Raw genomic sequence first — 115,343 nt, 5'->3', positions numbered from 1 at the left:
ATCCAGTGGGAAACACAGGGATGTTGGAGGTGGCCGGCACCGTGCCGACGAAACCCGTGGTCCGAACGGCCGCCCCGCGCAAGCCCCTCGTAGCCGACGACGCGATGTGGCCGCGCGTCACGCGGGAGGTGGCCGACGACCTCGCCGCCGACGCGATCGCCCGCGACCGGGCGGGCAAGCCGCCGTACGACGAGGTGGCACGGCTGCGCGAGGCCGGCCTGCCCGCGCTCCTGACGCCACCCGCACCCCTCGGCCCCGGACGGACCGGCATCGATACCGCCCACGACAGCGGCAGCGGCACTGGCGGCAGTGGCGGGAGCGGCGCGGACTGGCGTACCGCCGCCGCCGTGATCCGCGAGATCGCGGCGGCCGACGGCTCCATCGGCGAACTCATCGCCCGGCACTACGTGCTCTCGTGGAGCAGCCGCTTCTTCGCCGCGCCGGACGGCCCGGCCGGGCACGAGCCCTCCGCCGTCCCCGGCGGTCTGCTCCTCGGCGGCGGCACCGACCTCGCCGACCCGGACAGCGGCCCCGGCCTCACCCTCTCCCCGGCCGGCTCGGGCTATCTCCTCAACGGCCGGAGGTCGTTCGCCGCCGGAGTCACCGTCGCCGACCGGCTCGTCGTCGGCGCGACCTCCACCCACACCGGCGAGCTGCTGATCGCACTCGTGAACCCGGCACACTCCGGCGTACTCGCCGGCGCCGACAACGACCGCCTCGGCCAGCGGCTCACCGGCGCGGGCAGCGTCGACTTCGACAACGTGCCGGTGGGCCCGGACGACATCCTCGGCGCCGTGCCACGCGACGAACACGCCGTCTCCGCGTTCACCGCGCTCGCGCCGCTCGCCCTGCGCCTCGTCCTCAGCCATGTCGCCCTGGGCATCGCCGAGGGCGCCCTCGCCGAGGCCCGCGACGTCAGCCGGGCCGTGCTGCCGGCGCCGCGCGCCGAGGCGCCGGACGCCACCAGCTACGCCGTACGGCCCAGCGGGGACCCGTATCTGCTGCTCGCGTACGGGGAGTTGGCGACCGCCGCGCATACGGCCGCCGCCGTCGTGGAACGCGCGACGGACGCCCTGGAACAGGGGCTCCTCACCGGGAGCGACCTCGGCATGGACGAGCGCGCCGAGATCGCCGTCCTGGTCGCCGCGGCCGAGGCCGTCACCAGCAGATCCGCGGTCGACATCACCACGCGCATCCTCGAACTCACCCAAGCGGCAACGTCGTTGGACAGCAGCGCGGCGCTCGACCGATTCTGGCGCAACGCCCGCGCGCTGACCGCGCAGAGCTCACCCACGCACCGCCTGCGCGACATCGGCGACCACTACCTCAACGGAACCCATCCGCCGTTCACCGCCCGCTCGTAGACCCTGTGCGCCAAGTCCCCGTTCACAGCACGAGACCCGTGGCCGCGCCCGTCGCGGATCCCTCCAGCGTCGACACCAACCGGCCGAGCGAGCGGGTGAGTTCGTCCTCCTCGACCGTCATCGGCAGTCGTGACCAGTCGTCGCGGATCTCCTGATCCAGCCGCGACCACAACGCGCGCCCGCCGTCGGTCAGATACGCCAGGATCCGGCGGCGGTCCAGCGGGTCGACACGGCGATGGACGAGATTCTGGTCGACCAACTGGTCGACCAGTTTGGTGAGCGTCGGCGGCGGCAGGAACACGCAGTCCGCCACCGCGCTCATCCGGTGGCCCTGTCCGTCCGAGAGCAGCGACAGCACACGCCAGGCGTCGACCGAGCAGCCGGCGGTGTCCAGCACGGTGCGCAGCCGGCGCAGTACCAGCCGCTCGGCACCGGTCAACAGGCGTACCAGGTCATGGGGTTGACGCGCAGAGGGCATGGGCCGGTCGCTCCTCGGTCCGGTGACCCGCCCATCGTACAAAGTGTGGACGCCGGCGCGGCGTTCCACAGAGCGGACAGCACGGAGATCCCCGGCCGCACCGGGCAATCATGGGGCGATGCGCCGGTCCATCTGGCACGCCGCCGACACCTCGATCGGCGTCGCGCTCGTCCACCCCATGCGAGGACCCGCCGGGATCTTCGGGCCCGCCTGCGGGCTCTGCGCGCAACTCGCCGCCGACGAGGTCAACCGCAACGGCGGCATCCTCGGCCGGGAGCTGCGCCTCGTCCCGGTGGACGGCGGCGCCCCGCCCCGCCAGGTGGCGGACGAGGTGGAGACGCTGGTGGCGAGCGGCGCGGTCCACGGCGTGACCGGCTGGCACATCTCCTCCGTACGACAGGTCCTCGCGCCGCGCATCGCCCACCGGGTGCCGTACGTGTACACGGCGCTGTACGAGGGCGGCGAACGGACCGACGGCGTCTACCTGACCAGCGAGACCCCCGCCGCACAACTGCGCCCCGCCATGCGGTTGTTGGGGGACGAGCGGCGGATCAGACGCTGGTACGTGGTCGGGAACGACTACGTATGGCCGCGCCGCACCGCGCTGGCCGCGCGCGGCTACGCCCGCGAGAGCGGGGGAGCGGTGTGTGGCGAGACGTATCTCCCCCTGGGCACCGAGGAGTTCGGACCCGTGCTGCGCGCGATCGAGCGGTCGGACGCGGACGGCGTACTGATGCTGCTCGTCGGCAGCGACGCCGTCCGCTTCAACCGCGCCTTCGCCTCGGCGGGACTTCCGGTGCGCGCGCCACGGCTGAGCACCCTCATGGACGAGAACATGCTGCTGGCCAGCGGCGCCGACGCCACCACCGATCTGTACAGCACCGCGGGCTTCTTCGCCTCCCTCGCCAACCAGGACACCCTCGACTTCCACGGCCTGTACGCCCGCCGGTTCGGTATCGAGGCGCCCCTGCCCGGCTCTCTCGGCGAGTCCTGCTACGAGGGAGTGCTGCTGCTCGCGGCGCTGGTGGAGCGGGCCCGCACCCTCGATGTGACGGCGATCGGCGCGGGCGCCGACGAGGTGTCGTACGAGGGGCCGCGCGGGTTCCTGCGGCTGCGCCGACGCCATGTCAGCCAGCGCATCTACCTCGCGCGGGCGGACGGGCTGGACTTCGACGTGCTGACCGAACTGCGACCGCAGTGAACGGACTGACTGTTAGGCCGGCCGGGCGGGCGGGTGGGCAACTGACGGTGACCGCCGTCGAGTTACTTCCTGCGGGAAGTATTAATTGCCGTGAAACAACGGGGAAACGGAGCGCCCCGAGGCTCGTTGCCGTCACCGCAACCCGCACTTCACGGCCCCCGTCCGGGGGCGAGGAGGCTTCGATGCCCGCTTCCCGAGCGATCCGAACAGCCCTGAGCTGTACGGCACTTGTCACCACCACCGCACTGGTCCTGACCGGCTGCGGCGCCAAGACGGGTGACGCGTCGGCGGAGGGCAAGGGCGTCCAGGCCGACGTCTCGGACAAGACCGTCAAGGTCGGTCTGCTCAACTCGCTCTCCGGCACGATGGCCATCAGCGAGGTCACCGTACGCGACGCGATCAACCTCGCCATCGGGGAGATCAACGCGGACGGCGGGGTGCTGGGCCGACAGGTCAAGGCGATCAGCGAGGACGGGGCGTCCGACTGGCCGACGTTCGCCGAGAAGTCCGAGAAGCTGATCAGGGAGGACCGGGTCGCCGCGGTCTTCGGCTGCTGGACATCCGCGAGCCGCAAGGCCGTCAAACCGGTGTTCGAGAAGAACGACGCGCTGCTGTTCTACCCCGTCCAGTACGAGGGCCTGGAGCAGTCGCCCAACATCTTCTACACCGGCGCCACCACCAACCAGCAGATCGTGCCCGCCCTCGACTATCTGAAGAAGCAGGGCAAAAAGTCGATCTATCTGGTAGGCAGCGACTATGTCTTCCCGCGCACCGCCAACAAGATCATCAAGGCGTACGCGAAGGCCAACGGCATGACGGTGGCGGGCGAGGACTACGCGCCGCTCGGCTCCACCGAGTTCAGCAGTATCGCGGGCAAGGTGAAGTCCGCCAAGGCCGACGCCGTGTTCAACACCCTCAACGGCGACAGCAACGTGGCGTTCTTCAAGGAGTACAAGTCCTCCGGCCTCACCGCGGCCACCATGCCCGTCGTCTCGGTCTCGATCGCCGAGGAAGAGGTCAAGTCGATCGGCGCCTCGTATCTGAAGGACCAGCTCACCTCCTGGAACTACTACCAGACCACCGAATCCCCGGCGAACACCGCCTTCGTCAAGGCGTACAAGGCCAAGTACGGCCAGGACAAGCCGACGTCGGACCCCATGGAGGCCGCCTACACCTCGGTCCATCTGTGGAAGGCCATGGTCGAGAAGGCCGGCTCCTTCGACGTCGACAAGGTGCGTGCGGCCTCCGACGGCATCACCTTCGACGCACCCGAGGGCACGGTCACCGTCGACGGTGCGACGCAGCACATCTCCAAAACCGCGCGCATCGGCAAGATCGGCGCCGACGGGCTGATCACCGAGGTGTGGAAGTCCGAAGGACCGGTGAAGCCCGACCCGTTCCTCAAGGGCTACGACTGGGCCGCGGACCTCTCATGACAGTGATACTCAGCCAACTGTTCATCGGCATCAGCATCGGCGCCGTACTCCTGCTCATCGCGCTCGGACTCTCCCTCACCTTCGGCCAGATGAACGTCATCAACATGGCGCACGGCGAATTCATCATGGCCGGTGCCTACACCGCCTACGTCGTCCAACAGACCGTCAGCAGCGCCGGGGCGTCCCTGCTCGTCGCGCTCCCTGCGGCCTTCCTCGTCGCCGGCGCGCTGGGCGTCCTGCTGGAGATGCTGCTCATCCGGCGACTCTACGAGCGCCCCATGGACACGCTCCTCGTCACCTGGGGTGTCTCGCTGATCCTCCAGCAGCTCGCCCGCGACATCTTCGGCGCGCCCAACGTGCAGACCCGCGCGCCCGACTGGCTCACCGGCCACATCACCCTGTACGAGTCCGGCGGTGACACCCTCACCCTCGCCAACAGCCGGCTGTTCATCCTCACCCTCGCGATCGCCGCGGTGGTCGGCATGACGCTGCTGCTGCGGCTGACCCCGCTCGGCCGCCGTATCCGTGCCGTCGTGCAGAACCGCGATCTGGCGAAGGTGTCCGGCCTCGCGACCGCGCGGGTGGACCGTACGACGTTCTTCATCGGGTCCGGTCTCGCCGGTGTCGCCGGTGTCGCGCTGACACTCGTCGGCCCCATCGGTCCGACCATGGGCACCAACATCATCATCGACGCCTTCCTCGTCGTGGTCGTCGGCGGCATCGGGCAGCTCAAGGGGAGCGTCATCGTCGCGTTCGCGCTCGGGATGCTCCAGTCCGTCATGGAGTACTCGACCACCGTGAGCATCGCGAAGGTCGTGGTCCTCGTCGCCATCGTCGCGTTCCTCCAGTGGCGCCCCCAAGGACTGTTCACCCTGCGCACCCGGAGCCTGGCATGACCGATGACCGGACCGACACGACCGACACGACCACCACGACCGACCGTACGGACCGCACCAACGCCATCGACCGGACCGAGCGCACCGAGCGCACCGACCGGGCCGCAGGCGCGAAGGACCCGAAGCGGCTGCGCTCCGCCGCGATCCTGGCCGTCGGAGCACTCGCGCTGTTCGGCCTCGCCCCCGCCGTCCTCAGTGACTTCCGGCTCTCCCTCCTCGCGAAGTACCTCTGCTTCGCGATCGTCGCCGTCGGCATCTGTCTGGCGTGGGGGCGCGGCGGACTCCTCACCCTCGGCCAGGGAGTCTTCTTCGGCCTCGGCGGCTACGCCATGGCCATGCACCTCAAGCTCGCCGACGCCGGGCCCGGCGAACTCCCGGACTTCATGCAGTTGTACGGCCAGGTAGACCAACTGCCCTGGTGGTGGCGGCCGTTCGAGAACCCGGTCGTCGCGCTGGCCCTGACCGTCCTGCTGCCGATGGCCGTCGCCACGCTGCTGGGCGTGCTCATCTTCCGGCGCCGGGTGCGCGGCGCGTACTTCGCCATCCTCAGCCAGGCGCTCGCCGTCGCCATGGTCATCCTGCTCGTGGGCCAGCAAGGCACCACGGGCGGTACCAACGGCCTCACCGACATCCAGGGATTCTTCGGCTACGACCTGGACGACCCGGTCAACCAGCGGATGGTCTACTTCGTCATCGCCGCCGTGCTGCTGATCCTGATGCTCCTGGTCCGTCAGCTCATCCACAGCCGGTACGGCGAACTCCTCGTCGCCGTAAGGGACTCCGAGGAACGCGTACGGTTCCTCGGCTACGACCCGGCCAACGTGAAGCTGTTCGCGTACGTCGTGGCCGCGGGCGCCGCCGGTCTCGCCGGCGCCCTCTTCGTCCCCGCGGTCGGCATCATCTCGCCCGCCCTGATCGGCATCGTCCCCTCGATCGAGTTCGTCATCGGCGCGGCGCTCGGCGGGCGCGCGTCGCTGGTCGGCGCCGTGCTCGGCGCGATCGCCGTGGCATGGGCGAAGACCGCGCTGTCGGAGGAGTTCCCGGCGGCCTGGACCTACGCGCAGGGCCTGCTGTTCGTGCTGGTGGTCGGCTTCCTGCCGGGCGGGCTCGCGTCTCTCGCCGGGGTGCTGAAACGCCGCTCGGCCGTACCCGCCACACCGGAGGTGACCTCATGACGGGGACGACGGCACCGGACGTCCTGCTCAGCATCCGCGACCTGCGCGTGTCGTTCGACGGATTCACCGCCGTCGACGGCGTCGACCTCGATGTCGCGAGGGGCGACATCCGCTTCCTCATCGGCCCGAACGGCGCCGGCAAGACCACCCTTGTCGACGCCGTCACCGGCCTCTCCCCGGCGAGCGGATCGGTCGAGTTCGACGGCCGGCAACTACTGGGACGCAGCGTCCATCGCATCGCGCGCGCGGGCATCGGCCGGACCTTCCAGACCGCCACCGTCTTCGAGCGGCTGACCGTGGAACAGAACCTGGACATCGCCGCGGGCGCCGGCCGCTCCGCGCTGACACTGCTGCGCAGACGCCGGAGCACTCCGGAGGGCGTCCTGCACGCCCTCGAGGAGATCGGCCTCACCGCGCAGCGCGACAAGCTCGCCGGAGTGCTCGCACACGGTCAGAAGCAGTGGCTGGAAATCGGCATGCTGCTGGTGCAGGACGCCCGACTGCTGTTGCTGGACGAGCCCGTGGCGGGCATGAGCCACGACGAACGGGAGGCCACCGGGCAGCTTCTTCAGAAGGTGAGCCGCGAGCGGACCGTGGTCGTCATCGAGCACGACATGGACTTCATGCGCTCCTTCGCCCGCACCGTCAGCGTTCTCCACGCCGGACGGGTGCTGAGCGAGGGCACCGTCGCCCAGGTCCAGGCCGACCCGAAGGTCCAGGAGGTCTACCTGGGGCACGCGCCCGTCACCGACGCCGACGCCGCTGCCGACGCAGCCCCCGTTCCCGCCCCCGTATCCGCGCAGGCGCCCGCCGCGCAGGAGGCATGATGCTGGAGATCGAGAACGTCCGGGCCGGCTACGACCGCAGCTCGGTCCTGCACGGCGTGTCCCTCACCGTTCCGACCGACGGGGTGGTCGCCGTGCTGGGGCACAACGGCGCGGGCAAGACCACCTTGCTGCGTACCGCGATCGGCCTCGTCAGACCCCAGCGGGGCAGTGTGCGGCTCGACGGCGAGGACGTCACACGCCTCGCGCCGCACGAGCGGGTCGCGCGGGGCATGGCGTACGTCCCGCAGGGCCAGCAGTGCTTCCAGCAGTTGACCGCCGGGGAGAATCTTCAGCTCGTCGCCGACGGCCGGCGCGGCGGCAAGGCGTCCATGGCCGCGGCACTGGATCTCTTCCCCGCGCTCCGCGGGCTCCTCGGCCGCCGGGCCGGGCTGCTGTCGGGCGGCCAGCGGCAGCAACTCGCCATCGCCCGCGCCCTGATCACCGAACCGCGCCTGCTGCTGCTGGACGAGCCCACCGAGGGCATCCAGCCGTCGGTGGTGGCCGAGATCGAGGAGACGGTGCTACGGCTGAGCGCGGCGGGCGGACTCTCCGTACTCCTCGTCGAACAGCACGTCGGCTTCGCGCTGCGCGCAGCCGAGCACTACTACGTGCTGGAGTCCGGCCGGGTCACCTCCACCGGCGCGGGAGGCGAGGCCGCGCAGCGCGACGTACGGGGCGCGCTGAGCGTGTGAGCCCGCGTGCTCCGCGCCCACCGATGGGGTAATCCGGCCGGTGGGAGGCCGTATGGGGTCGGATGGCGGGCGTCATCGATAGACGCCCCCCTTCTCCGGTGTCCGGCGTGGCGTCCCTGCGCTCCGCGGTGGGAGCCGGGACACGTGCGGGGCCGAGTGGGGCCTCATACGCAGGAGCCCTGTTGAAGCTCAGACATGCCGCCTCCGCACTGGTCGGGTCCGTGGTGATCGCCGTCGCGGCGGCGGCGCCCTCATCCTCGTTCCCGTCCCTCATCTCCCCGTCGTCATCCTCTCCGGCATCCTCATCCGCTTCGTCGTCGTTCCCGTCCGTTACGCCGGGCTCCGCCCGCACCACGGCGGCCGCCCCGAACACCGGCCTGGCGAGGTTCGCCGCCGCGTTCGCCCGCTCGCAGGCCGCCCCCGAGATGTCACCGCCCGGCGCCAACGACTGGTCCTGCCGGCCCAGCGCCGCGCACTCGCGTCCCGTCGTGCTGATCCACGGCACCTGGGCGAACGCGTACGCCAACTGGGCAGGTCTGGCGCCCGTCCTGAAGCGGGCGGGCCACTGCGTCTACGCCCTCAACTTCGGCGCACCCGACGGCGACGTGTTCAAGGCCAGGGGCCCTGTCCCCGAGTCCGCCAAGGAGGTGGCCGCCTTCGTGGACAAGGTCCTGGGCGCCACCGGTGCCGAGCAGGTCGATCTGGTCGGGCACTCCCAGGGCGGCGGGCTCCTGCCGCGCTGGTATCTGAAGTTCGAAGGGGGCGCGGCGAAGACGCACCGACTGGTGGGCATCGCCCCGAGCAACCACGGCACCACCGCGTCGGGCATGGCGTCCCTCGCCAAATCGCTGCGCGTGCTGGACACCACGGCGCGGATGGCCGGGCAGGCCGCCAAGGACCAGACGGTCGGCTCCGACGTCAACGTCCAACTGGACACGGGTGGTGACACCGTGCCCGGCGTCCGCTACACGACGGTCGTCACACGCACCGACGAGGTGGTCACCCCCTACCGCCAGCAGTACCTCGCGGCGGGCCCCGACGCCCCGGTGGACAATCTGACGCTCCAGGACGCGTGCCCGGTGGACATGAGCGCGCATCTGGGCATCGCGTACAGCACGGTCATGTACGGGCTGGTCCTCAACGCCCTCGACCCCGCGAGCGCCCGTCCCGCGCACTGCCTTAGCTGAGCGCGGCCACCGGTCGGGGGCCGCACATATGAATCGCTCGTATGTTCGAGTGTGTGGTTATGCTGGACACATGGCAGCACACGCGCAGGGTTCCCTCTTCGACCAGACCGACGAGATCGGGCTCGGTCCGCTCACGGGCGTGCGGCGGACCGTGCTCGGGGACGGGGCGTGGATCGATCTGCTCCCCGGCTGGCTCGGCGGGGCCGACGCGCTGTACGAGGAACTGGCCTCCGGCGTGCCGTGGCGGGCCGAGCGCCGGCGCATGTACGAGCGGGAGGTGGCCGTACCGAGACTGCTCGCCTTCTACGGAGAACGCGACGGCACGCCGGACGCACTCCCGCACCCGGTCCTTGACGAGGCGCGCGACGCGCTGAGCGCCCACTACGCCGACGAGTTGGGCGAGCCTTTCGCGACCGCCGGACTCTGCTACTACCGGGACGGTCACGACGGGGTCGCCTGGCACGGCGACCGGACGGGCCGGGGTTCGCACGAGGACACCATGGTCGCGATCCTGTCGGTCGGCGCCCCGCGCGATCTGGTCCTGAGACCGCGGCGACGGCACGGCTCCGTCGTCCGCAGACCGCTCGGGCACGGCGACCTCATCGTGATGGGCGGCTCCTGCCAGCGCACTTGGGAACACGCCATTCCCAAGACGGCGCGAGCGGTGGGCGCGCGCATCAGCGTCCAGTTCCGGCCGCGCGGCGTGAGCTGACCGGCTCGGGGTCAACCCGCAAACCCCCCACTCGCCCTTGACGTGGCTACTCCACCGATGTGCAATATATCGCATGCCGGTACCCCAGAGCCGAGGGCTCGTCTCCAGACCGCTCCTGCGGGAGAACGCCTACCAGGCCATCAGGGACGCGATCGTCGACGGCACGCTCACGCCGGGGGAGCGGCTCAACGACAGCGATCTCGTGGAGTGGCTGGGCATCAGCCGCACTCCCATCCGCGAGGCGCTGGGGCGTCTGGAGCAGACCGGTCTCGTACGGACCAGGCCCGGCCGCTACACGATCGTCAGCCCGCTGGACCTCCGGGCGGCCCGGGGCGCGCAGTCCGTCACCGCGGCCATGCACGAACTGGCCGTACGGGAAGCCCTGCCCAACCTGTCCACGGCCGAACTCGACGCCATGCGCGCGGCCAACGCCCGCTTCGCCGACGCCCTGGCCGGGAACGACGTGGACGCGGCGCTCGCCGCCGACGACGCGTTCCACGGCGTCGCCGTCACCGCCTGCGCGAACCAGGCGCTGCGCGCCGTACTGGAACAGTTCACGCCGGTGCTGCGCCGTGTCGAGCGGCTGCGCTTCTCCTCCTTGAGCGGCCGGGGCTCGGTCGCCCAGCACGACCGGATCATCGAGCTGTGCGCCGCCGGTGACGTGGACGCCGCCGCGGCGGCCACTCGCGCCAACTGGCAGACGCTGGCCCCGCTTCTCGACACCCTGGCCGCCGACGAGAGCGACGACTGACCCGCGACGCCGGCCCTCCCGGCCACGGCCCTCCCGGCCACGACCCTCCCGCGCCGCGACTCGACACGCGCCGGCCCCCGGCCAATCCCAAGGAGCCTCAGATGTCACTCGACAACTTCCCGCGCCATCCCCTCCTCTTCGGCCCCAGCCCCGTCCACCCGCTCGACCGCCTCTCCGGCCATCTCGGCGGCGCCCGTATCTGGGCCAAGCGCGAGGACTGCAACAGCGGGCTCGCGTACGGCGGGAACAAGACCCGCAAGCTGGAGTATCTGGTGCCCGACGCGCTCGCGCGGGGAGCCGACACCCTGGTCACCATCGGCGGCATCCAGTCCAACCACACGCGGCAGGTCGCGGCCGTCGCCGCCCTGCTCGGGCTGAAGGCGGTCCTGGTCCAGGAGAGTTGGGTCGACTGGCCCGACGCCGTCAACGACAAGGTCGGCAACATCCTGCTGTCCCGTGTCATGGGTGCAGAAGTGCGCCTGGTCCAGTCGGGGTTCGGCATCGGCGCGAAGGACAGTTGGCACCAGGCCCTGGCGGATGTCGAGGCCGGGGGCGGTACCCCGTACGCGATCCCGGCGGGCGCCTCGGACCACCCGCTCGGCGGACTCGGCTTCGCCGGCTGGGCCGGTGAAGTGGCGCGTCAGGAGCGCGAGTTGGGCGTCTTCTTCGACACGATCGTGGTGTGCAGCGTCACCGGCAGCACCCAGGCCGGCATGATCGCGGGCTTCGCCGGCCAGGACCGGCCCCGCAGGATCCTGGGCATCGACGCCTCCGCCAGGATCGGCGAAACCCGTGCGCAGGTCGCGAAGATCGCCCGCGCGACCGCCGAACTCATCGATCTGGGAAGGGAGTTGAGGGACGACGAGATCACCGTCCTGGCGGGCTGGGCCGGGGATCTGTACGGGATCCCGGTGGAGTCCACGCTCGACGCGATCCGGCTCACCGGCCGTCTGGAAGGCATGATCATCGACCCGGTGTACGAGGGGAAGTCGATGGCCGCGCTGATCGATCTCGTACGCGACGGGGACATCCCCGCCAACTCGAACGTGCTGTACGCCCATCTCGGCGGCCAGCCCGCTCTCAACGCGTACAGCGGTGTCTTCCACTGATGCGGCGGGAGCGCGAGCCAAGGGATGTACAAAGGACGGTCAAGACCTTGTATGTATGAAAGTTCTTTAATAGTAAGAGAGTTACCGTCCGTGCGTGAAAATGACCCCACATGCTCAGATGCCGGTGGCGACCAGTCGCCGCGCACTGCTCCGCGCCTCCGTCGCCACCGCGGCGGTCGCCACCGCGGCCGGAAGCGGACTCATCGCCGGCGCCACGCCGGTGGGTGCCGCCAGCCGGACATCCACGACACGTAGCAGGCCCAGCACCCCCGACGCCGCGCTGGCGGAACTCTCCGCGGGCAACCGCCGTTGGCGCACTTTCCATCAGCAGCACCCGAACGAGTCGCAGTCGGTGCGGCAGGCGCTGGTGTCCGGCCAGGACCCCTTCGCCCTGATACTCGGCTGCATCGACTCCCGCGTACCACCGGAGCTGGTCTTCGACCAGGGACTCGGCGACCTCATGACCGTCCGCTCGGCCGGTGAGGTCCTGGACGAGGCGGTGCTCGGCAGCATCGCCTACGGCGTCCTGGAGCTCGGCATCCCGCTGGTCCTGGTCCTCGGGCACCAGTCGTGCGGCGCTGTCGCCGCCGCCGTGCACGCGGAGGAGACGGGGGAGTCCCTGCCCGCCCATATCCAGTACATAGCCGACCAGATCGAGCCCGCGATCGACCACTCGCAGGAGGGCGACGCGCGGGTCGACGCCACCGTCAGCGCGCAGGTCAAGCTGGTCCAATCGCGGCTGGCGGGGGACGCCGATCTCGCCGCCAAGGTGGCCGCGGGTGAGCTGAAGATCGTCGGCGCACGCTACGAACTGAACACCCAGTTGGTCCACCGGATTAGCTGACACCGCTCAGGGCCTACGGGTCCTTCGCGGGGCGCCAACGGATCGCGGACGAGTGTTTCTCGTCCGCGATCCTTCGCGTTCACGGGCCCCGGAGCGTGTTTCCCGGGCGGTCTCCGGTCCTCTATGCACTGCACGTATACCGCGTGTGTATAGTGAGGTGCATGTTCTGGGACCCCTCCTGGCCTGGCATGTTCCGCCCTGCCCGGCTCCATCCGGCCGATCCCGCGCCCGCTCGCGGTGACGGGCGCCGGATGTAAGCACTCGCCCTTCTGAGGGCCCCTTTCTTCGCGCGGCGAACCCCGCGCGCCCCATCTCACCTTCCGCACCACCCCGCTCGCGTGCGCACCACCGCGAGGCCCCGGGGCGGGCCCCGTCGTGCCCGTACGCCCGTACGCCCGCAGGCCCGTGACCGGCGGCCACCGAGCGGGTTGGCGTCGAGCGCCGAAGCGCGCCGCGAGCACACAGAGAGAGCACCGTCATGCCCAGCACCACCACGCCCGGCTCCGCCATGCCCGAAAACAGCCCCGCCGCACCTGTCGCACCCGTCGCACGCGTGCGCCGTACGGCCGCCGCCGCACTCGCCGTCGTCGCGACCCTCGCCCTGACCCTCACCGGCTGCGGCACCCAGACCGTCTCGCCCGCCTCGGTCAGAGGGGACGCGGGAGGTGACGGCGAAGGGCGTTACGGCTCCGTCGACTGCGCCAAGGCCAAGTGCATAGCGCTCACCTTCGACGCCGGACCGGGCAAGGACACGCCCCGGCTGCTGGACATCCTCAAGGAGGAGAAGGTGCCGGCCACCTTCTTCCTGCTGGGAAAGAACCACGTACTGGCCCATCCCGACACCGTCCGCCGCATCGCCGACGAGGGGCACGAGGTCGCCAACCACACCTGGAGCCACCGCATCCTGACCGATCTCGACCGGGCCGGGATACGCAAGGAACTCTCCCGCACGCAGAACGCCATCGCGAAGATAACCGGACGCAAGCCCACGCTGATGCGCCCGCCCCAGGGGCGTACCAACGGCGACGTCACGGACATCTCCCGGGAACTCGGCCTCTCACAAGTCCTGTGGAGTGCCACCGCCAAGGACTACTCCACGACCGATTCCGACCTCATCGAGCGCCGCATCGTCGACGACGCGTCCGCCGACGGGATCATCCTGCTCCACGACATCTACGACGGGACGGTCCCCGCCGTGCCCGGCATCATCGAGCAGTTGAAGAAGCGCGGCTACACCTTCGTCACCGTTCCGCAGTTGTTCGCGCCGGCGGTCCCGAAGCCCGGCGAGGTGTACCGCCCGTGAGCGGGACGTGAATGACGGAGTTAAACGCAATGTTCAACACGAACTGTTGACTTCGGCAGGTGTGCGGGCCAAGCTGACGTGTATGTCATCGACTCCCGATCAGCACGGCCCTGACCCCTTCACCGCCCCTCACCCGGACCAGGCCCGTGCGCACCGCGTGCACGCGTCCCTGTTCCGTATCGCCGAGCGGCACGCGGCCACGGATGCGCAGCGCCGCCGGCAGGCGCATCCGTCCGTCATCGCGCCGCACGAAGCCGTCAGGCTCGTGTCGTTCCTGCTCAGCGGGGCCGCGAAGCCGGAAGCGGGTGAGCCGGAGGTGGATCAGGCCGACATCACCGCCGCCCTGAGCCTGGTGCCGCGCGCCCGTGGCGACATGGACGAACTGGAGGCGGGACTCCTCCAGATGGCTCGGGGCCGTGGCATGACCTGGCAGGAGGTCGCCTTCGGCCTCGGTCTCGGCACCCCGCAGGCCGCCCGCCAGCGCTACGAACGGCTGGTCGGGCGTACGGGAACCGATCAGGACGCCGACCAGAACTCCGACCAGCCCTTGGAGTAGACGGGGCGAAGGGGTCGGACGGGGGGGTGGTCAGTCGGCACGTCGTGAGCGGCGCGTCGGGGAACCGGCAGGCAGAGTAGAGCCATGGTGACCATCTCTACGGGTGACGGACAGCCGCCCCGCACTGTTCTCGGTACATGGCCGACCCCGCTCGAACCGATGCCACGGCTGGCCCGCGCTCTCGGCCTCGGCGAAGACGACCTGTGGGTCAAACGCGACGACCTCGTCGGTCTCGGCGGCGGTGGCAACAAGGTGCGCAAGCTGGAATGGACATGCGGGGCGGCGCTCGCCGAGGGAGCCACCGTCCTGGTCACGACCGGGGCGCCGCAGAGCAACCACGCCCGACTCACCGCGGCGGCGGGCGCCCGGCTGGGGCTGGACGTCGTTCTCGTACTGGCCGGCGAGCCCGGCTCGTCCGAGTCGGGCAATCTCGCACTCGACGGACTGTTCGGCGCGCGCGTGGTGTGGGCCGGCGGTGTCGCCGATGACGAACTCGCCTCCACCGCCCGGCATGTGGCGGGCACGCTGCGGGACCGGGGTGCGGTGCCCGCGCTGATCCCCTTCGGCGGATCCAGCGTGCTCGGCGCCCGTGGCTATGTCGAATGCGGACGTGAACTCCTCACCCAGGCACCGGAGTTGGCTCAGGTGGTGGTCGCGCTCGGCTCCGGGGGCAGCATGGCGGGACTGGTCGCGGCACTGGGTCCCGAGCGGGTGCTGGGCGTCCACGTCGGAGCCGTCGCCGATCCCGGCCGCGTCGTGGCGGACCTGGTCTCCGGTGTCTCCGGCACGCACTGCGCGCCGGAGGACCTGCGGATCCGCCTCGACCAGGTCGGATCCGGCTACGCCGTACTCACCGAACCGGTCATGACCGCCCTCACACTGGCGGCCCGCACCGAGGGCATGGTGCTCGACCCCATCTACACCGGCCGCGCGCTGGCCGGGCTGACGGCCGCGGTCAAGGCCGGTGACATCACACCGGGACGGCGCACGGTGTTCCTGCACTCGGGCGGCCTGCCCGGCCTCTTCGGCCACCGGCCGACCCTCGAACGGGCGGCGGCCGAACTGGCGGTGGACGGCGACCCGTTGAGCACCTGACAGCAGGCCGGCCCGGCGGGCCTCCCGGCGTTACGACTCCGGCTCGGTGAGCGCGGCCTGCTGCCGGGCCGTGCGCACGGCCGCCGAGAGATGGCCGATGTCGTAGGCCCCGTAGTGACGCCGCCCGTTGATGAAGAAGGTCGGCGTCCCCGACACTCCGCTCAGATCGGCGGAGTCCACGTCGTCGGCGATCCATGCGGCGCCCTTGTGGCGTCGCATGTGCCGCTCGAAGCGCTCCGTGTCGAGACCGAGGTCGGTGGCGAAACGGAGCGTGTCCGTGAACCGCAGCGTGCCTTCGTGCGCGAGCAGGCGATCGTGCATCTCCCAGAACGCGCCCTGGTCGTAGGCGGCTTCCGACGCCTCGGCGCCGAGCATCGCTCCGGGGTGTACGTCGGTGAGCGGCATGTGCCGCCATACGTAGCGGACGTCCCCGAAGTCGGCCAGCAGCTCCCGGATGACCGGCTCGGCCTTTCCGCAGTAGGGGCAGTCGAAGTCGCCGTACTCCACGACCGTCACCGGCGCCTCCAACGGGCCGCGGATCTTGTCGCGTTCGGGATCGACGGGGACCGCGAGATCGACGATCGACTCGTCGGTGCCGAGCAGGACCCGGATACGACGCCGCTTCGGCAGCAGTCCGATCACCGCGCTGATGGCCCAGGTCAGCGCGGAAGCGCAGATCAGCGACGCGAGTGTGCCGATCTTCGCCTCCTCCAGACGATCACCGTCGAAGGCCAGGGTGGCGATCAGCAGCGACACCGTGAACCCGGCGCCCGCGATCGTCCCGCCGGCGGCGACGGCGCCCCAGCCGACCGCGGGACGCAGCCGACCATGGCTGAAACGCGAGGTCAGCCATGAGGCGGAGAGCACCGCGACCGGCTTGCCGATGACGAAGGCGCCCACGATGCCCAGCGTGACGGGGGAGGTGAAGGCTTGCGACAGCTCGTTCGGGGCGACGCTGATCCCGGCGTTGGCCAGCGCGAACACCGGCACGATCACATAGCTGGACCACGGGTGGTACATACGCAGCAGCCGGTCGTTGGGCGAGATCGCCGACGCCAGCCCGAGCCGCGCGGAACGTTCCAGCTCCGGCGTCGGCTGTTCCCTGAACCGGCGGAACTGACCGGTGGCGCGCTCCAGATCACCGCGCGCGGCGGGGTACGCGGCGGTGAGCAGCCCCATCACCAGCCCGATGACGACGGGATCGACCCCGGACTCCAGCAGCGCGCCCCACGCGGCGATCGCCAGCAGCGCGTACCAGACACCACGGCGTACGCCCTCGTAGCGCAGCACCATGATCACGCCGAGGATGCCGAGGGCCACCAGCAGCGCCACCGGCGCGACGCGCTCGCTGTAGGCGAAGGCGATGACCGCGAGGGCCACGAAGTCGTCGACGACGCTCACGGCCAGGATGAACGTACGCAGCCCGGTGGGCAGCCGCCTGCCCAGCAGAGCGAGCATGCCCAGGGCGAAGGCGGTGTCCGTGGACATCGCGGCGCCCCAGCCGTAGGCCGTACCGTGCCCGGCGTTGATCAGGAGATAGATCGCGACCGGCACGAGCATGCCGCTGACCCCGACGAGCACGGGCAGCGCGATACGCCGTCCGTCGCGCAGCTCGCCCAGGTCCCGCTCGCGGCGCGCCTCAAGACCGAGGACGAAGAAGAACACCGCCATCAGCCCGCTGTTGACCCACTCCCGCAGCTCGAGTGACAGGCTGTGCGAGCCGAACGACAGCCCGATGTGGGTGCGCCAGAAGCGCTCGTACGACGAGAGATCGGCGTTCGCCCAGACGAGCGCGGCGATCACGGCAACCAGCAGGACGGCGGCGCTGCCCGTCTCGGTACGCAGGAATTCCCGCCATGGCGTGTGCGACGGCCGATCGAGCCGCGTCTGCCCGGTGTAGCCGGCGTCTGGGGAGGATTCCGTCATCCCTGGATTCTCCACTCACCGGGCGAGCGGGCGCGGCAGCGGGCTGTGTGTCGGCCCCGCGCTCTTGGCGTACCCCCCCGGACCGGACCGGACCGGACCGGACCGGATCGGTTCCGGCTCTGTTGGCCGCATCGTCCCCGACCGCCGCGCGGGCTCACGCCGCGTCGTGGAAGACGAGACCGAGGGTGTGCCGGCGACCGGTGCGTACCGTGCTCACCCCGTGCCGCATCGGCGCGTTCGACCAGCCCCGCGCGGAACGCACCGGCCGGTCGCGGGTGGTGAAGACCAGCCCGTGCCCTTGCGGAACGGTGGCCGACGAGCCCCGCGACTGGGCGCGCGGACGCTGCTCCGTCATGATGAACTCCCCGCCGCCGAAGTCCGTTCCGGGTACGTCCAGACCGATGACCACCTGGAGCGGGAACACCATCTCGCCGAACACGTCCCGGTGCAGGGCGTTCCAGTCGCCGGGGCCGTAACGCAGCAGGATCTGCGCGGACTTCGACTGCCCCGCCTCATGACACATCGTCAGCCACTCGTCCAGCGTGTCGGGCCAGGGTGCGGGCCTGCCCAGCTTCCCGGCCCAGTCGCGTGCGACGGGCAGCAGCCGCGGATAGAGCGCGGCGCGCAACTCCCGTACCACCTGGGGAAGTTCATGAGTGAAGTAGCGGTACTGCCCGGACCCGAAGCGATGGCGGGCCATGTCGACGGTCGTACGGAACCGCTCCGCGTCGTCGTACAGCGCGGTGACCGCGCGGCACTCGGCGGGGGAGAGGAGCGGCTGCCCGGTGAGGGCGTTGCCGTACGCGTCGAGGTCACCGGTGATCGAGCCCCAGTCCTGCGCGGCGACGCGCTCGCCGATCGGGCCTGCCCGGTTGATGGTCTTCATTGTCTCCGCGCCTTTCCGTCTCTTCCGGTCACTCCTGTCGCACCGTCCACAGTGCCGCCCGGAGACCTCCGAGGCTGGCGGGATTCGGACGTCGCGCTGGATGGGCGCGACGCCCGAACCCCGCCCCGAAAATGGGCCCGGCCGACCCCTCGGGGTCAGTCGGGCTGTCCGGCCCCCTCCAGCCCGTTCTCCTCCCACAGGTCGGTGCTGTACGCGCCGACCAGTGCCCCGACCCGGGCCAGGAGTTCGGCGGCCGGCAGGGCGTCCACGCGCCGCCCGTCCCGCAGGCGCAGCGCGACCGAGCCTCCGGCGGCCTCCCTCGCCCCGATCACCGCCTGATACGGCACCAGCCTGGCCGCCCTGACCCTGGCCCCCAGGCTGCCGCCCTCAGGCCCGGAGACCTCCGCCCGAAGCCCCCGCTCCGCGCATCGCTCCACCAGCTTTTCCGCCTGCGGGAGTTCGGTGTCGGAGACCGGCAGGACCACGAGCTGGGTCGGTGCCAGCCAGCCGGGAAACGCGCCGCCGTGCTGCTCCACCAGATGCGCGACCGCCCGCTCCACACTGCCGATGACACTGCGATGGATCATCACCGGCCGGTGTTTGGCACCGTCGGCGCCGATGTAGCGCAGATCGAACTGTTCGGGCTGGTGGAAGTCGACCTGCACGGTGGACAGGGTCGACTCACGCCCCGCCCCGTCGGCGATCTGCACGTCGATCTTCGGACCGTAGAACGCCGCCTCGCCCTCCACCGCCTCGTACGCGACACCCGAGTTGTCCAGGACCTCGGTCAGCAGCGCGGCGGACCGCTCCCACAGCGCCGGATCGGCGACGTACTTTTCACCCGGCCCCGGCAGCGACAGCCGGAAGCGTGCGGGACGGATGCCGAGCGCGCCGTACGCCCGCCGGATCAGCTCCAGCGCCGCCCGTGCCTCGTCGGCCACCTGGTCGACGGTGCAGAAGATATGCGCGTCGTTGAGCTGAATGGCCCGTACGCGGGTCAGCCCGCCGAGCACCCCGGACAGCTCGGAGCGGTACATGCCGCCCAACTCGGCCATACGTAGCGGAAGTTCACGGTAGCTGTGGGCGCGGGACCGGAAGATCAGCGCGTGGTGGGGGCACAGGCTCGGCCGCAGCACGAACTGCTCCCCGCCCAGCTCCATCGGCGGGAACATGTCGTCGCTGTAATGCGACCAGTGCCCGGAGATCTCGTACAGCTCCCGCTTGCCCAGCACCGGCGAGTACACATGCCGGTACCCCGCGCGCCGCTCCACGCCGCGGATGTACTCCTCCAGGGCGTGCCGTACGGTCGCGCCGTCGGGCAGCCAGTACGGCAGGCCGGCGCCGATCAGCGGATCGGTGTCGAACAGGTCCAACTCGCGGCCGAGTCTGCGATGGTCGTGCATGGGGGTCTCCTCGCTGGCGTGGAGCGAGTGACCACGTGACGAAGCCCCGGGGTTACTCACCCCGGGGCTTCGAACTGGATCAGCAGTCAGCGCGCCGGGACACTCTCCGGCGTCGTCGTCATCGCGATCATCGCGGCACGCTTCATGAGGTCGACCGTAGAGCCGAACCCGCGCCCACGGCAACGCCATTTCTCCCACGCGCCCCGTGAACACCTTGTGTCGTAACTCTGGACACCCGCCGAGCGGGCGTGCTGTCATTCCGCCACGGACTCTTTCCAACGTTGTAATGCCAGGGACGGAACCCCTTCCGCTCCCGCCCGTCACGCCCCCGCCCGCGCGAGGACACCGAGGACCCCATGAGACGAAAGCCCGCCAACCGCTCCCGACCACTGTTCCGCTCGCTGCTGCTCGCCGTCGCCCTGCTGCTGCCGACGACCGGCTTCGCCCCGGCCGCGACGGCCGCCGGCCCCGCGTCCGCCGACATCCCGGCAGCCGCCGCCCCGACGGCCGACGTACACGGTCTCAAGGGCGAGTACTTCAGCATGTCCGCGCCGGGCGCGCGCGACTTCGCCGACCTCGGGGGAGTGGCCCTCGATCCGCAGATCGAATTCCCTGGCCTGGCCTCGACGTTCGAGTCCCTGACCGGCCGCACCGAGCACACCACCGCCCGCTGGACCGGCCGGATCGAGGCTCCCGCCACCGGCGACTACACCTTCTACGCGACCGGCGACAACGGCTTCCGGGTGTGGATCGGCGACAAGGTGGTCATTGACCACTGGGTCCCGGACTGGGACAGGGAGCAGACCAGCCAACCGGTCACGCTGACCGCGGGCGAGCCCGCGGACGTCCGCGTCGAGATGTTCCAGGACACCGGCGGCGCGAACATGTTCCTGCGCTGGTCGGGTGCCGGGACCGAGAAGCAGATCGTCCCCGAGTCCGCGTTCACCCCGCCCGCCGGATTCGAGATCTTTCCGGTGTCCCTGACGGTCGGTCAGGACGGCCGCCGCCTCCGCGCGACCTTCGAGGACAAGGTCGGCGGCACGATCGCGGCGATCGAGGACCATCTGAAGGTCACGGTCGACACCACGCCGATGCCGCTGTCCTCCGTCGCCCGGACACCGGGTGACCCCAACTCGCTGACCGTCACGCTGAAGGAGCCGGTCCAGAAGGACCAGCGGGTCAGCTTCCGTTACGACGGCCAGGGCGGCCTCCAGGCCGGCGGCGAGACGGTGCCGGAGATCATGCGCACCGCGGCGAACGACTCCACGCACCGGCTCACCACCGAGTGGGGCGACAAACTCGACCCGGACAACCCGCTGCCCGAGTACCCCCGCCCGCAGCAGGTGCGCGACAACTGGAAGAATCTGAACGGTCCTTGGCAGTTCGCGGGCGCCGAGAAGGACGAACAGCCCGTCTTCGGCAAGGACCTGGACGAGAAGATCATCGTGCCGTTCCCGGTGGAGTCACAGCTCTCCGGCCTCGAACGCCACGAGGACCACATGTTCTACCGCAAGCTCGTCACCGTCCCCAAGAACTGGAAGGTCGGCGACGGCAAGCGGCTCAAGCTCAACTTCGACGCCGTCGACTACGCGACCCGCGTCTATGTCAACGGCACCCAGGTCACCGAACACACCGGCGGTTACACGGCGTTCAGCGCCGACATCACCGACGCGCTCAGATACGGCGGCAAGGGCCCGCAGGAGATCGTCGTCGCCGTCACCGACACCAACGGCCCCAACCAGCCGATGGGCAAGCAGTCCACCGACCCAGGCGGCATCGTCTACACCCAGTCGTCGGGCATCTGGCAGACGGTCTGGATGGAGCCGGTCGCGACGGCGGCCGTCGACGAACTCCTCACCACGCCCGACATCGACTCCCAGAGCCTCGCCGTCACCGTCAACTCCGCTAAAGCCTCACCCGACGCCAAGGTCAGGGCCGTCGCACGCGACGCCAAGGGCAGGATCGTCTCCACGGTCAGCGGCCGTCCCGGCACCGAACTGCGCCTCCCCATCAAGAACCAGCGCCTGTGGACCCCGGACGACCCGTACCTCTACGACCTCGACGTCACCCTCACCGACGGCCGGTCCACCGACAGCGTCGACAGCTACTTCGGTATGCGATCGGTCGGCATCGAGGAGGTCGGCGGCTACCAGAAGCTCGTGCTCAACGGGAAGCCCATCTTCTCCCTCGCCATGCTGGACCAGGGATTTTGGCCCGACGGTCTCTACACCCAGCCCAGCGACGCGGCCCTCGCGTTCGACCTCAAGGCCCAGAAGAAGCTCGGCTTCAACGCCGTACGCAAGCACATCAAGGTCGAGTCCGCCCGCTTCTACCACCACGCCGACAAGCTCGGTCTGCTCGTCTGGCAGGACTTCGTCTCCAGCGACATCACCAACGAAGCGGGACAGAAGACCTTCGTCGCCGAGGGCAAGCAGATGATGCGGCAGCTCCACAACTCGCCCTCCGTCATCGGCTGGATCGTCTTCAACGAGGGCTGGGGCGAGTGGAACCGTGAGGAGACCGGCCGGATCGCCGAATCGGTGAAGCAGACCGACCCCTCCCGCATCGTCAACGCCCACAGCGGTGTCAACTGCTGCTCCTCAAAGGGGGATTCGGGCAAGGGCGAGATCATCGACCACCACGACTACGTCAACAACGACGCACCCTTCCCCGACCACCGCGCCGCGATGGACGGTGAACACGGCGGCTTCACCCTCCGCACCCCCGGCCATATGTGGCCCGGCCCGCCCGCCGCGATCTACAGCGGGGTGGCAGACAAGGAAGCGCTCACCGCGAAGTACGTTCAGAACACCACGGACTTCTACCTCGAGGCGGCGAACGCCGAACTGTCCGGGTCCGTGTACACGCAGGTCAGCGACCTGGAGAATGAACTCAACGGCTTCTACACCTACGACCGCCGGGAGATCAAGGTCGATCCGGCCCAGGTGCGCGCCATCAACCTGAAGGTCATCAAGGCCGGCGCCGAGGCGGGCGAACGGGACGAGTTGAGCGGCGGCGGATACTGGCCGCTGGACGAGGGCAAGGGCACCACCGCCCAGGACAAGGGCCCGAACGGCAGCCCCCTGAACCTCGTCGGCGGCGCCGGTTGGACGCCGGGCGTCAGCGGCACGGCACTGGCCTTCGACGGCAAGGGCCAGTACGCGCAGACCGAAGGCCCGGTGGTCGACACGACCAAGAGCTACTCCGTGTCGGCGTGGGTCACCCTCGACGCGCTCCCCGGCAACTATGCGACGGCGGTGAGCCAGGACGGGCGGCGCACGGAGAATCCGTTCTATCTCCAGTACGGCCAGGGCGCGTTCGCGTTCAGCACCCCGGGCGGCAACCGCGCACGCCTGGAGATCAAGCCCGAGACCGACCGCTGGTACCACCTCGTCGGCGTCCGTGACTCGGCCTCGGACGACATCACGCTGTACGTCGACGGCGCACCGGTCGCGACCGTCGCCGCCGGCCCGGCCGATGTGAGCACCGGACCGCTGTCGGTCGGCCGTGCGAAGTACGACGGCGCCAAGGGCGACTTCTGGAACGGGTCGGTCGACCAAGTGCACGCTTACGACAAGGCGTTGACGGACAGTCAGGTACAGAGTCTGTACGAGGAGGAACGGCAGCGGTAACGCTGACACACAGCGATGTGGTCCCCGGCGAGCCGAAACGGCCCCGCCGGGGACCACACGCGCGTCGGGCGCGGCCCCCGTCCGATCGGAGGGGGTCAGCAGTACAGATTGCCGCCCGGCGTGACGCCCAGGATCTGGGTGAAGCTCTGGTAGTTGTTGATCCGGCTCTGGACCTGTGCGGGGTTGCGTCCGTCGCACTCCAGCGAGCCGTTGATGGAGCGGATCGTCTGGCCGAAGCCGGCTTGGTTGACCATGGCGTTGTGCGGGGTCATGGTGCCGGGTCCGTTCTGGGTGTTCCAGTACCAGAGTCCGGTCTTCCAGGCGACGGCCGCGTCGTTCTGCACGAGCCAGGGGTTGTTCAGCAGATCGATGCCCAGGGCGTCGCCCGCCGCCTTGTAGTTGAAGTTCCAGCTCAACTGGATGGGCCCGCGCCCGTAGTACGCGGCCTGCCCGGCCGGACAGCCGTACCACTGCGAACTGTCGCAGTAGTGCGGATAGTTGGCCGTGTTCTGCTCCACGATATGCACCAGACCACCGGTCTCGTGACTGACATTGGCGAGGAACGCCGCCGCCTCCTGACGCTTCACCGTGTCACTGCCCGTATTCGCGAACGCCGGATACGCACTCAGCGCCGCCGTCAGACCGGCATACGTATAGAACGAATTGCGACCCGGGAACATCTGATTGAACTGCGCCTCACTGACCACGAAGCCACCCGGGGACGGGTTACCGCCGCTGCTGGGCGCGTTCCACTTCTGGTTGGACTGCCCCGAGCAGGACCATATCTGGAGCCGGGTGCCGTTCGCCGTATTGCGCTCCTGAACGTCCAGACACTTGTTGGCCTGCGGGTTGACGATGTCGTTCGCGCCGGAGACCGTCCAGCGCTGGTTCGCACCGCCCGTGCAGTCCCACAGGTGGACGAGGGCGCCGTCGGCGGTGCTGTTGCCCGCGACGTCCAGGCACTTGCCGAGCGCGCGCAGTGTGCCGTCACCGGAGTTGGACCAGCGCTGGGCATTGCTGCCGTTGCAGTCGTAGAGCTGTACGGGGGTGCCGTTGGCGTTGCTCGCGCCGGCGACGTCGACGCACTTGCCCGCCAGACCGGTGATCTGACCGTCGGCCGCCTGGGCGACGGGGGCGGTGAAGAGAGTGGCGATGAGGGCTGCGACCGCGACGAGGATCGCGGACCGCAGGAGGGAAATGCCTCTGCCGGATTTGCTCAACATCTCTGAATGTCTTCCCTTCGCGCCAACGGCGCATGGAGCCCTGCCGGTTCGCCGACAGGGCCAAGGAGGAGATGCGCATGAGTGGTGTGTCGCTTGGATTGAAAGACAAGGTCTAGACCTTGTCAAGTGCATGGCGAACGGGGTCCGTCGATGGCTTGTGTGCCGGTCCGGACGGTCGTCGGCGGGCCTGTACAGCTCTTGCGCCGGGGCGTTGCGCGCTCATCGACACGTTCTTGGCGGCGCGCGGCCGAACGGCATATGACGGCATGTGAGATCCGATACGGTATCTCGCGACGCGCCGCCCACCTGCTGGCATAGTGCCCATCTGCGTGCTCGCACATCACACCTGGCGTGCTGCGTACTGATCCATCAAGGGCAAGGCGTTGACCTGGTGTTTCTTGATCGACAACCCTCTATCGGTAAGGTCTGTTACAGCGATATGACTATCTGCTACCTTGCATATGGGACCAACGCGACGGGGAGGTGGCAATCGTGAGCACGCCCAGTGCCGCCGTCCAGCGCCTGCGTCTTCGGACCGAGCTCCGCAGGGCCCGGAGCAACGCGGGACTGACCCAGCGTCAGGTCGCCGTCAAAATGGAATGGAGCCCCTCGAAGCTCATCAGAATCGAGGCGGGCGAGGTCGCGGTCACGGTCAACGACCTCAAGGCGCTGCTGGCCGAGTACGGGATCACCGAGCGCCGCAAGACAGAAGGACTGCTGGAACTGGCCCGGGGCAGCAGGAAAATGCCCTTCAACGAGTACCGCGACGTGCTGGGCAAGGAATTCCTCTCCTTCCTCGCCCTGGAATCCTCCGCCTCGATCATCCGGGGTTTCCACTTCTTCGTGGTTCCCGGTCTCTTCCAGACAGAGGAATACATGCGCGCACTGGTCACGGGAACCGGCCAGGGGGTCTCACCGGAACGGCTCGACCGAATGGTCGAAGCCCGGCTCGCACGCCAGGAGTTGCTGGAGGGTGACGAGGGAGCGAAGCACCTCGTGATCCTCGACGAGTCGATCCTGCGCCGGCAGATCGGCGGACCGGGCGTCATGCGCGCTCAACTGGAACGGCTGGCGGATCTGGCCTCCCACCCCCGGATCACCATCCAGATCATGCCGTTCGACGCCGGCGCCCACCCGGGGATTCTCGGCCCCTTCACGCTGTTCGAGTTCAGCGAGGACGGTATGCCGGACTCGGTCTATCTGGAGAACCCGCGCGGGGATTCGTTCGCGAGCAACGACCCCGAGGTGACCGGAAAGTACATCGAAGCCTTCCTGGAGCTGGAGGACCGGGCGCTCGACGACAACATCGGCGCGGTGCTGCGCCAGGTCAGCGAGCACGTCGGAGAAGGGAGCGAGGACCTGACACTGCCGGCCGTGACCGAGGAGCAGTAGGGACCGCGAGCCCGGCAAGATCCTCACGAATCACCCCGGACCGTCCGGACCGATCGGCTATCTCAAGCAACGCGCCACCCGCAGCCGCGCCCGATGCTGCGGTTTCTGACGAGTGATCACCGAGGTGGCCGATGAATGGGTCGGGGGCTCTCACCGGCGGCAGCATCCGCTGTCGCCGGTGGCGAGTACGGGGGTATGGGCATGCCAGGACGTAAACGCTCCGGTGTCGAAACCTGGGTGCACATCTGCAACGAGATCATCCATCACGTACTGCCGTTCCGGGCCCGGACGGTCCATCTGCTGTGGGTCGTCACGATCCCGCCGGTGGTACTGGGAAGCTGCTTCTACGTGGTCTTCTCGGTGCTCGCCCCGAACCCGAAAGGCTGGTTGGGGGTGGCCGGCTGCGGGGTGGGTGTGCTGCTGGTGGCCCGGCTCCGTACCCGGCTGACTCTCATGTCCACGGGGCGTGGCGCGCTCAGTCCAGCGGGGGCAACGCCCAGTCCCGAGAACGGGGTTGCCCGGCCGGCCCCGGAGACGTCCGCCGGGCCGAGCGGAGAAGAGGAGGCGCCCACCAGCCCGCTGCCGCCATGAGAACCAGCGAGGTGAGGACGCCGACCACGGCCGAACCGGTGGCACTTGCCGCGCCGTAGCCCGCGCCGTACGCGAGCACCCCTGTCAACAGGGCGTATACGGACCAGAACCAGGTCATGTCGCGAGGTGAGTACGAGGGCATCGAGCGCGTCATCGGTCATCCCCCTTGAAGTACGTCTGCGCAGCCAGCGTATCCCTCACACCCGACGCCGCAAGGGCGCGCGCGAGGTCGTCCCGCGCGTCGGAGCAGCGGAGGCGATCATGGCGAGAACTCGTATGTTCGTTTTCCCGTGCGCGATTGTTATCCTGAGGAAACGTGCGGACGTCGAGTGCACTTGATCGATTTCGCCGGTTCGAGAGTCGCACCACACAGTGAGCTGCCCCAACCAGGCTTTCCGTACGGAGTGTTAAGGAGGCGTGGGTGACCGGGTCATGGGCATGGCGCAAGAGCAGCTTCAGCGATGTCGTACCCGACAAATGCGTGGAAATCGCTTGGAACGCGGACACGGTCATGATCCGGGATTCGCACCATCCGCAGCGCGCGGTGCTGGGTTTCTCGCGCGCACAGTGGCAGGCGTTCTTCGATCACACCCGCCACACCTCCCACCCGTCGGTGGACGGATAGCGTAGAGACGGCTACCCCTTTTTCGGATGCTCGCTTTCCGGACGCCGGAGGCCGGACGTTCGTTACGGCAGGGCGGCGGTGGGACCGCCGGCGTCGAGGTCACCTTTGCGCAGACGGTAGACCTGCAACTGCAAGTTGTAATACTTCTCCGTCTCGCCGACCCACTCCATCCCAACCCGCCGGGCCGTCGCCGCGCCTCGGCTGTTCCTGGGCCGTACCACCGCGAACAGCTCCTCCACACCCGCGTCCGACTCGAAAGCCTGATGCGCCACGGCATGCCCGGCCTCCGCGGCCAGGCCCTGCCCCCATACGTCGGGAGCGAGCTGCCAGCCGATCTCCAGATCGCTGCCGAACGGGGGGAGCGGCAGCAGCGCCACCCCTCCGACCAGCTCACCGGTCTCGCGCAGGGAGATGGCCCACCGGCCCTGGGGAGGTTCGAGGGTGACCGACTCGCTCACCCATCGCTCGATCAGGCGCTCCATGGCCGGCAGATCCGACACCGGCTCCAGCGCCGGGGCGAGCCATCGGGACACCTCGTCCACGCCGTAGACCGGCAGCGCCGCCTCGGCGTCGCCGTGCGCCCACGGTCGAAGGGTCAACCGGGGAGTACTGATCCGGGAGCCTTCGATAATGACCCGATGTATTCGGTCAGCCATACAACGAGAATATCACCGGAACGCCTGGTCAGTCGGGGCCGGTACGGGCCAACTGCCTGTTCTTCGGCCACCGCTGGACCACCGGAATTCAGTGGAATAGACGGCCTCCCCCCACCGTTGAACCAGATGCAGGGGGTCGTACAGACCTCAGGCGTCGGCGACAGGAAGGGATCACATATGAAGCCTCGTATACACCCCGTATCCCGTCCGGTGGTCTTCCGGGACCGCGCCGCCGATGTCGCGTTTCTGACGCGCTCGACCGCGGAATCGGACAAGACGATCGAGTGGGAGGACGGGCGGAAGTACCCCGTCATCGATGTTGAGACATCATCGGCGAGCCACCCCTTCTTCACCGGTAAATCGCGGGTAGTTGACAGCGCGGGCCGTGTGGAGCGGTTCGAGCGTCGTTACGGAGACGCCTCGAAGCGCGGATGAGCAGCACCGGGTAGCGTCGGCACGAAGACGGAGTTCATGAGCCCCGGCAACGCGATCAATTGATCACGAGGCCGGGGCTTCCCCATGCCGCCGCGCGTTTCGCGTACGAGCGGGGGCGGTGTCTCCTCCACCCGGCGGCGGAATCGAATTGATCACCGCGCGGAAGCTCTGGCACCATCACGGGATGATCAGCATCGGGACGATCGTGATGGGCGCCTCCGACGTAGGGCGCGCGGCCGAGTTCTGGAGCCGGGCGCTGGACTACGTCCCGCGCGACGGCGAGGTGGCGGACGACTGGGTCGTCCTCGTCCCCGCCGGCGGTCAGGGCCCCGGCCTCTCCCTCGGGCTCAGCGAGTCGCCGGTGCAGAAGCATCCGCGTGTCCACCTCGACCTCTACGCGGACGACGCCGCCGAGCAGGCCGCGGAAGTGGCACGTCTGATGTCCCTGGGGGCCGAACGCGTCGACTGGGACCGCTATCCCGACGACGCCGACTTCGTCGTCCTCGCCGACACCGAGGGCAACCGATTCTGCGTCATCGACACCGGCCACGGCTGAGCGTCATGTCCGAGGAAGAGAGCCCAGTGAGTACCGAACTACGTTCCGCGGTCGTCCTGGTCACCGGTGTGATGGCCTCCGGCAAGTCCACCGTCGCCGGTCTGCTGGCCGGCCAACTGCCGCGCGCGGCCCATGTCCGGGGCGACACCTTCCGGCGCATGCTCGTCTCCGGCCGGGAGGAGTTGCTGCCCGAGGAGACCGCCGAGGCCAGGGCCCAAATGGACCTGCGCCGGCGGATCACGGCGACGGTGGCCGACGCGTACGCGGACGACAACTGGACGGCGGTCGTCCAGGACATCGTCATAGGCGAGGACTTGAGCCGGTTCGTCGCAGAGGTCCGCGCCCGCCCGCTGTACGTCGTCGTGCTGGCGCCGTCGATCGAAGCCGTACGGAGCAGGGAGGACACCCGCCCGAAGACCGGATACGGCGTCTGGACGGTCGAGGCGCTCGACCACAGCCTGCGCACGCACACCCCGCGCATCGGTCTGTGGCTCGACACCACGAAGCAGACGCCGCAGGAGACGGTCTCGGCGATCCTCGCCGACCTCCCGGCCGCCCTCGTCACCACCGAGAGCCGCTGACGCACCGCGACCGCGTGGCGACTCGGTGAAGCCCGTCTCCCGTCTTCCGTCTCCTCAGTCGCTCGTCGCCGCGTCCCGCCCCGCGTCGAAGGCGCGCCGCACCAGGCCGGGCAGTGGCCCGAGCCCGAGCAGACCCGACACCAGCTCGGTGGTGAGCGCATGCCACTGCCCGGCCCGCCGCAGCATCGCGTGATCCCCGCCCGGCATCACCACCGCGCACGCGTCGACGCCCGCCGCACGGGCGCGGCGCGCGACATCGCGGCTGCCCATCGGGTCGGTCGTACGGTCCCGGTCACCGTGCACGAGGACGACCTGCCGATCCACGAGCTGGTCCACCGGCTCCCCGGGCGGGCACCACGGCGCGAGCCCCACCACACCACGCACCAGGTCGTGCCCGGCCACGGCGAGCGCGGCGCGCCCGCCCATCGAATGGCCGACCAGCACGACCCGTACCGAACCGGCGAGCTGATCCAGCTCGTCCAGGGCCCGGCGCGCGTCCGCCGCCGCGTCGGCGCGCGCGCCGTTCCATCCCCGGTGCCGGTAGCGGACCCGTCCCACGAGAACGTCGTGACCTTCGGTGGCGCGCAGTACCGCACGCGTGAACGGCCACATCCGCGCGGCGGCCGGATCCCACCGGCGCGGCGGCTCCATACCCTCCGAGCGTCCGCCGTGCAGCAGGAGGACGGCGGTACGGGGGTGCGGGGTGGGTCTGTCGAGTACGAGGGCGGGCGGGAGTGGAGCGCGGGGATCGCTGACGGGCACGCGGTGCCTGGCCTCTCTTGTGTCACCTGCGGCGGGCGGGGCCTCGTCCACCACAGTAAGGAGTCGGTGCGACGTCTAATCTGCGGGCATGGAATCGCAGGCGTATCTCTCCGAACTGTTCTCCTTGGAAGGCCGTGTGGCCCTGGTCACCGGTGGAAGTTCCGGCATCGGCAAGGCCATCACCGAGGCCCTTGCCCGCGCCGGGGCGAGCGTCGTGATCGTGGCGCGCAGGGAGGCGGAACTGGCCGCCACGGTCGATGAGTTGACGGACCGTGGCTGCCGGGCGGCCTGGGTGAGCGGCGACCTCGGTACGCGCGAGGGTGTACGTACGGTGGCGGACGAGGCGGCGGAGATGTTCGGCGAGCCGGACACCCTCGTCAACTGCGCCGGGATCAATCTTCGTCCCCCTTTGGGGGAGACCGGCGACGACGTGTGGGACACGACGATGGCCGTGAATCTTGAGGCGCCCTATCTGCTGGGGCAGCGGTTCGGCCCCGGCATGGCCGAGCGCGGTTTCGGGCGGATCATGCACGTCACGTCCCAGCAGGCGCACCGGGCGTTCGTACAGAGCGGGGTCTACGGGGTGTCGAAGGGCGCGCTGGAGTCGCTTGCCCGCTCGCAGGCCGAGGCGTGGTCGCGGTACGGGGTCACCTGCAACACGCTTGTTCCGGGCTTCGTGATGACGCCGCTCAACGAGCGGCTGTCGTCCGACCCCGAGCGGGTGGCGGCGCTCGCCGCGCGCACGATGACCGGGCGCAACGGGGTGGCGGAGGACTTCGCGGGCGCGGCCGTCTTCCTGGCGAGCCGGGCTTCCGCGTACGTCACGGGGCAGTCGGTGTTCGTGGACGGCGGGTTCTCCGTGCACTGAGGGGTGGACGCGGGCGTACCGCACGCGCGGCCCGCGTCACGCCCGGCTGTCCCAGCACGATGCCGAGGAACACCAGCACCAGCCCGACACCCTGCCGCGCGGTGAGGGTGTCCCCGGCGACGAGCGTGCCGAGCAGAACGCCGGTGACCGGGTTGAGCAGCCCTATGAGGCCGACCGTTCCCGCGCTCAGATGCCGCAGGCCGGCGAACCACGCGGTGAAGGCGAGAGCCGTCGCCACGCCGGATACGTAGGCGAAACCGAGCACCGCGCCCCCGTCCAGAGCCGGCGGCGCCCCTTCGACGGCGATCGCGACCGGCACCAGCACGGCCCCTCCGGCGATGAGCTGCCACGAGGTCAGCGCGAGGACATCGACGTCCGGGCACCACTTCTTGGTGAGGATGTAGCCGACCGAGGACATCGTCATGGCCGCCACCGAGGCGAGTACGCCCAGCGGATCGATCCCGGTCGCGTTCGTGAGGAGCATGACGCAGACACCCGCGATCCCGACGCCCGCGCCGACGGCGGGCATTACGTGCGGACGTTCCGCCAGCAGCGGCCAGGCGAGCACCATCATCATCACCGGCGCGGTCGCCATGACCGTCGAGGCGATGCTGGTCGGCAGGAGCTGCGCCGCCACGTAGACGAGCGCGAAGAACGCCCCCATGTTCAGGGTGCCGAGTACCAGCGCCTTCCACCACAGCGCGCCGTGCGGCCGTCGCCGGCTCAGTGCGAGCAGGACGATCCCGGCGGGCAGGGCCCTGAACACCGCCCCGTACAGCGGATGGTCCGCCGGCAGATAGCGCTGGGTGACGAAGTACGTCGTGCCCCAGGCGATCGGCGCGACGGCGGTGACGAGTGACCAGCGGGCGGGCGTGGTGGCGGGCGCGACGACGGTAGCTTCCATGGAAGCAAGAATATCTTCCATGGAAGGTATTATTCCCTCCGTGACTGAATCCCTTGACCGTGTGGCCCGTATCCAGCGGGAATGGGCCCGCGAGCGCCCTGATGTCGATGTCCGTCCGCAGGGCGTCATCGGGCGGCTGCACCGCCTCGGCGCGTATCTCACCGAGGAGTTGTGCGTCGTGTACCGGAAGTACGGACTGGGGGAGGGGGACTTCGACGTCCTGGCCGCGCTGCGACGGGCGGGCGCGCCGTTCGAGCGGGCGCCCGGCGAACTGGCCGAGCACACCATGGTCACGACCGGTGCCATGACGAAGCGCGTCGACCGGCTCGAGCGGGGTGGGCTCGTCTCCCGGCGGACGAGCGAGAGCGACGGGCGCGGCAGGGTCGTCGCCCTGACTCCGGAGGGCCGTGCGCTCATCGACCGCGCTTTCTCGGAGCACATGGCCAACGAGCGCCGTCTGCTGGACGCACTGACCGAGACGGAGGCGGCGCAACTCGAAACGCTGCTGACCAAGTGGCTGGCGGTGACCGAGGGGCCGCGCGGCTGAGAACTCATTCGCAAAGACTTCTTCGCGAAGAAGTCTTTGCGAATGACTGTTTGCGGTCTAGGCTGCTCGGCATGACGGATTCCCACCGCCCCCCTCGCGGTCCCCAGCACGCGTCGAACTCGGTCGTCCTGGACGCGAAGGGGCTGCGCGCCCTGGCCCATCCCGTACGTGTCCAACTGGTCGGGCTGCTGCGGAAGCACGGCCCTTCGACGGCCACCAGGCTCGCCGAGCGGCTGGGGGTCAACTCCGGTACGGCCAGCTACCACTTGCGCCAGCTCGGCGACGCCGGGTTCGTCGAGGAGGACGTGGAGCGCGGCAACGCACGGGAACGCTGGTGGCGCGCCGTCCACCAGTCCACCTGGTTCAGCGATCGTGAGCTGGCGGAGCAGGAGCCCGAGGCCGCGCTGGCCTATCTCCAGTCGGTCGCCGCCGTGTACACCCTGCGCACCCAACGGGCTCTCGGCGAGCTTCAGACCATGCCCGATCGGTGGCGGGGCACGTTCGACATCAGTGACTGGGCGCTGCGGCTGACTCCCGAGGAGTCGGTGAGTCTGCGGGAGGAGCTGTACGCGCTCGTCGCCCGCTACCGCTCGGACACCCCGGAGACCGCGGCCGAGGCGCCGGAGGGCGCCGAGCGCGTCGCCCTGATCACCCAGATCCTGCCCGAGTTGGACGCCCCTGGCGAGGACTCTCCCGGCGCCGCCCCCGCGAGTGACCCCGCTCCCGCACGGCTGCGGGGAATGGAGTCCTGGTGAGGCGAACGGGGATGCGGGGGAAGGTATCTGACGTACCGTCAGGGCGTGGGCGTACGCTGCTGCCGCTCGCCGGCGTACTCACCGCGATGGCCGTGTCGTTGACCGGTACGCGCGTCTCGGCCATCGCCCTGCCCTGGTTCGTACTCGTCACCACCGGCAGCGCCACCCAGACCGGCCTCGTGGCCTTCTGCGAGATGGCGCCCTACGTGGTGGTGAAGGCGTTCACCGGACCGCTCGTGGACCGGGCGGGGCCGCGGACCATCTCCTGGACCACCGACCTGATCAGCGCCGGGGCCGCCGTCGCCGTTCCCCTTCTGCACGCGGCCGACCGGCTCTCGTTCCCCGTACTGCTCGCGCTGGTCGCGGTGATCGGCGCGGCGCGCGGGCCGGGCGATCTGGCGAAGGACGTCATGGTCCCCGAGGCGGCCGAACACGGCCGCGTACCTCTGGAGCGGGCCGCCGGCCTCGCGGGCGTGACCGAACGGCTCGCCTCCACCGTCGGACCGGCGGCGGGTGGCGCCCTGATCGCGTTCCTCGGACCGCTGCCTGGGCTGGCCGTCAACGCGGCCTGTTTCGCGCTCGGTTCGATGATCATCGCGCTGGTGCTGCCACGGGGCATGGGCAAGCCCGCGCAACACCTCCCGCCGCCCGAGGGGGCCACCGATCCGTCCGCCGAACCGTCCGCCGAGCCGGGCTACTGGCAGCGGTTCGGCCAGGGCTTCGCCTTCCTGCGCGGTGAACCGCTGCTCGTCGCGGTATTCGGCATGATCGCGATCACCAACTTTCTGGACGCGGCGTTCAGCTCCGTGCTTCTCCCCGTCTGGGCCAAGGAGTCCGGCAACGGACCGAGCGCCATCGGCCTGTGCGCCGGCGCGGGCGGACTCGCGGCGATCGGCGGCAGCCTGATCGCGGCGGCCGTCGCGCACCGGATGCGGCGACGGCTGGTGTTCTTCGGCGGATTCCTCCTGGCGGGCGCGCCGCGCTGGCTGATCCTCGCCTCGCCCGCGCCTCTGTGGACCGTGGTGGTCGTGTTCGCGGTCGGCGGCTTCGGCGCCGGATTCCTCAACCCCATACTGGCGGCGGTCACTTACGAACGCGTACCCCGCCCCCTACTGGGCCGGGTCAAGGCGCTCAGCGGGGCGCTCTGCTGGTCCGGAATCCCGCTCGGCGCTCTGATCGGGGGAGCGGCGGTGGCCTCGGTCGGACTGGCGCCGGTGCTGCTGGTGGGCGCGGCGGCGTACTTCCTCACCACGAATCTCACCGGACTGCGCCCGGAATGGCGTGAGATGGACCACCGGCGCGGCAAGGTCCGGGTGCCCCGCCCTCCGGCCCTCCCACCACCCGTCCCACCGCGCGCCGATCCGGACCGGGAGTCTGAGCCGCCCGTAGGCCCGGACTCGGACCGAGTCCTGCGGACGCGGTGATCACCCGAGCCACCAGGCACGATCCGCACTGGCCGGTATCCGCTGGTCGAATGAGAATTCCGGCCAGACCCCGACAGCGGCTGCGACCGGGAGACCGTGTTAAGTGGCCTTCGCGATGCCGATGCCGCGTGTCGTACCGACTCCGTGTGCGGTCTGTGGGCAGTGTGCTGCCCATGAGACTGCGGGCCGCGGGTGGCGACGACAAAGGTGGCTCCGGGCGCGGGGCGTTGACCAGGGTGCTGGACCTGCGGAACGACGTGACCGTCACGCAGACGCTGCGCTCGTCCGTGGCCGCGACGCTCGCCTACATCGTCGCGCTGTGGCTCAGCAGCGAACCCGCGCCGCTGACCGCGCCCCTCACCGCGCTGCTCGTGGTGCAGGTGACGCTCTACTCCACCCTCACCACCAGCATCCGCCGGGTGAACGCCGTCGTCGCGGGCGTGCTGATCGCCAGCGCGTTCAGTGTGCTCGTCGGCCTGTCGTGGTGGAGCCTTGGGCTGATCATCCTGGCCTCGCTCCTCGCCGGCCGGCTCGTGCGCGTCGACGAGTTCGTCCCCGAGGTCGCGATCAGCGCCATGCTCGTCCTCGGCGTGACCCACGCGGCGAACACCGCCTGGGACCGCGTCCTGGAGACGCTGATCGGCGCGGTCGTCGGGCTGCTGTTCAACGTGCTGTTCGTGCCGCCGGTCTGGGTCTCCGCCGCCGGGGAGTCCATCGAAGGGCTCGCCCGGCAGATGCGCCGGCTGCTGCGCGACGTCGGCGAGGAGCTGACCACCCCCACCCCCGTCGAACGCGCCGCGGCCCGGCTGACCGAGGCGCGCCGGCTCGACCACGGCATCGCCGAGGTGGACGCGGCGCTGCGCCAGGCCGAGGACAGCCTGCGGCTCAACCCGCGCGTCAAGGAAGGGCTCCTGCACCGGGTGGTGCTCCGTACCGGCCTCGACACGCTGGAGATCTGCGCGGTCGTGCTGCGCGTGCTCACCCGCACCATCACGGACCTCGCCAAGGAACGCCAGGACGAAGACCTCTTCGCACCAGAGGTCGGGTCCGGCCTGGAGGAGCTGCTGTCGCAGGTCGCCGACGCGCTCGTCAGTTTCGCCGTGCTGGTCACCACACAGGCGAGCGAGGCCGCCGAGGCGGCTGAGGACCGCCTCGCGGAGGACCTGAGCGCCGCCGGGGCGAGCCGCGAGAGGGTGGCGCACCTGCTGCTGGAGGGCGTACAGCGGCATCCGCGGCAGTGGCAGCTCCACGGTGCCCTGCTGTCGGAGATCGACAGGCTGCTCGACGAACTCGACACCGACCACCGCTCCCGCCGGCTGATGGAGGAGCTGGACAGATCCACCAGGGAACAGCGCGAGCGGTACCCGCGATTCACCGCGTTCTCGCAATGGCTGCGCGGCGTGAAACGGCCGAGGCGACCGAGGCGGCCGAGGCGGCCCCGGCTGAAGCGGCGGCGCTGATGGTGGGACCCGGAAGGGAGCACCGGGTCCGGCCGGCGGGCCGGTTCTGATTCCGGCTGTCGGCCGGTTCGTCCGTGCGCGATACTGGCGTATGGGATTCGCCGTCTTCATGACTCTGCCCGGTCTGGTCATCCTGCTGACTGTGCTGGCCTTCGTCGATCAACTGCTGCTGCGCGCGGGGCGGGCCGGTGTGCTGCCATGGCGGAATGTCGCCCGGCAGGGACAGGTCTCGACCACCGGATTCGAGATGCTGCACGCGAGCCTGTCGCCGGGCAAGCAGAGCGAGTTGAAGGAGCGCCGCTCGGCACGGCTGATGCGGGACGACGAGGAGGACGGGGCTCCGCCGAACCGGACGACGGTGGATCTGGACGGCGGCACGGCGGTCGTACGGATACAGCCGGACAGGCCGGACCGCCTGAACTGATCGGCGACCGGCCTGCCCGCCTGTCCTCAGAGCGGAAGTACGCAGACGGCGACCGGAGACGCGAACGGGGCGCCCGCCGACGTCAGTTGGCCGCCGGCCTGGTCGACGTGGAAGACGGAGACCGCGTTCGACCGCTGGTTGGCGGCGAACAGCACGCTCCCGTCCGGCGAGAGGGCGAGCTGTCTCGGGTAGTCACCGCCTACGGGCACGGTGTCCAGCAGCCGCAGACCTGCGCCGTTGTCCTCCACGGCGAAGCGGGAGAGGCTGTTGTGCCCCCGGTTGGCGAGGAAGACGAACGCGCCGTTGCCCGTGATCACCGGCTGCGAGGGGAAGCTGTTGCCCGCGCCGCCGGCGCCGGTGGGCAGCGGTTCGCCTGGGGTGAGTTTTCCGCTGTCGGGGTCGTACGCGCAGACGGCGATCGTGTTGCTCAACTCGTTGGCCAGATAGGCGAATCGCCCCGAGGGATGGAATGCGAGCTGCCGCGGACCGGCGCCTGCGGGCAGCGTGGCGTACGAGACCCGGGTGAGCGTGCCCGCCGTCTCGTCGAGACGGTAGGTGTAGACGCTGTCGGTGCCCAGGTCGACCGCCAGCACATGGGCGCCGTCCGGAGAGGTGACGATCTGGTGCGCGTGCGGGCCGTTCTGGCCGGGCCCCGGAGCCGGTGCGGTGTGCGTGACCAGATCGGTGCGCTCGCCCAGCGCGCCCGATGGCTCGATGGGGTGCACGGCCACGTTGCCGGAGCCGTAGTTCGCGCTGAGCAGCCACCGCCCGCCGGGGTGCACGGACAGATGGCAGGGGGACGATCCGCCGGTGCCGCGCGTGCCGAGGACCGTGTGGTCGTCGTTCTCACCCAGCGCGATCGCGGTGACACCGCCGTCCTGGCGCTCGTTGACCGCGTAGAGGGTGGTGCCGTCGGGGTGCACGGCGAGATACGAGGGGTCGCCGACACCCTGGAGAGTCCCGGTGCCAGTGATCAGGCCGGTCACCGTGTCGTACGAGGCGAGGCCGATGCCGGGACCGCCGCTGGAGGTGTATGTGCCGATGAACAGCGGCCTTGTGGCGAGGAGTTGTCGGGAGCGGGTCGCCGGCAGGGTCCCTGTCCGGGGCGCCGTCGTCGTCGCCGTCGCCGTGGCCGTGGCGGGCACCGAGACCGTCGCTACGGCGGCGGCCACTATGCCGATGACCTGACGGCGGCTCGGGCCGCCGGCCGACCTCGTGGCTGTTCCTGTGCGGTCGTTTCTCATTCCGGGCACCTCGGACGACTCGTGGGGGGAGTGCTTGCCGGTGTTGGTGGCACACACCCTGTCGCCATTCCGCCCTCGTCGGCAAGGCCCCGTCAGTGGCCTCGGCCGGTCAACGGGCCAGCGGTGTCAGCGGTGTCAGTCGCGAAGCGCCTCGCCGTCCCCCATCACGATCACCGGCCGCTTCGCCGGGTCCAGCAGGCGCAGGAGTTCGACCATGTGCGTCCTCGACAGCGAGACGCAGGCCTGAGTGGGCCCCTTGTGGTCGACGTGGATCCAGACGCCGCCGCCCTTCTCGAGGCCGAGGGGCCGGTCCCTGTCCAGCGGCGTGGTTCCCGGCGTGCGGTTGTAGTCGATGGCCACCACGTAGTCGAAGGAGCCCTCCAGCGGCTCGCCCAGGAAGCCGGTGCCGGGGGACTGGAAGGCGCTGTCCTCGTCGTAGGGGAGCCGGCCCCCGGGGTCGGGCAGCCGGCCGCCGGCGTCGCCGAGTGTGAAGACGCCGATCGGTGACCGCAGGTCGGCAGCCTGGTGGTCATGGGTCCAGCCGCGCAGCGCGTTCTGCGCGGGCCAGCGGTTGGTGACGGGCTGCCAGCCGGTGTCCGCGTTCCGCTCGTACAGCACGACTCCGGAGAGCGGCGAGTTCCGGCCCTCGCCGGTGACGACGAGCGCCTGGCGGGCGGAGACGGGGACACGGGCGCGGGTGACCGGGCCAAGACCGGGGATCTCGCGCACCAGCGACGCCTCCACCGGCGCACCGGCGACGCCACGGGCCGCCGCCCCGTCCTGCGAACCCTGACGGCGCTCGGGCCGTCCGTCCGCCGGCTCATCCCCGGTCGCCAGCCCCTTTGTCGGCCCGCCTTCCGACGACTTGCTCTCCGCGATCCGGCTCTGCTCCGACTCGGACTGTGCCGCCCGGGTCTTGGTCCGCTGTCCGTCGCCCGGCGCGGGTTCCTGCGGCGCGCATCCGGTGAGAAGCAGGCAGGTACAGAGCGAGGTGAGGGCCAGGGCGCCTCTGGCGCGGTGGAGAGCGCGGGGGAGGAGGGGCATGTCGAGCCTTTCGTAGGCGTTGGCAGACGGTCCGTCCTCATCCGCCCGCGTTTCTCTGCGCCATGAAACGCGATCATCGTGTGATCCGACCGCCCCGTGATACGCGGTCAGACACAGACTCCGAGAATTCCCCCGTTCTGCCTAAGACAGCGTCAGACGCCGTACGCGGCAGCAGCGGCACGACCGCCCTTCCGGCTTCTGCCATTGGTGCGAGCGAAGGCGGCCGAGGGTAATTGGTCGGCCCGCGGGCGATTCGCGAACGCGCGCGGTGTCAGTGAGCCGAAAGAGCGTCAAACAGGTTGCCTGACAGGGTTGTCGAGGACATGCGGGAATTGCTTGTCTTGATACGTCGTGCATCGTGGACGCGCACCGACTCCGCCCCACCGGAGTGGCGTGCTCGTGTTGCGCGACGTGCCTGTTGTCGTTGAACCCGGGAGATCGTTCCCCCCCACTTCCCAAGGAGATCGACATGGATGCCCAGCAAGGACCCGGCCGTCGTACGGTACTGAGAGGCGGTCTGACCGCCACGGCCGTCGGCGCGCTCGGACTTACCGCCGCCGGACCCGTGAACGCCGCGCCGGTGCGCGCCGGCCGCCACCCGGCGGCCCGTTCATCGCTCGCCGCCCCCGAGCCGCGTATCTACAGCACCACCGAATGGGGCGCACGGTCCCCGAGCCAGCCGATCGTCGTGCTCGACCGGGTGCCGACCTACATCGTCGTGCACCACACCGCCGAGCCCGGCAACAGCGAGGACTACTCGCTGGAACACGCCATGGAGATCTGCCGTTCGATCCAGAACTTCCATATGGACGGCCAGGGTTGGAGCGATTCGGGCCAGCAGTTCACCAACTCGCGCGGCGGCTACGTCCTCGAGGGCCGGCACCGGAGCCTCGAGGTCGTACGCGGTGGTACGCGGCACGTACAGGGCGCCAACGTCGGCGGCCGCAACAGCGAGGTCATCGGTATCGAGAACGAAGGTCTCTATACGGAGGTCGACGTACCGGCCGCGCTGTGGGACTCCCTCGTCCAGCTCGTCGCCTGGATCGCCGCCCGGTACGGGCGCCCCGTCACCGACATCATGGGCCACCGCGACTTCAACTCCACCGAATGCCCCGGCGGTGTGCTCTACGGCAGGCTCCAGGAGCTGCGCGACGCCGTCGCCGGGGCACTGGGCGTCGCGCCCGCCGACCGGCCCTCCGTCTGGCCGCTGCTGCGGCCGGGGGCCGCGGGCCCGCAGGTGCGTGCCGCGCAGTACCTCCTGCGCGCCCGGGGCTTCGAAGACGTACCGGTGGACGGGGTCTTCGGCGCGGCCACGAAGCGCGCGGTGGTCACGCTGGCCGACGTGCACAACGTGGAGAAGCACACCTGCGCGGCCATGGTCCGCAACCGTAAGGACGAGACCGGCTACCTCGGCTCCGACATCTGGCCGCTGATCACGCCGACGGTCAGGGCGGCCGACAACGCCGACATCGAGAAGGCGGTGACCACGCTGCACCGCGCGGGCGCGGACCGGGCCCACTCGGCAGGCGTACTCACCGCGACGGACTGGAAGCACCTGCTGGCCTGACGGTCCACCCAAGGGCTCCCGGCACTCACGGGCCGCGCCCCGCACGACACTTCGGCGGCAGGAGTCACCTCCTGCCGCCGAAGCCTCTTTACGGAGGACGCCGAGGAGCGTCAAGCCGGGGGCACGGGCCAAGTATGTGACCCTCGTATCTCGCTGTTGAGCGACTGCTCAAAGTCCTGCTATTTTCAGTTGAGCGGTCGCTCAACAGCGACTGGGCCAGGGGTGGCCGGGGCGGATCAGGGGGACGGAATGGGCCTGTACGTAGAGACACGCATCCGTACGGACATGGACACGCTCTGGGAGCGGACCCAGGATCCGGCGCACCACCAGCGGTGGGACCTGCGCTTCTCGGAGATCGACTACCTGCCGCGCCCGGCCGGTGAGCCGCAGCGGTTCCGTTACGCGGTCCGGGTGCTGCCCTTCCTCACCGTCTCCGGCACCGGCGTCAGCGCGGGGGAGAGTGGCGGGGCGGACGGACGCCGCGTCTCCGTACTGAGGTTCGCCTCGCCGCACCCTCTCTCCCTCCTTGCGGAGGGCAGCGGTTACTGGCGCTACGTGCCCACCCCCGACGGCGTCCGCTTCCTCACCGGATACGACTACCGCCCCCGCTGGGGACGGTTGGGCGCCGTCGCCGACCGGTGGGCGTTCCGGCCGCTGATGGGGTGGGCGACGGCGTGGTCCTTCGACCGGCTGCGGCTCTGGTGCGAGCACGGAGTGAGCCCGGCGCGATCCCTTGCCTACGGGGCGGCTGAGTTGACCGCCCGGCTGCTCGCCGTGCCGGGCGTGTTCGCCGCGCTCGCGCCGTACGGCGACGGCGGGGCGGGCCCGGCGGACGGGGCGGCGGCGTGGGCCCTGCCCGTGGTCGTCGCGCTCGTGCTGGCCGCCCTGCTGCTTCTCCTGCCCCCGCTGCCCCACACCCCGGCCGCCCGGCGCTGTCTGCGTACGCCGCCAGGAGGCCCGACAGCACAGGCATCGGCGCCGTCAGCTCAGGCCGTCCCCGCCCTTCTCGCCACACTGGAGCGCCCGTGACCTCGATCTTCCGCCGCGCCATGGGCGAGGACTTCGACCGGCTCCACCCCCAGTTGCGACGGCGCTTCTCTGTCGGTCTCGACAGCGGCGAGGTCTGCGTCGGGCGCGGCGTGATGGACCGAATCTGGCATGGCCGTCCCTTCGTCAAGCCGTTCCTCGCGCTCGGCGCCGCCCGCAACATCCTCGTCCCGCGCACCGGCCGCCGCATCCCGTTCACCATCGAGAACGTCCCCTACACCGACGCCTACGGCCGCGAGACCGTCACCTTCGTACGGACCTTCGCGCTGACGGGCGGTGACCGCCGGTTCGACGCCACCATGATCTACAGCCCCGAGCGCGACTGCGTCCTTGACTATCTCGGCACGCACCAGCACCTTGCCAGCGATCTGCACCCGACCGTCGAACCCGATGGTTCCCTGCTGATCCGGTCGGGCCAACACCGTTTCCGTGAAGGGCCGGTGGACCTGCGCGTGCCGGAACTCATCGGCGGTGACGCCGAGGTGCGGGAGTCCTACGACGACGCGGCCGGCTGCTTCCGTATCCGCGTACGTGTGACCAACCGGCGCTTCGGCCCGATCTTCGGGTACGACGGGGCTTTCGCCGCCACGTACGTGCCCGTGTCCTCGTACGGGCTGCGCGCCGGGCTGCGTCCGCTACGGGAAGAGGCCCGCGCATGAGCGACGCGTCGGATTCCGAGGGTGCCGGCCCGCGTGCCGCGGACACCAGGAGCAAGGACAGCCGCAGCCGCGACACCAGGACCAAGCTGCTGGAGGGAGCGCTGCGCACGCTCACCGAACAGGGCATCGCCCGCACCTCCGCCCGTACGATCGCCGCCGCCGCGGGCGTCAACCAGGGCCTGGTCTTCTACCACTTCGGCTCCGTGGACGAACTCCTCGCCGCCGCCTGCCAACACGGCGCCGAGCAGCGGGTCTCCCGCCACCGCGCCCGCCTCGCCGCCGTCACCTCGCTCGCCGAACTCCTCCGGTTCGGACGGGAGATGCACGCCGAGGAGCGGGCCACCGGCCATGTCGCCGTCCTCGGCCAACTGCTCGCCGGAGCGCAGACCCAGCCCCGCCTCGCCACCGCGGCCCGGCGCGGCCTGCAACTGTGGATCGACGAGATCGAGAAGGTCCTGGGGCGTGTGCTGGCCGGTACCCCGATCGCCGGTCTCACCGACTCGGCGGGCCTCGCCCGCGCGGTCGCCGCGTCCTTCGTCGGCCTTGAGCTGTACGAGGGTGTCGACCAGGAAGGCGCGGGACAGGCGCTCGACGCACTGGAGCAACTGGCCGTACTCGCCTCGGTCCTGGACGAGTTGGGCCCGCTGGCCCAGCGCGCGGTACGGCGCCGACTGCGGCACACCGCCCAGAACTGAGCCGGTCGCAAGATTCTTTTCGCGGGCCGCCGTGCCCGTCACAGCCTCGCCGGGCTGTCGATTCGACGGTGGGCCGACGCGCCGTCGTCCAGGCGGCTTCGAACCGATGTCGCACCGGGCGAAGCGCGCGGGACGGGCGGCGGTCCCGGTGGCCGGGCGCGGGTGCCGGACGGTCGGTGAGCCGGGACCGTGCCCATGACGGTGACGTCGCGTCAGATACGCCGGGAGCCGGTGAATCGTGACGAACCGGGGGCCGCGCCGCCCATTCCGCGTTCAATTCGAATTCCCGGCCGCATCGGACCGATGAATTCTCGCGAAAATGGGCTGTGCAGGGAATCTTCCCTTGTGCCAAAGGGCCTTGTTATTCCATTTACGGGAGCCCAGACTGCCTGTAGGGCATCGATTTTCGAAGATGCCGACAACCTGCTTGCGAACGCCTTCACAAGCAGCGACCCCAGAAAGAGGACATCGTGCACTGCAGTTTCCGTATGAAGGTCCACGGCGCCTATGACGTGCGGTGGGCCGATGTCAGGACGATCATTGTCGTGATCATCCTGGTGCTGGTTCTGGTGAGCGGCGCCGACATCTCGTCCATCGGTGCGCTGGCCGGGTAGTGCCCCGCAGTACTCCCCATGGAGGGGGTCGTCGCGTTCGCCCGCGGCGGCCCCCTTCTTGCTGTCCGCAGAAGTGAGCGTACCGCGACAATGCGCTGTGTAGAACAGCTTGCGCGGAATATCTCAGGAAACCGGCCGGTAGATTCCAGATTTCCCGCCGACAATGGAGAATTTGAAGACTGTCGGTCTTCTTCCGGCCCGTCGAACCCATTACACGGTGAAGACCTTACGGAAGTCGGTGGGAGCGCCGTCGGACGGAAGGGCCACCGGGCGGCCCGCCGCTTCGATCCACGCGTGAAATCGGAACGGGTCGTCGGCGCTGCCCAGACACCACTCCACGCTGAGCCCGGCCAGCGCCAGCCTGACGGTGGCCGCCAGTGACAGTTCAAGACAGGCGACGCGTCCGGGGTGCAGCCGGGCGACCTGTCGCACCAGGGTGACGGCGTCCGCCGCCTGAGCGTGTGTGGCGCGGCGTGGGCACCGTGAGGTGAGGGCCGACACCGCGCGCACGGTGACGGCGAAGGGCAGCCGCAGCAGACACAGGGCGATCAGGAGACCGGCCGTCGCGGCGGCCCGCTCATGGCGAGGAGCGGCCGACGACCCGCGGCCGTCCCGTCTCGCCGCGCGGGTGGCCCGCGCGGGCCGGTCCTGGTGCGGCGCCGCACTGACGAGACCGCGCTGGAGCAGTACGCCGGCCAGTTGACCGGCGTCCGCGCGTACTCGCTCACCGAGCGCCGGGGGAAACCGGGCCGCCACAGTGCGTACGCCCGCATCGAAGTCCCCGCTGAGGCGCCACTCGGACCACAGCGCGCACGCGGTGGCGTTCATCGCGTACCACTGTCCGGTGCGGGCGTCGAGAAGCACCGTCCCGCCGTGCGGCGCGCTGCTCTCGTGCACATGCTCGGGGATGTGGAAGCCGGCCATGGGCAGCTCGCTCCTCGGCGTCGGTGGAGTCAGTGGTGTCGGTGAGGTCAGTTCCATGAGGTCAGTTCCATGTGGTGTTCCTGAGCCAGATCTCCGCGGCCAGCAGGCGGTTCAGTACGGGGAACGGCGCCCGCAGGCCCATCAGCGCCCGGTCGAGCGCGGCGGTGACGGCCGACGGTTCCACGACTCCCAGTTCCGCGAGGCGGGAGTCGAGAAGCATGCCGCGCAGTTCCCGGGCGCAGGCGCGGGCGCCCTGGTAGTCCTCGTCGCCGTAGTCACCCTTGGTCCGTCGGGCCAGGACGGGCGCGGGCACCAGATCCCCCAGCGCCGCACCGAGCAGCGGTTTGAACGCGGGTGGTGCGGCGCGCAGGTGCGCGGGCAGCGCGGCGCAGGCGCGGACGACGTCGGTGTCGAGGAACGGCGCCTGCGGCCATACGCCGAACGGCCGTGCCGTTTCCGACAGTTGACGCTGAACGGCGCCGGACGTACGGAGGCTGTCCAGCGCGGTGAGATCGCCCGCTCGCCTACCGGAGGCGTGTGGAACGGTCCGCGCCGCCTGTCGTGCGAGCCCGGCCAGTTCCCCGCTCGCGGCGCGGGTCAGCCAGCCGGTCTCCGGGCCGGGCGCGGGCCACCAGTCGACGGCGTCCAGCCAGTCGATGTCACGCGCCGCGCCTCCTCGCTCCAACCCGTCCGCCAGTCGCCGCAGGGCGGTCGCCAGGGGCGTACGGGACAGCCGCACCGCTCGTACCGCCACGGTGAACGGCGCCTCGTGCCGCGCACGGGCCAGCACCCGGCTGTCCCTCGCCAGTGCGCGCAGTGTCCCGGGCCTGGCGAGCGCGCCGAGGTAGCCGGGCGGTGCGACGAGCAGCGCGTCCCCGCCCTCGCCCCCGAGATGCACACCTGCGATGCCTGCCGTGCCTGCGCTGTGTCCGTTGCCTCGGGTGCTTCCGGTGCTTCCGGCGTTTCCGGCGTGAAGCCGTGCGACCTGGGCCAGCCGGAGCCGGGTGCGGGCCATGGCCACCGCCGCGGAGTCCGGCTCACCGCTGTCACCGCCCGCGTGGCCGCAAGGGCCGGTGAGTTCCTGATACGTCAAAGTGCGGCGGGTGCCGGTCACGACCTCCATGCGCAGACGTGGGTCGAGCCGCGCGAAGCGCTCGGCATGGACGAGGTCGTCACAGGCCGACGCGGCACCGTGGTACGTCGTCACCGCCAGCGGGCCCGGTCGGTGACGCAGCGTCAGAAAGGCGAGCGAGGTGGAGTCCAGACCGCCGCTGAAGTCGGCGCTCACCGGCTGTCCGTTCGCCACCCGTAGCCGAACCGCCGTCTCCAGCGCGTCACGCAACGCGTCGGCGCCCTGCGCGAACGACGCCCGGGGGTCGGTCTCCAGCGGTTCGTGCACCCACCGTTGGAGCACGCCGCGCGCTGTACGGCGCAGCGCCTGCCCGCCGCCCAGCCTGCTGACGCCGGCGACGACGGAGCGGTCGCCGGTCAGCGCGGGGGCCGCCGGACAGAAGATCCCGGCGGCGAGGACCGCCGTGTCGGGCCGTCGCTCCACGCCGGCCGCGTCGGCCACCGACACGGGCCGGGTCCCGAATACGAAGCGGGCGCCGGTGTCCCGGAAGAACAGCGGATACTGGCCCGCCGCGTCCACGCAGGCGGTCAGCTCGTCGTCACGGATCACCAGGCTGAGGTAGCTGCCCGGCAGCCGGGTCAATTCCTCGGACCGGCCGGACGCGAGGGCGCGCAGCGCCGTACGCCGCAATCGGTCGTCGTCGGCCAGGCACTGACCGAGCACGACGACCGACCCTCCGGGGCCGTCGATCCTACGTAACTCGCCGTCCCGCCACGGGCCTTGGACCCGGAGGGCGACGGCCGGTCCCGCGCCGTCCCGCGCGTCGCCCGCCGATGAGGGGAAGACGCCGGTCAGTTCCGGCGCCCGCGACGGCGCGGTGGACGCGGAGGCGGACGCGGACGTGTCTGTGCCCTGTGCCGGTCCATTTCGCACGGGACGGTCCTACCAGTAGTACTGAGAATTGGCGTCTGCCGTCCCGCTGGTGGAGCTTCCCAGCGTCACGTCCCGCACGGAGCCGAGATCGACGACCACAGGAGGTTCGTAGCGCATGCCGTCGTCCGCCAAGTCGGTCGGATTCACCGTGAGTTCGGCGGATCCGCCGGGCGAGTACTCGTGGCCTCTTTGCGACGTCGTCATGTCATCCACCTCGGGTGTACGTCAGAGAAGTGCGCCGGCGGGTAACTCGACCGGACAGGGAAACAGTGCCGCGCCGTACTCGATTTTATCCAGGACAATGCCCTCTGATGTCAGTCGGTGAACAAGGCGCACGCACACGATGACATCTCTTCAGGGTATCTGTCCAAAACCCGTTTCCGAATACCCCGGCAACTCTCCGAGACGCGACGGAGAGCGCTTTCAGGGAAGTTGACGCACACCGTTCGCTGAATTGCGGGAATCCGTACGCGCACGGCGGGCGCGACGTTCGATTCGACGCTCCGGCGGCGCGGGAGAGGCCGCCGGAGTTCATGTCGTCATGCGGCGGGCTGGGCCTCGCCGTCCCTGTCGTACGACCGGAGTCCCAGCACCAGCGCCCCGTGCGCCTCGGTCAACTGCCCCAGCGAACTCTTGCGCAGGACCGCGTCGGCGGCACCGCGCAGTGAGTACCGGAGCAGGGATTCCTGGCAGGGACCGAGGACGAGATCGCTCGCCGCCTCCAGCCGGCCGCCGAGCACGATGAGATTCGGATTGAGCATGTTGCACACCTGCGCGAGCGCCTGACCGAGCCGGCGGCCCGCGTCCTGAAGGACCCGGACGCAGACCACGTCCTGCGCGTGCGCCCGGTCGATCACCGACCGCAGGGAGTCCGGCAGATCCACGGAGCTGCCGGTCAACGCGTCACGTACCTGGCGCACAAGCGAATCCGCGCCGATGATCGTCTCCAGACAGCCGCGCCCGCCGCACCGGCACACGGCACCACGCGGGTCCATGACGCTGTGCCCGATCTCGCCCGCCATCCCGCGGTGCCCGCGGACCATGCTGTTGCCGATGATGAGCCCGGCGCCGACGCCGGTGGAGACCTTCACATAGACGACGGTCTCCAGCCCCTCGTCCGTGCCGAACGTCTGCTCGGCCAGAGCCCCGAGGTTGGCGTCGTTGTCCAGGACGACCGTCGTGAGGTCCAGCGTCTCGCGCAGTCTCGTCGCGAGGTCGTCCTCCGTGTGCCAGGGCGGCAGTACGGGGCTGGTGAACCCGCCCGTCCGGGGATCGATCATGCGCGGTACGGCCACGCCGAGGGAGATGATGTCGCTGTCGCGGCCTCCGCCCGTGTGACGGACCGCCGCTTCCACCATCTGCCGGATCTCCGGCAGGACCCTGTCCAGCCCGCTGTTGGCGCCGATGTCCGAGGAGGTGCCGGGATGGAGGTCGTTGAATCCCTGGTCGAGCCGCCGGGCGACGACGCGGGTGTGGTTGAACCCGATGTGCACCCCGACTGCGACGGACGACGTCCGGCACAGCCGGACGAGCGAGCCGCGGGCCCCGTTCTCGTTCTTCTCGATCAGGAGCGTGCCCTCCGCGGCCATTTCCCGCACGATGGCCGAGACCGTGCCGCCGGAGAGAGAGGTGCGCCGGCTCAGACCGGCCTGGGTGTCCGCCTTGATCATTACGGCGAGCAGAACGCGCTTGCGATTGATCTGTTTGACTCCGACAGCCGGACCGAGATGGTCGCGTAACTGAACCATTTCCTCCCCATTCCCGGCGAGGACGATTTCATCGTGTCGTCCGGGGCCCGCAGATTAGCATGGTGATCTTCAATTTGAATGAGGCTTCTCTTCAAAAGAAAGTAGCGGTGTGAGAGGCCGGTCGTGAATCAACTGCGGCCAATGTGACGGATGTTGCCCAAGGGGCGTGCAGGCAGCGCACAGGCACCGCGCACGGTCGGGGCCCGACCCACGACAGTGGGGCTTCGGCATGGCCACCCTCGCCGAGGACGGCGACATCGGCTTGGTGGCCGGCTTCCTCGACCGATCGCCGGGCGCCTGGCCGAGTAGGGGTAACTATCGGCGGCTACGGGGTATTTGTACGCCGACGTTCATGCCTTTTCGGTCACGAGGGTTGCAATTCAGCCATGCGAGCGTCTACACATCGTCTCCACAGGTGTGATGAACAGGGAGCGCTGCACATGCAAGGCACGGTCGACGGGTTCAGCTACGGGGTCATCACGCCGATCGCGGCTTCTGTGATGGCCTGCTTCGGGAGCGCGTTGGGACTGCGCTGTGTCACCCGCTCGCTGCGCGCGGAACAGTCCTTCAGGCCGGGGTGGTTGTCGCTCGGGGCGGCGTCCATCGGCTGCGGCGTCTGGACGATGCACTTCATCGCGATGATGGGCTTCAAAGTCCGGCAGACGCCGATCAGTTACGACGTCCCGCTCACCGTGGCCAGCCTCGTCGTGGCGGTTCTCGTGGTCAGCGTCGGTGTTTTCGTCGTGGGCTACCGGGGCAGCTCCCCGCCCGTCCTGATCACCGCCGGAGTCATCACCGGCCTGGGGGTCGCGGCGATGCACTACCTGGGCATGGCGGGCATGCGGCTGGAGGGCCAACTCCACTACGACACCACGATCGTGGCCCTCTCCGTGGCGATCGCGGTGGTCGCCGCGACCGCCGCGCTGTGGGCGGCGGTGTCCGTCCGGGGGTTCTTCCCCAGCCTGGTCGCGAGCCTCATCATGGGCGCGGCCGTGACCGGAATGCACTACACGGGCATGGCGGCGATGAGTGTGCACCTCGCCGGCGGCGCGGCGCGCACGGGGGTCTCGGGCGACTCGCTGCCGTCGATCATGCTGCCGATGCTGCTGGGGCCGCTCGTCTTCCTCCTGCTGGCCGCGGTGGTCGTCATGTTCGACCCGCTTCTGGTCCTCGGGGACGGCGAGTGGAACGAAACTCCGGCGACGAAGCGCGAGTCGACCCGTCCGGGCCGGCCGGACGCGCTCGACACGCCTGACGTGCCGGGCATGCCTGGTACGACGGGCGGCGGGCACCCGGTGCCCGGTCCGCCGGCCTGGACGGGAACGGCGAGCCGCGACACCGGCACCCGGCCGCCCGGCCAGGACCCCACACGTTCGCAGCACTGGTGACGGCGCGCACGACGCCTGCTGCGAACGGCCGGCGCGCCGGCCCCGTACCCGGTCAGACGTCCGTGGTCCCCGCCGGATCCCCGGCCTGGTCCGCGGCCTCCTCCGGGTTCCCGGCCGCCGGCTCCACCGCCCAGACGCGCTCGGCACGCAGCGGCCCGTTGCGCGCGAGCACCAAGCCGTGAGCCGTGGACAGCGGCGCGAGTTGGGAGCTGTAGCACTGCACGGCCTCACGTTTCAGGGCCCATTGAGGGTCCGTCAGTGTGATTTCGTGTTCGACACGCAGATGATGACGGTCCCTCAAATCCTGGAACTCGAGGCCGTACTTCCGGCTGCGGCCGAGCGCGTCATCGACACCGGCGGACCCCCATTCGTCCAGATGGCCGGTGTAGGGGAGGTCCGCGTAGAACAACGGCATCGGGCGGCCCAGCTTCCCGGCGACCGTCAGCGCCCGGTCGCGAACCTTCGTGTGGTCCGCCTGGTTGGTGCCGACGGGTATCAACAGCACCGTCTCCGACGGCAGTTCGGCCAGATAGGCGTCGATGCCCGTCAGCTCGGCGCCGTCGATGTAGGGGCCGTCGGGATGGTCCAGGGTGACGCTCTCGACCCCCATCAGCTCGCAGGCCCGCGCGTCCTCCACGCGCCGCGCGCGGTACGCCTCCCGCGCGGTGGAGAACCCGCAGACGCTGTCCCACCAGGACACCGGATGGTGCGCGGCGGGCTCGCCGCCGTGCACGGTCACGACGGTGACAGGGCCGGGGAATCGGTCGATGAGCCCGGCGAGCGAGAGCGCGGCGTCGTCGAAGTGCGGCGAGAGGATCACGGTGCCGGGCGCTGTACGTGTCATTGAGGTGTGTCTCCTCGGGGTGTGTCGTAGGCCAACAGGATCGGGTTCTCAGGGTGTCGAAGCTACGGCTAAGGTCGGCCACGCGTCACGGCCGGGGGCCGGGCGACAGGTGTACGGCGCTGAACGCCTCGTCCCACCGCGCATCGTCGCCCTCCCAGCGGCCGGGGGCCTCCGCGACCGTTCCCCAGGTGATTCCCGGGGAGAGTGCCGCAGGATCGGCGGGCGGCGTACGGCGCAGCCACAGCAGTGCGAACCGCTGCCCGGGGTGAGCGGTGGCGATCACCTGACGCAGCCTGTTCAAGTCCCTCGCGGTGCTCTCGTCGAAGGCGTCGTGATGGACGTAGAGCACACGCGCCGGGGAGGCGGCGAGCGCGCGCCAGCGTTGCGCGAGTGCGGTGAACTTGGCTCTGACGCCTTCGAGTTGGCGATCGATGTCGTCCTGCGTGAGGAATCGCCCCGCGGCCGGCCGGAAATCGTGGAAGAAGCGGATGTCCGAGCCGCGGTCGAGGGCGCAGAGCCCGTCGCTGAACGGTTCCACCTGCCCCGGACGCAGTACGTGGCCGAAGTCTTCGGCGATGGCCTCGACCACCGACTCCAGTTCGAGGTCCAGCCAGTCGAAGAAGTGCGCCGAGTCGATTCCGGTGATGCGGCGGAGCTGGTAGGTCGTTTCGCAGTGGTAGCCGAGCCCGACGCATACGTCGTACGCGTCGGCCTCGCCGGTTCCGTGGGCCGGAACGGCGGGATTCGTGTGTGCCGTCATGGCGTTCAGCCGGCGGTGCGTCGCAGCAGGAGCCCGTCGCTGCCGCGTTTGATGAGATAGGCGCGGCCCGCGCAGACGGTTTCGACGCGTGGCGGGACGAGGTGGACGCTCTCCACCTCCTGCCAGGTCGCCGACGTGGCGAGCCAGGGCCGTACGCGGTTGTCCATGGCGTCCGGTTCGAGGGCGAGGAAGAGGCGGTCGGTGGGGAGGCGGTCCAGGAGGTCGAGGTCCTGGCCGTAGTAGAGCATCTCGATGAGCAGATGGGCTCCTGCGCGGGGCTGGGCGCCTTCGCCGAGTTCCGCGAGTTCCGCGAGTTCCGCGAGATCGGTGGAGGAGACCCGGGCGCTGTCCGTACCGCCCACGGCCTCCTTCAGGCGCTTCCTGAACAGCGAATTGGGCTCGGTGGCGTGAACGGCGCAGCCCGCCGCCACCAGACGGTGCGTCAGGGCACCTTCGCACGCGCCCACTTCGACCAGCGACCCGCCGGTCGCGGCACGGTGGCCCAACACCCACGCCGCGGTCGCGTCCAGCCGGTCCTTCTCGTACGGCGAACTGCCGAACTCCCAGGGATCCGGGATGGACGCGGCCTCGTCGTCCAGGCTCGCGAGCAGGGCGAACAGCCGTTCGCGCTCGTCGCCGCCTGCGTCGGCGTGGAAGAAGCGCTCGGTCGCCGGTATACGGGGCGTCTGGACGACGTACTCCGGCGAGGGCGCCGTGAGCAGGTGCTCGCACGCCCGGTTGACGAAGTCGAGCTTCGCGGCGATGAGTTCACGGTCCAGCGGGCGGTCGAAGTCGCTCACGACCTGGAGATACGGCGAGTAGCCGACGGCGTGCCGCACATCGCGGTCCGCGCAGCCGATCGCCGTGTCCCGGCCGACCCGCCCCCGGCTGCGCCGGTTGTCGGCCGGCGAGTGCGTCCATACGCGCGCGTCGCGGTCGCCGCCGGCCTCGCGTACCAGCTCCGCGAGGGAGTGCGGCCCGGACACTCCGGCCCGGTCGTCGGCCGGACGCACCTGCCCGCCGATCCGGGCGAGCCGTTCGGCCGGGCCCTGGGTGGCGGGGAAGGTGAGCGTCCGGCCGTGATCGGCGAGGACGAGGGCGGCCTCTCCGTCGGCGAGAACGGTCAGGAAGTCGAGTACGGCGTCTTCGGCACGGAGTACAACAACGATGTCGATCACAGGATCGGTCCTCTGTACGTAACGGGCGGGCCGCGAGCAGCACACGTTAGGTCTAGACCACTGTGGGGTGCAAGGGACCGACCCGCCGAAGGTCATGTCTCGGCCTTTCCGGCGAAGCCGCGGTGGCCGCTGTCGCGGTTTCCGTCGCGGTTGACAGGGGGCGCCCCGGTGAGAGCCTGGAAGGAGACGCAAGACCCGCGGCGTGGAGCGGGTGGACAGCGGGGACACCGCGCCGGGACGGTTCGAGCGAGAGGAGCGGCCCCGCGATGGGACCGACACACGACGTGCGCACTGTTCCGCTGCCCACGGGAGAGCACGTTCCCGTGCTGGGACAGGGCACATGGGGCTGGGCACAGGACCCGGCGCGCCGGGGGAGCGAGAAACAGTCCCTGCTGCTGGGGCTGGATCTGGGCATGACCCTTGTCGACACGGCCGAAATGTACGGGCAGGGCGCCGCGGAGGAACTGATCGGGGAGACGCTTGCCGCCCGGCGCGATGAGGCGTTCCTGGTGACGAAAGTCCTGCCGTACAACGCGGACCGCGTGGAGACCGTCAACGCCTGTGAACGCAGTCTGAAGCGTCTGCGGACCGATCGCATCGACCTCTACCTGTTGCACTGGCGCGGCTCCGTTCCCCTGGAGGAGACGATCACCGCGTTCGGCGAACTGCTCCGCGCGGGCAAGATCCGCCACTGGGGCGTCAGCAACTTCGACCCCGCCGATCTACGGGAACTGGCCGGGGTGCCGGGCGGCGACGCCGTCGCCACGAACCAGGTCCTGTACAACCCGGCCCGGCGCGGCATCGAGTACGACCTGCTGCCCCGGTGCCAGGAGCGCGGCCTGCCGGTCATGGCGTACTCCCCGGTCGAGCAAGGACGGCTGCTCACCGCCCCGGCACTCGAAGCCGTCGCCCGCCGCCACCGGGTCACGGCGGCCCAAGTGGCCCTGGCCTGGGTCCTGCGCCGCAGCGGCGTCATCGCGATCCCCCGGGCGGGCCGGCCGGAACACGTGCGCGCCAACCACGCCGCGCTCACACTCACCCTGACCGACGACGACCTCGCCACCCTCGACGCGGCGTTCCCGCCCGTGCGGGGCCCGGTACCGCTGGAGATGCTGTGATGGGCGACACCGGACGAACCGGCGCCGCCCATCGGCTCGTCGGCGGCCCACAACAGCGGAGGCAGTGATGGCGGACGACATTCTGCGGACGATCGACACCCTGGTCGCGGAGGAACACCGGCTGCGCGAACAGGCCCCCGGCAAGGGCCTCAGCGCGGCGGAACGCGCCCGGCTCCAGGACCTTGAACAGCGGCTCGACCAGTGCTGGGACCTGCTGCGCCGACGTAGGGCGGGCGCGGACAGCGGCGAGGACCCGGACCGCGTCGTACCACGACCGGTCGCCGAGGTCGAGTCGTACGAGCAATGAGGGGTGTTCGCGACGTACGACGTGGATTCAGGTGCCTGGCAGAAGGTCCTCAGGTCGCCATGTGCCGGGTGAGCGCGCGTGACTTCTGCCGCAGCGCGGCTGTCCACTCCTTCGCATGGGGATCCGTAGCCGCCTTGAGACAGCGGCTCTCGGCGCTCTCGGCCGCCTGCCAGTTCACCTCGATCTTGGCTTTCTCGGCCAAGGCCAGCACGGTGGCGACGAACCCTTCGGACAGGGTGGCCATGACGGCGTGCCTGGTTTCGCTGTGCCAGGCGAGCAGTGCGTCGACGAACACGGCGAATGCGATGGGGTCGATCTGACACTCGTCAGCTTCCATGGGGCCGATGCCGGATGGCAGACCCACTTCAGCTTGATAGACGCTGACCTGGCTCATGAACAGCCGGGACGCTCCGTCGGACGGATTCCACAGGGTTTGGTCGCCCAAGTCGTAGTACTGGCTCGCATCAGCCTCTCACTGCCGGTCATAAAGGGGCGACATTACGGTCGGTCGGCCCTCCACGGAAAGTGAGCCGGAACCGCTGAACACGAACGAAGCCATCGCGGGCCAGGCGGGACTTTGAAGACACGGCCTAGGGTGACGCGGATGAGGGTGGGCACTGCGCAGACCCGGCTCGTCGTCCTGCGGGGCAACAGCGCCTCGGGCAAGTCGACGGTCGCGGCGGCGATCCGGGAACGATTCGGCCGTGGGCTGGCGTTGGTCGGTCAGGACAATCTCCGGCGTGTCGTTCTCCGCGAACGCGACCGGCCCGGCGCGGCGAACATCGGCCTGATCGACGCCGTCGCCCGGTACTCACTCGACGCCGGCTACCACGTCGTGGTCGAGGGCATCCTCTACGCCGATCACTACGGCCCCATGCTCAGCGGGCTGCGCGCGGACCATCGTGGCCCGACACACGGCTACTACCTGGATGTCCCCTTCGAACAGACCCTGGTCCGGCATGCGACCAAGCCCCAGGCGGGCGAGTACGGCGAGAGGGAGCTGCGCGACTGGTTCAGGCCGCTGGATCTCCTGCCCGACGGTGCCGAGAGTGTCATCGGCGCCGGGAGCACACTGGCCGACACAGTCGATCGCATCATGCTCGACACCGGCCTCGTCCGACTCGCCCCGCATGACTGACAGTTGACGTGTGCGGGAGCGACGGGAGCGCTGTCCCAGCGCTGTCCCATGACGCGTGCGTGCTGGGCACCGCCCGAATGGGGACGTACCTGCGCGCCGCTGCCCGGCATGTACGGTCGGGTCGTCCTGGGCCCGCCACGCTGAACCGCTCCACATCGTCAGTACCGGCACTCAGAGCTGAATCGTGGATGGAGACGGTGGTGGTGATGTTGTCGGCCCGGCCGGTGTTGATCCTTGTCTGTGGCCTTCCCGGCTCGGGAAAGACGACGTCGGCCGTGGAAGGCGCTTGGGGGACCGTCCCGGTCACCCCCGGCATGCTCGCGGAGTACGCGGAGCATTTCGGAGCCCCGGACGACGACGAATTGAACCTCTTCGACCGGCCTGCGCCCGCGCGCGCCACCTGACAATCCCGCGACACGGGGCGGCGGGCCTCAGCCGCGCGTCATCGACATCAGCAGTTGGTGGGTCTCGTCGTCGGCCGCCGCGACGAGGCCGTGGCCGCCCTGTCCGACCGGGGTGCCGTCGATGCCGGTGACCACACAGCCGGCGGCCCGGCACAGGGCGATTCCGGCGGCGAAATGGACGCTCCCGGACAGGTCGGCGCCGGTGGTGACGTATGCCGCGCGTCTGCCGGCGGCGACCCAGGCCAGCGCGAGCGACGTCGAGACGACCCGGGGCCGGAACCGTTCGGCGAATCCGGGGTGGGCCAACAGGTCCACGGCGCGGAATGCGGGCACTTGGGGAAACGGCGGGTCCAGGTTCACGTCCACCAGGTGGGTCGCGGGCGTCGGCGCCAACAGGGCGTCCGCACCGTCGTGCCGCACCCGGGCCGTCTCACCGTCGGTGAAGAAGATCTCGCCGCTGAACGGGTCCGCCACCGCCGCCGCACCGCCGCGCAGCGCCACGTTGACCGCCACCGCCATGGTGCCGACGGCGTAGTTCAGCGTGCCGCACAGGGGATCCACCAACCACTGGCGCGCCGCGTCCGCGCCACCCTGCTGCCCGCCCTCTTCGCCCAGGACGGCGTCATCGGGCCGGGCGGCACGGATGATGTCGAGGATCGCCTTCTCGGCCGCCACGTCGGCGGCGGTGGCGAAGTCCCCGCCGCCCTTGTCGATACGGCTGAGGGGCCGGCCGTACATGGCGCGCACAACGTCCGCGCCGGCGCTCGCCGCGGCGGTCGCGACCCCGGCATCGTCAAGGCCCGTATACGAGTTGGTCATGTCCGGCAGGATATCGATGGCCGGAGCACTTCCGCGAAGTCAGCGGGTGCGCGGCTTGGGCGGGGAGATGCCCGCCGCCAGGGGAGAACGGGCCAGTTCGAAGCAGCCGGCGGTGATGAGGGCGAGCGCGATGAGTTCGGGCAGCAACCACCAGCCGGTGCGGATGCTCTCGCCGAACAGCGTCACCCCGTAGGTGATGCTGATCAGCGCGTCGCCGAGTGTCAGCATCGGCTGGGACGCGACCAGGGAGCCGGCCTGGAGGGCGTTCTGGAGGAGGAACAGCGCGCCGATTCCGGCGGCCGCGGTGGCGTACAACTGCCAGGACGCGAAGAACACGGCGATCCCCGACCCGCCCCCGAGCCGGGCCACGGCGTCCTTGAGAAGCGCGGCGGTCAGGGCGTACGCGCAGGCCGCCGCGAGTCCCAGCAGCGCGGCCCGCGCGTTCTTCCGGGTCCGGAGCGCGACGGCGACCACCACGGCCTCGAAGATCCCGGTCACGATCAGCGCCGGGATCCAGGAGAGACCCGGCACGGTCTCGGTGCCACCGGTGGGCGCGGCCGAACCGAGGCCCACCGCGAGACCGAAGGTCACCGCTGCCACGCCGTACCAGGCCCGGCGCGGCAGCCGGGAACGGAAGACGTAGCTCGCGATCAGCAGGGTCATGGGCAGCTCGATGACGAAGATCGGCTGTACGACGGCGATGGGCCCGGTCGCCAGCGCCACCGCCTGGCAGAGCGCCGCGACGATCACCAGCCCGATACCCGCGAGCCAGACGGGCTGCCGGAGCAGATGCCCGATCAGCGACAGGTGCATGGAATTGGATTGGGGCACGGTGGCCGCGGCGCGCCGCTGGAGCACGTTGGCGGAGCCGTTGCTGATCGAGGTCAGCACGGCGAACAGGACACTGATCACCGGCTCATCATGCGCGGTGGCGTTGCGCCGGGGCCGCTCTCCTCGCGGCGATGCGCCCGCCCGGGGGCCGAACGGGTTACCCGCGCGCGCCGCCGGACGGATCCCGCCGCCCCCGCACCCCGCTACCGGGCCGGCGGCGGAAGAAGAAGTACACCACCGGCCCGGTAGCCACGGTTCTCAGCTCACCGTGAACGTCGGGGACGCCCCCGTGAACGGGGTGATCTTCCCGAAGAGGTTCTTCGAGTCGCCGTGGTGCACGATCCGGTAGCTGCCGGGAGCGGTGTCCGCGCCGATGTCCCAGGTGATCGTGGCCTTCGACGTGCCGGTGAGACCGTTGAGACGTGTCCACCGGTACGTGGTCCGCCAGTCGCCGTCGTCGAGCACCCGCTCCCACTTCCCGTCGACCAGCCGCTGTACCTCCAGGAAGGTGCCGCCCCGACGGAGGTTGTTCTTCGGGTGTCCGGTGGCGAACTCGACGGTCGCGGTCCGGCCGCGGGTGTACGACGCGTCCGGCGGGGTCAGTACGGCACCGAACGCGCTGCTGGGCGGCGGGTTGTCGTACACGACACCCGTCTGGAAGCTGAACTGCCGGCCCGACTCGTCCGGCGGCGCCGTACCCCGGTCGAGCGCGGTGCCCTCGCGCAGGGACTCCGCGACCCGTGCGTACTCCTGCTGGTAGGCGGGCAGCGTGTAGCGGCCGTAGAGCGTGGAGCCGCCCTCGTACTGCTGGCTGTCGTACTCCTCCGGTGTCGTCGCGTACTGGCTGTAGGAGTTGGCGTACCCCTGGAGCAGCACCCGGTCGAGCGGGACACCGAGCTGCTCCGCCACGGTACGGCGGACACGGAGCCCGGCGGTGATGGTGAACTCGCCCGGACCGGCGACGAGATGCAGCTCGCCGATCTTCATGATCTGCAGGGGAAGGATCTTCGGGGTGACCGGGTAGAGGTTGCTGAGCAGACCGGTGGGGATCAGGCTCGCCTTCGGGTACTGGCAGGTCGCGAGCCAGGCGGGGGTGTCGATCTGGAGTGCTTCGATGATGGAGGCGACCGGCGTGCGCATGCCCTCCTCGAAGCCGGGGATCGCCGGACCGTCCTCGACGCTGCCCGCGAGCGTGGACGCGCCCACGACGGCGGGACAGGTGCGGTGTTCCTTCCCGTCCGGGGTGTACGCCCCGTCCACCGTCACGTTCTCCATGTCGACGTACGCGAGGCGGGAGTCGACACCGCCGCTGATGGGCTTCGCGTCCTGGTAGATCTCGCGGGCCTTGTCGAGCTGGCGCTCACCGATGACGCGCGCGTTCTCGAACTCGTCCTCGGTCGGGCCCGATCCGGGCTTCAGATTGAGGTTGGGGGACATGTCGCCGGCGTTGGTGTTGGGGAAGGCGGCGACGAAGCCCGGTGTGTTGTCGAGATAGCGCACGCCCTCCAGGTCGTGTTCCCAGGCGTAGGAGGCGTAGCCCTTGTTGTCGGGGCTGATGAGCGTGTTCTCGTTGGTGATCGAGGTGTTGTGGGTGGCGAACCAACTGATCGCGCCCGCGTCCTTGTCGCCCTGCCGGAACCGCAGCACGGTCATGGCGGGGTCGATGCCGCCGGGGAAGGCCGCCCGGTCGGCGGCCGGATTGCGGTCGAAGGCGGTCCGGGAGCGGTTGACACTGGCGTTGGTGAGTGTGCCGGTGCCCAGGCTGATGGTGCCGGGCCTCAGATCGTCGTGTGCCTTGACGACGGACTCGACGATGCCGTCGACGATGGCCCGGTAGGTGGCGCTCTGGAAGCCGAGGACGGAGAGGTTGTACGCGACGTTGTGGGAGTAGCCGCCGGGCCCGGAGTGGGTGTGGGTGGCGGACAGCAGGACGTTCTCGTCGCCGTACAGGCTGCCGTAGCGCTCCTTGAGGCGTGAGATGACGCCCTGCTGCACGGACTGGAAGATCATCGCGAGGTCGGCGTTGACGTACACCACGCGCTTGCCGGTCGACCGGTCGGCGACGACGAACGCGCGCGACCTCTGCCGCTGATGGATGCCGGACGTCTTCTGGTCGAAGCTCGAGTAGCCCATCATCCCGGTCTCGGCGGCCTCGCCCGTGACGTCGGCGATACCGCGCCCGACGAGGTAGTCCCCGTCGTCGGCCGCGTCGGCCGCGTCGGCGGCGACGGCCCCGGAGGCGACGGCCGGGGGAGGGGCGGTGAACGAGGCCGCTCCGAGGGCTGCGACGAGTGCCAGGACGGCGAGTCTGCTTCTGGAACGGCGTGCGGTGGGGGGTGACATGAGACCTCCTGGGCGGCGAACGGCGCGCGACGGTGCCCCGACGGTAGAGGCGCGTGCCCTGCCGCGCATAGATCTCTACCGGCCAGTACGTGATGGACGCGGGCGGCCCGCCGACCCGCCGACCGTCACTCCGTCGTCAGCCTCGCCCCCGGGGACGCCGATCACTCCGCTTCCGCCTCCGCTTCCGCCTCGGCCACCACCTGTTGCGCGATCCCGAACGCCGCGTTCGCCGCGGGTACGCCGCAGTACACCGCCGTCTGGAGCAGCACGGCGCCGATCTCCTCGGAGGTGAGCCCGTTGCGCAGCGCAGCTCTGACGTGCATGGCCAGTTCGGCGTGGTGGTTGTGGGCGACCAGCGCCGTCAGAGTGATCAGGCTCCGCTCCCGGCGCGAGAGCGTGGGATCGGTCCAGATCTCGCCCCAGGCGTACCGGGTGATGAAGCCCTGGAAGCGTTCGGTGAATCGCGTCGTCCGCGCCTGGGCGGCGTCCACATGGGCGTCGCCCAGAACTTCGCGCCGCACCGTCATCCCTGACCCTGACCCGGAGCCGGACCCGGACCCGGACCCTGACCCCACGTCCGGACCAGCCGGGAAGTGGGCCCGCAGCGCGGCAAGGACCTCACGAGGCCGCTCCGCCGGGGCGAGATGCGGGGTGTGGGCCAACTCGTTGAGCGTGGCACCGGGGATCGCGTCGGCGATCTCCCGTGCGTGGACGGGCGGGGTGACCGGGTCCTCGCGGCCCGCGATCACCAGGGTCGGCGCGGTGATCGCCGGCAGTCGGTCACGCACGTCGTACGACGCCAGGGCGTCGCAACAGGCCGCGTACGACTCGGGGTTCGTGTTCCGCAGGTCGTCCAGGAGACGGGGGACCGTGAAACCGGGGGTGAACCAGCGGCCGGCCGCCGCCGCTGCGACCTGCCCCATCCCCTCCCGCCGCACCAGCGCCGCCCGCTCCCGCCAGGGTCCGCCGTCGCCGAAGTGCGCCGACGAGCAGATCACCGCCAGCCGGTCGATCCGCTCGGGACGGTGGACGGCCAGCCACAGGCCCACCGCGCCGCCGAGCGAGACACCCGCGTAGGAGAAGCGGCCGACGCGCAGCGAGTCGGCGAGATCCAGGACCAGGGCGGCGAGGTCGGCGACGCTCGCGCCCGGCCGGACGAGGCCCGCGCCGGAGCGGCCGTGGCCGGGCAGATCCCACCGTACGACCCGGTGGGAGGCCGACAGTTCGGGCGCCACCGCGTCCCACAGGGCGGTGGAGGTGCCGAGGGACGGGCCGAGCAGAAGCGGGGGAGCGCCGGGAGCGCCTTCGGCTCGGTGGTACAGCGTGCTGTCGTTCATCGGCGCTCCAGTGCGCGGTCGGTGAGGACGCCGGCGGAGCCGGTGTACCGGGTGGGGTCGAGGAGTTCGTCCGTCACGAGTCCGGCCAGCTCCGGCAGGTCGGCGAGGAGGTCAGGGTCGGCCAGTACGTCCTGGAGGCTTTCGGCTTCGGTACGCGCCCTTTCGGCGGCCGATCTCAGCAGCTTCGCCGCACGCGCGCGGCCCAACCGGACACCGAGAGCGGCGGCCAGACGTTCCGAGACGATCAACCCATCGGTGTGGTCGAGATGTTCACGCATGCGGTACGGATGAATCCGCAGCCCTTCCGCGAGTTGGACGCAGTCCCGGGCCGCACCGCCCACCAGCCGCAACAGATCACGCAGCGACTCCCATTCGGCGTGCCAGGCGCCCGCCGGCCGTTCGTCCTCCGCCGCCATCGACCCGTACAGCACGCTCGCGAGCGCGGGCGCCCGGCGCGCGGCCGACGCGATGAGCGTGGCGCGTACGGGGTTGGTCTTGTGCGGCATGGCGGAGGAGCCGCCCGCGTCCCCCTCGCTCACCTCGCCGATCTCGGTCCGGGTCAGGACGAGGACGTCGGCCGCCGTCTTGCCGAGGGCCCCGGCGGTGAAGGCGAGCGCGCCCGCGAGATCGGCCACCGGTGTACGCAATGTGTGCCAGGGCAGCGGCGGTTCGCTCAGCCCGGTTTCTCGCGCGAAGGCGGTCAGCACCCGCGGTCCCACGTCCTCGCCGGTCGCCGCCCACGCGCCGAGGGCCGCCAATGTGCCTGCCGCGCCCCCGAGTTGGGCGGGAAGCGACGCATGGACGGTCGTGAGGCGATCGCGCGCGTCGAGCAGCAGCGACCGCCAGCCGGCCACCTTCAGACCGAAGGTCGTGGGCACCGCGTGCTGGGTGAGGGTCCGGCCCGGCATGACGGTGTCCCGGTGCTCCCGCGCGATCCGCTCCAGCGCGGCGCAGCTCCGTTCGAGGTCGGCCAGGACGAGCGGCAGTGTTCTCGACGCGACCAGCATCGCCGCGGTGTCGAGGATGTCCTGGCTGGTGGCCCCGCGGTGGACATGGTCCGCGGCGGCCCCGGGCACGGCGGCCGTCAGATCCGCCACCAGCGGAATCACCGGATTGCCGCCCGCACGCGCGCGCCGGGCCACGTCCCGTACATCGAAACGGTCCGAGCCCGCCGCCTCGGTCACCGCGCGCGCCGCCTGCGCCGGAGCGAGACCGCAGGCCGCCTGAGCGCGCGTGAGCGCCGCCTCCGCGTCGAGCATCGCCCGCAGAAAGGCGGCGTCGGACGTGGCGGTCTCGGCCGGGGATCCCACCCGCCCGGGGGCGAGCAGCCCGGCATCGCTGTCGTACTCCATGGGGATCAGAACTCCAGAAAGACCGTCTCGCCGTCGCCCTGCAAGCGGACGTCGAAGCGGTAGCCACGGTGCGGTTCGGGGTGGGCGATCAGTGTCGGGCGCCGGGCCGCCGGGAGGGAGTCCAGGAGCGGGTCCCCGGGCGTGTCCGTCAGATAGGCGCGGGTGTGCAGATGGTGGAGCAGGCCCCTGGCGAAGACCACGAGGCTGATGTAGGAGACCGCGCCTGGTGGCAGGGTGCGGATGGCCCAGTGGCCGTCGGCGTCGGTGGCCACGCGGCCGAATCCGGTGAAGGCCACGCCGTCGCGCCCGGCCGGCCGGCCGGTGACGGGGTCACCACGCAGTGATCCGGGCCTGCCCGCGCGACTGCCCCCGGGATCCGGCTGCCAGGACTCGACAAGCGCGTCCGGTACGGGCCTGCCTTCGCCGTCGTACACGTATCCGTGCAGCGTGATGGTGTCGGGGTGGCCGACGGGGGCCACCTCGCCGCCGCCGGGGAAGGGCAGGGCGTAACCGTAGAAAGGCCCGACGGTCTGGGAGGGGGTGGGGTTCGTCGTCATCGGTATCAGTGGCCTTCCTCGGTCCAGGTGGCGGACGGTCCGTCGAGGACGATGTCCCAGCGATATCCGAGGGACCACTCCGGGGTGGACAGAGCGTGGTCGTAAACGGAGACGAGACGGTCGCGGGCGCTCGGGTCGGTGACGGACTGGAGCACCGGGTCGTGCGCGAACAGCGGGTCGCCGGGAAAGTACATCTGGGTGACCAGGCGCTGCGTGAAAGCGGTCCCGAAGAGGGAGAAGTGGATATGGGCCGGGCGCCAGGCGTTCACATGGTTGCGCCACGGATAGGCCCCGGGCTTGATCGTCGTGAAGTGGTAGCGGCCCTCGTCGTCGGTCAGACACCGCCCGAATCCGGTGAAGTTGGGGTCGAGCGGCGCCGGGTGCCTGTCGAGTTGGTGCGCGTACCGCCCGGAGGCGTTCGCCTGCCACAGCTCGACGAGCTGGCCGCGTACCGGACGACCCGAGCGGTCCTGGACGCGTCCGCTGACGGTGATGCGCTCGCCCAGTGGCTCTCCGGGGTGCTGCCGGGTCAGGTCGTGGTCCAGCGCGGTCACGTCGGTGACACCGAAGGCGGGGCCGGACAGTTCGACCGCTTCGGGATCGCGCACCGGTATCAGGGGCTGGTGCGGATGACGGAAGTGACTGCTGCGGTACGGCGGGAAGTCACGTGGCGGGTGGTGTTCACCGCCGGCCGCCACGGCGTGGATGCGGGCGATCTCCGTGTCGATGTCCCGCTGGCTCAGGCCGTCGGGCAGGGGCTCGTTGGTCATCTCAAGGCTCCCTAGCGGTGTCGTGGGTGAGTAAGGGGGACGGGGTCAGGGCAGGGGTGGACCGACGTAGCTCCCGGCGAGTTCGGCGGCGGCGTGCGGGGAGGAGGCGATGCGTTCGAGCTGGGCGATCTGTAGACGGGTCGTGAACGGGCTCTGCTCCGGGTCGGTGTGCAGGGTGCTGGTCATGAAGTACGAGAACTGCTCGGCCTGCCAGACGCGGCGCAGGCACGTTTCGGAGTACGCGTCGAGCAGTTCGCCGGAGCCGGTGCGGTGGAGCTGGTCGAACGCCCGCGCGAGGACGACGACATCGGCGACGGCGGTGTTGAGACCCTTGGCGCCGGTGGGCGGAACGATGTGCGCGGAGTCCCCGGCCAGGAACACCCGGCCGTAGCTCATCGGCTCGGTGACGTGACTGCGCATCGGCAGCACCGACTTCTGGGTGATCCGCCCTCGTGTGAGCTTGCGCCCGCCGTCGAGGTCCAGCCGGGCTTCCAGCTCGTCCCAGACGCGTTCGTCCGGCCATTGCGCCGGGTCGGTGCCGTTGGGCACCTGAAGGTAGAGGCGGCTGACCGACCGGGACCGCATGCTGGCGAGGGCGAACCCGCGCGGGGAGTGTGCGTAGATCAACTCGTCGCTGGGAGGCGGCACATCAGCCAGGATGCCGAGCCAGCTATAGGGGTATTCGCGCTCGTACGTCGTGGTGAGCGCGTCCGGGACGGCGCGCCGGGTCACACCGTGGAACCCGTCGCAGCCGACGACGTAGTCACAGGTCAGTGTCCGCTCCGCCCCCTCGTGGGCGTAACTGACGGTGGGCCGCTGGGTGTCGGGGCCGGTGACTGCTGTCACCGGGGCCTCGAACAGCAGGGGCGGCCCCTCGGCGAGCTGAAGCGCGATGAGGTCCTTGACCATCTCGGTCTGGGCGTAGATCCACACGCGCCGGCCGTTCGCCAGCGCGGGGAAGTCGATACGGTGCCCGCGGCCCGCCCAGCGCAGTTCGACACCGTCGTGCGGCAGCCCCTCCCGGTCCAGCCGCTCCCCGGCACCGGCCGCGCGCAGGACGTCCACGGTGCCCTGTTCGAGGATTCCCGCGCGCTGGCGGGCCTCGACGTAGGCGCGGTCACGGCTTTCCAGTACGACACAGTCGATCCCGGCCCGGTGCAGCAGCCTGGCCAGCAGCAGACCCGCGGGCCCGGCGCCGACGATCGCGACGGTGGTGTGCGTGTGCATCAGTCTTCATCTCTCTCTTGTGTGCGGCTCTCGGACACGGAACTACTCCTCTGGGACCTCTGGGACCTCGGGAACCTCGGGCATCCGGATCAGCGCTCCAGGACCAGCGCGAGCCCCTGACCCACGCCCACGCACAGCGCGGCCACGCCGGTACCGGTCCCGGCGGCGGCGAGCTGGTGCGCGACGGCCCCGGTGATCCGGGCGCCCGACGCGCCCAGGGGGTGCCCGATGGCGATCGCGCCACCACGCGGGTTGACCGTGTCCGGGTCCAGCTCGGGCCATTCGGCGAGGCAGCCCAGTGCCTGGGCGGCGAACGCCTCGTTCAGCTCCAGCGTCCGCAGGTCCGCGAACGTACGCCCGGCCCGTTCCAGGGCGATCCGTACGGCCCGTACGGGGCCGAGCCCGAAGTATCGCGGATCGATCGCCGTCACCGCCGATGCCCGCACCCGCGCCAGAGGTTCACGGCCCGTCGCCGCCAGGCCCGCCTCGTCGGTCACCAGCAACGCCGCCGCACCGTCGTTGAGCGGTGAGGAGTTGCCCGCCGTCACGGTCCCGCCCTCCTCGCGGAACGAGGGCCTGAGTGCGGCCAGCGCCTGGAGCGACGTCGTCGCGCGGATCGTCTCGTCCCGCTTCAGCCCGGTGCCCTCCACGGGGACGCTCTCGGCATCGAACAGCCCGGCCTCCCACGCCAGCGCCGCCTTCTCATGGCTCGCCAGCGCGAACGCGTCCTGCCGCTCCCGGCTGATGCCGTGCTTGTCGGCGATCAGCTCGGCGCTCTCACCCAGCGGGATCGTCCACCGGGGCTCCATCCGGGGATTGACCATCCGCCAGCCGAGGGTGGTGGAGTGCAGCTCCGACCCACGGGCGGGGAACGCCCGGTCGGGCTTGGGCATGACCCACGGCGCGCGGCTCATCGACTCCACACCACCGGCGACGACGACCGACGCGTCACCGACCGCGATCGCCCGCGCCGCCTGGATCACGGCCTCCAGACCCGACGAGCACAGCCGGTTCACCGTCACCCCCGGCACCGACGTGGGCAGCCCCGCCAACAGGGCGGCCATCCGGCCCACGTCGCGATTCTCCTCCCCGGCACCGTTGGCGTTGCCGAACACCACGTCGTCGATCCGCTCCGGATCCAGACCGGGCGACCGGGCGATCAACTCCCGTACGACATGGGCCGCCAGATCGTCCGGACGCACACCCGACAGAGCGCCGCCGTACTTCCCCACGGGAGTGCGGACCGCGTCCACGAGGTAGATGTCACGGGGATAGGGCATACCACTCACTCCTTCGCTTCATGGATCGTCGCGCCGGTCGCGGCCCTGATCGCGGCGGGTGTCACGGCCGGCGCGGTCTCGACGAGAACCAGGCCGCCGGCGGTGACGTCCAGGACGCCGAGATCGGTGACGATCCGGTTGACGCAACGGCGCCCCGTCAGCGGCAGGGCGCACTCGGTGAGGATCTTCGGAGCGCCGTCGCGGGTCGTGTGCCGCATCAGCACGATGACCCGCCGCGCGCCGTGGACGAGGTCCATCGCACCGCCGACACCCTTGATCATCTTTCCGGGGACGGCCCAGTTCGCCAGGTCCCCGCGTTCCGAGACCTGCATCGCGCCCAGCACGGCTACATCGATATGACCGCCGCGGATCATCCCGAACGACAGGGCCGAGTCGAAGAAGGACGCGCCGGGCCGGACCGTCACCGTCTCCTTTCCGGCGTTGATCAGGTCCGGATCCACCTGGTCGTCGGCCGGGTAGGGGCCGACGCCCAGAATCCCGTTCTCCGACTCCATGACGACGTCGACACCGGGCGGCAGATGGTCGGGGATCAGGGTCGGGAGCCCGATCCCGAGGTTGACGTAGGCGCCGTCGGGCAGTTCGGCGGCGGCGCGCGCCGCCATCTCGCTCTCGGTCCAGGGCATCAGTTGGCCGCCTCCTGGCGTACGGTGCGGTTCTCGATTCCCTTGTCCGCGGCCTGGGCGGGGGTCAGGACGACCACCCGCTGTACGAAGACACCGGGCAACTGCACCACGTCGGGGTCCAGTTCTCCCGGCTCGACCAACTCCTCGACCTCGGCGATCGTCACCCGGCCCGCCATCGCGGCCAGCGGGTTGAAGTTCCGTGCGGACTTGTTGAACACGAGATTCCCGTGGCGGTCGCCGCGTGCGGCGCGGACCAGGGCGAAGTCGGTGGTGATCGCCTCCTCCAGGACGTACTCCCGGCCGCCGAACGTACGGACCTCCTTGGGCGGAGATGCCACCGCGACGCTCCCGTCAGGGGCGTACCGCCATGGCATCCCGCCGTCCGCGACCGGCGTACCGACGCCCGCCGGCGTGAAGAAGGCCGGAATGCCGCAGCCGCCCGCCCGCAGCCGCTCGGCCAGCGTGCCCTGCGGTATCAGCTCCAACTCGATGTCTCCCGCCAGGTATTGGCGTTCGAACTCCTTGTTCGCGCCGACGTAGGACCCGGTGACCCGTTCGATACGGTGCGAGGCCAGCAGGGTCGCGAGTCCCGAGTCCTGGGCACCGCAGTTGTTGGAAACGACACGCAGCGCGCGCGGACCGGCGTCGTGCACGGCCCGGATCAGCGCGTTGGGGACTCCGCAGAGCCCGAAACCGCCCACGGCCAGCAGGGATCCGTCCCCGATGTCCGCCACCGCCGCCGCGGCCGACGTGACTACCTTGTCCATCCGCCACCCCTGTTCGTCCTGGTGAACTTCGATTCACTGTCGTCACGTACGCGTGCGCGCATGTCGAACTCCTCGCTCCTTGCCCTTTGTCGCTCGGCTACCGCGCCGGTGCCGCGAGTGCCTTGTCGGCCGCCGGCGCGGTGGCGGCGCTGTGCCTGCCGAGCAGCAGCACGCTGACCAGCGACACCACCAGAGCCACCCCGAAGATCATCGTGGTGACGGTCATGCCCTGACCCACGGCCACCGGAACATCACCACGGTTCTCCGTGAGCCCGCTGAAGTACAGCGTCATGGCGAGCGGAACGCCGATGGACGAGCCCACCCTGAGTCCGGTCTGGTAGACACCGGCGGCCGTACCGCCCTCGTGCCGGGGAATCTCCGACATCACCAGCGTCTGGTTCGGTGCGATGACGAGCCCCGCCCCCAGCCCGGACAGCAGCAGCGTGGCGGCCAGCGGCAGGGTGGTGCCGTCGGTGCCGGAGCCGACCAGCATCGCGGTCAGGCCCATACCGGTCGTGGTCATCAGACACCCGAGGACGATCAGCCAGCGGCCGAACAGATGGACTATCCGGCCACCGATGATGGCCGCGATCGCGGACCCGATGGCGTACGACATGGTCGCCACGGACGCCTGGAGCGGCGAGTAGCCGAGACCACGCTGGAAGTAGATCTGACAGAGGACGAAGATGCTCGGCTGTGCGGCGAAGAAGCAGAAGCCGGTCAGAGCGCCGGCCGAGTAGGTACGCGCGCCGAGCAGCTTGAGCTGTACGAGAGGATGCCGGCCCGCCAGGTCGAGCCGCCTCTCCCAGGCGAGGAAGCCCGCGAGTGCCACGATGCCGACCCCGAGCAACCACCAGCTCGGCTTGGTCTCCGCCTCTCCGGACTGTGTCACCGGCAGCATGATCGAGACGACGACGACACCGAGCAGGGCCGCGCCGACCAGGTCGAGCCTGGCCCGCTCACGGGCGACATGCTGCTTGGGCAGGAGGCGGGTGGCGAGAATCAGGGTGGCGAGACCGAGCGGCACGCTCACGTAGAACACGTAACGCCAGCCGGTCGAGGGACCGGCCAGCTCCATGATGCCGCCGCCGATCAGCGGGCCGACCGCGGTCGAGATGCCGACGGTCGCGGCGTAGAAGCCGAACGCCTTGCCCCGCTCCCGGCCGGAGAACATCTGCTGGATCAGGCCGACGATCTGGGGATTGAGCAGTCCGGCGGTGGCTCCCCTCGCTATCCGGGAGATCAGCAGCCAGGTGCCGTTCTGGGACGCGCCGCAGAATACGGAGCTGATCAGGAAGAGGGTGAGGGCGATGAGGAACATCCTGCGCCGGCCGTAGTCGTCGCCCAGCCGGCCGGCGGTGACCAGAGTCAGACCGAACGCCAGGATGTAACCGGACAGGGTCCAGGTGACCTGGCTGGGGGTGAGATCGAGGCTGCGCTCGACCGACGGCAGCGCGACGTTGATCATGCTACCGTCAAGTAGCACCATGAAACCCGCCGCGAGACAGACCATGAACGCTATCCAGCGCCGGGGGTCGAGTTCGGGCTCGGGCTCAGTGGAGGTTTCCTGAGCTGATGTCGTCATTGCCATCAACTTCTTTCGCGTCAGGTCGTTCACGGATGGGTCCGTGAAGCGACTGGAGGGAATGCGGAAGGAAGGCAGGTGCTGGGAGGAACAGCACCGGGGTGGGACGGCCGGTGACGGCACCGGCTTGAAGGCGGGGAAATCAAGGGTGTTGGCGCGGTCCTCGCGCCGGCGCCGGGCGTGAGACCGGTGCTTTCGGCGGCGCGGGCCGCGGGGGAAGGGCGCCGGCTCTTGAGCGGCGTGCCCAGACATGTGTAGCTGTCAACGAGGGGCCGATGGCCGCGCGCGGTCAGATGTGTGATCCGCCGGCGTACAGGGCCGCGGTCATCGTTCACGCTTGACCGCGACGGTACGGCGGCCAGGGCCGGGTGCGGTTGTCCGGGGGCCGAGCGCGCTCGTGAGCGGGCGGTGGAACGAGAGCGGACGGGGATGGCCCTTCGCTTACGTGTTCCGGAGCAACCGCGGTCTGCCGTATCGGGCTACTCGGCCCGCCGGGACATCTCCGCGCCCGGGTAATACCGGCGGCCTGACCATCCGCCTGGGTGACTTGATCACGATCATGGCTTCCGCTTCCGGAGGGGGTAATCGCTGGTGTAGCCGTATGCTAGCTTCCTGGTAGCTTGGTATCTATATGAATGGCAAACTTTTCGACAGGATGGAAAGTTCCCGCACTCAACTGAGGCCGAAGGGCGTCAGGACGGGTGTCATGCCCCGAAGGGTCGGCCGCACCGCCACATAACTTCGACAGTGTCGAAGCCTGGGAACGGCTTCTCCGGTAGCCTGGCCCATCATTCGCCGCGACGACACCGGTTGAACCGCTTGTGCGGGCGCGGACGAGCACGGATTGGGGCGCTGATCTCCGTATGCAGAAGGGCGAACCCAACGACGCGGTGAGCAAGTCGCTGCGCACCCTCCTGGTCCTGGCCGCCCACGAGTCGATGGGCGTCGCCGAGCTGAGCCGGGAGCTGGGTGTCGCGCTCTCCACGGCCCACCGGCTGCTGAACATCATGCGATTCCACGACTTTGTCGAGCAGGACCTCCACTCGCGCCGCTACCGGCTCGGCCCGGCCGCACTGAAACTGGGGCGGCAGACCCGCGGGGACCAGGACCTGGTGACCGCCGGCCACCCGCACCTCGCCCGGCTCGGCGCCGAACTCGACGAGACGGTCAACCTCGTCGTCCTCGACGGTGCGGAAGCCCTGTTCGTGGACGGGGTGCAGGGCCGTCAGCCGCTGCGCGTCGCCACCCGCACCGGAGCGCGCCTGCCGGCCTACGCCACCGCCGGCGGGAAGGTGCTCCTGGCCCATATGCCGCGCTCGATCGTCCGGACGTACTATCCGGGCGAGTTGTGGCGGGTGACCCGCCACACGCTGGCCGATGTGCCCGCGCTCGAGCGGGAGATGGAGCAGGTGCGGGAGTGCGGTTACGCGCTCAACCTCGGCGAGCACCTGACCGACGTGTACGCGATCGGGGTGCCGGTTCACGGCCGCAGCGGACGCCCCATCGCGGCGCTCACCGTCGCCGGGCCCAGTACCCGGTGGGACCGGGGGAGGCTGTCGGAGCTGGCGCCGACCCTGTCCGCCACGGCGGACGAGATCACGCGGAACCTCGCCCGCCAGTCACCGTGATCGGTCTCGACGTGATCGGTCACGGCGTGATCGGTCACGGCGGGACCAGTTGCGGCGTGGCCGGTCCCGGCCGTCGCGGGGCCGGGCCGTCGGCACCGTACTCGCCGCGTCGGCGTCCCGGACCACCCACGCCGCGCGGACGGCCAGCAGATTGATCGCCGCCGCGACCAGGAACCCGACCCGGTAGGCGCCGACGTCGTCGGCCGGCTCTCCCACCACAGGTGTGTCCACGCCCACGAGCACGATCGCGGTGGTCGCCACCGCGATGCCCACGGCACCGCCGAGCCGGCGCCCGGCGTTGAACAACGTCGCCGCACCCCCCGACGCGGCGGCGGAGACCGTCGCGAACGACGCCGCCTGGGTCGCCACGAACACCTGGCCGACCGAGAACCCCATGCCGAACAGGGCGATCCACGCGCACCACAGTTGACCCCCGACGGTCACCCACGCCAGAAGCGCCATGCACAGGCTCGACCCGACCACCCCGACGAGGAGATGCCGGCGCGGACCGAGACGCCGGTACAGCGACCGGCTGGCAACCTGCGAACCGGTCAACACCCCCAACGCCTGGGGCAGGATGCTCAGTCCGGTGGCCAACGGCCCCAGCCCCAGGCCGTCCTGGAAGTACAGCGACACCGTGTAGATCACACTGAGGAACGCCACCGACTCGAGCGTCATGACAGCGCTGCCCGAGCGGAACAGTCGGTCCCGGAACAACCGGAAGTCGATGAGCGGCGCCCGGGAGCGCGACTCGACGTACACCAGCACACTCAGCAGTACGGCTCCGGCGACGACCCCGGCCAGTACCGGGCGCGCGGTCCACCCGAGGTCGGGGCCCTGCGACACCCCGTACATGAGCAGCCCCAGGCCGGACGCCGAGAGCAGGAACCCCACGAGGTCGAAACACCCCGGCCGCCGCACGGCCGTGCCCCGCAGGAACAGCGCGCCGAACACGAACGCGGCCACCCCGACAGGAACGTTGACGAAGAACACCCAGCGCCACGACAGCCGCGTCACCAGCAGACCGCCGAGCGAGGGACCGATCGTCGGCGCGATCGCGTTCGCCATGGTGAGCGCGGCCAGCGCCCGTACGCGCTCCCCGGGCGGGAAGCTGCGCAGCATCAGGGCCATCCCCACCGGGACGAGCATGCCGCCGCCCGCCCCCTGGAGCAGCCTGAACGCGATGAGTTCACCGAGTCCCGACGCGAGCCCGCACAGAGCCGAGGCGAGGGTGAACACCGCCACCGCCGCCAGCAGGACCCGTTTGCCGCCGAACCTGTCGCCGAGCCAGCCGGACGCCGGAATGAAGACCGCGAGACTGACCAGATACGAGATCGAGACGGCGTCCACGGAGGTCGACTCGACCGAGAACGCGCGGCCGATGGTCGGCAGGGCGACGTTGACGATCGTCGTGTCCATCGTGCTGAGGAAGATGGCGGCGACGTAGACGACACTGACGGCCGTCGTGTGCTTCACGGAGAGACCGCGCGGGCTCATCCCGCGTCCCCCTGCCGGCCGTTCGCGGCGCCGGCGCCCCACCGGGACAGTTCGTCGGACATGTACCCGCACTCCTTCGACCCGGTGACCGATGTCCGGCCGGGCCGACGCCTCGGCGTCGGCCCGGCCGCGTCGTCATGCTGAACGGCCGGACGGCCCCGCGTCTGCGCGCGCACCCACACGCGGGGGCGCGGGCTCGGGCTTCGAGGTCACCTCGCCGCTCACGCCCCGCCTCACCGCTGCCACTTCAGCGCCCGCTGCTCGAACACCCCGATGATCGCGGTCCCGGCGACAACCATCGCCACGATGATCACCAGCGCGGCGAACAGCCCGGACGGGTCGAACTGCTGCGTCGAGGTCATCGAGTAGTAGCCGAGACCCACGTCCGCCGAGATGAACTCGGCGGCGATGACGCCGATCATCGCGAACGACACACCGGCCTTGAGACCGGCGAACAGCGGGACACTGACCGACGGCAGAACCACCTTGCGCACGACGAACATGCGCGACGCGCCCATGGCCCGCGCCACCTCGCACAGCGGTTGCGGCACGGTCCGCATGCCCGAGTAGACGTTGAAGAAGACGAGGAAGAACACGATCATTCCGGCGATCGCGATCTTCGATCCGATGCCAAGACCGAACCAGAGCAGGAACATCGGAGCCAGGGCGACCTTCGGGATCCCGTTGATCGCGTTGAGGATCGGCTCCATGATCTCGCCGACGATCCGCACCGCGCCGAGCGCCCACCCCATCACGGCGCCGGTGGACGCGCCCAGCGCCCACCCCAGCACCAACTCCTGCCCGGTCGCCGTGATGTTGCGGTGCATCGCGCTGTCGTCCACGACATCGACCAGCCTGCCCAGCACATCGATGGGGTTGCTGATGAGGAAGTAGTCGATCACCCGCCCGCTGAGAAGCTGCCACAGCGCAAGGATCAGGAATACGACGCCGAACTGCCCCAAGGCGATCAGCGCGCCTCCTCGTCCGCGCTGCCGCCCCCGGGACTTCTGCCGGACCACCCGGCCCCTGCGCATGGTGAGTTGTTCCTGGCCGCCGCCCTCGGCACCCGCTCCGCCGCTCATCACTTTCGTCCTCTCCTCATCAGGATTCCAAGTCCGTCTCGAGCAGGTCCCACAGCTCGTGGCGCAGCTCCCGGAAGTTCTTCAGGTCGGTGATGTTGTAGACGTCCCGAGGCCGTTCGAGGGGAATGTCCACCGTCCGCCGGATCCGTCCGGGCCGACCCGTCATGACCGCGACCCGGTCCGACAGGGCGATCGCCTCCGTCAGGTCATGGGTGATGAACATGACCGACGTCTGCCGCTGCTGCCACAGATCCAGAATGGTCTTCTGCATCGTGACCTTCGTGATCGCGTCGAGCGCGCCGAAGGGTTCGTCCATGAGCAGCACCTCGGGCTCGTAGACCATGGTGCGCGCGATGGCACAGCGCTTCTGCATTCCGCCGGACAGTTGGCGCGGATAGTGGTTCTCGAAGCCTTCCAGACCGACGATCTTGATCCAGTCCCTGGCCCGCTCCACCCGCTCACGCTTGGGAAGTTTGCGGATCTCCAGCGGCATCATGACGTTCTCGATCACCGTGCACCACGGGAAGAGGTTGGAGTCCTGGGTGATGTACCCGATCTCCAGCTTCTCCAGCTCGCGATCGCCTTTGAGGCGCTTCACCGTCCCCGCTTTGGGCTGGAGCAGACCGGACGCGATGTTCAGCAGGGTGCTCTTGCCGCATCCGCTGGGCCCCACGACCGTGAAGAACTCCTTCTCCCGGACGGTCACGGACACGTCCTGAAGGACGTCCATCATCGCGCCGCTGGGAGTTACGAAGCGGTGGGAGAGATCCTGTAGGACCACCGCCGGCTGATCCACACCCAGATCGTGTTTCAACATCCTGTGCCTCGTCCCTTTCTCGGCGTCAACTCACGGTCCGCGGGCTGCGTCCACGCGGTCACGGCTGGTACTCCGCCGTGTAGGCCGCCTCGACCACCTCGGCGGACGGCGCGTCGAACATCCCGAGGTTGGTGAGCACCTTGATGCTCTCGGCGAACTTCTCCTCGCTCATCGACGCGTCCTTGGCCCACTTGTAGCTGCCCATGCTCTTCGCGAGGACGTCCACGGCGAACGCGCTCATGTCCTTGTGCAGGGTTTTCGCCGCGTCCTCGGGCTTGGTGTCCAGATAGTTGTTGGCCCGGCCGATGGCGTCGCAGACCTTCTCGCTGATGTCCGGATGGTCGGCGGCGTACGACTTCGACGTACCGATTCCCGACCAGGCGGTCCCGTTCAGCTCGGCGAACAGCGGGGAGCTGCCGGTGTCGTAGATGATCCGGCCCGGTGACACGGAGAGCACCTGGTCGGGAATCGGCTGCGGCTGGAAGACCAGGCCCACCTGGCCGTTCTGGAACGCGGCCGTCGAAGCGGCGCTGGACGCCTGGGAGATGACGCCGATCGAGTCCGGCTCAAGACCTTCCTTCTCCAGCAGACTCTCCAGCAGCTTGGCCCCCGGGTTGACGGTGCGGCCACCGATCGCGGTGATGTTCTCGCCCTCGAGAGCGGCCAACTGCTCCTTGAGCGACATGGATTCGGTCAGGTTGTTGCGGTCCCACGCCGTGTCGCTGACCGCGAGCATGTACGAGGGATCGACCTGCGTCACACAGATCTGCTGGAGCCCGATCTTCTGCGCGACGGCCTGGATCACGGTGGAGGTGTTGACCGCGCCGTACTGGATCTTGCCGGTGGCGAGCTGCATGCTCGCGTTCGCGACGGTCTGGACCTTGACGTCCAGGCCCTCGTCCTCGAAGTAGCCCAGCTCGTCGGCGAGGAAGATCGGGGCGTTCGCCGGCGCGGCGACCGAGACGGATATGGTGAGCGTGTCACCGGCGCCCGGTGTGGCTCCGTTCGCCGAACAGCCCACGGCCGCCGACAGGGCGAGCACCGCGACAACCGCGCCCACTCGCCGTTTCATGGTCCGGGCAGGACTTCTGACTGAAGCGCCGTTGCTTCGATACATTCCAGGTCCTATCTCACGACATTTCTGGATACCGGCGGCGTCCGGACCGTGGAGCCCGGATCCCGCCGACTGCCTTGCGTCCGATACGGGGCGGCCCGCGATCCTGGTGCTTGTGCCGGCGCCCGCCGGAGTGATGAGCGTCCATGGACCGCCGAACAGATAACTGGTGTGAATTCCGCGGTCGCGAATGAAATCAGTCGGACCACCCGGGGAATCGTCCCCGGGCCCTGTGTCTGAAGGTGCTGGTCGTCGAAGCTAGTGGCGCTCTGTGGGCCCGACAAGAAGCGGGTAAAAGATTTCGACCCTGCCGAAAGGCCGTGGTCGCGACGGCTGTACACGCAGCGGCACAGCGAGGACGGGACGCGAGAGGCACCAGGTCATGCCGAAGTACCCGGCCGCCGGTACGGGCGGTCGGGGCGTGGCCTTGTGGAGTTGTCCGGAGCGAAACGGCGGGACGGGATTCGCCGTTGGGAACGTGGGCGTGACGCGGGCGTGACCCCATGTCCGCGTACGGCGAGGTCCGCGTACGACGGGCCGACGACGTATACGTCGCCGTACGGCGGGTGCGGATGCCGTGGGGGCGTGGGGCGCGCCCCCACGGCGGAGGCGGCTCGGGGGTGGCCGCCCCGTCGGTGGGGGTGGCCGGGATCAACCCACCAGTGTCCCGGCCACCCTTGGGGCCGTACTCAGCCCGCGTCGGCCACCAGGCCGGCCTTCTCCACGCCGAAGACCGCGACGATCTCGTCGTTCTCCGGCCGCTCACCGCTGACGCCCACGGAGCCGAGCAGTTCGCCGTCCTTGTCCCGGATCAGGACCCCGCCCCGGGAGGAGGCGACCCGGCCTTCGGAGATCGCGGCCAGGGCGGCGAAGAAGGCGGGATCGCGGGTGGCGTGCCGCGCTCCGGCGGCGCCGCCCGACCCGGTGCCGAGGCAGCCCCATGCCTTGGCGTGGGCGATCTGCGGACGCAGGATGCCCGCACCGTCCTCGCGCTTGACGACCTTCGGGTTGCCGCCGGGGTCGAGCACGGTGATCGCCAGCGGCCGCAGCCCCAGCTCGCGTGCGTGGCCCAGCGCGGCGTCGACGATCTCGGACGCCTGGTCAAGGGTCAGTCCTGTCATGGCTGTTGCTCCTTGTTCATCATGTTCGCGGGTGTTTGTGCGGGTGTTTGCGCGGGTGGGCCGGTGCGGGGCGGGCCGGCACGTTCCCGGCCCGCGGGCCGGGACACGGCCGGCCTGCGGCCGCTCACTTGTCGAGGACGACTCTGTTCTCGACGGTGCCAAGCCCCTCGATCTCGCCACGGACCACGTCGCCCGGCCGTACGAGGGGGTGCCCCAGCGGCGTCCCGGTCGAGAGCACGTCGCCGGGCGCGAGGGTGAGGGCCTCGGTGAGCCAGACCAGTTGGTCGGGTATGGAGTGGAACATCTCGGCGGTGCTGCCGTCCTGCCGCAGCTCGCCGTTGACCCAGGAGCGGATGCTCAGTCGGTGCGGGTCGGCGATCTCGTCGGCGGTGACGAACCAGGGGCCGGTGATCCCGTAGGTGTCGAAGCCCTTGCCGCGGTCCATGCGGTTGTTGTCCCGCTCGGAGACGTCCCGCGAACCGATGTCGCAGAAGCCGACGTAGCCCGCCACCGCCCCCATGGCCGTCTCGGGAGTGAGATGGCGTGAGCGGGGGCCGATGACGACGGCCAGTTCCATCTCCGGGTCGACCTTCTCGCTGATGGCCGGATACCGAAGGTCGTCGTGCGGCCCCGCCAGCGCGCTGATCGCCTTCAGACAGCCCTGGGGACCGCGTACGGTCCGCTGCGGAGCCGTATCGGACGTCACGGCTCCTACGGCTCCGGGCCGCTCGCGCGGAAAGTTGGCCAGCATGCACCAGATGGTCCGGGGCCGGCCGATCGGCGGGCCGAGCCGTCCGGGCTCGTCGGACCAGAGACAGTCCTCGTCCAGGTCACCGGTGCCCGCGTGGTCGACGGCCCAGTCGAACACCCGGCGTACCGCCGTGAGTTCCGGGTCAGCCTGGAGGAGTGCGGGCAGATCGCCGGACAGGGCGCGCCGGGCCCGCGCCAGGGCGTCGTCCCGGTGGACGCCCTCGGTCTGCGACCGGCGTACGAAGGCGGCCTGGATGTCGATGAGTTGACGGGGGACGACTTCGGGGAAACAGAGCCGGTCGCCGAAGGGCGTCCGCCGAGAGGCGATTTTCACGGGGGATAGGGGTGCTTTCCGTGAGTGTGGATGGATCGGACGAGAGTGGGGCGTGGGGCGGGGAGCCGCCGAGAGCCTGGGGGCGGGACGCGGGCGCGGCCCGGGAACACTGGGTGGCCCGAGCCGCCGCCTGCCGGGGGGAGCCGGCCGCGTACGCCCCGCCGGCTACTTGTTGTCGTCGTCCTTGGGGTTCTCGAACCTGATCCCGCCATCGGCCGTGATGATGTCGAACTGGTCCGAGGGCACAGCCGGCTCGAAGATCGGGGGCAGACCGACGGTGAAGAGGATCAGCTCCTCGCTCGCGACGTAGCGCGCCTTCTCCCCGGGGTCGACCTCGACGGCGCCGAGACTGCCGACCTCCGTGCCCTCGACCGTGCCGGCACCCGACAGGACCACCGTCAGCAGGCGGGCGTCCTCGCTGGTGGCGACCCACTCGGCACCGGCCTCGACCTTGAGGTACTCGATCCAGAACCCGCGCTCGGTGTACGTGCCGATGTGCTTGCGCTCGACGCCGGTCGCCCCGGCCACCGGCACCCAGTTGAAGTGGACCGGGTTGCTGATGACCACGCCGTTGTAGCGGGGCCGCGGGAACTTGACCTCCCGGCGCTCACGCCGCTCCGCCTGCGCCTCCTTGTTGTCCGGGCCCCGGCCGCGGCCGGCTCCCATGCCGAGCGCGGAGGCGCCGCCGAACTGGAGCACGAGCTGCAACTGCTTCGGGTCGGTGATCGGGTCGTCCTGCGGCCCGTAGGTCTGGCCCTCGGGGAAGTAGCCGACCTCGCCCTCGCGCAGGATCCCCTGGTCGCCCAGGTTCATGTCGCCGATCAGCGGCAGCCGGATCTGCTCGAAGGTGTGGCAGTGCCGCGGCATCAGGAAGTCCGCCTCCTGGCGGCCCAGGATGTAGCGGTAGTTCTCGAGCGGCTTGCTCCGGTCGCCCATCAGCAGGTAGTTGAAGGAGACGGTCCCCCTGGGGTGGTCCATCTTGAACGCGTTCTCGTCGTACGGAGCGATCTTCATCGCTGTCCTCCGTTGTCCGGTGTTCGCCCGTGTGCGGCCGGCGAGCGAGCTGACTGGCGAGCCTGCTGTCGCACCGGGGCGTGATGGCTGTCCGGGGTCGACCGGCGTGGTGTTCTCCTGACGCGTCCTGTTTGTGGTGCGTCCCGCCGATGACATCCGTGTGTCGATTAACCACACAACCTTCTTGGTAGGTTGGTGTCAAGGTAGGTGGCGAGGTTTTGAGTAGTCCGGGTACACGGAAGTCCGGATTCGCGCGGACTGCGCAGGGTGTGGAGCGGCGCGCTCAAGACGGCTTGGCGCCCTGCGGGGCCTGATCCGGACCCTGTCGGCGGACGGCCGAGCGCGTACGACAAAGGCCGCCGCCCCGCGGGGGGCGACGGCGCGCGTCAAGGTCGACAGATGGATGGCGGGACGACGTCGTGTGTCATCGCGTGAGGTGTTGGTGTGTGAGGCGCACGTGGGGTGTCGTCGTGCGGGAGTGTCGTTGCGTGAGGCGTACGTGGCCGGGGACGGGGGCGGGGACGGGCGGCGGTCCCTCCCGCCTCGCGGCCGGCTACCTGCCGCGGGGGACCGGGGCCGCCGCCCGGCGGCTCACTTGTTCGCCGGCTCGCCGCCGCCGATGGTCGAACTGCTGTCCAGCAGCGACGCCATCAGTTGGGAGAACCCCGGGTCGGAGGAGGTCATCTCCTTCCCGCGCCGCGCTTTCCCGATGCGGTCGACCACGCGCTGGTGGTATTCCTGGACCAACTCCACCGCGCGGTCCGCGTCGCGCCTCTCCAGTGCTTCCACGATGTCCATCCGGGCCCCGTAGAGGGTCCCGGCGACCCGTTCGAGTTTGCCGCCCGACATCTGGACGGCGAGCCCGATCTGGACCTGGGTGATGAACCCGCACAGCGAGATCAGCAGCGGATGGTGGGAGAGTCCGGCCAGTGTGTGGAAGTAGTGCTTGAGCGCGGCCGCCGCCTGGTCGTCGACGTTGTTGTCGAGAGCCGCCGTGCCCTCGGCGGCCTGCCGCAGCAGTGCGATCTCCTCGTCGGTGGCCCGTTCCGCGGCCAACCGGACCGCGTACGTGTTGAGGACGGCGAGAAGTCCGAAGACGTCACGGGCGTTCATGTTGCCGAACTGCACGACCGCCGCGATGGATACGGCGATGAGAGTGTCGCTCTGCGCCGTCACGGTGCTGCCGCTGCCGTTCCTGGAGGAGACCAGTCCCATCGCCGTCAGTACCCGGATAGCCTCACGGATGGTCGGGCCGCTGACGCCGTACCGCGCGGCCAGTTCACGCTCGGAGGGCAGCTTCGCGCCGTGCGGGAGGGCGCCGCTGAGAATCTGTCCCCGGAGGTCTTCCAGGATCTGGTCCGCGACCCTTTTCCGGTAGATCTTGCCGGGCTGTTCGTTCATGGTCATCAACTCTGCCTCTCGAGGCCCTGATCCTCCTGGTAGCTTGATGTCAAGGCTAACAGGATGCTTACCTCCGCAGGGTGACTCGACGGTCTCTCTTCGCCTTCTCCGGGCCTTCTCCGGGTCCCATTTCCGGCCATCGTCACGCGCTCGCCCCCCGGCGGCTTTCGCGCCGCTCACGCTCGCCTCCGCGCCGTATACAGCCGAGACGCCAGAACGCTAAGCTTCCAGGTAGCTTGGTGAGTGTGAATGTAAATGTGAGCGCATCTGAAGGTGATTGCGGATCAAGGAGTGTTCCCGTGACTGGAGTTCTGTACGGAACCGTCGCCCTGGTGACCGGCGCGTCGAGCGGCATAGGCGAGGCGACCGCGCGTGAGCTGGCCGCACGAGGCGCGGCGGTCGCCGTGGTCGCCCGCCGGGCCGACCGGCTCAAGGTGCTGGCCGAGGACATCCGGACGGCGGGCGGGGACGCGCTGGCCCTCGACGCCGATGTGACGGACGAGGCACAGGCACGGGACGCGGTGGAACGCGCCGTCGCGAACTGGGGGCGGCTCGACATCCTCGTCAACAACGCGGGCGTCGCCCGGCTCGGCCCCATCGTGGACGGACCGGTCGAGGAGTGGGAGCAGATGGTACGGCTCAATGTGCTGGGCCAGTTCTACTGCGTGCACGCCGCACTGCCGCATCTGCTGCGAGCCGCCGACGACGGCCCGCGCCGCGTCGCCGACCTGGTCAACGTCAGCTCGGTGTCCGGCCGTACGGCCCGTAAAGGCGCCGGTGTCTACAGCGCCACCAAGCATGCGGTGAACGCCTTCAGCGAGTCACTGCGCCAGGAGGTCGCCGGCCGCCACGTACGCGTGTGTGTGCTGGAGCCGGGTGCGGTGGCCACTGAGCTGTTCCGCCACCGCACCCCCGAGGTCCAGCGCCACCGCACCCCCGAGGTCCAGCGTCAACACGCCCCCGAGGCCGGGCGGTTCGAGCGGCTGCGGCCCGAGGATGTCGCCGACACCGTCGGATACGTCGTCACCCGTCCCCGCCACGTAGCCATGAGCGAAGTGCTCATGCGCCCCAGCGAGCAGGAACGCTGACCGTTCGGCTCCGGTTGGCTTCCGTTCGGCTTCCGCTCGGCTCAGAAGGGGTACGTCGCCGCCTCCGCCCGCGCCGTGATCCACCGCGTCTCGGTGAACGCCTCGATGTTGGAGACACCACCGAACCGCGAGCCGGTGCCGGAGGCCGCGACACCCCCGAAGGGCGCGACAGCCTCGTCGTTGACGGTCTGGTCGTTGATATGGACCAGCCCGGTGGGAATGCGCTCGGCGAGCTGAAGGCCCCGCATGGCGTCGCCGGTGAGGATGCCCAGCGACAGCCCGTAGTCTCCGGCCGTCGCCAAGGCGACGGCCTCGTCCACGTGTCCGAAGGTACGGACGGGTGCCACCGGTCCGAAGACCTCCTCCGTGTACGCCGGAGAGGAGTCGGTGACACCGGTCAGGACCGTGGGGCGGTAGAAGAGGTCTTCGTACGTGCCGCCGGCGGCCAGCGTGGCACCGCCCTCGACACTCGCCCGCACCAGGTGGTGGATCTTGTCGCGCTGGCCCGCGTCGATGATGGGGCCGAGCGCGACCTGCGCCTTGGCGGGATCGCCGACCGGCAGGTGCTCGGCCTTCTCGACGAGCCGTTCGGTGTATTCGGCGGCTATCGACTCATGGACGAGGTGCCGCCCGGTGGACATGCACACCTGACCCTGGTGGAAGAACGAACCCCAGGCCGCGATGGACGCGGCACGCTCCAGATCCGCGTCGGGCAGCACGATCAGCGCCGAGTTGCCGCCCAGTTCCAGATGGGCGCGCTTCAGATGCTGCGCGGCGGAAGCGCCGACCTTCCGGCCGGCCGCGGTGGAGCCGGTGAAGGAGATGACCCGCACCCGCGGATCGGCGACGAGCGCCGCGCCCGCCTCCGCGTCACCGGGCGTCAGGCACAGCACGCCCTCGGGAAGTCCCGCCTCCTCGAACACCCGCATGATCGACACGCCGCCGCCGACCGCCGTACGCACGTCCGGCTTGAGTACCACCGCGTTGCCCAGCGCCAGGGCCGGGGCGACGGAGCGGATGGCCAGGATCAGGGGCACGTTGAAGGGGGCGATCACGCCGACCACCCCGGCGGGCACCCGCCGCACCATGCTCAGGCGCGGCTCGGCGGTCTGGAGTACGTCGCCGACCGGCCGGGAGACCAGCGCCGCCGCCTCGTAGCACTCCTGGGCGGCCGTCGCCGTCTCGAAGGCGGCCTTTCCCTGGATGCTCCCCGCCTCGTGGATCAGCCAGTCCTGGATCTCCTCGGCCTTCTCGGTGAACAGGTCCCCGGCGCGGCGCAGAACGGCGGCGCGCTCGGTGTACGGGGCCCGCGCCCAGGCCGACTGGGCCGCCGCGGCCCGCAGCGTGGCGCGGGCCACGTCGTCCGCGTCCGCGCGGCCTATGTGCTCCAGCGTGTCGCCCGTCGCGGGCTCCATGACGGCGTGGGTGCCGCCCGTGGCGGATGTCCAGCCGCCGATGTTGACTTTGCCGGACCAGATCGTGGGGTCGAGAAGCGTCATGGCGTGAGCTCTTTCTGTAGAGGGTGAGCAGAGGACGGAGGGCGGGTGGTGAGGAGCGGGTGGTGAAGGGGCAGCCGGTGACAGGGGCGGCGGTCAGGCGTGGGGCTTGAGGTCCGGCGCCACAGTCACGTCGAGGACAAGGGGCTCGGCGCGGGAGCCGAGAGTGGGCACGATGTCGTCGAGGGCGGCGAGCAGTTCCGAGTAGCTGGTGATCCTTCGGGCGGGGCATCCCAGCGACTCCGCCAGACCGCTCACGCTCACCTCCTCGAAGGCGGGCCACGGTGCCTTGCCACCGTGCTGCTCGGCGAGTTGGTCCATGATCGCGTAGCGCCCGTTGGCCAGGACGACGAAGACGACACCGACGCCGTAGTGCGCGGCGGTCCACAACGACTGTGCCTGGTAGAGGGAGGAGCCGTCGCCGACGACCGCCACGACCGGACGCCGGGGCTGCCCCATCCGCAGGCCGACCGCGGCCGGCATGGCGAAGCCGAGGCCGCCCATGGCGGCGCTGAGGAACCCCAGCGGCCGGCGGGCGGGCAGCAGCGCGTGCAGGTCCGGGCGGGAGGACGGGGTCTCCTCCACGATCACGGTCTCGGCGGGCAGGCTGCTCGCCAGCGCGGCCAGGACGTGTGCGGCGCGCAGCGGTTGTCCGGGACCGGGCGGCGTGGGCCGGAGCCGGGCCGGGGCCGAAGGCCGTACGGACCGGGGCTCGCCGGACTCACGGGGCGGCACGCGTCGCGCGAGCCGGTCGCAGAAGTCGGGCAGCGGGGTGACGACCGCCAGGTCGGCCGGCGCGCGGTGGGCCTCGGCCGGGTCGTCGGTGACCACGGCGACCCGGGTACCGGGTTCGGTCAACGGCCCCTGCCCGTACGGGTACTGGCGCAGGAAGGGCGCGCCGACGGCAAGCACCAGATCGTTCGGCGCCAGGGCCTCGCGCAGCCGTGCGCGGTCGGCGGGGAGATGACCCGCGAACAGGCGGTGATCCTGCGGGAATCCGGCCCGCGAGCCGAACGGGTCCTGCCACACGGGGCAGTTCAGACGTTCGGCGAGCGCGGTCAGCGCCGCCCACGCCTCCGCACTGTCGGTGCCCGCACCGACGACGAGGGCCGGGGCCTCGGCCCGCGCGAGCAGCCCGGCGACCTCGGCGACGGCCGCCGGGTCGGAGGTCGCCGCGTGGCGCAGGACGGCGGGCGCGGGCACGGGCAGTTCTTCGGCGGGCTCCGCCCAGTCGTTCATCGGGACGATCACCAGTGCGGGACCGCGCCAGGTGCGGGCGGCGTGCACGGCCCGGCCGATCGCACCCGGCACGTCCTGAGCCCGCGCCGGGGTCTGCACACTCACCGGGTAGTCACCGGCCAGCCCTTCGAGACGGCCGGTGAGGAACGGCTCCTGGGCGAGATGGCGACGGTCCTGCTGACCGACGAGAACCACCAGCGGGACCCGGTTGGCCCGCGCCGTGGCGAGCGCGCCCACGGCGTTGCCCAGGCCGGCCGTGGTGTGCAGCAGGACGAGCGCCGGCTCGTCGCGCGCGATGGCCCAGCCCGTGGCCGCCCCGACGACCGACCCTTCATGCAGGGCGAGGACGAAGTCCAGGTCGTCGGGGAGGTCGGACAGGAACGACACCTCGGTCGAGCCGGGGTTGGCGAACATGGTGGTCAGCCCATGCAGGCGCAGCACATCGAACGAGGCATCACGGACAGTCGGCATCAGAGCACGCTTTCTCATGGGAGGGATGGGAAGGAGCCGCCGTTTCGACCGATGTCCCCTTCCCCCTTCGGGCGGCGCTACTTCGCGGATGTGCCGGCGGAGACGCACGCGGATGTGCCGGTGGGTATGCCGCTGGATACGCCGGCGGATCGACTGACGGCATCCGATCGGCTGACGGCACCGGACCGGCTGACGGCATGGGACCGGCGCTCACGTGCTGATGCGCAGGGCGAGCTTGCCCACCGACCCGGCGGCGAGTGCCGCGAAAGCCTCGCCGATCCGGTCGAAGTCGTAGACGGCCGTCACCGGGGAGTCCCGCAGGCTGTGTTCCGCCAGCTCGGCGAGCCGGCGCAGGACCTTCGGGTCGACCTTCGGGCGTACATTCACGGCCGGGATGCCCCCCAGCGCCTGGGAATCGGCCGCACGCAGAGTCGACGCGGCCCGGCCGCCCGGGGCCAGCGTCCCCACGACGAGCGGGGTGAACGCGGCGGGATCCCGGTCGATCAGATCGATCACGGCCGTCACCCCGTCCGGGTGCTTCCCGCGCACCGTCAGCGCGACGTCCTGGGCGGACCAGTCGACGGTCTCGGCGGCGCCCAGCCTGAGGACGTGGTTCTCCTCGTGGCCGGGCCGGGCCGTCGCGATGACCCGGACACCCTGAGCCGCGGCGAACCGCGTCGCGAAGCTGCCCACCCCACCGCTTCCCCCGACGACGAGCAGCGTGTCCCCGTCCCCGACCCGTACCGCGTCGAGGCAGGCGGCGGCGGTCACTCCGGCGAGGCCGAGCGCCCCAGCCGTCAGATCGTCGACCGCGGCCGGTACGACGGTGAGCTGGTCCTGGGGGACGGCCAGGAACTCGGCGAAGGAGCCGGTGTGCACGGTGTTGCCGTGTACGAGGCCGAACACCCGGTCCCCGACGGACAGTTCGGTGACGCCCGGCCCGGTCTCCGCCACGACACCGCAGAAGTCGCTACCGAGGATCGCCGGGAAGACGTACTCCTTGTAGCGCCTGGCGCGCCCGGCGGCGATGTTGGCGTCGAGGGGGTTGACCGAGGACGTACGCACCTGGACCAGGACCTCGCCCGTACCGGGGGTGGGCCGGGGGACGTCCACGATCCGGGGGGCGGAGTCGAAACCTTCCAACTGATAGGCACGCATGCTCATGGTGTGCTCTCAATCCTTGATTCGAGGGTGGATTGCGGCTGACGCGGGGAGCGATACGGCCGGCGTACCGCCGCTGGACGCTGCCTGGTGCGGTGCTTCGTGCGGTGCGTCCAGAGATGCCTCTTGAGATGCCTCTTGAGGGGGCTCGCGGTCGGTGTCCTCCTCCGACTCCTCGCGAGTTCCCCACTGCTTGGTCCGCACCAGTCCCACCGTGGCGACCAGTGCGGCGACGAACGCCATACAGGCGGGAATCGCCAGGCCTGCGGCGACGGCGTCCGCGAAGTTCCCGTGGTTGGCGGCGAGTTCGGAGAAGAAGACCGAGGTCGCGATCGGAATGCCGATGGCGGAACCGATCTTGACGCCGACCTGATAGGTCCCGCCGGCCGTACTCGCGTCGGTCCGGGGGATGTCGAACAGGCCCAGGCTCTGGTTGGAGGAGATGACGAAGCCCGCGCCGAGACCGCAGACGAGCAGCCCGGGGGCCAGGACGACGGCGATGTGGCCGCCGCTCCAGTTCAAGGACAGCAGGGAAGTGGCGGCGAGCCCGGCCGTCATCATCAGACACCCGGCCACGACCATCCGGCGGCCGTAGCGGGGCACCAGACGCCCGCTGATCAGCGCTCCGGACATCGAACCGATCGGGAAGAGCAGGGTGCCGAGCGAGGACTGAAGCGCGGAGTAGTGCAGCCCCGCCTGGAAATAGATCTGGAGCAGGATGAAGATCGGGGGGAACGCCGCGTAGAAGAACAGACAGGTGGCGAAGGAGAAGGAGAAGCTGGGCAGGACGAGCAGCCGGGGCTTGATCATCGGGTGCTCACCCCGCCGGTCCAGCGACCGCTCCCACAGCACGAAGGCGGTCAGCAGTACGGCTCCGACGCCCAGCAGCCACCACTGGGGAGTCACGCCTTCGTCGCCGTTCTCGGCGAGCGGCAGCACGATCGCGAACAGCGCCAGACCCAGCAGCGCCATGCCACCGAAGTCGACCGTGCTCCTGCCCGCGCCCTTGTGGGGGGTCTGCGGCAGCCGCCGGTACCCGAGGGCGAGGGAGAACAGGCTGATCGGCATGCCCATGAAGAAGACATAGCGCCAGCCGCTCTCGTGACCGAGGCCGTCGACGGTCTGCCCCGCGATCAGCGGACCCCACGCGGTGGACATGGCCACGATCGCGGCGTACACACCGAACGCCTTGCTCCGCCCCTTGCCGACGAAGAGCTGCTGCATCAGCCCGATGACCTGCGGGATGACGATACTGCCGGCCATGCCCATGGCGAATCGGGAACCGACCAGCCAGCCACCGGTCGGCGCCAGCGCGCAGGACAGGGAGGCCAGCAGGAAGAGGGTCATCCCGATGACGAACATCCGCCGCCGGCCGAAGTCGTCGCCCAGCCGCCCGGCGGGAACGAGGGTCACCGCCCCGGCCAGCGAGAACCCGGCGGTGGCCCAGGTCACTTGGGTCGGCGACATATGCAGAGCGGTCTGCATCGTCGGGAGGATCGCGTTCATCATGCTCGTGTCGAACATGACCATGAACGCACCGACGAGACCGATGGACAGAGCCCGCCATCGTGCGGGGTCGGGTTGAGCGGATCCGATCTTTGCTGATGCCGTCGTCGCCATCGGCTTTCTTTCCTTTCGGCTTTCCCCTTGGCTCGACTCGTACGGCTGTCAGCCAGACATTTTGGTACCGCGTTCCGAGGGTTTTACGAATGGATGTGCCGCCGTACGTCCGCACGGCGGGACACTGACGCTGACCGGCGCTTCCGTGCCGCCACGGGCTTGTCCGAGTGGCCTACGTCATGGAAAAGGAAGCTAGCTTCCTAGTAGGTAGGCGTCAAGGAGTCTTGCAAGCTTTGGGCAGGTTCTCATCCAGCAGGGGCGCGGTACGCCGCAGGTGGAGGGGGCTACGTTGCGGGCGGACGGATCGGCGCCGCCTGGCCTGGCCCGGAATGGCTGGTGCCCTGGATCATCCGAAGCGCGACGCTGTCGTCGTCTTGACGAGGCGGGTCGCCTGCGAACTCGATCCGGAGGTGTGGCGGTGGATGTCACGCCCGCATCCGGAAGCCGTGACGCAGATGCGCACGCTGCTCAGTCAAAGCTCAGTCAAATGATCGCGGATCCGGCGCTGCGCAGCCCCGTGCGGCGCCGGGACGGCACCGGCGGCGAATCGACCCGCTACTGCCTGCCGGCAGCAGAATGGCCCCCGTTCGCGCCAGGCTCCGTGCCGGAGTCGCCGCCAAGATCAACGCCTGATCTGGGGCTGTGAGTTTCTGCGCCGGCAGTCGTCGCTCTTAGCTCTTACGGTGCGGGGGCGTACTCGTCTTGTGTGGTGGTGAGGGTGGTGTGGAGGGTGGTGGTGCGGGTGTGGGTGAGGTCGAGGGTGGTGAGGGTGGTGGGGGTGGCGGTGTTGGGGAGGATGTGTTGGAGGAGGGTGGTGGTGCGTTGGGGGAGGTCTTGGTAGTTGGTGAGGGTTTGGGACATGGCTTGGATGCCGGCGAAGGCGCCGACGAGGGTTTCGGCGGTTTGGGTGGGTTTGATGTGGGGGAGGAGTTCGCCTTGGTTGTGGGCTTGGGTGAGGAGGGTGGTGCCGAGTTGGGTCCAGCGTTGGAAGGGTGCTTGGCGGTTGAGTTGGTGGTTGTGTGGGTCGAGGGTGAGGCGGACGCCGGCGCGGACGAGGGGGTCGGTTTGGAGGCGGTAGGCGTGGAGGAGGATGGTGTCGATTATTTGTTGGGTTTTGCAGGGGTGGTCGGGGGTGGTGGGTTGGTGGTCCTGTTCGTGGATGACGCCTTCGGCGAGGTGTTCTTTGGAGGGGAAGTGGAAGTAGAGGGCGCCTTTGGTGACGCCTGCGGTGGTGAGGATTTCGTTGATGGTGGCGGCTTGGTAGCCGCGTTGTTCGAAGACTTTGGCGGCGGCGGTGAGGATGGTGCGTCGGGTGCGGATGGCGCGGTGTTGGGTGGCCATGGGGTGGTCTCCTTGTGTGTGTGGTGAGCCCGGAGACCCTTTTGATACCGTCTGGTTCGTATCTTAGCGTGGTGGGGTGTGGGGGTGGGGTTGTGCGGTTTGGGGGGTGGGGGGCTGTTGGGGGGTGGTTGGGGTTGTGTGGGTGTTGGTGGGTGGGTGCGGGGTTGGTGTTGTTGAGGATGGCTGTGGCTGTGGGTGTGGCTGTGGGTGTGGTGTGTGTGGGTGGCTTGGTGTCGGCAGGGTGGGTGTGTGTGTCGGCTGGTGGTTGGGGTTGTGGGGTGGTGTTTTGCTGGTGGGGGGTGAGGTAGGTTTTGCCGGTGTTTTTCGGGAGGGCGGTGTGGTGCGGGGTGGGTGGTGTGGTCATGGTGGGGGCTGATTTGGTCGGGGTTGGGATGTGGTTGTCTGTTGGTGAGTTGGTGAGTTGGTGAGTTGGTGAGTTGGTGAGTTGGTGAGTTGGTGAGTTTGGGTTGTGTGGGGTTGGGTGTGTTCGTGTGCTGTGTTCGCGGTGGGCGGGGTGTGTTGGGTGTGGTGTCTGGGATGTGCTGTTTCTGGTGTTCGCGGTTGGTGGGGGGGTATGGCGGGGGTGGTGGGGGCGGCGTTGGTTGTGGAGGGTGGTTGTCGGTGTGCGGGCTCAGCTTTCCGTTCGCGTGGGTATGAATGTGCCCGGCAATGTCGGGGGCGGGGGCGGGGGGCGTGGTTGAGGTTGTCGGGCTGGTCGGGTGGTACTCGGGTGATGTGTTGTGGTGCGTTGTCCGGATCGGTTGGACGGGGCTGGGGCGTCTGTGTGGTGGGTGAACTTGTTGGTGGTTTCGGTCGGATGGGGCGGGTCGGGCTTCGGTTGTGGTTCGGGTGTGGTGGGCGGTCGGCTCGTTCAGGGCGATTCTTTCGGGGTGTGGTGGGTGGTGGTGTGGTGGGTGTCGGTGAGTTCGTCGTAGGCCGGCGGTGGCCGGCTGTTGTTGTGGGCCTGGGTGGTGGTGGTCTGGTTCAACTGGGTGTGTGTGGGTGCGGTTTCTTCGTGTTGGGGTTGGTGGTGGCGCGGCTGGAGGGGAGCTTCGCGGGTAGTTGTCCGGCGTTCTTTGTTGGTGGGTGGCCTGTCCGGGTGTGTTTCCCTGATGACGTGGTTCCTGGGGTCGGCCGCCCGTGGGTGTATCGCGTGCTGCGTTTTCCCGTATGGGTCGGGAGCGGTGGAATGCTGGATGAGCTGCGTTTTCGTGGCCGGGGTTTCGGTGAGTGGGTGGGGGCGGATCTTGCGGGTGGGTGCTGGGTGGTGGTTGCGGCCGGATGCGGTCGGGGAGTTCTTGCCGGCCGGACGCAGGTGTTGTTCGGCCACGGGATGCGGGGTCGGTGGCGGCGGTTTTCGGGTTGTGTGGTTCCGGGCGGTTCGGTGCCCGGTCACTTCGCGGTGGGTTTTGTGGATCTGGGCTCGCCGCCGCTGCACCCGTGAACGCGGTGTCCGTTTCCTTGACCGGGGAGAGGGCTCGCCCGGACAGCATGTGGTCGCGGGCGATCAGGGCCTGTCGCTCGATGCGCCCCTTCGCGGTGGGCCGGTGGGCGGCGAGCATGTGGATGCCGTAGTCGTAGTGCCCGGCCCTTGCGGGTGGGCCGGTGGGCGGTGAGCGTGTGGATGCCGTAGTTGTAGTGTCTGGCGAATTCAACTGTCTCGGGATGAAGGGGTACCGCCTGACCGGGGGCGGCGTGCCGGCGTACGGCCGGCTTGGTGCGGTCGTGGGCGATCGTCGTCGGCGCCCCGCCGAAGTGCGCGGACGTCCGCCGGTGGCGGTCGAGGAAGGTCTCTGGGTCCTGGTTCGTGGTGGGGCGGCAGAACGGATCACGGGAATACGACAGGGTCATGTGGAACGGATAGACTTTCCCGGTGCCTATATGCGCGGGGGCCTTGCCCTTATCACTCCGGTCCGCCTGGGCTTGGGCGCCGGGACTTACCTCGAACTGGCGATGTGTGCCGGCCAGTTCCTTCGGGGTGATGCGGAGTTTTCCGGCGGCCTTGGGCCGGGTCTGCTGAATGGAGTGCGTGACCCGCTGGTAGTTCCCGGTGGACTCGTGTTCCGTGACCAGCCGTTCATGGATCACCGCGGCCTTCGTCAGGACCTCGGTCCGCAGTATCGCATCGGCCAGCGGTGTGTGCTCGTCGATCGTTCTCGCCCGGGACCGGCCGTTCGGCGGTCGCCGCGGCGGTGTCGCCGGGCCCGGCGGTGACGGGTACTTCCGGATCGTCTTGCGGTCCAGGCGCGTCGTGCGGGCGGTCTCCGGCAGGCTCGGCGCCGCGGACTCCAGCAGCCTGCGGAATCGCGGCAGTTCCAGCCGGCGTTGCGGGTCCAGGAGCATCGTCAGCCACCCTCCGCCGTCATGCCGGCAGCAGCGGAGTGCCGAGCGGCAGGGTTCACCGCATCAGCGTCTGTCCCCCCTTTTTCATCCGTACGGAGCCGGGGACGTGAGTGTGTGCGCCGACAGCCAGGCGCTTACCGCCGGAGGTGAGGAACGCGGAACGGGGACGTACTCCGGTCCTGGTCCTGGACGGGGCCCAGTTGCTCAACTGTGAACAGTTCGAAGCCATCCGTATGCTCACCAGCACCGCCGTGGACCGGGACTCGTCTCTGTCCTGCCTGCTCGTGGGCCGGCCCGCCCTCCGCCGCACGGTGAAACTCGCCGTCCTCGCGTCCTCGCGTCCTCGCCGTCCTCGGACAGCGGACGGCGGCTGCATGATGCCCGGCATGACCGGGACCGGGACCGGGACTGCCGGCTGCGTCAGGCAGCACCTTGGACTCGCGGGGCGGGCCGGCCGGCTCTTCACCGAGGACGCCGTCGACCTTGTCCGCACCACCGTCGGCGGTTTGCCCCGCGCGGTCGGCAACCTCTGCCTGTCATCCCTCGTCGCTGTATTCGCCGGCGGCAAGGTCCGCCGGCGGCGAGAAGGCGGCCCGGTCCGCTGTCATCGAGATCCTTGGCCGGCCCCATCGGCACCTTGCCGGCCGAACCGGTACCTTGCCGGCAACCGCCCCGCTGGAGCCACCCCGGCGGGGTGGCCGCGTTCTCACTCATCGGCACCGTCGGTGCCGCGCCCGCCGGCATTTTCAACGTCGCCCAACAGCCGGTGGGGGTTTGACGGTCCCGGCTGCTTTGCTGTGTGTGTCCGTCTGGATCCGGGCCGGGTGGCTTCCGTCGGTCAGGACGTCTTCGGCCCTGCGGGCCCTCCGCGGTTCCGTCGGCCACGGCAGGCGGGTACCGGGGTCGCGAAGCCGGTGCCGGCGAGCCGGGCCCCGGGATCGGTGATCAGTGACGTGCCCTTCCGGCATGCCCTTCCGGCATGCCGTTCCGGTTCGTCGGACATGGTCCGCTCGGAGTCCTTCCAGCCGGCGGTCACCGGGTCCGGCACTGGGTGGGAGGAGTGTTCCGCCACAGCGGTCGTTCGCGTCGTCGGGTGGCCCGTGGGGCTGCGCCGGGAGCCGGACGTGCCGAACGCCGCTGCCCGGTTGCCGGCCGGGTCGGGAACCACCGGGCGGCAGTATGCCCGTCGACGGCCGGAACGCTCGGTCCGTGAAGGAGCCCGGGGGCTGCTTCCCAGCGGCCGGGCCACCTCACGAAAGGTTTGGGGGTGGTGGGTGGTGTGGTTCCGGCTCGCGGGCTTCCCGGCCCCTGGGCTTCTCGGGTCTCTCGTCCCCCGGCTCTCGGGCTTCCCGGCTTCCCCGGGCCTCTTGCCTTGGGCTTCCCGGCCTTCGGGCTTTGCGGCTCCTGGGTTTTCCGGGTCTCTCGTTCCCGGGCCTTCTGGCCTTCTGGTTCTCTGGTTCCTCTTTCCGGTTTCCCGGTTTCCCGGTTTCCCGGTTTCCCGGTGTGTGTTGGTGGGGGTTGGGGGTCAGGGGGGTGGGGTGGTGGTGATGGTGGCGTGGAAGGCGGGGGTTTGGTTCTGGTGGGCGGTGATGTGGATGGTTGGGGGGTGGGGTTGGGGGGTGGGGGTGTGGTGGGTGGTGATGGTGCAGGGGGTGTCGAGTTCGACGTAGCGGGTGAATTGGCTGGTGATGGTCAGGGGGAGGTTGGGGTGGCCGAGGGTGGCGGTGGTGGCCTGGCGGGCGGCTTCGAGGAGGACCATGCCGGGGATGTGGTCGACGGGGTGGTCGAAGAGGACGGGGTGGCGGGTGTCGGTGTGCAGTTGCCAGTGGTGGGGGTGGGGGAGGGGGGAGATGACGACGTCGGCGGGTGTGAGGCGTCCGACGGTGTGGGGGGAGGCGGGGATGGTGGTGGGGGGTGTGGTGGTGCGGTGGTCGTGGGTGAGGGCTGTGGTGGGGCGCAGTCGTTGGTAGACCTTGGGGCTGATGCAGGTGAAGGAGCCGCCTCCGGTGGCGGCGAGCTGGCCGTTGCGGTGGATGTGTATGTCCAGGCGGCAGCTTGCGAGGATGCCGCGGCGTTGGCGTATCCGGGTGCAGGTGACGTGGAGTTCGAGGCCGGTGGGTGTGTGGTCCAGGCGCAGGTGCTGGGGCTGGATGTTCACGTGGAGTTGTTCGACGAGCAGGTGGTGGCCCAGAGGGACGCCGAGTTCGGTGTGTGCGAGGAGGATTCCGGTCTGTCTGATTGTTTCGGCGGCGATCAGGGGGTCGTGGCAGCCGTCGATGCCGGTGAAGAAGCTGTGTCTGCGGGGCCATTGGGCGGTGAGGGTGAACCGGTGGCCGTCCAGGCGTTGCCAGCCGGTGAGCAGGACGTCGGCGGTGCTGGCGCGGTGGACGAGTTCTTTGGGGACGGTGGTGGTCAGGGGCGGTTGGTGGTGGGGTGCGGGGGTTTTGTGCGGGGTTCTGGTGTCGTTTCCCGGGTGTGCGGCGGCGGTGGCGGTGGTGGTGGGTGACGCGGGGGTGGTGGCACGGCAGGTGCTCGCAGGCATGTCTGTTCCCCCTGGGTGGCGTTGGCGTGCTGTCAGTGGTGCTGATGCTGTCGCTGGTGCTGTTGGGGTCAGGCCAGCGAAGATACATACCGCCCTGTTTGCTTTCTAGCGGTATGAGGCACTCCGCCTGTGCGGCTTGCGGAAGGCGGGGTTCCCTATCGGGTCCCGTCCGCCCGGTGTCCGGGGGCGGGCGGCCTGCTCCGCCCCGGTGGCGGTGGCGGGGTGGGGGTGGGGGTGGCGGGGTGCAGCCGCACCCCCGGGCCCCGGGCGGGCGACCGGTGGTGCCCGGCCGGGCACCGGGCCCGTCTGCCGGCCCCCTCGGCGCGTGTTCCGGGTCCCGCGAACCTGTGTGCCGTGTTCCGGGCCGTCTGCTGCCGTGTTCAGGGTCTGTTTTCCGGTCCCGGGCCGGCTTCCGGGCGTCATCCTCCAGCCCGGCGTTCTGTGTTCCGGGTTCCGGGTCTGTCTCTCCGCGCCCGGGCTGTCTTCCGCGTTCCCCCCCCGGCTCCCGGCCCCCGGGGGTCTTGTTCTGTGTTCCGGTCTGTCTTCCGGCCTTTGGCTGTTCTTCCGGGTCCGCCCCGGCCCCTGGGGCCTGTGTTCCGGGTTGCGGGTTGGTGGGCTGTCTTCCCGCCGTGGTCGTCTTCCGGGCACCGGGTTTGTCTTCCCGTTCAGGTCTTTTGGGTTCCGCCCGGCCCCTGGGGCCTGTGTTCCGGGTTGCGGGTTGGTGGGCTCGAGTGGTTTGTCAGTGCTTCTCGAGTGTTCTGGCCGACGATGGGCGTGACGGTGGCCGGGAGAGGCGGAGGGGAAGGGGGTGGGCCGGGTGGAGGGTGTGCCGGTGGTGGTGCGGGTGGAGCGTGGGCGGGCCGGTGCGGAGGAGTTGGCGGCTCTCGCGGCGGTGCTGCTGGCTGTGCGGGCGCGTGGCCGGGCGGGGGCCGGTCCCGGTTTCCGGCGTGGGGGTGGGGTGTTGCCGGGGTGGGGCTGGTGGGAGCGTGCGGGGGGTTATGTGGCGCCGGGCAGTTGGCGGTGAGTTCTGCGGCCGGTGCCGGTGCCGGTGGCGGGGGCTGTCTGCCGTGTGGGGGTGTTGTTTCGTCGGGGCCGGGGTGTGATCTCTCCGGTCTGTCCCGGAAAGGGGGGCGGGGTTGGTGACGGTGACGGGTGGTCTGCGTGGTGAGGTGGCGCGGCTGGGGGAGATCAGGGCGCGGGCGCTGGGCGGGCCGGGTGAACGTGCGACCGGGGCTCAGCATGCCAAGGGCAAGCTGACGGTCCGTGAGCGGATCGGGCTGCTGCTGGATGAGGGGTCGTTCCGGGAGGTCGAGCAGTTGCGGCGGCACCGGGCGACGGGGTTCGGGCTGGAGGCGAAGCGTCCGTACACCGATGGTGTGGTGACCGGGTGGGGGTCGGTCGAGGGCCGCACGGTGTTCGTGTATGCGCATGATTTCCGGATTTTCGGGGGTGCGCTGGGTGAGGCGCACGCGGAGAAGATCCACAAGATCATGGACATGGCCATCTCGGCCGGCGCCCCCCTCGTCTCGTTGAACGACGGTGCGGGGGCGCGTATCCAGGAGGGTGTCTCGGCGCTCGCGGGCTACGGGGGGATCTTCCAGCGCAATACGCGGGCGTCGGGGGTGATCCCGCAGATCAGTGTGATGCTCGGCCCCTGTGCGGGCGGTGCGGCCTACAGTCCGGCGCTGACGGATTTCGTGTTCATGGTGCGCGGGACCTCGCAGATGTTCATCACCGGCCCGGACGTGGTCAGGGCCGTCACCGGTGAGGAGATCACCCAGAACGGCCTGGGCGGGGCGGATGTGCACGCGGAAACCTCGGGGGTGGCGCACTTCGCCTACGACGACGAGGAGACGTGCATCGCGGAGGTGCGCTACCTGCTGGCGATGCTGCCCTCCAACAACCGGCAGAACCCGCCCGCCGCCGAGTCCCACGACCCGCCCGCACGCCGCTCCGATGTACTCCTCGACCTGGTGCCGGCCGACGGCAACCGCCCCTACGACATGCGTGAGGTCATCGCCGAACTCGTCGACGACGGGGACTTCCTGGAGATCCACGAACGCTGGGCCACCAACATCATCTGCGCCCTGGCCCGCCTCGGCGGGCAGGTGGTGGGCATCGTCGCCAACCAGCCGCGCTCTCTCGCCGGTGTGCTGGACATCGAGGCGTCGGAGAAGGCCGCCCGCTTCGTGCAGATGTGCGACGCGTTCAACATCCCCCTCGTCACCCTGCTGGACGTGCCCGGGTTCCTGCCCGGGGTGGACCAGGAACACGGCGGCATCATCCGCCACGGGGCCAAACTCCTCTACGCGTACTGCAACGCGACGGTGCCGCGGATCTCGCTGATCCTGCGCAAGGCGTACGGGGGTGCTTACATCGTCATGGACTCCCGGTCCATCGGCGCCGACCTCACCTACGCCTGGCCGACCAACGAGATCGCGGTGATGGGCGCCGAGGGCGCCGCCAACGTCATCTTCCGCAGGCAGATCGCCGACGCCGAAGACCCCGAGGCCATGCGCCGGCGCATGGTCAAGGAGTACAAGGCGGAGCTGATGCACCCCTACTACGCCGCGGAACGCGGGCTGGTCGATGACGTCATCGACCCCGCCGAGACCCGCGAGGTCCTCATCTCGGCCCTCGCCATGCTCCGCACCAAGCACGCCGATCTACCCTCACGCAAACACGGCAACCCCCCGCAGTGAGGACGGAGGCACAGGCGATGACCGCCCCGCACCGGCCAAGCGGTACGGCGGGTCTGTTATGCCTGTCCGGAAACGGCCTCCGTGGCCGTATCACCGCCCGCCGGCCGGAACGTGACCCGGCGCCGGCCCGCACGGCACCCGGTCTTCTTCCCGCGGGCCGGTGCCCGTGCGAGGGTGAACTCCCATATCACAGGCGTGTACGGACCGGCCGCACACGCCCTGCTGTACGGTGCATCAAAACAGCGCGGGGGGTTTGCTGTTGACAAACCGTCTGTCCTGTTTTGTACTCGTGAGGTGCCGGATAACAGCACACACCTAGGGGGGCCACGGCGTGCAGATCGACGTACTGGGCGTATTGGACGTCAAGGAGAACGGGGCGTCCATAGCCCCTACTGCGCCGAAGCCCCGGCAGGTGCTCGCCCTTCTGGCGCTGTGCGCCGACCGGGTGGTGCCCGTCTCCGCCCTCATCGACGAGCTGTGGGCGGGCAGGCCGCCGCGCAGCGCGCGCACCACGCTGCAGACCTATGTGCTGCAGTTGCGCGACCTGATCACCCTCGCGCTGCGCCGGCAGGCGCCCGGCGCCGATCACACCGGGCCCCCGGCGCGCAGGGCCAAGGACGTCCTGGTCACCTCGCCCGGCGGGTACATGCTCGTCCTGGGCGAGGGCAGCAGTGACGTCCGGGAGTTCGAACGGCTCTCGGGCATGGGCTACCGCGCCCTGGACGCGGGGGACTTCAAGGGCGCCTCGCGGCTGCTGTGCGAGGCGCTGGCCCTGTGGACCGGCCCGGCCTTCGCCGACGTACAGACCGGTGTGCAACTGGAGATGGAGGCCAGACGCCTGGAGGAGAGCCGGCTGTGCGCCCTCGACCAGCGCATCGAGGCCGACCTCAGACTCGGCCGCCACCGCGAACTGCTCGCCGAGCTGACGGTGCTGACCAGCCGTTACAGCACCCACGAGAACCTGCACGCCCAGTTCATGCTGGCGCTGCACCGCTCGGGCCGGCGCGGCGAGGCCCTGGACGTCTACCACCGGCTGCGCGGCACCCTGGTGCGGGACCTGGGCCTGGAGCCCTCGCCGCGGCTGCGCCAGCTCCAGCAGTCGATCCTTGTCGCCGCGCCGGAGGCCCCGCTCGCGGAGCAGCAGGCGCCCGCCGCCGCTGCCCCGGCCGGCGCCGCCCGCACGGGCGCCGCGGGCCCTTTACGCGTCAACTGACGCCCGCCGCACACCGGCAGGTGCCCGCCGCACACCGGCAGGTGCCCGCCGCACACCGGCCGGTGCCTGTTGTGCGCCGGCCGGTGCCCGTTTCGTGTCAACCGGTGTGCGGCGCGGGCGCCGTGGCCCGGCGGCGGTGTGTGTGAGTGGGTGGCTTCGGACGGCCAGTTAAGTTACCGTCTGGTAGCCGTCTTTCGCAGGTCCGAGGAGCCCCACTCATGCAACTCGTCGCGATCATCGTGTCGCTGGCCCTGATCGTGAGCGGCCTCGCGCTGTTCGGCCGGGCCACCGCGCGGATCTACCGCCTCGTCAGGCTCGGCCGGCCCGTCCCCGCCCGCCTGCGCACCGGTGATCCCTACCGGCGCAGCGTGATGCTGGCCACGGAGTTCGCCGCCCACACCCGTATGAACCGCTGGGGCGTCATCGGCCTCGCGCACTGGTTCGTGGCCGTGGGCTTCTACGCGCTGCTCCTGACGATCGTCAACGCCACCGGGCAGCTTTTCCAGGCCGACTGGGTGCTGCCGTACATCGGCCACTTCACGCCCTACAACGTCCTCGTGGAGTTCCTGGGCACGATGACGGCGCTGGGTGTGCTGCTCCTGATCGCCGTGCGCCAGCTCAGCCGGCCCTCGGGTCCCGGGCGCAAGTCCCGCTTCGCCGGCTCGCGGACGGGCCGGGCGTACTTCGTGGAGACGGTCATCGTCGTGGTGAGCCTGTGCATCGTGGTGCTGCACGCCCTGGAGGGCGCCCTGCACCATGTCGAGGGCTACGAGGCGGCGTACTTCATCACCTACCCGCTGGTCACCTGGTTCTCGGGGATGAGCACGCCCACCCTGCACAACCTCGTCTACCTCGTCGCCATGATCAAGATCGCGGCCTCCTTCATCTGGATGATCACGATCTCGCTGGACATCACCATGGGTGTCGCCTGGCACCGTTTTCTCGCTTTCCCGAACATCTGGTTCAAGCGCAACGCGGACGGGGCCACGGCGCTGGGTGCGCTGCTGCCGATGGTGTCGGGGGGCAGGGAGATCGATTTCGAGGACCCGGGCGAGGACGACGTGTTCGGTGTTTCACGGGTGGAGGAGTTCTCCTGGAAGGGGATTCTGGATTTCTCCACGTGTACGGAGTGCGGGCGCTGTCAGTCGCAGTGTCCGGCGTGGAACACGGGCAAGCCGCTGTCGCCGAAGCTGCTGATCATGTCGCTGCGGGACCACGCGCACGCGAAGGCGCCGTATCTGCTGGCGGGCGGGGAGAACGCGTCCGCGGGGGCGCTCGAGGGTGTGCCGGCGGGGGCTGTCGCGGAGGCGGGGCGGCCGTTGGTGGGGACGCTGGAGGAGGGCGGGGTGATCGATCCGGACGTGCTGTGGTCGTGCACCACGTGCGGGGCGTGTGTCGAGCAGTGCCCCGTCGACATCGAGCATGTGGACCACATCGTGGACATGCGCCGCTACCAGGTGATGATCGAGAGCTCGTTCCCCTCCGAGGCCGGCACGATGCTGAAGAACCTGGAGAAGAAGGGCAACCCCTGGGGCCTGGCGAGGAAACAGCGCCTTCAGTGGACCGAAGAGGTCGACTTCCCCGTCCCGGTCGTCGGGCGGGACGTCGAGGACCTGGGCGAGGTCGACTACCTGTACTGGGTCGGCTGCGCCGGGGCGCTGGAGGACCGGGCGAAGAAGACGACGAAGGCGTTCGCGGAGCTGCTGCACATCGCCGGGGTGAGCTTCGCGATCATGGGCGGGGACGAGAAGTGCACCGGTGACTCGGCCCGGCGCCTGGGCAACGAGCCGCTGTTCCAGCAGCTCGGCCAGGAGAACGTCGCACTGCTCAACACCGCCTTCGGCGAAGACGGCGAGGACGACAACGACAACGGGTCGGCCAGGAAGGCGAGGTCGGCGAAGAGGATCGTCGCGACGTGCCCGCACTGTCTGAACACCCTGGGCAACGAGTACCCGCAGCTCGGCGGTGACTACGAGGTCATCCACCACACCCAGTTGCTCCAGCACCTGATCGACGAGGGGAAACTGGTCCCCGTCACCCCCGTCGAGGGCCTGATCACCTATCACGACCCCTGCTACCTCGGGCGCCACAACAAGATCTACACCCCGCCGCGGGAGATCATGACGGCCGTCCCGGGCCTGCGCCAGCAGGAGATGCACCGCCACAAGGAACGCGGCTTCTGCTGCGGCGCCGGCGGCGCGCGGATGTGGATGGAAGAACGCATCGGCAAACGCATCAACAACGAACGCGTCGACGAAGCCCTTTCGCTCAACCCCGACATCGTCTCCACCGCCTGCCCCTTCTGCCTCGTCATGCTCACCGACTCACTCAACGGCAGGAAGAACGACGGCCAGGCCAAAGAATCCCTCCAGGTCGTCGACGTCGCCCAGCTCCTCCTCGACTCGGTACACACCCCCGCCGACCCCCAGGACTCCACCGAACCGGCCACCGAACCGCAGCCGGAGCCCGCGGCGTAACGCCGCACGGTGATCGGCAATGTTCCCCCCACCCATGAAACCGCTTGAGCGGTTTGTTAGCCTGTGGTGCGTGGCCGGGCCGGCCGCGCACGGCACCGGCCCGCGCACCAGGTGTATGTCGCAAGGGGTATGAGGTTGCCGGTGGTCCGCCCGGCTTCGGTGTCCTGTTGTCCGGGAGGCAGCGCATGGTCAAACAGGAGCGGGCCGCCCGCACGCGGCGTTCGCTGATCCGGGCGGCGGCCGAGACGTTCGCCGAGGTGGGCTTCGTTCCCGCGTCGCTGACCGTCATCAGCAAACGGGCCGGTGTCAGCAACGGGGCGCTGCACTTCCACTTCGCCAACAAGGCGGTGCTCGCCGAGGCCGTCGAGGCGGAGGCCGCCGAGAGCGTGCGCCGGCTCACCGAGGCGGCCCGCGCCCGCCAGGGCGACTCGCTGCAGGCGGTGGTGGACGCCACGCACGAGCTGATGGCCGCCCTGGCCCAGGACGCCGTGGTCCGCGCGGGCTTCGAGCTCTGCGGTGACATCGCGCGCCGTACCCCCTCCCCGCTGCGCGGGCAGTGGCAGCGCTGGGTCGAGGACAGTCTGCGCCGGGCCGAGCGCGGCGGCGCGCTCGCGCGGGGGGTGTCCTGGGCGGACGCCGCCCGTGTCGTCGTCGCCGCGACCACGGGCTTCGAAGTGCTCGGCGGCAAGGACGCCTCCTGGCTCTCGCGGCCCAGCGTCACCCGTTCCTGGGAACTGCTGCTGCCGCTGCTCGTCGACCGGCGGGAGCTGGGCACGGTGGTGTGTGCCGGCTCGCGCCCGCACCCCGCCCCGCCCCCGCCCCCGCCCCCGCCTGTGACCCCGCCCGCTCCGGTGCCGGTACGGGCGCCCGCGCCGGCCCCCGTACCCGCGCCGGCCCCCGTACCCGCGCCGGCCCCCGTACCCGCGCCGGCGCCCGTACCGGCGCCGGCACCGGAGCGGGCGCGGCGGACCCCCCTCGGCCGTTAGACCCCCCCGCGCCCGCACCTCCCCGGCCCGGACGGCGGCCCGGACAGCAGGCCCCGGCGGGCGGGCACGTGGCCCGCCCTGACGACAGGCCCTGGCCGGTGCCTGCCTGGTCCGCCCCCGCCGCCCCCGCCGCCCCCGCCGCCGCCCCCGCCCGGCCCGGACGGCCGGCCCCGGCGGGGCGGTGCCGTGGCCGTGTGCGGTGCCTGCGGGGGGCTTGGCCCCGTGGTGAATACGGTTCGTGCGGTTTGTTTTCCGCCCTGGTGGGCGGGGGTCCGGTGTGTCCTGCCCGCGGGTGCCGGGGTCCTTGTCCGGGGGCGGGCGGGGGGCGTGAAGAAATCGGGGGAAATGAACGGGGGGGCGTATGCGGGGGAGTGTGTGGTGCGTCCGCGTGTTTATTTCTGCCGCTTTTCGAATTGTCCTTGCCTGTTTTGCCGTTCATGGAGGATTGCTCAAGTGCCGCTGAAGGAACCGGTGCCTCCGGTGCGGGTGGGGCTAGCGTGCTGGTTCGCCGACGACTTTCCGCCATCGGGAGTGCCCGACGACGAACGGAGGGAACCATGGAGATTCAGGTTTTGGGTCCGCTGTGTGCCGCCGTGAACGGGGACTCGATCGTCCCGACCGCCGGGAAGCCACGACAGGTTCTCGCTCTGCTCGCCCTGTATCCAAGTCGTGTCATGCCTGTGTCAACACTGATGGAGGAGGTCTGGGGGACGGAGCTGCCGCAGAGCGCGATGACGACGCTGCAGACCTACATCATGCAACTGCGCCGCATCCTGGGCACGGCGATGGGGCCCGACGCCCCGGGGGCGGCGAAGGACGTTCTGGCCACCCGGCACGGCGGCTATCTGCTGCAGATCCCGCCGGAGTCGGTGGACGTGCACACCTACGAGCGGCTGATCGCCGAGGGCCAGGAGGCGTTCGAGGAGGGCCGGGACGAGCGGGCCGCCCGGTGCTTCAGGCAGGCTCTGTCGCTGTGGCAGGGGCCCGCGCTGGTGGACGTACGGCTCGGCCCGGTCCTGGAGATCGAGGCCACCCGGCTGGAGGAGTCGCGGCTGGTGACCACGGAGCGGCGGATCGACGCGGACCTGCGGCTGGGCCGGCACGCGGAACTGATCGCCGAACTCACCGACCTGACCGCCCGTCACCCCCAGCACGAGGGACTGCACGCGCAGGCGATGGTGGCCCTGTACCGGTCGGGGCGGCAGGCCTCGGCCCTGGACGTGTACCGCAAACTGCGCGAGGGGCTGATCGAGGAGCTGGGTGTGGAACCCTCGCCGCAGCTCCAGCGCCTGCACCAGGCGATGCTCGCGGTCGACCCGGAACTCGCCGTGGTGGCCGGCCCGCGCCGCGGCTCCACCTTCGACCGCTACGCCGCCTGAGACCCCCGCCCTGCCCCTGCCCCTGCCCTGCCTCGCCCCGTGCCGCGCCGGCCCGCACCCGGCGCACCCGCACCCGCACCCGCACCCCCGCCCCCGCGGTCCCGGGCGCGGACGTGCGGCCGTACGGGCCGTGGTCGGGGGCTCGGCCGGGACTCGACCGGGATTCGAGGCTGCCGGGCGATGCTCGCACCCCGCCGGCGAGGTACCGCCCCCTTTTGGTGCCGGCGGTGGAACGCCGAGGAGGACGCCCGTGCCGCACGGACAGCCAGTGCGACTGCACTGTTTCGCGCACTCCGCCGACGGCGTGCGCGTCTTCGACGGCTGGGCGGCGGGTGTGGGACCCGGTGTTCAGCCGGCCCCGGTCCTCCTGCCGGGCGGCGCGGCCCGGCGCGGCGAACCGCGGGTGACCACCCGTCAGGGACTGCTCGACGAGGTGCTGGGGCTGTTCACCGGCCCGCACCGCGATCCGCACACCGGCCCGCACACCGGCCCGCACACCGGCCCGTATGTCCTGTACGGGCACGGGCTGGGCGCGATGATCGCGTTCACCGTGACCCGTGCCCTGCACGAGGCGGGCCTGCCGGGCCCGGCGCTGCTGGCCGTCGGCTCCTGCCCGCCGCCCTCCCCGCCGCCCTCGCTGCCCGACGTGCGCCGGGCGAGCGACAGCGAACTGCTGCACGCCCTGGGCGGGGGCGGCGCCGTACCGCCCGGCAGCGACGAGGGGATCTGGCTGCGGGCCGTACTGCCGGTGCTGCGCGCCGATCTGGAGCTGGCCCAGGCCCTTGACGAGGCGGCCCGCGAGCCGTCCCCGGCCGGCCCGCTGACCACCCCGGTGCTCGTCGTCGCCGCCCGGGACGACCCCCCGCCGCGGCCGCCGCAGGCCGGCGGGCGGGGACGGTGGACCCGGGGGCCGGTCTTCGTGCGCACCGTCCCCGGCCGTGACCCCTTCGCGCGCGGCGCCCGCGAACTGCCCCGGCTCGTGGGCCGCGCCTGCCGTGTCGCGTCCCGCCTCGCGGCCCGGCCCGCGCCCGCGCCCGTCGCCTGATCCCGGTCACCGGCCCCCGTGCACCGGCCCGGCCCGCCCCCCCCGGTCACCGGCCCCCGGCCCGGCCCCCCCGGACTCCGGTCTGGCCTGCGGCCTGTGGCCTGCTGCCGGATCAGGCACTCCCGTCCTGCCGTGCGGACCGAGGTCCGCGTCCCGGCCGGCGCAAGGTGAAAGAAAGAAGAGAGGTGTTCAGATGTCAGGTGAGCGTGTGGACAGGGCGGCACACCATGTACGTGTGGCCGCGCCCGCCGGTGTGGTCTACGCGGTACTGGCCGACGCGGCGAACCTGCCGCTGTATCTGTCCCCGAGCATCCATGTGGAGCGCCTTCAGTCCGACGGCGAGCGCGAACGCCTGCGGATGTGGTCCCTGGTGGGCGGGGAGCTGAAGTCGTGGACCTCGTGGCGGCACCTGGACCCGGTCAGGCGCCGTATCGAGGTCCGCCAGGAACCGCCCGCCTCCCCGCTGGACTCGATGGGCGGCGTGTTCGGCATACGGGGCGAGGGACCGCACGACACCGAGCTGGAACTGCTGTACGGCTTCAGCGTCACCGACGACATGCCCGAGGACCTGGCATGGGTGGAACGGGCCGCCGACCTCACCGCCCGTGCCCAGCTCGCCGACCTCAAGAGCTGCGCCGAGCGCTGGACACGCCTGGACGAACTGATGCTGTCCTTCGAGGACTCGGTACGTGTCAACGGCCCGGCCGAGCTGGTCTACGACTTCCTCTACCGGGCCGGCGACTGGCCCGAACTGGTGCCGCACGTCACCTCGGTCGACCTGGCCGAGGACACACCCGGAGTGCAGCGCATGAGCCTGCGGACGCTGACCGGGCACGGCTCGCACACCACCGAATCGGTACGCATCTGCTTCCCGCACGCGGGCCGGATCATCTTCAAGCAGACCGCGCCCCCCGCGCTGCTGGCGGCACACACCGGTGAATGGCTGGTCGTCGGGGACGAGAGGGGGGTGAGCGTGAGCGCGAAGCAGAGCGTGGTGCTGCGCGAGGAGAACATCACCGCGGTGCTGGGCGAGGGCGCGGACCTCGCCGGCGCCCGCCGCCATGTACGCCGGGAACTCGGCCAGGACTGCCTTTCCCTGCTGGCCCTGGCCAAGCAGCACGCGGAGAGCGCCGTGCGCATGCTGTGACCCCCCGCCCCGCCCCCGCCGTCCCCGCCGTTCTGCCGCCGTACGTTCGCACCCCGCCCCGTCCCCGCCGCCGCGGTGGTGTCCGCCGGCACGGCGGGGTGCGGGGTGCGGAACAGCGGAATGGACGGACGCAATTTGAAACGCGGCACAGATGAACTGAACCCGCGTGGAGCGGCGTACGTGAACCGAAGTGGGGCGGGTGGACCGGTGGTGCCCGCGAATGCCGCCGTTCCTGTTCCGCGCCCGGACACGGCGGTGAAAGGTCATTTCCCCTCCGCCGACCGGGAAATGGCCTTTCGGCGGGGACCCGGGCCCGGATCGGCTACGGCCCGCGGCCCGCGGCCCGGGGCCCGGGGCCCGGGGCTTGTGGGGCGGGAGCCGTGTGAAAACGTCGGCCTGCTCGGGTACCGCTCGTACCTCACTGCACACCCGCTCGGGAAAACGGACTTCGGGCGCGTACTGCCCTTAGCGTGCTCATCCCGACCGTTGTGGACGCAGGCAGGAGGCCGTCATGGGCCACAGGCAGCACGGCCCGCCCCGCGCCGTCCGCGCTGCCCGCGCCGCAGACCGCCCGGCACCATGACCGCCCCCCACCGTCCGGCCGGCGCGCCGGTCTTCGTGGTCGTGGATCCCGGGCCCCCTCCGCACGCGGCGCCGTGGGACCTCGAACTGCGCGGGCCGCTGGACGCCGCCGCGCTGGAACATCTGCTGGGCGAGCTCACCGGCGGGCAGGGGGCCCGGTCTTCCTGGGGGCACCGGCTGCTGCGGCACGGCCCCGATCACCACACCCTGCGCCTGTTGGCGCCCGGGGGGGCGCCCGCCGCCCTGGTCTCGGGCCGTATCGCCGACCGGCTCACCGAGCTGCCGCCGCCGGCCGCCCGGCGCGCGGCCCCCGCACAGGACGGTGCGCACCGTTACGAGGCGGTGCTGATCGAGCCGGCGGCGGGTGCGTGGGACACGGGTGTGCTGCGTGAGGCGCTGGGTGCCGTCGTGGCCGCCCATCCGCAGCTTCGTTCGCGTCCCGGCGCCGCGGACGGCCGGCGCACGGTGCGGGCCGGGTCCGGGCCGGCGGACGGTCAGGATCCGCTGGTGGAGCGGGAGTTCACCGACGAGGCCGGTTTCGCCGCGATCCTGGACCGTATCGGTGCCGGTCTCGACGCGCGCACCGGTGTCCACCTGCGGCTGCTGCTCGCCCGGGACCGCCGCCCCGGCGGGCCGCGGGCCGACCGGCTCGCTCTGCTCGTGCATGAACTGGCCGTGGACGCCGGGTCCTGGCGCATCCTGCTCGACGACCTGACCACCGCCCTGACCGGGGCGGGCGCCGGACGCCCCCAGCGGCCCCGGCGGATGCCGGACCCGCCGGCCGGCCGGGTCGGCGAACTGCGGGAACTGGCCCGCGACCCCGCGGAGGCCCAGCACTGGCACCAGGTCGCCGAGCGCAGGTCCCGCACCCCCGGCACCACCGCCCCGCCCGCCGGGGCGGGCGCGGTGCACCGGACCGGGCCCACGGACCCGGACCCGGACCGGGACCGGGAGGCTGCAGGGCTCACCGCAGACCCGGACCGGGAGGCCGGCCCGGACCCGGACCGGGAGGCCGGCCCGGATGCGGACCCGGATGCGGGTGCGGGTGTGGGTGTGGGTGTGGTGCGTCGTAGCGGGTTCACCCTGGACCGGGACCGGACCGAGCGGATCGTCCACAACCTGGCCCGGCGGCTCTCGCTGACCACCGGGCAGGTGCTGACAGGGGTGTTCGCCCTGGCCCTCGCCCGCTGGCAGCGGGGTGCGGAGGTCGGCTTCGACGTACGCAGCGATCCGCGGGGCGCCCGCCGCGGCCCGCGCCGCCACGCGGGCCGGCTCACCGACCCCTACCCCGTCCAGCTCACCGTGGACCGCCACCTGGGCCCGCTGGGCCAACTGACCGCTCTGGCGGGCCCCCTGGCGGCCTGCGCCGGCCGGGCCGGGGACGGCGCGGGCTTCGGGGCCTGCCGCGAGTGGAGCCCCGATCCCGCCCTGCGCCGTGCCCTGCGCGAGCTCGGGCCCGCCCGGGCCTGTCTGACCCTGGACGGGCCCGGCGCCCCGCCGCCCGGCCCGGCCCGGCCCGCCGCCCCGCTGTTCCCCGGCCACCGGGTGCGGGTACGGGCCCAGGTCGCCGCCGGCCGGCTGCACATCGGCCTCGACTGGACGGGCGAGGACAGCGGGGGCATCACCGACACCTCCGCCGCCGCCCTGCGGCACCTGCTGCGCGGGGTGCTGGAGGAACTGGCGGCGGTGCCCGCCGTCCCGCTCCCGCCCGCCTTCAGGGCCACCCCCCAGCAGGGCGCCCTCTACACCTCCGGTGCCGGGCTCCCCGGTACCGGGCACCATGTCGAGCAGCTTGTCTGGCTGTGGCACGGCCCGCTCGACGCCGCCCGCTTCACCGCGTCCTGGCAGTCGGTCTTCGACTGCGAGGCGGTGCTGCGCACCGCGTTCGCCCCGGGCCCCGAACCGCTGCTCGTGGTCCACGAGCGAACCGTTCCCGAGATCACCCACCGTGTCCTGCGCGACGACGACTGGTGCCCCTTCCTGGAACGCGACCGGCTGCGCGGCTTCGACCCGCACCGGCCCGCGGCGCTGCGCCTGACGCTGCTGCACCCCGAGCCGCCCGCCCGCACCGCCCGCCCCGGGACCGTCGGCGCTGCCGCTCCTGCCCGGATCGTGCTCACCTATCACCGGGCGCTGCTCGACACCTGGAGTACGCACCTGCTGCTGCGCGAGTTCTACCGCGCCTATCTGGCGGGCGGCACCCTGCCCGGCGGGGAGCGCCGCCCCGACCTGCGCGACTACACGGCCTGGGCCGCCGCCCAGGACCCGCGGCCGGCCCGGGAGTTCTGGACGGCGCCCGCCACCACGCCCCCCGCCCCGCCCGCCACCGCGCACCCCGCCCCGCCCGCCACCGGGCACCCGGCCGGGCACCCTGCCGCGGTGGCGGGGGCCGGGGGGCCGGGCGCGGTCACGGGCCTGGGCGGGGTGGGGCGTGCCCGGCTGCGTCTGGATCCCGCCGGCACCGCCCGCCTCGCGCGCTGGGCGGGCACCTGGGGCACCGCGGAGAGCAGTGTGCTCCAGGCGGTGTGGGCCATGCTGATCCACTGGGCCTCGGGTGCCACCGGGCCGGGGCCGGTGTGTTTCGCGGTGAGCGTGCCGGGCCGTGGTATCGCGTTCGAGGGCGCGGCCCGGATGCCGGGGCCGCTGCGCAACGCGCTGCCGATGTCCCTGGAGGTGGACCCGGCGGGCACCGTGCCGCGTCTGCTGCGTCAACTGCGCGACCGCGCCGTGGACATGGCCGCCTACGAATGGGTGCCGGCCGGGTCGGTCCTGGCCTGGGGCGGCGGCGCTCTGCACGCGCACACCGTCGTCGTCTTCGAGGACCCGCCGTATCCGCTTGAGGCGATGGAGGGCGAACTCGGCGCGCTGGGTGTGCGCGGTGAGTTCCCGGGCACCGTGCCGGCCCGTACCCGGTTTCCTCTCGGGCTGCTCGCCCACCACGACGGCGAGGGCGCCCTGGTCCTGACCGCGGTCCACGACCGGGCGCTGCTCGGTGAGGACACGGTGGCCGAACTGCTCGCGCGCGTCGCCCTGCTGCTGCGTGAGCTGCCGCTGTCGGCGGGCGCGGGCACCACCGTCGGGCAGGTGCTGGCACTGCTCGGGGACAGCGCCCCGCCGCCCCTGGCCCGTGCGCTGGGGGCCGGGAGGGACAGCGGGACGCTCACCCTGCGCGCGCCGCGCGACGAGCGGGCGGGCACGATCTGCCTGATCCCGCCGCCGGGCGCGCCCGCGTCCTGTTACGACCTGCTGGCCCGCACCTATCGGGGACCCGAGGAACTGCTGGTGCTCACCGCCCCCGACGGCCCGTGGCCCGCCCTCGCGGCCCGGGGCGGCGGCCGGCCGCTGCTGCTCGCCGGATTCTCCGGTGCCGGTGCGCCGGCCTGCGACATCGCCCGGCGTATCGCGGCCGGCGGTTGCTGTCCGCCGCGGGTGGTGCTCGCCGGTGCGGGCGCGGACGCGGGGGAGCGGGCCCGTGATCTGGCCGGGGCCCTGAGGGCCGCCACCGCACCGGGCACCTGACACACGGCCCCCCACCCCACCCCGCCCCCGCCCCGGCCCTCCACCCCGCACAGCACAGCACAGCACAGCACGGCACGGCACCGCATCGCACCGGGGCGGGCGCGATGCGGTGCCGCACCGGGGCGGTGCGGGGGCGGTGTCACCATTCGATCAGTGCGAATCCCACCGCCATTCCGCCGCCGAAACCGGCTACGAGGATCAGCTCGCCGGGGTGGAAGGCGCCGGCGCGGGCGGCGGCGTCCAGGGTGATGGGGACGGAGGCGGCCCCGGTGTTGGCGTAGTGCGTCAGTGTCCGGTGCAAGGTGGCCCGCGGCAGGGCCAGGTTGGCGAAGACGCTGTCGAGCAGGACGCCGTTGGCCTGGTGCGGGACGAAGTGGCGGATGTCGTCGGGGACGGTACCGGCCTCGTGGAGGAACTGCTTGGCCAGCGGCGGCAGTTGGTCCTCGACGAAGCGGCGTACCGCCCGCCCGTCCATGGTGAAGTAGTGCAGCCCGGCGTCGGCGGTGTGCCGGTCGGCGGGCAGCCGGCTGCCGCCGGCGGGCACCTCGATCAGGGACGACAGTTCGCCGAAGGAGTGCAGGGCGACGTGTCTGAGGCGTGGGCCTTGGGGCGCGGGTCCCAGGACCAGCGCGCCGGCGCCGTCGCCGAACAGGACGACCGTCCTGCGGTCGGCCGGGTCGAGGATGCGCGAGTACACGTCCGCGCCGATGACCAGGGCGTGGCCGCCGGTCCTGGCGAGGATGCCCTCGACCGCCGACAGCGCGAACACCATGCCGGAACAGACCGCGTTGACGTCGAACGCGGCCGCGCCGCTCGCGCCGAGCCGCTGCTGGACGTAGACGGCCGTGGGCGGCTGGGGCCGGTCGGGGGTGGAGGTGGCGACCACGATGACGGCCAACTGGTCGGCGCTGACACCGGCCGACTCGAGCGCGGCGCGCCCCGCGGCGGCGGCCAGGTCCGAGGTGGCCTGGTCGCCGGCGGCCCAGCGCCGTTCGCGGATCGCGGTCTTGCCGGTGATCCAGGCGTCGTCGACGCCGGCTGCCGCACCGGCCTCGTCGTTGGAGACGACCCGCTCCGGCACGTAGGCGCCCGTGCCGAGGATCCTGACCTCGCTCATGCGGCGGCCCTCCCTTCAGGTGGTGGGAAAAAGACTCTGTACGACAGGCCGGCCGCCGCCCGGCCCCGGCCCGCCCGGCCCGCCCGGCGGGTCCGGTCGGTGTGTGCGGTCATGGCTCAGCGGGTGTCGTAGAGGCGTTTGTGGCCGCGCAGCGCGGCCAGCCGGAAGGGTCCGGTGGTCTGCGCCGGGGTGGGGTGGTCGCCGCCGTCGGCGGGGAAGGACCGTTGGTGCAGTTCGCGGTATTCGGCGTAGGTGAGCGGTGTGCGCCGGTCGATCGCCGCGCGGTGTGCCGCGGTCCGCAGGTGCCGGCGGTATCCGGGGACGACGGTGCCGGCGAAGAACTCGGCGACGCTGCCGGAGCCGTAGCTGAGGAAGCCGACGCTCCGGCCGTCCAGGCCGCCGTCCTGGCCGCCGGTCTGGTCGCCGGCCTGGTCCAGGAGCGCGGCCAGGGCGAGGTACACCGAGGCGGTGTAGCTGTTGCCGATGACACTGTTGTAGGCGGTGGTGTGTTTGACGGCGCGCTCGACGGCGTCCTCGTCGGTGGCCTGTCCGCAGTAGTTGAGCAGGTGGCGGTGGGCTTTGTAGGCCATTTTCGTGAACGGCTGGTGGTAGCAGAACGCGGCGAACTCCTGCGGGGGGCGCCCGCCTTGTTCCGCGTAGTCCTTCCAGGTGCCTTCCACGGCCTGGAGGTAGGCGGCGATGGACTGCTGTCCGTCGACCAGGGCGGTCTCACGGTAGTTGGGCCGCCAGAAGTCCATGACGTCGGCGGTGAACAGGCCCGAGGGTTCCTCGATGCGTACCAGGGCGGGGTCGGCGCCGATCAGCATGGCGACGGCCGCGGCGCCCTGGGTCGCCTCGCCGGGGCTGTCGAGGTCGTACTTGGAGACGTCGCTGGCGATGACCAGGACCTGCTGGGAGGGGTCCCGGCGGACGAGGCCGATGGCCAGTTGCAGGGCGGCGGTGGCCGCGTAGCAGGCCTGTTTCAGTTCCACGACCCGGCAGGCGGACGGCAGTTGGAGCAGGGAGTGGACATACACACCGGCCGACTTCGCCTGGTCGACGGAGGATTCGGTGGCGAAGACGACGGTGCGGATGCGTTCGGCGCCGTGCCGGGCGACGATGGGCGCCGCGGCGGCGGCGGCCATGGTCACGATGTCCTCGTCGGCGGCGGGCACGCTCATCGACCGCTGGCCGATGCCGGTGTGGTATTTGCCGATGTCGGTGCCGTTGTACGCGGCCAGTGCCGTGTGCGGCAGGACGTACTCGCCTGTCGCGAACGACAGGTCGTGGATTCCGGTTGTCAGATCGCTGGACATGCCCCTATACACCGGCCTTCGCTGTCGTGTTCTCGCGTTCCAGTCGCACGTGCGCGTGCATGAGTTCGCCGGGGTTGGTCTGGGCGGCCAGGAGGGAGAGTTCTCCGCACAGCACGGTCGCCGCGGCGATGACGGCGAGCCGGCGCGCGTTGTCCCCGGGGGCGCGCTCGGCCCGGCAGCCGAGGCGGGCGAGGTTCGTCTCGACGAAGCCCAGGCCCTTGCCGTTGCCGACGGTGCCCACGATCAGGTTGGGCAGGGTGCAGGAGAAGTACAGGTCGCCGTCGCGGTCCTCGGCCATGGTGATGCCCTGTGATCCTTCGATGATGTTGGCCGCGTCCTGGCCCGTCGCCAGGTAGAACCCGAGCAGCATGTTCGCGAAGTGGGCGTTGGCCGAGCGGATACCGCCGGCGAGCAGGGTCCCGAGCAGGTTCTTGCGGATGTTCAGCTCGACCACCCTGGCCGCCGTGGTGCGCAGGACGCCGGTGACCACCTCGCGGGGCACCAGCAGTTCGGTGACGACGTTCTTCCCGCGGCCCAGGATCCCGTTGATCGCGGTGGCCTTCTTGTCGGTGCAGTAGTTTCCCGAGATCGATCCGTAGGAGATTCCGGGGATGACCCGCAGCAGGTGGGTGAGCAGCGCGTCGGAGGCGAGTGTGGCCATGTTGTGCCCCGAGGCGTCGCCGGTGGAGAACTCGAAGCGGATGAACAGCAGGTTGGCCGTGATCTCGTGCCGTACGCCGATCAGCCGGGCGTAGCGGCTGGAGGCGCGTACCACCTCACCGAGTTCCTCGGTGCGCGCCTGGATGCTCTGCGCGGCCCGGTGGGCGGTTGCCGCGTCCGTGGCCTCGACGAGCACCGAGCGGGTCATGCGCTCGTCGACGAGGGTGGCGGCGATGCCCTGTTCGGCCAGCATGGAGACCTTCGCCCCGCGCCCGACCGAGGGCCACAGGGGCGATTCGTAGGTGGCCAGCGGTACCTGGGTCTCGGTGGTCGCGACGTTTCCCGAGATACGCAGGGGTCCCACCCATCTCATCGGGACCCCGGCCACCGCGTGCGCGTCTGTCATGGTGTGCTTCCCGTCATCTCGTTGAGGACCCCGGCCCCGGCCGCACCCGCACCAGGGCCGGTGCCGTTTCCGTTGCCGTTGCCGTTTCCGGGGGTGGTGCCGGTGCGCTGGGCCAGGCGCCGCGGGTCGATGCCCCGGTCGGCGCAGAAGTCACGCAGTTCGCCGTGGACCAGCAGGTCGCAGCGGGTGAGGTCGGCGGGGGTGCGGGCGCCGAGCATGGTCTGCAGCGCGGCGAGCTGGTCCAGCCATGACGTGAGCTGGGTGATGAGTGCCGGGACACCGCCGTCGAGCAGGGTGCGCAGGAATCCCGCGGACGAGCCGACCGCGCGGGCGCCGAGCGCCAGCGCGCGCACCACGTCCAGCGGGTGGCGCACACCGCCGGAGGCCAGGAGGGGCAGGGTGAGGTCCTGGGCGTCCAGCAGGCAGGCGGCGGTGGACTGCCCCCAGCCGCGCAGGTACGCGTAGTCGGCCACTTCACGGCGGCCGTTCTCGATGCGGGCGAAGTCCGTGCCGCCGCGCCCGCTGACGTCCGCCGCCCGCACCCCCAGGTCCTGAAGTCTCAGCAGCGTCTGCCGGCTCAGCCCGTTGCCGACCTCCTTGACGATGACGGGGACCTCGACGGCCGCCGCGATCTTCTCGATCTGTCCGGGCCAGGAGGCGAACGACCGGTCGCCCTCGGGCATCGGCGTCTCCTGCGCGGTGTTGATGTGGATCTGCAGGGCGTTGGCCTCCAGCAGGTCCACCGCGCGCCGCGCGTTGCCGGCCGTGGTGGTGGCGTTGATGTTCGCCATGACGAACCCGTGCGGGTTCTCCTCGCGCAGGACACGGAACGTGCCGGCGCACGAGGGGTCCTTGAGGTAGGCGTTCATGGACCCCGAGGCGATGGGCACCCCTGCCTCGCGGGCGGCGGTGGCCAGGTCCCGGTTGATGGCACCGGTCTTGGCGCTGCCGCCGGTCATCGCGTTGATGTAGATCGGCGCCTGCCAGGTGATGCCGGCGAAGGTGGTGGCCAGGGACACCTCCGGCCGGTCGATGCCGGCCAGGGCGTGGTGGAGGAACGACACCTGGTCGAACTGGTTGTGCCCGCTGTGCCCGTGGTGCTGCTCGATGGCGAGCCGGACGTGGTCGTCCTTGCGTTGAGCGCTCATTGTTCGGTCCCTTCCAGGGCGGGACGCACGGGCAGGGGCAGCACCCCGGCCGTGGCCCACCGCTCCCGTACGTGTGTGATGTCGCGCGGCGCGCCGGCGTCCAGCAGGGCGATGCCGCAGTCGCCGCCGCCGGCCCCCGAGGGTTTGGCCGCGCCGCCGACGGCCTCGGCGGCGTCGCACATGGTTCTCAGCCCGGGGGTGAAGATGCCGAGGCCGACCTTGTCGTCCAGGCGGGCCAGTTCGCGCCGCGCCAGGCGGATCTGGTGCAGCAGGCCCTGCCGGTCCCCGGTGCGCAGCGCGGCGGCGGCGGCGCGCACACAGGCGGTGGTGGTCCGGACGAACCTGCCGTGGGAGGCGGTGCCCCGCCAGGTGCCCCGGTGCAGGGCGGAGACCAGGGAGGCGGTGGAGGCCGGTTCACCGGTCCAGCCCACCTGCAGCGACAGGCCCTCGGGCGGCGACAGTCTGCTCACCCGGTGACCGGGCCACGGCGCGCGCAGTGCCGTGCCCACCCCCAGCCGGTGGGCCAGGTCGAGCACATGGGCGCGGTCGGGTGCCTGGTAGGCGATCCAGCCGCCCCAGGTGCTGGCGGCGAGATCACCGCCGGACGCCTTGGCGTCGAGCCGGGCGGTGGCGAGCATGGCCAGGCGGAACCGGTCGTCGGGCGACAGGTCCATCGCGCACCAGGACCCCACGGCCGCGACGGTGGCCACGGTCACCGCGCCGCTGGAGCCCAGGCCGAACTTGCGTCCCTCCTGGTGCAGTTGGCTGCTGACCGAGACCTCCAGCGCGGGCGCCGGCAGGCCGCGTTCGGCCCCCAGACTGCCCACCACCTCGATCGCGGACAGCACATGGGCCAGGGCACCGCGTGCCCGTTGCCCGTCGCCGGGGCCGTGCAGGACCAGGCGCTGTCCGTGCCAGCGCCATCCCACCGGCCCCGGGGCGAGGTCGGAGGAGATCACCACGTCCGCCCCGCCCGCACCCCCGCCGGTGCGGGGGGAGGCGGTGACGGTGACATACCGGTCGACCGCCACCAGGATCGCCGGGTTCCCGGGCTCCACCACCGCGTACTCGCCGGCGACGAACAGCTTGCCCGGCGCGCGGCGTACCACCGTGTGCCGGGGGGTACTCATCGCTCCCCGCCCAGCAGGCGGGCGCCGGGCCCCGGCCCGGCGACGAGGACCGAGCCGCGCACGGCACCGGCGCGCAGGGCCTGCGCCACCCGCGGCGCGTCCGTGCGACGGCACAGGATTTTCACGTTCGGCCCGGCGTCCATCGTCGCGTACGCCCCGATCCCCTCGCGCCGAAGTCCCAGCACGGTGTCCAGGACGGTGACCGTGGCCGGTGACAGGTAGCGCACCGCGGGGCGGGCCGCCAGCATGGTCGCGTGCATCCCCAGCGCGTTGCGCTCCGCGATCTCCCCGACCGCGTCGAGGTCGCCGGCCCGCAGCGCGGTGCGCATGTCCGCCAGGTCCCGGGTGCTGGAGTCGGCCCACGGCAGGTACAGCGGCGAGGTGCTGACGGTGCGGCGCATCGCCTCCCGGCTGGACACGGTCTTGGGGCCGGCGTCGACCACGGCGACGACCAGCGCCGGGTCCATGCCCGCCGCCGCGGGCACCGGCTCGGCGTACGAGCCGAGATCCGCCGCCTCCTCCGCCTCCGCCTCCTCGGCCGTGCCGGTGCCGGTGCCGGTGACCGTGCCGGTGGCGGTGTCGTGGCCGGCGTGCCAGACGGCGAAGCCGCCGAACAGCGAGCGTGACGCCGACCCGGACCCGCGCCGCGCCAGACGCGACAGCGCGGTGGTGCCCGGATCCAGCCCGTACGCGGCCGCGGCGGCGACGGCCAGGGCGGCGAACCCGCTGGCGGACGACGCCAGGCCCGCCCCGGTGGGAACGGTGTTCGTGCTGTCCACGACGGCCCGCCGGCCGTCCCCGGCCCTCTCGCGCACCAGTTGGAGGAAGGCGGTGATACGCCGGTGCGTCTCGCCCGTCGCGCTCACGCCGTTGAGCGTCGCCTCGTCGCGCCCGGCCCCGGCCACCAGGCGGACCCGGGTGGTCGTGGGAAGGATGTCCAGCGTCATCGACAGGCTGGAGGTGACGGGAAGCACGAGACGCTCGTCGCGCTTGCCCCAGTACTTGACCAGCGCGATGTTGGGGTGCGCGACGGCGGTGGCATCGTCCGCGCCCGCCCGCCCGGCGGGCCGGGACGCGGGGGACAAGACGGGGGCGGGGGAGGGGTGTTCACGGCGCACGGCTCTCAGGCCCCCTTCAGCGGCAGGACCCACGTCTGTACGGCTCCGGCCTCGTGCAGCCGCCGGGTGACCTCCCGGGCGTGCTGCGGCCCGGTCAGGGCGATCAGGCAGCCGCCCAGACCGCCTCCGGTGATCTTCGCTCCGAGACTGCCCGCCCCGAGCGCGGCCCTGACCAGCTCGTCTATCGCGCCGGTACTGAGACCGGCCGCCCGCATCAGTTCGTGATAGTCCGTCAGCCGGGCGCCGAGCTGCGCCGCCCTGCCGCCGGCGAGATCCGCCGCTCCCGCCTCGGTCAGCTCCCTCGCGCGGCCCACGAACCTCTCGCGCGCCCCGGGGCGGTGCCCGAACCGCTCACCGAGCATGGCGACCGCTTCCTTGGTGCTGCCCGCGACACCGCTGTCCGCGATGATGAACAGCCCCTCGCAGCCGATGCCCAGATCCCGGCTCTCGCCGCCCTGGAACAGCAG

The 115,343-nt window shown here is 70.6% G+C and carries 100 protein-coding genes (1 of these 100 only partly in view); 49 read left to right on the top strand and 51 right to left on the bottom strand.

Translation table 11 applies throughout. The features are described from left to right. Window positions 1–41: 41 nt before the first annotated feature. Window positions 42–1,364 carry an acyl-CoA dehydrogenase gene (locus OG329_RS00760; RefSeq protein WP_405791742.1) on the top strand — a complete coding sequence of 441 codons (1,323 nt, stop codon included), beginning with the start codon at window positions 42–44 and terminating at the stop codon, window positions 1,362–1,364. A gap of 22 nt (window positions 1,365–1,386) precedes the next feature. Here OG329_RS00760 and OG329_RS00755 read toward each other — a convergent pair whose 3' ends face one another. After that, window positions 1,387–1,842 (bottom strand): MarR family winged helix-turn-helix transcriptional regulator, encoded by a 456-nt coding sequence (locus tag OG329_RS00755; protein ID WP_405791740.1) that lies wholly within the window; start codon window positions 1,840–1,842, stop codon window positions 1,387–1,389. A gap of 118 nt (window positions 1,843–1,960) precedes the next feature. Between OG329_RS00755 and OG329_RS00750 the strand changes: the two genes are divergently transcribed. The 14 genes from OG329_RS00750 (at window position 1,961) to OG329_RS00685 (ending at window position 15,626) form a co-directional block, all read left to right on the top strand. Next, window positions 1,961–3,043 carry a substrate-binding domain-containing protein gene (locus OG329_RS00750; RefSeq protein WP_405791739.1) on the top strand — a complete coding sequence of 361 codons (1,083 nt, stop codon included), beginning with the start codon at window positions 1,961–1,963 and terminating at the stop codon, window positions 3,041–3,043. A 182-nt stretch (window positions 3,044–3,225) separates the two neighbouring features. After that, window positions 3,226–4,479, top strand: a complete 1,254-nt coding sequence (gene urtA / locus OG329_RS00745) for an urea ABC transporter substrate-binding protein (RefSeq protein WP_405791737.1) — start codon at window positions 3,226–3,228, stop codon at window positions 4,477–4,479. After that, window positions 4,476–5,375 (top strand): urea ABC transporter permease subunit UrtB, encoded by a 900-nt coding sequence (urtB, locus tag OG329_RS00740; protein ID WP_405791735.1) that lies wholly within the window; start codon window positions 4,476–4,478, stop codon window positions 5,373–5,375. The genes urtA and urtB overlap by 4 nt, the downstream gene beginning before the upstream one ends. Further along, entirely contained in the window at window positions 5,372–6,550 is a 1,179-nt protein-coding gene (gene urtC / locus OG329_RS00735; RefSeq protein ID WP_405791733.1) for an urea ABC transporter permease subunit UrtC, read from the top strand. The genes urtB and urtC overlap by 4 nt, the downstream gene beginning before the upstream one ends. Next, entirely contained in the window at window positions 6,547–7,377 is an 831-nt protein-coding gene (urtD, locus tag OG329_RS00730; protein ID WP_405791731.1) for an urea ABC transporter ATP-binding protein UrtD, read from the top strand. Before urtC ends, urtD begins: the two co-directional genes overlap by 4 nt. Beyond that, window positions 7,377–8,069 (top strand): urea ABC transporter ATP-binding subunit UrtE, encoded by a 693-nt coding sequence (urtE, locus tag OG329_RS00725; protein ID WP_405791729.1) that lies wholly within the window; start codon window positions 7,377–7,379, stop codon window positions 8,067–8,069. Before urtD ends, urtE begins: the two co-directional genes overlap by 1 nt. A 182-nt stretch (window positions 8,070–8,251) precedes the next feature. Then, window positions 8,252–9,256 carry an esterase/lipase family protein gene (locus OG329_RS00720; RefSeq protein ID WP_405791727.1) on the top strand — a complete coding sequence of 335 codons (1,005 nt, stop codon included), beginning with the start codon at window positions 8,252–8,254 and terminating at the stop codon, window positions 9,254–9,256. Window positions 9,257–9,326: 70 nt separating this feature from the next. Further along, the gene (locus OG329_RS00715) at window positions 9,327–9,968 is read left to right on the top strand and encodes an alpha-ketoglutarate-dependent dioxygenase AlkB (protein ID WP_405791725.1); all 642 of its coding nucleotides are present in this window, start codon (window positions 9,327–9,329) and stop codon (window positions 9,966–9,968) included. A 73-nt stretch (window positions 9,969–10,041) separates the two neighbouring features. After that, on the top strand, window positions 10,042–10,719 hold the full coding sequence (locus tag OG329_RS00710; protein ID WP_405791723.1) for a GntR family transcriptional regulator: 678 nt from the start codon (window positions 10,042–10,044) through the stop codon (window positions 10,717–10,719). Between the two features lie 101 nt (window positions 10,720–10,820). Next, a complete protein-coding gene (locus tag OG329_RS00705) occupies window positions 10,821–11,828 on the top strand; it encodes a 1-aminocyclopropane-1-carboxylate deaminase (RefSeq protein ID WP_405791721.1) in 1,008 nt (335 codons plus the stop codon). A gap of 100 nt (window positions 11,829–11,928) precedes the next feature. After that, entirely contained in the window at window positions 11,929–12,672 is a 744-nt protein-coding gene (locus OG329_RS00700; protein ID WP_405801601.1) for a carbonic anhydrase, read from the top strand. A gap of 478 nt (window positions 12,673–13,150) precedes the next feature. Next, entirely contained in the window at window positions 13,151–13,975 is an 825-nt protein-coding gene (locus OG329_RS00695; protein ID WP_405791719.1) for a polysaccharide deacetylase family protein, read from the top strand. Between the two features lie 82 nt (window positions 13,976–14,057). Next, complete coding sequence (locus OG329_RS00690) at window positions 14,058–14,531, top strand: DNA-binding protein (protein ID WP_405791718.1); 474 nt, start codon at window positions 14,058–14,060, stop codon at window positions 14,529–14,531. An 84-nt stretch (window positions 14,532–14,615) separates the two neighbouring features. Then, window positions 14,616–15,626 (top strand): D-cysteine desulfhydrase family protein, encoded by a 1,011-nt coding sequence (locus OG329_RS00685; RefSeq protein ID WP_405791716.1) that lies wholly within the window; start codon window positions 14,616–14,618, stop codon window positions 15,624–15,626. 30 nt (window positions 15,627–15,656) lie between these two features. Here OG329_RS00685 and nhaA read toward each other — a convergent pair whose 3' ends face one another. The 3 genes from nhaA to thrS all read right to left on the bottom strand — a co-directional run bounded on the left by nhaA (window position 15,657) and on the right by thrS (window position 19,901). Continuing rightward, window positions 15,657–17,552, bottom strand: a complete 1,896-nt coding sequence (nhaA, locus tag OG329_RS00680) for a Na+/H+ antiporter NhaA (RefSeq protein ID WP_405791714.1) — start codon at window positions 17,550–17,552, stop codon at window positions 15,657–15,659. Between the two features lie 154 nt (window positions 17,553–17,706). After that, complete coding sequence (locus tag OG329_RS00675) at window positions 17,707–18,438, bottom strand: 2OG-Fe(II) oxygenase (protein WP_405791713.1); 732 nt, start codon at window positions 18,436–18,438, stop codon at window positions 17,707–17,709. 155 nt (window positions 18,439–18,593) lie between these two features. After that, window positions 18,594–19,901, bottom strand: a complete 1,308-nt coding sequence (gene thrS / locus OG329_RS00670) for a threonine--tRNA ligase (protein WP_405791711.1) — start codon at window positions 19,899–19,901, stop codon at window positions 18,594–18,596. 296 nt (window positions 19,902–20,197) lie between these two features. Between thrS and OG329_RS00665 the strand changes: the two genes are divergently transcribed. Continuing rightward, window positions 20,198–23,473 carry a LamG-like jellyroll fold domain-containing protein gene (locus OG329_RS00665; RefSeq protein WP_405791709.1) on the top strand — a complete coding sequence of 1,092 codons (3,276 nt, stop codon included), beginning with the start codon at window positions 20,198–20,200 and terminating at the stop codon, window positions 23,471–23,473. Between the two features lie 95 nt (window positions 23,474–23,568). On the opposite strand, the gene OG329_RS00660 is transcribed toward OG329_RS00665, so the two are convergent. Next, window positions 23,569–24,696 carry a lectin gene (locus tag OG329_RS00660; protein WP_405791708.1) on the bottom strand — a complete coding sequence of 376 codons (1,128 nt, stop codon included), beginning with the start codon at window positions 24,694–24,696 and terminating at the stop codon, window positions 23,569–23,571. Window positions 24,697–25,188: 492 nt separating this feature from the next. Between OG329_RS00660 and OG329_RS00655 the strand changes: the two genes are divergently transcribed. The 3 genes from OG329_RS00655 (at window position 25,189) to OG329_RS00645 (ending at window position 27,304) form a co-directional block, all read left to right on the top strand. Beyond that, entirely contained in the window at window positions 25,189–26,088 is a 900-nt protein-coding gene (locus OG329_RS00655; protein ID WP_405791706.1) for a helix-turn-helix domain-containing protein, read from the top strand. 201 nt (window positions 26,089–26,289) lie between these two features. Continuing rightward, the gene (locus tag OG329_RS00650; protein ID WP_405791704.1) at window positions 26,290–26,679 is read left to right on the top strand and encodes a hypothetical protein; all 390 of its coding nucleotides are present in this window, start codon (window positions 26,290–26,292) and stop codon (window positions 26,677–26,679) included. Window positions 26,680–27,100: 421 nt separating this feature from the next. After that, window positions 27,101–27,304, top strand: coding sequence for a DUF397 domain-containing protein (locus tag OG329_RS00645; RefSeq protein WP_405791703.1), 204 nt, complete (start codon window positions 27,101–27,103; stop codon window positions 27,302–27,304). A 62-nt stretch (window positions 27,305–27,366) separates the two neighbouring features. On the opposite strand, the gene OG329_RS00640 is transcribed toward OG329_RS00645, so the two are convergent. Next, window positions 27,367–27,960, bottom strand: a complete 594-nt coding sequence (locus OG329_RS00640; RefSeq protein WP_405791701.1) for a GNAT family N-acetyltransferase — start codon at window positions 27,958–27,960, stop codon at window positions 27,367–27,369. A gap of 177 nt (window positions 27,961–28,137) precedes the next feature. Between OG329_RS00640 and OG329_RS00635 the strand changes: the two genes are divergently transcribed. The 3 genes from OG329_RS00635 to OG329_RS00625 all read left to right on the top strand — a co-directional run bounded on the left by OG329_RS00635 (window position 28,138) and on the right by OG329_RS00625 (window position 29,532). Beyond that, window positions 28,138–28,395, top strand: a complete 258-nt coding sequence (locus OG329_RS00635) for a type B 50S ribosomal protein L31 (protein WP_405791699.1) — start codon at window positions 28,138–28,140, stop codon at window positions 28,393–28,395. Window positions 28,396–28,579: 184 nt separating this feature from the next. Then, complete coding sequence (locus OG329_RS00630; RefSeq protein WP_405791697.1) at window positions 28,580–28,951, top strand: VOC family protein; 372 nt, start codon at window positions 28,580–28,582, stop codon at window positions 28,949–28,951. 5 nt (window positions 28,952–28,956) lie between these two features. Then, window positions 28,957–29,532 (top strand): AAA family ATPase, encoded by a 576-nt coding sequence (locus OG329_RS00625; protein WP_405791695.1) that lies wholly within the window; start codon window positions 28,957–28,959, stop codon window positions 29,530–29,532. Window positions 29,533–29,586: 54 nt separating this feature from the next. On the opposite strand, the gene OG329_RS00620 is transcribed toward OG329_RS00625, so the two are convergent. Next, window positions 29,587–30,294: an alpha/beta hydrolase gene (locus OG329_RS00620; RefSeq protein ID WP_405791693.1), complete on the bottom strand. Its 708-nt coding sequence runs from the start codon at window positions 30,292–30,294 to the stop codon at window positions 29,587–29,589. Between the two features lie 88 nt (window positions 30,295–30,382). On the opposite strand from OG329_RS00620, the gene OG329_RS00615 reads away from it, so the two are divergent. Further along, on the top strand, window positions 30,383–31,162 hold the full coding sequence (locus OG329_RS00615; RefSeq protein ID WP_405791691.1) for an SDR family NAD(P)-dependent oxidoreductase: 780 nt from the start codon (window positions 30,383–30,385) through the stop codon (window positions 31,160–31,162). On the opposite strand, the gene OG329_RS00610 is transcribed toward OG329_RS00615, so the two are convergent. Continuing rightward, window positions 31,116–32,066 carry a DMT family transporter gene (locus OG329_RS00610; protein WP_405791689.1) on the bottom strand — a complete coding sequence of 317 codons (951 nt, stop codon included), beginning with the start codon at window positions 32,064–32,066 and terminating at the stop codon, window positions 31,116–31,118. The two genes, OG329_RS00615 and OG329_RS00610, sit on opposite strands and share 47 nt — an antisense overlap. Before the next feature lie 19 nt (window positions 32,067–32,085). Here OG329_RS00610 and OG329_RS00605 point away from each other — a divergent pair, with 19 nt between their 5' ends. The 5 genes from OG329_RS00605 to OG329_RS00585 all read left to right on the top strand — a co-directional run bounded on the left by OG329_RS00605 (window position 32,086) and on the right by OG329_RS00585 (window position 36,676). Next, window positions 32,086–32,613, top strand: a complete 528-nt coding sequence (locus OG329_RS00605) for a MarR family winged helix-turn-helix transcriptional regulator (protein ID WP_405791687.1) — start codon at window positions 32,086–32,088, stop codon at window positions 32,611–32,613. 71 nt (window positions 32,614–32,684) lie between these two features. Then, the gene (locus tag OG329_RS00600; RefSeq protein WP_405791686.1) at window positions 32,685–33,368 is read left to right on the top strand and encodes an ArsR/SmtB family transcription factor; all 684 of its coding nucleotides are present in this window, start codon (window positions 32,685–32,687) and stop codon (window positions 33,366–33,368) included. 11 nt (window positions 33,369–33,379) lie between these two features. Beyond that, a complete protein-coding gene (locus OG329_RS00595) occupies window positions 33,380–34,792 on the top strand; it encodes an MFS transporter (RefSeq protein ID WP_405791684.1) in 1,413 nt (470 codons plus the stop codon). Window positions 34,793–34,965: 173 nt separating this feature from the next. Next, the gene (locus OG329_RS00590) at window positions 34,966–36,252 is read left to right on the top strand and encodes an FUSC family protein (RefSeq protein WP_405791682.1); all 1,287 of its coding nucleotides are present in this window, start codon (window positions 34,966–34,968) and stop codon (window positions 36,250–36,252) included. Between the two features lie 91 nt (window positions 36,253–36,343). Continuing rightward, complete coding sequence (locus OG329_RS00585) at window positions 36,344–36,676, top strand: DUF6191 domain-containing protein (RefSeq protein ID WP_405791681.1); 333 nt, start codon at window positions 36,344–36,346, stop codon at window positions 36,674–36,676. Window positions 36,677–36,702: 26 nt separating this feature from the next. Here the strand turns inward: OG329_RS00585 and OG329_RS00580 are convergent, their stop codons facing one another. Together OG329_RS00580 and OG329_RS00575 are read right to left on the bottom strand one after the other, a co-directional pair. Beyond that, window positions 36,703–37,920, bottom strand: coding sequence for a lactonase family protein (locus OG329_RS00580; RefSeq protein WP_405791679.1), 1,218 nt, complete (start codon window positions 37,918–37,920; stop codon window positions 36,703–36,705). Window positions 37,921–38,055: 135 nt separating this feature from the next. After that, window positions 38,056–38,964, bottom strand: coding sequence for a hypothetical protein (locus tag OG329_RS00575; RefSeq protein ID WP_405791677.1), 909 nt, complete (start codon window positions 38,962–38,964; stop codon window positions 38,056–38,058). A gap of 469 nt (window positions 38,965–39,433) precedes the next feature. Between OG329_RS00575 and OG329_RS00570 the strand changes: the two genes are divergently transcribed. The 5 genes from OG329_RS00570 (at window position 39,434) to OG329_RS00550 (ending at window position 43,546) form a co-directional block, all read left to right on the top strand. Then, on the top strand, window positions 39,434–40,531 hold the full coding sequence (locus OG329_RS00570; RefSeq protein ID WP_405791676.1) for an N-acetylmuramoyl-L-alanine amidase: 1,098 nt from the start codon (window positions 39,434–39,436) through the stop codon (window positions 40,529–40,531). 249 nt (window positions 40,532–40,780) lie between these two features. Next, on the top strand, window positions 40,781–41,560 hold the full coding sequence (locus OG329_RS00565; protein ID WP_405791674.1) for a hypothetical protein: 780 nt from the start codon (window positions 40,781–40,783) through the stop codon (window positions 41,558–41,560). Then, a complete protein-coding gene (locus OG329_RS00560) occupies window positions 41,557–42,237 on the top strand; it encodes a DUF4166 domain-containing protein (protein WP_405791673.1) in 681 nt (226 codons plus the stop codon). The genes OG329_RS00565 and OG329_RS00560 overlap by 4 nt, the downstream gene beginning before the upstream one ends. Continuing rightward, window positions 42,234–42,932: a TetR/AcrR family transcriptional regulator gene (locus OG329_RS00555; protein ID WP_405791671.1), complete on the top strand. Its 699-nt coding sequence runs from the start codon at window positions 42,234–42,236 to the stop codon at window positions 42,930–42,932. The genes OG329_RS00560 and OG329_RS00555 overlap by 4 nt, the downstream gene beginning before the upstream one ends. 470 nt (window positions 42,933–43,402) lie before the next feature. Next, a complete protein-coding gene (locus tag OG329_RS00550) occupies window positions 43,403–43,546 on the top strand; it encodes a hypothetical protein (protein ID WP_405791669.1) in 144 nt (47 codons plus the stop codon). A gap of 210 nt (window positions 43,547–43,756) precedes the next feature. Here OG329_RS00550 and OG329_RS00545 read toward each other — a convergent pair whose 3' ends face one another. From OG329_RS00545 to OG329_RS00530, 4 genes are all read right to left on the bottom strand, one after another. Further along, window positions 43,757–44,527 carry a lasso peptide biosynthesis B2 protein gene (locus tag OG329_RS00545; RefSeq protein ID WP_405791667.1) on the bottom strand — a complete coding sequence of 257 codons (771 nt, stop codon included), beginning with the start codon at window positions 44,525–44,527 and terminating at the stop codon, window positions 43,757–43,759. Window positions 44,528–44,531: 4 nt separating this feature from the next. Then, on the bottom strand, window positions 44,532–46,475 hold the full coding sequence (locus OG329_RS00540) for an asparagine synthase-related protein (protein ID WP_405791665.1): 1,944 nt from the start codon (window positions 46,473–46,475) through the stop codon (window positions 44,532–44,534). 9 nt (window positions 46,476–46,484) lie between these two features. Then, window positions 46,485–46,679 (bottom strand): lasso RiPP family leader peptide-containing protein, encoded by a 195-nt coding sequence (locus OG329_RS00535; RefSeq protein ID WP_405791663.1) that lies wholly within the window; start codon window positions 46,677–46,679, stop codon window positions 46,485–46,487. A 335-nt stretch (window positions 46,680–47,014) separates the two neighbouring features. Beyond that, entirely contained in the window at window positions 47,015–48,223 is a 1,209-nt protein-coding gene (locus tag OG329_RS00530) for an ROK family protein (protein WP_405791661.1), read from the bottom strand. Window positions 48,224–48,663: 440 nt separating this feature from the next. On the opposite strand from OG329_RS00530, the gene OG329_RS00525 reads away from it, so the two are divergent. Continuing rightward, a complete protein-coding gene (locus OG329_RS00525; protein WP_405791659.1) occupies window positions 48,664–49,611 on the top strand; it encodes an MHYT domain-containing protein in 948 nt (315 codons plus the stop codon). 52 nt (window positions 49,612–49,663) lie between these two features. On the opposite strand, the gene OG329_RS00520 is transcribed toward OG329_RS00525, so the two are convergent. The 3 genes from OG329_RS00520 to OG329_RS00510 all read right to left on the bottom strand — a co-directional run bounded on the left by OG329_RS00520 (window position 49,664) and on the right by OG329_RS00510 (window position 52,393). Further along, entirely contained in the window at window positions 49,664–50,455 is a 792-nt protein-coding gene (locus OG329_RS00520) for a PIG-L deacetylase family protein (protein WP_405791657.1), read from the bottom strand. Between the two features lie 85 nt (window positions 50,456–50,540). Continuing rightward, complete coding sequence (locus OG329_RS00515) at window positions 50,541–51,215, bottom strand: DUF1796 family putative cysteine peptidase (RefSeq protein WP_405791655.1); 675 nt, start codon at window positions 51,213–51,215, stop codon at window positions 50,541–50,543. A gap of 5 nt (window positions 51,216–51,220) precedes the next feature. Then, window positions 51,221–52,393: a hypothetical protein gene (locus OG329_RS00510; RefSeq protein ID WP_405791654.1), complete on the bottom strand. Its 1,173-nt coding sequence runs from the start codon at window positions 52,391–52,393 to the stop codon at window positions 51,221–51,223. Between the two features lie 266 nt (window positions 52,394–52,659). Here OG329_RS00510 and OG329_RS00505 point away from each other — a divergent pair, with 266 nt between their 5' ends. Then, entirely contained in the window at window positions 52,660–53,511 is an 852-nt protein-coding gene (locus OG329_RS00505; protein WP_405791652.1) for an aldo/keto reductase, read from the top strand. 67 nt (window positions 53,512–53,578) lie between these two features. Continuing rightward, window positions 53,579–53,818, top strand: coding sequence for a DUF2630 family protein (locus tag OG329_RS00500; protein ID WP_405791650.1), 240 nt, complete (start codon window positions 53,579–53,581; stop codon window positions 53,816–53,818). A 49-nt stretch (window positions 53,819–53,867) separates the two neighbouring features. Here the strand turns inward: OG329_RS00500 and OG329_RS00495 are convergent, their stop codons facing one another. Next, complete coding sequence (locus OG329_RS00495) at window positions 53,868–54,263, bottom strand: DUF6086 family protein (protein WP_405791648.1); 396 nt, start codon at window positions 54,261–54,263, stop codon at window positions 53,868–53,870. A 159-nt stretch (window positions 54,264–54,422) separates the two neighbouring features. Between OG329_RS00495 and OG329_RS00490 the strand changes: the two genes are divergently transcribed. After that, a complete protein-coding gene (locus OG329_RS00490) occupies window positions 54,423–54,956 on the top strand; it encodes a kinase (RefSeq protein WP_405791647.1) in 534 nt (177 codons plus the stop codon). Between the two features lie 188 nt (window positions 54,957–55,144). Beyond that, window positions 55,145–55,360 (top strand): hypothetical protein, encoded by a 216-nt coding sequence (locus OG329_RS00485; protein WP_405791645.1) that lies wholly within the window; start codon window positions 55,145–55,147, stop codon window positions 55,358–55,360. A gap of 27 nt (window positions 55,361–55,387) precedes the next feature. Here OG329_RS00485 and OG329_RS00480 read toward each other — a convergent pair whose 3' ends face one another. The 12 genes from OG329_RS00480 to OG329_RS00425 form a co-directional block, all read right to left on the bottom strand. After that, on the bottom strand, window positions 55,388–56,179 hold the full coding sequence (locus OG329_RS00480; protein ID WP_405791643.1) for an inositol monophosphatase family protein: 792 nt from the start codon (window positions 56,177–56,179) through the stop codon (window positions 55,388–55,390). A gap of 39 nt (window positions 56,180–56,218) precedes the next feature. Then, entirely contained in the window at window positions 56,219–57,091 is an 873-nt protein-coding gene (locus tag OG329_RS00475) for a DMT family transporter (RefSeq protein ID WP_405791642.1), read from the bottom strand. Between the two features lie 177 nt (window positions 57,092–57,268). Then, window positions 57,269–59,353, bottom strand: a complete 2,085-nt coding sequence (locus tag OG329_RS00470) for a neutral/alkaline ceramidase (RefSeq protein WP_405791640.1) — start codon at window positions 59,351–59,353, stop codon at window positions 57,269–57,271. A 161-nt stretch (window positions 59,354–59,514) separates the two neighbouring features. Then, entirely contained in the window at window positions 59,515–60,690 is a 1,176-nt protein-coding gene (gene pcaD, locus OG329_RS00465; RefSeq protein ID WP_405791638.1) for a 3-oxoadipate enol-lactonase, read from the bottom strand. Next, window positions 60,687–62,042: a 3-carboxy-cis,cis-muconate cycloisomerase gene (pcaB, locus tag OG329_RS00460; RefSeq protein WP_405791636.1), complete on the bottom strand. Its 1,356-nt coding sequence runs from the start codon at window positions 62,040–62,042 to the stop codon at window positions 60,687–60,689. Before pcaB ends, pcaD begins: the two co-directional genes overlap by 4 nt. A 5-nt stretch (window positions 62,043–62,047) precedes the next feature. After that, window positions 62,048–62,599, bottom strand: coding sequence for a protocatechuate 3,4-dioxygenase subunit alpha (gene pcaG / locus OG329_RS00455; protein WP_405791634.1), 552 nt, complete (start codon window positions 62,597–62,599; stop codon window positions 62,048–62,050). Window positions 62,600–62,604: 5 nt separating this feature from the next. Further along, window positions 62,605–63,369 carry a protocatechuate 3,4-dioxygenase subunit beta gene (pcaH, locus tag OG329_RS00450; RefSeq protein ID WP_405791633.1) on the bottom strand — a complete coding sequence of 255 codons (765 nt, stop codon included), beginning with the start codon at window positions 63,367–63,369 and terminating at the stop codon, window positions 62,605–62,607. A gap of 45 nt (window positions 63,370–63,414) precedes the next feature. Then, entirely contained in the window at window positions 63,415–64,596 is a 1,182-nt protein-coding gene (locus OG329_RS00445) for a 4-hydroxybenzoate 3-monooxygenase (protein WP_405791632.1), read from the bottom strand. 89 nt (window positions 64,597–64,685) lie between these two features. Continuing rightward, window positions 64,686–65,876 (bottom strand): thiolase family protein, encoded by a 1,191-nt coding sequence (locus tag OG329_RS00440; protein ID WP_405791630.1) that lies wholly within the window; start codon window positions 65,874–65,876, stop codon window positions 64,686–64,688. 5 nt (window positions 65,877–65,881) lie between these two features. Next, on the bottom strand, window positions 65,882–66,520 hold the full coding sequence (locus OG329_RS00435; RefSeq protein ID WP_405791628.1) for a CoA transferase subunit B: 639 nt from the start codon (window positions 66,518–66,520) through the stop codon (window positions 65,882–65,884). Next, a complete protein-coding gene (locus OG329_RS00430; RefSeq protein WP_405791627.1) occupies window positions 66,520–67,287 on the bottom strand; it encodes a CoA transferase subunit A in 768 nt (255 codons plus the stop codon). Before OG329_RS00430 ends, OG329_RS00435 begins: the two co-directional genes overlap by 1 nt. A gap of 97 nt (window positions 67,288–67,384) precedes the next feature. Beyond that, window positions 67,385–68,872 carry an MFS transporter gene (locus tag OG329_RS00425; protein ID WP_405791625.1) on the bottom strand — a complete coding sequence of 496 codons (1,488 nt, stop codon included), beginning with the start codon at window positions 68,870–68,872 and terminating at the stop codon, window positions 67,385–67,387. Window positions 68,873–69,735: 863 nt separating this feature from the next. Here OG329_RS00425 and OG329_RS00420 point away from each other — a divergent pair. Beyond that, window positions 69,736–70,500, top strand: a complete 765-nt coding sequence (locus OG329_RS00420) for an IclR family transcriptional regulator (RefSeq protein ID WP_405791623.1) — start codon at window positions 69,736–69,738, stop codon at window positions 70,498–70,500. On the opposite strand, the gene OG329_RS00415 is transcribed toward OG329_RS00420, so the two are convergent. The 8 genes from OG329_RS00415 to OG329_RS00380 form a co-directional block, all read right to left on the bottom strand. Then, a complete protein-coding gene (locus tag OG329_RS00415; protein WP_405791622.1) occupies window positions 70,492–71,997 on the bottom strand; it encodes a DHA2 family efflux MFS transporter permease subunit in 1,506 nt (501 codons plus the stop codon). The genes OG329_RS00420 and OG329_RS00415 overlap by 9 nt on opposite strands. A 233-nt stretch (window positions 71,998–72,230) precedes the next feature. Continuing rightward, on the bottom strand, window positions 72,231–73,079 hold the full coding sequence (locus tag OG329_RS00410) for an ABC transporter permease (protein ID WP_405791620.1): 849 nt from the start codon (window positions 73,077–73,079) through the stop codon (window positions 72,231–72,233). Window positions 73,080–73,098: 19 nt separating this feature from the next. Continuing rightward, entirely contained in the window at window positions 73,099–73,875 is a 777-nt protein-coding gene (locus OG329_RS00405) for an ABC transporter ATP-binding protein (RefSeq protein WP_405791618.1), read from the bottom strand. 79 nt (window positions 73,876–73,954) lie between these two features. Continuing rightward, entirely contained in the window at window positions 73,955–74,968 is a 1,014-nt protein-coding gene (locus OG329_RS00400) for an ABC transporter substrate-binding protein (protein WP_405791616.1), read from the bottom strand. A gap of 731 nt (window positions 74,969–75,699) precedes the next feature. Continuing rightward, complete coding sequence (locus tag OG329_RS00395) at window positions 75,700–76,131, bottom strand: heme-binding protein (protein WP_405791615.1); 432 nt, start codon at window positions 76,129–76,131, stop codon at window positions 75,700–75,702. A gap of 124 nt (window positions 76,132–76,255) precedes the next feature. Beyond that, window positions 76,256–77,215, bottom strand: a complete 960-nt coding sequence (locus OG329_RS00390) for a fumarylacetoacetate hydrolase family protein (protein WP_405791613.1) — start codon at window positions 77,213–77,215, stop codon at window positions 76,256–76,258. Window positions 77,216–77,380: 165 nt separating this feature from the next. Beyond that, window positions 77,381–78,229, bottom strand: a complete 849-nt coding sequence (locus tag OG329_RS00385) for a hypothetical protein (protein ID WP_405791611.1) — start codon at window positions 78,227–78,229, stop codon at window positions 77,381–77,383. 591 nt (window positions 78,230–78,820) lie between these two features. Beyond that, on the bottom strand, window positions 78,821–79,630 hold the full coding sequence (locus tag OG329_RS00380; RefSeq protein ID WP_405791609.1) for a FadR/GntR family transcriptional regulator: 810 nt from the start codon (window positions 79,628–79,630) through the stop codon (window positions 78,821–78,823). A 299-nt stretch (window positions 79,631–79,929) separates the two neighbouring features. Between OG329_RS00380 and OG329_RS00375 the strand changes: the two genes are divergently transcribed. Further along, entirely contained in the window at window positions 79,930–80,718 is a 789-nt protein-coding gene (locus tag OG329_RS00375) for an SDR family NAD(P)-dependent oxidoreductase (RefSeq protein ID WP_405791608.1), read from the top strand. 41 nt (window positions 80,719–80,759) lie between these two features. Here OG329_RS00375 and OG329_RS00370 read toward each other — a convergent pair whose 3' ends face one another. From OG329_RS00370 to OG329_RS00345, 6 genes are all read right to left on the bottom strand, one after another. Continuing rightward, entirely contained in the window at window positions 80,760–82,217 is a 1,458-nt protein-coding gene (locus OG329_RS00370; RefSeq protein WP_405791606.1) for a benzaldehyde dehydrogenase, read from the bottom strand. 93 nt (window positions 82,218–82,310) lie between these two features. Further along, window positions 82,311–83,942: a thiamine pyrophosphate-dependent enzyme gene (locus OG329_RS00365; protein WP_405791604.1), complete on the bottom strand. Its 1,632-nt coding sequence runs from the start codon at window positions 83,940–83,942 to the stop codon at window positions 82,311–82,313. 192 nt (window positions 83,943–84,134) lie between these two features. Further along, window positions 84,135–85,088: an NADP-dependent oxidoreductase gene (locus tag OG329_RS00360; RefSeq protein ID WP_405791602.1), complete on the bottom strand. Its 954-nt coding sequence runs from the start codon at window positions 85,086–85,088 to the stop codon at window positions 84,135–84,137. Between the two features lie 9 nt (window positions 85,089–85,097). After that, entirely contained in the window at window positions 85,098–86,705 is a 1,608-nt protein-coding gene (locus OG329_RS00355; protein WP_405791600.1) for an MFS transporter, read from the bottom strand. 678 nt (window positions 86,706–87,383) lie between these two features. Then, window positions 87,384–88,046, bottom strand: a complete 663-nt coding sequence (locus OG329_RS00350; protein ID WP_405791598.1) for a ScbR family autoregulator-binding transcription factor — start codon at window positions 88,044–88,046, stop codon at window positions 87,384–87,386. Between the two features lie 3,868 nt (window positions 88,047–91,914). Further along, window positions 91,915–92,931 carry a ScbA/BarX family gamma-butyrolactone biosynthesis protein gene (locus tag OG329_RS00345; RefSeq protein WP_405791596.1) on the bottom strand — a complete coding sequence of 339 codons (1,017 nt, stop codon included), beginning with the start codon at window positions 92,929–92,931 and terminating at the stop codon, window positions 91,915–91,917. Window positions 92,932–93,739: 808 nt separating this feature from the next. Between OG329_RS00345 and OG329_RS00340 the strand changes: the two genes are divergently transcribed. From OG329_RS00340 to OG329_RS00300, 9 genes are all read left to right on the top strand, one after another. Continuing rightward, the gene (locus OG329_RS00340) at window positions 93,740–93,955 is read left to right on the top strand and encodes an acyl-CoA carboxylase epsilon subunit (RefSeq protein ID WP_405791594.1); all 216 of its coding nucleotides are present in this window, start codon (window positions 93,740–93,742) and stop codon (window positions 93,953–93,955) included. Window positions 93,956–94,070: 115 nt separating this feature from the next. After that, window positions 94,071–95,633, top strand: coding sequence for an acyl-CoA carboxylase subunit beta (locus OG329_RS00335; protein ID WP_405791592.1), 1,563 nt, complete (start codon window positions 94,071–94,073; stop codon window positions 95,631–95,633). A gap of 331 nt (window positions 95,634–95,964) precedes the next feature. Next, the gene (locus OG329_RS00330) at window positions 95,965–96,846 is read left to right on the top strand and encodes a BTAD domain-containing putative transcriptional regulator (RefSeq protein ID WP_405791590.1); all 882 of its coding nucleotides are present in this window, start codon (window positions 95,965–95,967) and stop codon (window positions 96,844–96,846) included. A 218-nt stretch (window positions 96,847–97,064) separates the two neighbouring features. Next, window positions 97,065–99,323 carry a (Fe-S)-binding protein gene (locus tag OG329_RS00325; protein ID WP_405791588.1) on the top strand — a complete coding sequence of 753 codons (2,259 nt, stop codon included), beginning with the start codon at window positions 97,065–97,067 and terminating at the stop codon, window positions 99,321–99,323. 185 nt (window positions 99,324–99,508) lie between these two features. Beyond that, window positions 99,509–100,309, top strand: coding sequence for a ScbR family autoregulator-binding transcription factor (locus tag OG329_RS00320; protein ID WP_405791586.1), 801 nt, complete (start codon window positions 99,509–99,511; stop codon window positions 100,307–100,309). A 557-nt stretch (window positions 100,310–100,866) separates the two neighbouring features. Continuing rightward, on the top strand, window positions 100,867–101,688 hold the full coding sequence (locus OG329_RS00315; protein WP_405791584.1) for a BTAD domain-containing putative transcriptional regulator: 822 nt from the start codon (window positions 100,867–100,869) through the stop codon (window positions 101,686–101,688). 268 nt (window positions 101,689–101,956) lie between these two features. Continuing rightward, a complete protein-coding gene (locus tag OG329_RS00310) occupies window positions 101,957–102,733 on the top strand; it encodes a thioesterase II family protein (RefSeq protein ID WP_405791582.1) in 777 nt (258 codons plus the stop codon). Between the two features lie 235 nt (window positions 102,734–102,968). After that, on the top strand, window positions 102,969–103,880 hold the full coding sequence (locus OG329_RS00305) for an aromatase/cyclase (protein WP_405791580.1): 912 nt from the start codon (window positions 102,969–102,971) through the stop codon (window positions 103,878–103,880). Between the two features lie 579 nt (window positions 103,881–104,459). Beyond that, a complete protein-coding gene (locus OG329_RS00300; protein ID WP_405791578.1) occupies window positions 104,460–107,981 on the top strand; it encodes a hypothetical protein in 3,522 nt (1,173 codons plus the stop codon). A 139-nt stretch (window positions 107,982–108,120) separates the two neighbouring features. On the opposite strand, the gene OG329_RS00295 is transcribed toward OG329_RS00300, so the two are convergent. The 7 genes from OG329_RS00295 to mvk all read right to left on the bottom strand — a co-directional run. Next, complete coding sequence (locus tag OG329_RS00295) at window positions 108,121–109,098, bottom strand: 3-oxoacyl-ACP synthase III family protein (protein ID WP_405791576.1); 978 nt, start codon at window positions 109,096–109,098, stop codon at window positions 108,121–108,123. A 116-nt stretch (window positions 109,099–109,214) separates the two neighbouring features. After that, a complete protein-coding gene (locus OG329_RS00290) occupies window positions 109,215–110,414 on the bottom strand; it encodes a hydroxymethylglutaryl-CoA synthase (RefSeq protein WP_405791574.1) in 1,200 nt (399 codons plus the stop codon). Between the two features lie 4 nt (window positions 110,415–110,418). Continuing rightward, a complete protein-coding gene (locus OG329_RS00285) occupies window positions 110,419–111,480 on the bottom strand; it encodes a hydroxymethylglutaryl-CoA reductase (RefSeq protein WP_405791572.1) in 1,062 nt (353 codons plus the stop codon). Then, window positions 111,477–112,628, bottom strand: a complete 1,152-nt coding sequence (gene fni, locus OG329_RS00280; protein WP_405791570.1) for a type 2 isopentenyl-diphosphate Delta-isomerase — start codon at window positions 112,626–112,628, stop codon at window positions 111,477–111,479. Before fni ends, OG329_RS00285 begins: the two co-directional genes overlap by 4 nt. Beyond that, a complete protein-coding gene (locus OG329_RS00275; RefSeq protein WP_405791568.1) occupies window positions 112,625–113,758 on the bottom strand; it encodes a phosphomevalonate kinase in 1,134 nt (377 codons plus the stop codon). Before OG329_RS00275 ends, fni begins: the two co-directional genes overlap by 4 nt. Next, complete coding sequence (locus tag OG329_RS00270) at window positions 113,755–114,876, bottom strand: diphosphomevalonate/mevalonate 3,5-bisphosphate decarboxylase family protein (RefSeq protein ID WP_405791566.1); 1,122 nt, start codon at window positions 114,874–114,876, stop codon at window positions 113,755–113,757. Before OG329_RS00270 ends, OG329_RS00275 begins: the two co-directional genes overlap by 4 nt. Before the next feature lie 5 nt (window positions 114,877–114,881). Beyond that, a protein-coding gene (gene mvk / locus OG329_RS00265; RefSeq protein ID WP_405791564.1) for a mevalonate kinase crosses the window boundary here: on the bottom strand, window positions 114,882–115,343 show its 3' end. The gene runs 531 nt beyond the window's last position; 462 of the gene's 993 nt are visible here — the last part of the coding sequence; its start codon lies beyond the right edge, outside the window; its stop codon occupies window positions 114,882–114,884.

Source organism: Streptomyces sp. NBC_01506, assembly GCF_045040295.1.
In the GTDB taxonomy this organism is placed as follows: domain Bacteria; phylum Actinomycetota; class Actinomycetes; order Streptomycetales; family Streptomycetaceae; genus Streptomyces.
This window is presented reverse-complemented; position numbering and strand designations above follow the sequence as displayed.

Excerpts from the sequence above, each read along its gene's own strand:
- OG329_RS00755 (WP_405791740.1), bottom strand. The coding sequence starts at position 1,842 with ATGCCCTCTGCGCGTCAACCCCATGACCTGGTACGCCTGTTGACCGGT.
- OG329_RS00750 (WP_405791739.1), top strand. The coding sequence starts at position 1,961 with ATGCGCCGGTCCATCTGGCACGCCGCCGACACCTCGATCGGCGTCGCG.
- urtA (WP_405791737.1), top strand. The coding sequence starts at position 3,226 with ATGCCCGCTTCCCGAGCGATCCGAACAGCCCTGAGCTGTACGGCACTT.
- urtB (WP_405791735.1), top strand. The coding sequence starts at position 4,476 with ATGACAGTGATACTCAGCCAACTGTTCATCGGCATCAGCATCGGCGCC.
- urtC (WP_405791733.1), top strand. The coding sequence starts at position 5,372 with ATGACCGATGACCGGACCGACACGACCGACACGACCACCACGACCGAC.
- urtD (WP_405791731.1), top strand. The coding sequence starts at position 6,547 with ATGACGGGGACGACGGCACCGGACGTCCTGCTCAGCATCCGCGACCTG.
- urtE (WP_405791729.1), top strand. The coding sequence starts at position 7,377 with ATGCTGGAGATCGAGAACGTCCGGGCCGGCTACGACCGCAGCTCGGTC.
- OG329_RS00715 (WP_405791725.1), top strand. The coding sequence starts at position 9,327 with ATGGCAGCACACGCGCAGGGTTCCCTCTTCGACCAGACCGACGAGATC.
- OG329_RS00710 (WP_405791723.1), top strand. The coding sequence starts at position 10,042 with ATGCCGGTACCCCAGAGCCGAGGGCTCGTCTCCAGACCGCTCCTGCGG.
- OG329_RS00705 (WP_405791721.1), top strand. The coding sequence starts at position 10,821 with ATGTCACTCGACAACTTCCCGCGCCATCCCCTCCTCTTCGGCCCCAGC.
- OG329_RS00700 (WP_405801601.1), top strand. The coding sequence starts at position 11,929 with ATGACCCCACATGCTCAGATGCCGGTGGCGACCAGTCGCCGCGCACTG.
- OG329_RS00695 (WP_405791719.1), top strand. The coding sequence starts at position 13,151 with ATGCCCAGCACCACCACGCCCGGCTCCGCCATGCCCGAAAACAGCCCC.
- OG329_RS00690 (WP_405791718.1), top strand. The coding sequence starts at position 14,058 with ATGTCATCGACTCCCGATCAGCACGGCCCTGACCCCTTCACCGCCCCT.
- OG329_RS00685 (WP_405791716.1), top strand. The coding sequence starts at position 14,616 with ATGGTGACCATCTCTACGGGTGACGGACAGCCGCCCCGCACTGTTCTC.
- nhaA (WP_405791714.1), bottom strand. The coding sequence starts at position 17,552 with ATGACGGAATCCTCCCCAGACGCCGGCTACACCGGGCAGACGCGGCTC.
- OG329_RS00675 (WP_405791713.1), bottom strand. The coding sequence starts at position 18,438 with ATGAAGACCATCAACCGGGCAGGCCCGATCGGCGAGCGCGTCGCCGCG.
- OG329_RS00665 (WP_405791709.1), top strand. The coding sequence starts at position 20,198 with ATGAGACGAAAGCCCGCCAACCGCTCCCGACCACTGTTCCGCTCGCTG.
- OG329_RS00660 (WP_405791708.1), bottom strand. The coding sequence starts at position 24,696 with ATGTTGAGCAAATCCGGCAGAGGCATTTCCCTCCTGCGGTCCGCGATC.
- OG329_RS00650 (WP_405791704.1), top strand. The coding sequence starts at position 26,290 with ATGCCAGGACGTAAACGCTCCGGTGTCGAAACCTGGGTGCACATCTGC.
- OG329_RS00640 (WP_405791701.1), bottom strand. The coding sequence starts at position 27,960 with ATGGCTGACCGAATACATCGGGTCATTATCGAAGGCTCCCGGATCAGT.
- OG329_RS00635 (WP_405791699.1), top strand. The coding sequence starts at position 28,138 with ATGAAGCCTCGTATACACCCCGTATCCCGTCCGGTGGTCTTCCGGGAC.
- OG329_RS00630 (WP_405791697.1), top strand. The coding sequence starts at position 28,580 with ATGATCAGCATCGGGACGATCGTGATGGGCGCCTCCGACGTAGGGCGC.
- OG329_RS00625 (WP_405791695.1), top strand. The coding sequence starts at position 28,957 with ATGTCCGAGGAAGAGAGCCCAGTGAGTACCGAACTACGTTCCGCGGTC.
- OG329_RS00615 (WP_405791691.1), top strand. The coding sequence starts at position 30,383 with ATGGAATCGCAGGCGTATCTCTCCGAACTGTTCTCCTTGGAAGGCCGT.
- OG329_RS00610 (WP_405791689.1), bottom strand. The coding sequence starts at position 32,066 with ATGGAAGCTACCGTCGTCGCGCCCGCCACCACGCCCGCCCGCTGGTCA.
- OG329_RS00605 (WP_405791687.1), top strand. The coding sequence starts at position 32,086 with ATGGAAGGTATTATTCCCTCCGTGACTGAATCCCTTGACCGTGTGGCC.
- OG329_RS00600 (WP_405791686.1), top strand. The coding sequence starts at position 32,685 with ATGACGGATTCCCACCGCCCCCCTCGCGGTCCCCAGCACGCGTCGAAC.
- OG329_RS00595 (WP_405791684.1), top strand. The coding sequence starts at position 33,380 with ATGCGGGGGAAGGTATCTGACGTACCGTCAGGGCGTGGGCGTACGCTG.
- OG329_RS00590 (WP_405791682.1), top strand. The coding sequence starts at position 34,966 with ATGAGACTGCGGGCCGCGGGTGGCGACGACAAAGGTGGCTCCGGGCGC.
- OG329_RS00585 (WP_405791681.1), top strand. The coding sequence starts at position 36,344 with ATGGGATTCGCCGTCTTCATGACTCTGCCCGGTCTGGTCATCCTGCTG.
- OG329_RS00580 (WP_405791679.1), bottom strand. The coding sequence starts at position 37,920 with ATGAGAAACGACCGCACAGGAACAGCCACGAGGTCGGCCGGCGGCCCG.
- OG329_RS00575 (WP_405791677.1), bottom strand. The coding sequence starts at position 38,964 with ATGCCCCTCCTCCCCCGCGCTCTCCACCGCGCCAGAGGCGCCCTGGCC.
- OG329_RS00570 (WP_405791676.1), top strand. The coding sequence starts at position 39,434 with ATGGATGCCCAGCAAGGACCCGGCCGTCGTACGGTACTGAGAGGCGGT.
- OG329_RS00565 (WP_405791674.1), top strand. The coding sequence starts at position 40,781 with ATGGGCCTGTACGTAGAGACACGCATCCGTACGGACATGGACACGCTC.
- OG329_RS00555 (WP_405791671.1), top strand. The coding sequence starts at position 42,234 with ATGAGCGACGCGTCGGATTCCGAGGGTGCCGGCCCGCGTGCCGCGGAC.
- OG329_RS00545 (WP_405791667.1), bottom strand. The coding sequence starts at position 44,527 with ATGGAACTGACCTCACCGACACCACTGACTCCACCGACGCCGAGGAGC.
- OG329_RS00535 (WP_405791663.1), bottom strand. The coding sequence starts at position 46,679 with ATGACGACGTCGCAAAGAGGCCACGAGTACTCGCCCGGCGGATCCGCC.
- OG329_RS00530 (WP_405791661.1), bottom strand. The coding sequence starts at position 48,223 with ATGGTTCAGTTACGCGACCATCTCGGTCCGGCTGTCGGAGTCAAACAG.
- OG329_RS00525 (WP_405791659.1), top strand. The coding sequence starts at position 48,664 with ATGCAAGGCACGGTCGACGGGTTCAGCTACGGGGTCATCACGCCGATC.
- OG329_RS00520 (WP_405791657.1), bottom strand. The coding sequence starts at position 50,455 with ATGACACGTACAGCGCCCGGCACCGTGATCCTCTCGCCGCACTTCGAC.
- OG329_RS00515 (WP_405791655.1), bottom strand. The coding sequence starts at position 51,215 with ATGACGGCACACACGAATCCCGCCGTTCCGGCCCACGGAACCGGCGAG.
- OG329_RS00505 (WP_405791652.1), top strand. The coding sequence starts at position 52,660 with ATGGGACCGACACACGACGTGCGCACTGTTCCGCTGCCCACGGGAGAG.
- OG329_RS00500 (WP_405791650.1), top strand. The coding sequence starts at position 53,579 with ATGGCGGACGACATTCTGCGGACGATCGACACCCTGGTCGCGGAGGAA.
- OG329_RS00490 (WP_405791647.1), top strand. The coding sequence starts at position 54,423 with ATGAGGGTGGGCACTGCGCAGACCCGGCTCGTCGTCCTGCGGGGCAAC.
- OG329_RS00485 (WP_405791645.1), top strand. The coding sequence starts at position 55,145 with ATGGAGACGGTGGTGGTGATGTTGTCGGCCCGGCCGGTGTTGATCCTT.
- OG329_RS00480 (WP_405791643.1), bottom strand. The coding sequence starts at position 56,179 with ATGACCAACTCGTATACGGGCCTTGACGATGCCGGGGTCGCGACCGCC.
- OG329_RS00470 (WP_405791640.1), bottom strand. The coding sequence starts at position 59,353 with ATGTCACCCCCCACCGCACGCCGTTCCAGAAGCAGACTCGCCGTCCTG.
- pcaD (WP_405791638.1), bottom strand. The coding sequence starts at position 60,690 with ATGAACGACAGCACGCTGTACCACCGAGCCGAAGGCGCTCCCGGCGCT.
- pcaB (WP_405791636.1), bottom strand. The coding sequence starts at position 62,042 with ATGGAGTACGACAGCGATGCCGGGCTGCTCGCCCCCGGGCGGGTGGGA.
- pcaG (WP_405791634.1), bottom strand. The coding sequence starts at position 62,599 with ATGACGACGAACCCCACCCCCTCCCAGACCGTCGGGCCTTTCTACGGT.
- pcaH (WP_405791633.1), bottom strand. The coding sequence starts at position 63,369 with ATGACCAACGAGCCCCTGCCCGACGGCCTGAGCCAGCGGGACATCGAC.
- OG329_RS00445 (WP_405791632.1), bottom strand. The coding sequence starts at position 64,596 with ATGCACACGCACACCACCGTCGCGATCGTCGGCGCCGGGCCCGCGGGT.
- OG329_RS00440 (WP_405791630.1), bottom strand. The coding sequence starts at position 65,876 with ATGCCCTATCCCCGTGACATCTACCTCGTGGACGCGGTCCGCACTCCC.
- OG329_RS00435 (WP_405791628.1), bottom strand. The coding sequence starts at position 66,520 with ATGCCCTGGACCGAGAGCGAGATGGCGGCGCGCGCCGCCGCCGAACTG.
- OG329_RS00430 (WP_405791627.1), bottom strand. The coding sequence starts at position 67,287 with ATGGACAAGGTAGTCACGTCGGCCGCGGCGGCGGTGGCGGACATCGGG.
- OG329_RS00425 (WP_405791625.1), bottom strand. The coding sequence starts at position 68,872 with ATGACGACATCAGCTCAGGAAACCTCCACTGAGCCCGAGCCCGAACTC.
- OG329_RS00420 (WP_405791623.1), top strand. The coding sequence starts at position 69,736 with ATGCAGAAGGGCGAACCCAACGACGCGGTGAGCAAGTCGCTGCGCACC.
- OG329_RS00415 (WP_405791622.1), bottom strand. The coding sequence starts at position 71,997 with ATGAGCCCGCGCGGTCTCTCCGTGAAGCACACGACGGCCGTCAGTGTC.
- OG329_RS00410 (WP_405791620.1), bottom strand. The coding sequence starts at position 73,079 with ATGAGCGGCGGAGCGGGTGCCGAGGGCGGCGGCCAGGAACAACTCACC.
- OG329_RS00400 (WP_405791616.1), bottom strand. The coding sequence starts at position 74,968 with ATGAAACGGCGAGTGGGCGCGGTTGTCGCGGTGCTCGCCCTGTCGGCG.
- OG329_RS00395 (WP_405791615.1), bottom strand. The coding sequence starts at position 76,131 with ATGACAGGACTGACCCTTGACCAGGCGTCCGAGATCGTCGACGCCGCG.
- OG329_RS00385 (WP_405791611.1), bottom strand. The coding sequence starts at position 78,229 with ATGAAGATCGCTCCGTACGACGAGAACGCGTTCAAGATGGACCACCCC.
- OG329_RS00380 (WP_405791609.1), bottom strand. The coding sequence starts at position 79,630 with ATGAACGAACAGCCCGGCAAGATCTACCGGAAAAGGGTCGCGGACCAG.
- OG329_RS00370 (WP_405791606.1), bottom strand. The coding sequence starts at position 82,217 with ATGACGCTTCTCGACCCCACGATCTGGTCCGGCAAAGTCAACATCGGC.
- OG329_RS00365 (WP_405791604.1), bottom strand. The coding sequence starts at position 83,942 with ATGAGAAAGCGTGCTCTGATGCCGACTGTCCGTGATGCCTCGTTCGAT.
- OG329_RS00360 (WP_405791602.1), bottom strand. The coding sequence starts at position 85,088 with ATGAGCATGCGTGCCTATCAGTTGGAAGGTTTCGACTCCGCCCCCCGG.
- OG329_RS00355 (WP_405791600.1), bottom strand. The coding sequence starts at position 86,705 with ATGGCGACGACGGCATCAGCAAAGATCGGATCCGCTCAACCCGACCCC.
- OG329_RS00350 (WP_405791598.1), bottom strand. The coding sequence starts at position 88,046 with ATGGCCACCCAACACCGCGCCATCCGCACCCGACGCACCATCCTCACC.
- OG329_RS00345 (WP_405791596.1), bottom strand. The coding sequence starts at position 92,931 with ATGCCTGCGAGCACCTGCCGTGCCACCACCCCCGCGTCACCCACCACC.
- OG329_RS00325 (WP_405791588.1), top strand. The coding sequence starts at position 97,065 with ATGCAACTCGTCGCGATCATCGTGTCGCTGGCCCTGATCGTGAGCGGC.
- OG329_RS00320 (WP_405791586.1), top strand. The coding sequence starts at position 99,509 with ATGGTCAAACAGGAGCGGGCCGCCCGCACGCGGCGTTCGCTGATCCGG.
- OG329_RS00315 (WP_405791584.1), top strand. The coding sequence starts at position 100,867 with ATGGAGATTCAGGTTTTGGGTCCGCTGTGTGCCGCCGTGAACGGGGAC.
- OG329_RS00300 (WP_405791578.1), top strand. The coding sequence starts at position 104,460 with ATGACCGCCCCCCACCGTCCGGCCGGCGCGCCGGTCTTCGTGGTCGTG.
- OG329_RS00295 (WP_405791576.1), bottom strand. The coding sequence starts at position 109,098 with ATGAGCGAGGTCAGGATCCTCGGCACGGGCGCCTACGTGCCGGAGCGG.
- OG329_RS00290 (WP_405791574.1), bottom strand. The coding sequence starts at position 110,414 with ATGTCCAGCGATCTGACAACCGGAATCCACGACCTGTCGTTCGCGACA.
- OG329_RS00285 (WP_405791572.1), bottom strand. The coding sequence starts at position 111,480 with ATGACAGACGCGCACGCGGTGGCCGGGGTCCCGATGAGATGGGTGGGA.
- fni (WP_405791570.1), bottom strand. The coding sequence starts at position 112,628 with ATGAGCGCTCAACGCAAGGACGACCACGTCCGGCTCGCCATCGAGCAG.
- OG329_RS00275 (WP_405791568.1), bottom strand. The coding sequence starts at position 113,758 with ATGAGTACCCCCCGGCACACGGTGGTACGCCGCGCGCCGGGCAAGCTG.